A 112,405-nucleotide genomic window follows, 5' to 3' on the forward strand; every position below is an offset into this window, starting at 1 on the left:
GATACTCAAAGACGGTCTGGAAGTCATCCGCCAGGGTACCATAACTTTAATACGCTGAGAATATGCCAAGAAAACTACCCCTTGTATTTTTAGCATTATTATATACTTTCGGTTGCCTGGGGCAGGAAGACGGACAGACCGGTCCGGTACTTGCTTTTGATATACCTTCACAAAACCTTTTGAAATTCAACAGGTATTTGGTCCATCCTGCATTTTCTGCGCTCGGCCCGGAGAATACTTCAATCAGTTTTTACCACCGTAATCAATGGGCGGAGTACGATAACGCTCCCGAAGTGTCACTGGCCGGTTTATCAGGGAAGATCAATGATAACACCGGTTTTGGCCTGGGTATTTTCCAACAGGGACAAGGCGTTATAGATAATTTCGGGCTTCTTGCCAATTACGCGTATGGGGTTCGGATAGCAGATTACAGCACGCTCACTTTCGGAATGAATGTCACTTATTACCGCAGTGGTATCAATTGGGGCAATGTCTTTGTTGCCGAAACGCAGGATCCCGCACTTCAGAATATGGAAAACAGTTCTCTGATTGCATTTCACCCCGGGCTCAATCTGAGTTTCAAAAGTTTTGATGTAGGTGTATTTGCCGGGAACCTCGTGAATTTCAACCTGACGAACTATGAATCATATATCAATGACAATACGACAAAGACGATCACTGCCCACCTGATGCATACCCTGAAAATGGAGATGCTTACCGGCGCTTTTGAAGACGGGGAAATGACAACTATGGTCAGGGCCAGAAAAACGGGAGAAGATTTCTTTCCCTCTGCGAGCCTTATTATGAATTTCCCGAAAATCGGCTGGTTACAGGTGGGATACGAAGATCTTTACGGAGCTGCGGCAGGCATCGGATTTCATCTTACCAGGCACCTCGCTATCGGATATACTGTAGAGAAAGGGTTAAATGAAAACATCACCAATTTCGGAACTACACACGAGTTCAGCGTATCTTATGCCTTTAAGCCTTCCGAAGCACAGCCGCGATATGTTTCCCATCCTAAGAAGCGCCCTTCCGTAAGACCTGTAATACGTGAGCCTGAGCTCAGGACACCTCTTGTTAAGACCGGTAAAAATGAGGGGATACCGATCACAACTCAACACGTTTTAGTGGAGAAAACCACTACAGACAAAGAAGAAAAAAATATAACAACCGGCAAGACCCCGGTTCCTGTTTCGCCATTACCCCAGGTTGCGCAACCCGCAGATACAAAAGATAAAGATAGTACACAACAACCCGACCGGAAACAAAGTGGTCTGGGACGCCAATTGCTGGGAGAAACGCGCCTGACAGCAGCACGCAGAAAACAAATCAAAGATTCTATCGAACAGGCGGAGAAATCGATGTCATCTGCTATTGCTCAGTCTCTACAGGAGAAAGACACGCTGATCCCAGGAGAAAAGGCAGAAGCAATATCAGCACTACAGAACCAGGAACCCGATATCGAGGATCTTCTTTTCACAGCAGCTGCAAAACAGGAAAATATCCGTACACAGACGGCCACACTTATGGATGTGGGAGACGGGTATTACATTATAGCCAATGTGTTTAAGAACGAGTCGAATCTCAAAAAATATATCGAGACACTACGTAGTAAAGGATGGAAAGCGAGCTCTTTTAAAAATCCTGAAAACGGACTCAACTATGTATTTGTAAAGCAATACGATACCTGGGAAGAAGCCATTAACAAGCGTAAGGTACATGCCAGGGAGTTGAACAACAGTGGCGTATGGGTGTTTCGGGTGAAAAATGCCGATACCGTACTGGCCAGAATGGAAAGCAAGATACTGGCCGAAATGCAAACCGAAGATATCAAGGTTGCCGAAATAACACCGGAAATCAAAAAACAGGATGAAAACAGTAAAGAAGGGCAGGAGACGAGTTTAGATCTCCCTCTTGCCGGAGGAGAGATCAGGTCCGGTGTGAAAAATACATATATCCCGGTGGATATTATTGAGTCCGTACCTGTTTTCCCGGGGTGTGAAGATCTGAGAAATAACGAAGAACGAAAAGCCTGCCTTGCCAATGGGATAGATAAGGTGATCCAGCGAAGGTTCCGTGCTTCTGTAGCTACCGGATTAGGACTGTCCGGGATACAGGGTATTTACGTCGAATTCAAGGTAGGTACGGACGGAGAAGTTACGGTGATGCGTATAAGGGCGCCTCATGAGCGACTGGAAGATGAGGCTCGTAGAGTGATAAATCATATCCCGAAAATGAGACCGGGAAAACAAGGTAATACCCCTGTAGATGTTATGTATTCCAAAGCGATAATTATTAAAATAGAATAAAAGATGAAGCCCCTAAATTCTTTAAAAACAGTTGTTAGGCCCTCCCGTTACCCGGGGGGAGCAAAACGGCGAGTGAACAATAACCTGCTTGAGATCCGTATTCTGGATAGCAAATGATTTCCCGTGCAGGTTTTCCATCAAAAAAAACAGATCAAACTCAAATAATAATAGTTACATGATGAAAAATAGTACAGCTTTAAGGTCATTTGTCCTCATACTGTATGTGCTGTTTGCCGGGACGTCCGCGATATACGGGCAATTCCTGAAACCTTTCGAGGTCCGGTACGAAAACAGAATCCGTGGAAATATGACCATGATTTCCAATAATGTGATCAGCAGGGAGTCCGGTTGGCGTGGCGGTCCTAATGATCCCTATAACGGAAACGACAATAATGATGGTTTTAACATGCAGTATATCGATGTTGATGGCAATAATTCTACATTCAGTTCCAGTCGAGCTACTCTTGCTATTACCGATAGTGACGATTGTTACAAAATACTGTATGCCGGATTGTATTGGGCGGGGACGTACCCGTCGGAAACCAGTTCGGACAATACGCGACGCCGCATAGACCAGGTCAAGCTGCAGTTGCCGGGATCATCCGGTTATCTGGACCTTACCGGGGAAGTTATTTTCGATGGACATAACGCTTCGGGTTTTGATGAAGATAACGGACCTTATGCCTGTTTTGTAGATATTACTGAGCATGTCCGGGATCTGGATAACCCGGAAGGCGAATATACGCTGGCCAATGTCCGGGTAGGACGTGGAAATAAATACTATTTCGGTGGAGCTTCAGGAGGTTGGACGATATTTTTTGTTTATGAAGACCTGGCACTTCCGGCAAAATTCATTACCTCTTTCGATGGTTTTGCCGCAATCACAAGAGATGGGCAATCCAGTGTAGATGTACCAGTTTCTGGTTTTCGTACCAATCCGGTAGGACCGGTCAGAGCCAACCTAATGACGCTTGCCCTGGAAGGGGACCGGGGTATTAATAACGACCAGTTTCTGTTAAGGGGTGGAAACAGCGGTCCTTTTCAGACTGTGAGTGATAACCTGAACCCCTCCAATAACTTTTTCAATGCAAGGATATCCCGGAATGATGTGGAATTTCTGGACAGAGTTCCGAACAGTAGTAATACACTCGGATATGATGCCACGATTATCGATATTACCAACATGCTGGCTAATAATGAAACACAAGCCACTATGCGGTTTACGACTTCGCAGGATGCATATTATCCATTTTTCAGTGCGTTCAGTGCCGAGGTGGTTATGCCCGACATTCGTCTGGTAAAGCATATCAGGGATGTAGAGGGTAACGATATGTCGAACCAGGAGGTGAATCTCGGTGAAACACTGATATACAGGATCGAGTTTCAGAATATAGGAAATGATGATGCCCGTGATTTTTCTATTCGCGATCTGCTCCCGGTCAATGCCCGGGCCAATGTCAATATCACAGCCAGTAACGGGGTTTCCTGGACCCACGATGAGGCTCAGGGCGAAATTACTTTTAACGTCAATGACAATCTCGTTGAAGCAGGCGATCCTGTAGGGTGGATAGAAATTCAGGTGAGCATCGCTACCGATTGCATGAATTTTACCGAGGCCTGTTCGCATATAATCAGAAATCAGGCATTTGCCACCTATACAGGAGTGGACAGTGGAGAAGTGATAACCGAAGATCCCAGTCTTAGCGGTGTAAACAGTTGTTACGAAGGAGAGCAGGTTCCTGTAAATATCCTGGCCAATACCGCGGTATGTACGTTCGAGAGAGATGAATTATTGTGTGCCGGAGAACTGACTATTACTGCCGGGGGTGGTTTTGAAACGTATACCTGGAGAAACAGTGATGGTATTATTGTGGGGAATACACAGAGCATTACCGTAAATACTCCCGGGACCTATACGGTATTTAAAGAAACCGCAGACGGGTCCTCATGCCCGGATCTCAATGAAGTTGTCAATGTAGAACTTTTCGGAACTGTGCAGAGCAATCCGTTGCTATCCGAAGCCGATGTGGTTGAAACCTGTACGGATGACGGAAGCAGCCTCCCGAAATTTTTTCTTTGTGGTTTAGGTGACCGGAGACTTATAAATATCGGAATAGTCAACGTAGAGAATGTGGAGTGGCAAAAACTGAACGAGAACGGAGCCTGCGGACCTGCAGATCGCGATGCGGTATGTGCCAATAAGAGTTCGTCTTGTACCTGGAATACGGTAGCTACGGGAGCACAATATGAAATAGGCTCCGACGGGAGCGGGCAATACCGAATGGTAATATCTTACCCGGGAGGATGCTTTTCGAGGTTTTATTTTAATGTATACACGAATGACCTCGACCCTCAGGCGGCACTGGAAAACATGATCTGTGGCAACCCGGGGAATATCACGGTAAGCAATGTCCCTTCCGGATATGAATATCGCTGGCTCCGCGGAGGTGTCGAGATCCTGTCATGGCAGGAAAACAACAACGACATAGATGTCAATACAGCCGGAATTTACGAAGTAGAGATCCGGCAGGTAGATGTGGACGGAGGGTGTGTGTTCCGCCTGGATAACCTGGTTGTTCAGCAACGTAACCTTACGGTAAACATCGATACGGAACCTGTTTCTGCCTGCGGACCCGGAAGCATCGACATTTCGGTGGAGGAAGTGGGGCCTCAGTATTTTTACCGAATAACCAATCAGACCGGGAGTACGGTTTTTGCTACGTACGGCCCGACTAACGATAACAGGTTTACCTATTCCGGGATTAACGATCCGAATACGTATCATATCGAAGTAACCGCAGAAGACGGAGACTGTTCCCTGGACTGGGATGATGGTTTTGTAACCGTAGACAAGCTCGCCCCCCTGGAACTCACTGCCTCTGTCGAGCAACATATATTTTGCGACAGTACCGGGATCATCAGCATGAATGCTGTCGGGGGGAGCACTCCGTATATGTATGCCATATACCGTATAAACGGTACGGCTCAAAATCCGCAGTATCCCGCAGATTATCAGTCCGACGGGGATTTTGAGATCGATACTGCCGGAAATTATATTTTCGTAGCTACGGATGCCAATGGATGCCAGGCCTATTCCGGTGCTGTTTCCATAGAGGACTATCCTCCACTGGATTATGACGTTGAACATGAAAATATTTCCTGCTTCGGAGAAAATGACGGAAGAATACGGGTGATGTTTACACCGGTAAGCGGATTCGATTTTTCGTATCTGCTCGAAGATGTTAACGGCAATGATATTACCGCCGCATACCGGGTAGGTAACAATTTTGAAGAACTGCCTCCCGGTGCGTATACCCTGACGGTGACACAATCAAGAGGAGGCAACAGTTGTGCAGCGGATATCTACCAGATTACCATATCTCAGCCCGATGCACCGCTGACTGCTACCTCGGGAGTAAGCGAAACCATAGAATGTGATGCTAATGCAGGAGGACAGACCAGGGTAGTGAATGCCGAGGGCGGAACCCCGCCATACCGATATAGTTTTGACGGGGGGATCACCTATGGCAGTAATAACACCGGTTATTTACCTTCCGGAACCCACAACCTGTACATAAGAGATGACAATGGCTGTACATACACCATGCAGGTAGAAGTACCTGCGCCACTAACACCTCCAACCGCAACGATCACTGTGGGAGATTATGATTGCGAAGGTCATGCGGAAGCCACTGTTAACCTTGATAATATTACAACCGGATATGATTATTGGTACGCTATAGACGGCGTAGTTAATACGCCTGACAGTATCTCCAATGTATTTACCGGGATCAGTCCGGGTAACCATGTGGTTACCGTACATTATATTACACAGAATCCACCCCCTCCCAGTACGCTGATGATAGAGACTTTCGGAGCAGGCCCTACCGTACCCACTGCTTATATGGGTGACGTTTATTGTTTTGAGCCTCAAACGGGGTTAGGGACAAACTGTCCGACCAACTCTAACCCGGAGATCAATGACGGAGAGTACGCTGTTACCAATACGATAGCCTATCCGTATGGGACATGGCTTAATCCTTCCGACCATACCGGTAATGCCGGAGGAAGGATGCTGGTCGTCAATGTAGGAGCAGCTGTCGGTGTAGGCGGTATAGTATATAGACGGACCGTCCGTGATATTATTCCGGATCGGGACGTCACCGTTTCACTCTGGGGACTGAACCTGTTGAGGTCCGGTACCGATCCGGGGCTCGGAGATCCGAACCTTGTGATACAACTGGTCGATAATAACGACAATGTCGTTGCAGAACATATAACCTCCGATATTCCGAGAGATGATGACTGGCACAACTTTGAAATTCCCCTGAACCCGGGAAATAATGCCGAGCTCGATATCGTGATCCGTACCAATTCGGCTGTCGTCAACGGAAATGACCTGGCGCTGGATGATATTGTAGTTTATCAGGTACCAAAGCAATGTCCCGGAACAATAGATATTCCGGTACAAATAGAAAACGGAAAAGCTTTTGAAGCCCGCATTACCCATGTGGCAGATCTGTATTGCAATGATGAAGAAGAAACAACAATAGCTTTTACCGCAAGTAATTATAATCCGGTAACCGGTTTCGAATATAGTGTGGATGGGGGAGTGACCTGGATAAACCAGATGAATACACCTGTCTCAGTACCAGCACCGGTAAATACTTCCACCTATGAAGTGTCATTAAGGGTTCGTTATGCAGAAGACGCCTGTGAGCAAACCCTGATAAGAAGTGTCAGTGTTCCTGATCCGGTAGAAGTTACCGCAAGCCTGACAGAAGAGGCGACGTGTAATACCGGCGCAGATATCATGGTAAGCGGACAGGGAGGAGTACCGCCGTATCAGTTTAGTATTGATGGTGGCGTGAACTGGACAGCTGCCGGAACCACGGCAGATTTTTATAACCTTGGATCAGGGATACATACCGTTCTTATCCGGGACAAAAATTATTGTACTTCCGATACAGATATAGCCATAGATGCTCCTACGCCGTTAGCGTTTACGGCAGTGTCATCCAATTGCTATAACGGGGACAGTAACGGGCAGATCATTGTTGATGTAGATGCCGGAAATGGCGGGTATCAGTTCCGAATTAACGGAGGCGCATGGCAAACGCCCAATCCGCCCACTGCCCAGGGATATTATTTTACACAATTAACCTCCGGGACTTATATTATAGAAGTGAGAGATGCTGCAGGATGTGCAGCAGATCCCGAGACCGTGGTTATCCGAGAAGAACTTACCGCGGTGGTCACACCCACAGATATCAATTGTACTCCAGGAACAATTGAGGTACAACCCTCCGGTGGTTCAGGAAACTATATCTATGCATTTGTTCCGGCAGGGACAAATGTTACGGCAGCAGATTTTACTGCGTCAGCGACTTTTCAGGTTACGACTGGCAATGAAGGAGACTATGATGTGCATGTCAGGGATAACAACGGAGATACAGAATATTGTGAATACCTGGAAACCATAACGATAAACCGTGCACCTGATCTCGGAATCAATGTAACGTCCCAATCACCGCAGTGTTATGGAGAAACAGGTACGATTACGGTAAACATAACCTCGGGAGATGGTCTGTTTACTATTGAGATCGCAGATCATAATGGGAATATTGTCGATGTGGTTAATAATTTTGCTGGAACTACCCGGGTTTTTACCAATCTGGTCGGAGGGGCATATACCGCAAAAGTTATTGACAGATATGGTTGTGAAGAAACTCAGTCCGCAAACCTGGAGGAACCCGATGAGCTTACGGCAGATATCCAGGCTATTTTACCCGCGGATTGCGATGTTACTGATCCGGATGAATTCGGAGTACTGTTTGCGAACTATCCTTCATACCCCGGATTGACTGTAGAATTTAGTGTTGACAATGGAATCACCTGGTCCGCCGACCCGGAATTCAGGGGGTACGCTTCGGGGACCCGTCTATATCCTTCTATGCGAACCGTTGATACAAATGGAAACCGAGTGTGCCGCATAGATTTTGAAGATCCTTTTGACGTGCCTTTCCCACCGGTGAGTTTGGTTATAGATGCCGTAGCGGAAGCTGTGGGATGTGATTTCCAGGTTACGGTAGAAGGGACAGACGGCCAGCCTCCGTATACCTTTGCGGTGACCGAGGGGTCAGATACTCCTGCCCCGGCAGATTGGATGTCGCCGAATACCCCGCCGAATGTGCATGTATTCACCGGGTTGGTGCCAGGTAGAACATACTCTTTTTACGTACAGGATAATACAGGATGTGTACGGGTGAACGATGTAGATATTTATGGCGAATATGATCTTATCGATACCGAAGTAACGCATCAGAGTGTGCCGGCATGTTTCGGAGAACAGAATGGAGAGATCACGTTTACCGTAGATGATAAGGACGGTATTCACGAAAACAATATTCGCTGGGAATTGCTGGATAATAGTGATAATGTAGTACAGGACAGCGGAGGTCCTGTAGCCTATACTCCTCCTATGGATGTACAGGTAAACGGATTGGCTCCGGGAGAGTATTACCTGGTGGTAACCCAGGTTGATGCCGTTGGAGCAGATGTCTGTTACGGAGCAAGTCGTAATGTACTGATAAGGCAATCGCGTCCTATAACTATTACCGGTACGGATGTACAAAATATAAGCTGTAACACACCGGGTTTTGTACAGGTGTCCGGAACTACAGGTGGATGGGGAGGTTATACATACACCTTATCCGGAACCAATCTCACAGAAGATATCGTCAGTACCGAAAATCCGGTCCGGATTACGTACGACAAAGTTGTGAACCCGGCATTACCGGTAGGTGTTACTATAGCCGTTACGGACCAGTACGGCTGCGCGGCAGATGTAGGTAATGAGGTGCTGAGTGTTTCTCAGGCTCCTGAAATTTCTTCTGTTACGATTGACAATTGTGCTTCCCCTTTTAGCATGGAAGTTGTCGCAACAGGAGGTTCCGGAATCTATAATTATTCTATAGACGGAGGAGCGAGTTATTCGGCTAACGGAGGAATCTTCGCTAATGTCGTACCGGGAGTTTATGATATCATGGTTATGGATAGTAACGGTTGTATTGCAGGCCCCGAACGTGTAGAGGTATATCCTTTGTTTGAGGCCGGGGCGGAAATCACCAAATTACTGGATTGTTCATCCGCAGGGCAAGATGCCCAGATTACCATTCATGCCGCGGGAGGTTCCGGAAATTATGAATATGAAGTATCCGGAGAAGTTATTATCCCGAGGGGAATCATAAGTGCCAATCCGTTTACATTATCCGTAGCTTCTGCCGGTGATTATACCATAACAGTATATGATGCCGTCAGCGGAAATGCGGTATGGACTGCTTCGGAATGTGAAGTGGTTATACCACTTACTGTCGAAGATCCCGTAACACCGGTTTTTACCGTGAGTTCAACAGCTATAAGCTGTAACGGTGCCCGGGACGGTATGATCAGGATGTCTGCTACGGACAACGGAATCAATCCGTTATCCTATACCCTGAACCCGATGCCTGCAGGGGTGTCTTTGATGTCGGATAACAGTGGTTTCGAAAATGTACCTCCGGGCAACTATACCGTAACAGCCACGGGGACCAACGCATGTACTTCGGTAATAACCGATATTATCATTCAGCAGCCGGCTCCGGTATCTGTTCCGGTAGCGGCTGTATCGGTAACACCTTTCGGGTGCAACTCGGGAAACAATCCGGAGGAAGCCTATATCCGTGTAGATGCTTCACTGATCACCGGAGGTTCCGGAAATTATGTAACCTACGAATTTGTGGATAGTATGACCGGAAATGTTCTTCAGAGCGGTTCCTCTGCCGAATTGGCCTGGTCCGATACGGACGGAGGCGACTTTACGGTAAATGTATATGATGACGAAGGGTGTACCGGAAGCCGGTCGGTATCCATAGCGCAACTCGATATGATACTGACTGCGGAGGTCACTGCAACAGATGCCACCTGTGTCTCCGGAGCAACAGCATCGGTCAGGGTAACGACAACAACCGGAAATACCAACCGTATACGATGGAGTCTGGACAACGGAGACGGAGATCCCGATACCAATAACTGGCAACCGTACGGTACGACAATAGCCGACCTCGCTCCGGGATCTTATGTTTTCCTGGTGAGGCACCTGGATACGGGATGTATGGTGCCCGTGACACACACTGTAGCCGAGCCGGAAGGTTTTGATATTAGTGTACATATTCTCAATGACGTAATATGTCCCGGAACCGAATCGGGGGCTGTAACTTTTGAAATGATCAATACACCATACACAGGTATATTTGATTGGGAGATCTTTAATGCGTCGGACAGTACATCTACCGGAAGATTGGGAACCCATAACTCGGTCAATGGGGCAATTCCCATGATCAATCTGGGAGGGGGAAGCTATTATGTGGAATTCCGCCAGACAGATATGCCGGGTTGTACCCGCACAACAGCGTTTGGAATCGCAGAACCTACAGGCGGTGATATCGAAGATGAAACCGAAGTACATGTAACTCCGATTACCTGCGAGCAGCCGACAGGGAGGATATACATACTGGCATCCGGTGGCTGGGGAGATCATACGTATTATGTGGCCCCCATCACCGCTCCGGCCCCGGTAGCAGCTGATTTTACGGACGTAAGGGACATTACGGGACTGACACCTAATATATATCAGGTCTGGGTCCGGGATACAGGAGGATGTATGGTGCGATTTGACGATGTTGAGCTCCGGCAACCCGATCCTATCAGTGCGGATATTGTTGCTGATCCCGGAACGGATCTGCAATGTATCGGAGATACCAATGTGCAGTTGTCAGCTGAAAATACTGCCGGTGGCTCCGGGAATTATGTGTACAGGCTCAATCGCTATGCCACAGACGGTATAACGATAGAAAGTACAACAGATGCCTATAACACTCCTGTTTTTGGCAATCTGGGTAGCGGTATATACTCGATTACGGTAGAAGATGACTGGGGGTGTACTTTTACGACTACAACCATAGCGATAACAGCGCCGGACCCTATTGTGCCCACACTGGAGATCGAAAGTACTATTAGTTGTGAACAAGATGCCGTAATTCGTCTCAGCGCTGCAGGAGGTAACGGTGGGCCGTACACATACAGTGCCGATATCAACGGGCCTTACACCGCAACAGATACATTTACCGTAGGACCGGGAACCTACCGTTTCTATGCCAGGGATGCCAACAACTGCGAACCTGTGCTGAGTAATGAAGTAACCATTAATGCCATCGAAGCTATTCATATCGATCTCGACCTTACGGCAGCAAATGTTAATTGTAACGGAGATAACACCGCATCCATTCGGGCTACAGCTACGGGCGGGTTAGGCAACTATGTGTATATGCTGTTGGACGAAAACCAGGACCCCATTACCGGAAGACAAAATACGACAGGGGTGTTCGATGGACTACTGGCAGGCGATTATTACGTGAGGGTGGAAAGTGACGATTGTGAACAGGTGTCGGATGCTGTACGTGTAACCGAGCCGGACCCTCTGGTCATAAACGCAGATCTCATCAATGTGCTGTGCTATGGCGGTGCTACAGGAAGAATCAGCCTGAGCGCTTCCGGCGGAACCGGAACAGTAAAATATGCGATCTCTCCCAACCTGAATCAGTTTCACGAAGAAGGAGAGTTCGATGGGCTCACCGCAGGAGTTTACGTGATAGTTGCAGAGGATGAAGCAGGATGTTTCGAAAGACTGGAACTGACCATCACCGAACCCGATCAGCTTGTGGCCGCTCTTTCCTATACCGGGGAGATCTGTAAAGATGATGCCAATGCATCGATATCAGCGACCATAACAGGTGGAACGGCTCCTTATTTTACGAGCTTTAACGGTAGAAATAATTATCAGCAGGGCCAGCTCGATTTTACAGGCCTTGCCGGGGGCGAAACCTATGTCGTCTTTGTCAAGGACAGTAATGATTGTGAGACTTACCAGACCATAACCATTCCCGAAGGCGTGGATATTGTTCCGGAGGTAGAAATTCTATATGGTTTCTGCCAGGACAGTTCGTTTGAAAACGAGGTAACCGTTCAGATCGCTGATCCGGATGAAATGACGAGAGTTACCTATGCTCTTGATGGTGGAACCCCGCGTACAAACCGGACTTTCGTAAATCTGACCCCAGGTGCACATACTGTAGATGTTATACATACTAACGGATGTACTAAGCGTGTTTCTTTTGTTATTGAAGAAAAAGAACCGCTGGATCGTATAGAAATAGCAGCAATAACCGATGTGGACTGTTTCGGAGAAGAAACGGGAGCTATCACTGTGCAGGCCACAGGAGGAGAAGGCATCGTGGAATATGCCATACAAGGCGTAGATGTTTTCCAGATTTCCAATGTGTTTTCCGGTCTTCCGGCCGGTCCTTATACCCTTATGGCGCGAGATGAGGCAGGCTGTACGGTCTCTGTGTCCACAACTATCGGTCAGCCTTCACAACCCCTCAGGGCCGTGGAAACAGACCGGCAGGAGGAAGTTTGTGAAGGAGACCAAGATGCTTATATAGAGATCAGTGTTTCCGGCGGAACGGGACCTTACGCTACAAGCCTCAACGGTGAGAACATTTTTGTAACAGGGCGTATGGAATTTTCCGGTCTCGAAGGAGGGAGAACCCATACTATTTATGTGAAGGACGCCAAAGGATGCGAGTATGTTATGGATGTTACTTTAGAAGCACCTGTAACCATAAGTCCGGAAGCGGAGATTGTATATGGCTGTGAAGGCGAGTTTGCAACCAATACCGTGACTATCCACGTGCGGGATGAAGTAGCAGCAGACGTGATGTACAGCCTGAACGGAGGAGCCGGACAAACAGAAAATACTTTCGGAGACCTCGGCCCGGGGATACATAACGTAGAAGTACTGCATGCCAACGGATGTGCCCGAAGTATCTCGTTCACGATCGATGAAATAGCACCTCTGGCTCTGAGACTCGAAGTACAAAGGCTGAACCAGATCACGGCGATCGCGACCGGTGGAAGCGGGGGGTATCGTTATTATGTAGACGACATCAGTCTCGGAACCAAAAACACCTATGATATCAACCATTCGGCAGTGTATACGGTCCGGGTGGAAGATGCCAACGGATGTGTGGCAACAGCTTCCATAACCATGGAGTTTATAGACATCGAAATACCTAATGTATTTACCCCTAACGGTGATGGCTATGAAGATACCTGGAAAATACGTAATTCCGAGTCCTATCCCTACATGACTGTCATTATCTATGACCGTTACGGAAGAGAACTGGCCAAATTGCCACAGGGAATCGGTTGGACGGGTGTCTACAAGGGAAAGTTATTACCTGCGGGTGATTACTGGTATACCCTGAAGCTCAATGGCGAGAATGATAACAGGGAGTTCGTAGGACATTTTACGCTGTACAGATAAACAATGAAGCCACCGTTTGTCGGAAATACTCGATCTGTACCCTGTAATGCTACGGTGGGTATTTCCGGACGGATAGTGTTGAAAGAAAACTTATAAAATTCGGAGCTCAATAAAGGTCTTCTTACCAGGTTTTTCAAAACCCGATACTTCCTGCTCAGATGAGGAATTGTGTTGCGAGAACCTGGGGCGAAGTCTAAAAACAGGAACAAATGAAAAAAAAACTATGCATACTGGCTGTACTTTTTGTGGTTAAAGTCTGTGCCCAGGAACTGACCCTGCCGGTATATACCCAGTATCTTGCCGATAGTGAATTTGTGATTTCCCCTACGTATGCAGGTATAGGCGAATATATACGGATACGTGCCAACGGGGTGACCCAGTGGGTAGGAATAAAGGATTCGCCCAATACACAGTCCGTTGCGGGAGATGTGCGCCTTGGCATGCGTTCGGGTGTAGGTATAACCTTTTTCAACGATAAAAACGGTTATACCCGTCAGTATGGCGGAAGGTTGTCCTATGCGCACCATCTGACCATTGACCCCTATGAAAACAATTTCCTTTCTTTCGGACTCTCCTACAATTTCAATCAGTTCAAAATAGATATTTCGGAATTCGATCCGGGCGATCCCGGGATTACAGGTAACCGTCAGGTAAACAATCACAACTTTGATGTCGGGGTATTATACCGGTACAGAAGATTTTACATCAGTCTTAATGCAGCTAATCTGCTGAATAAGCCCACGGACGATTTTGCAGTGACCGAGCCCAATATATTGCGTAATTATTATGTATATGCCGGTTACAGGTTCCGCCAGCACAAGAGAAGCGAGTTTGAGGTAGAGCCTTCCGTATATTTCCAGATTTTCGAGAGTGACGGACGCTCCAGTACCGATTTCAATCTCAAATTCCGGAAATACGATCTCGAAGATTATTACTGGGCAGGTATATCCTATCGTTTTCTAAACGACCAGATTCTGGACCCCCTCAATATAGGCCCGATGGCCGGGGTTAAGATCAACAACTTTTATGCGGCATATTCGTACCAGGTGGCGCTCAGTTCCATTTTCGGTTACAATAGCGGGACGCATATGATCACCCTCGGAGTGGATATCTTTCAGGGAATAGGAGAGTGCAAGTGTACCCTCAATACCGGAGGATGGTAGTTATCCGTATGTCCCGATTTGTATCTTGTTATTTCGATTTTAAAGTCAAACCTATTTATCTCAGATGAAGTATATACTCAGTTTTATTTTTATGATGTTTACCCTTTTTGCTTTTGCAGATTGCAGCAGCCTCTATTCGGCGGTGACTTACGCATTCTCGCATAGCGGAAAATCGCTGAAAGCAAATAATTTTGATCATCAGCGTTATTATGCCAAACGATCTATGGAGGCCATAGAGAAAGCTGAACAGCAATTGGGAAGCTGTGGATGTGATAAGGCAGGTGATATTATATACGATATTAAGCAGAACCTGGAAAAGGCAATGGACCCCGAAGACTGGGAAGCAGGCAGGTTTTATGTGAAAAAAGCCCGTGCTTTCCTGGAAGAACTCATCACGGCCCTCGATATCTGTACAGCCGCCGGAGATCCTGTTCCGGCAGCAGAACCGATGGCATCGAAAGAAGACTTCAACCAGGAGAAAAAAGTGGAGTACGAAAAAGAAGTGACACTGGCCGAGAAGCAATTGGCCCTGCAGAAAGAGCAGGAAGAACTACTGGCCAGGCAGAGAGAACTGGAAAAAAAGTTGACGGAACAGCGCTTGCTCGAACAACGCCTGAAGCAAGAACGGCAACTCGAGCTCGATACGCAGAAGGAACTTATGGTAAAAGCAGAGATCGGGCTGTATCAGATAGAAAGTGCTGCGGTGGATATCATAAAAGCTTTTTCCTGCGGAACTGATTTTGAGGTTGCCGAAAGTTATAAAAGAGAAGAAAAAGTGCTGGAAAATGAGAGTCTTAAACAGACAAAACATTTTTATAAAGAAAAATTCAGGGAGATTGTCGAAAGAATACGGAAAGAACTCGATAATTGTCCGGATACTTTATAGCACAGAACCGTGCAAGAATACCAAAAAGTTTTTGTGCCCCTTTTTCATCCGGAAAAGGGGCTTTTTTCATTTACCATCCCATGTCTTTTTTGATGGAAAATATTCGTTCCTGCACCATATCCTTGGTCATAAAATCAATTTCTTTCATGAGAAAGGCTTTCTCATAAGTCCGGAGTGCCTTTTTGGTATTCCCGCTTTTTTCGTGGTATTCTGCTTCGAAAAAATACCCGATCATGTGATCCGGAAAATCCTTTTTACCAAGCCTGGCAAGGTTTTCCATGGTTTCGAGGTCTTCTTTTGCCATTGCAGCGGCGTAAATGGCCATAATATCGTTTAACCGGATCTTTTTGGATATATGATACATTTCCCCGATATCCCTGTACTTGTCGTCCAGATATTTATAGACAGGCCCCTTGTCGTACACCAGGATTTCTTTTCTATATTGCTCGGGATCGATGGGGCGATAACGTTCAAAGAGACTGTACAACGCTCTCGGAATGGCATAACCGGCTACGGTATAGGTGTCGGAATCCGGGATTTCCTGAAAGTTATACCGGAGATTATCATTGGCTACAGCCCGAAGTGTAGTATGAAGCTCGGATATTCGGGTAGCTGTTTCCGGATTTCGGTTTTTTTGGGCGGCCATCAGGTAATAATAACGAGGCGACACCAGGGTAGAGAGACGACTTGAAAGATAGCTTTCTACATTGGGAGCGAATGAAGGCTCGATATTGATGTAGGCGTCGAAAAGGGGATGATCCTTAAAGAGGTAGTAATTGGTGAAATTAGCTGTAAGACCATGTCCTATGATGGTGTTGAAACCGGACAGGTTGTATTTTTTGGCCAGGGAAGATAACAGTTCCATCCCCACAAACTCAAAAAAGTTATTGTCCTTGTCTTTCGGAAATCCGGTGTCTTCATTATAGCTGCAATCACTGTTTCGCCGTCCTTCCTGTCGTATACCCACGACGATACATTCGGGCATTTCGTCATTATAAACAAAGAAATTTACAGTGGCTGTTACCATATTAAAAAGATAGTCGGCATCCAGGACCAGGATGAGCGGATATTGTTTTTTGGCATCGTAGTTTTTCGGTATGTGTAAAAGAATATCACGTGCTTCACCCAGTTTTTCAGAAGGGAATACGATTTCTTTGTACTGAGCGGTAATACTGCTCAGGCCCAAGATTATCATCGTAATACATAAAATATATGGCTTCATTCGAAAAATTTTTAGTTGTTTATTGAAATGCGGATAAAAGAAAAACCCGGGATACATCATACGGGCCTGATATTTAATAGGCCGTTGAATGATGTATTCCGGTGAATCCGGGTTTTAAAGGAGGCTTAAAAGTACCGGAACGCGAAGCTCCGTTTCAGTCTTCGATAATTCTGTTGCGTTTCCCGTCTTTATAGAGGGCTACAAAAACATCGTCAAATCCCATACCTACCAGTTCCTTTTTCAGGATGCGGGCTTCGTCGGGCGACTCGAATATACCGATACAAAAAGCATAAAAAAGGTTGGGGTTTTGCGTATAGATAAAGTTTGTGTTGGATTGAAGCGGGATCTGATCCCGTTCAAAAGCTTTCACCTGAACGGTATAGACCGAGTCCTTGGAAACCGGAGATGGGGAGGTGCTCAGATTGTCGAGGTCTTTCCGTAGCCTGTTCTTTTCGGTTTCCAGACTGAATATTTTTGACTTGAGCAGCGCGGTACTGTCCGCACTTTTCAGGAGTAACGAATTTTTCTTGTAACACGATGCGTACGAATCTTCCATTGCAGAGAGTTCCGTGTTGAAATAATATCCGAAACCTATAATAGCAAGACACAGTACAGAGGTGACGATCCATGCCGCATTCCGTGTCTTTAAACTCTGGTCATAATTCTCGTTTTTTGCCTGGATCTGGTCCAGCAATTTCTGGTTGGAGTCCTGTTCTCTTTCGATTTTTTTATGAAGAGCTATCAGGTCGTCTTCTTCTATGTAAGGCATGTGTTTGGTGATGTTTGGTTAAATTGAAATGTTATTTCTTTTCGCAATTTTTCTCAGATTGGTCAGGGCATAACGCATTCTTCCGAGAGACGTGTTGATGTTGACACCCATTTCTTCGGATATTTCCTTAAAAGTCATATCTCTGTAAATCCGCATGATGATAACATCCTGCTGATCGGGCGGGAGTTCTTCGATAAGTCGTTTTACCCGGTTTTCGGTTTGTTGTCGGATGAGGTGTTTTTCCGCATCAGGAGATCCGTCTTCAATACCCGATAAAAAACTGAAATCCTCGAAATTCCGGAAAATACGTTTTCGCTGTGTCTGCCGGAAATGATCTATAACCAGGTTATGAGCTATTCGCATAACCCAGGACAAAAATTTGCCTTCCTCACTGTATTCCCCTTTTTTAAGGGTTTTGACCATTTTTATAAAAGTTTCCTGAAAGATGTCTTCTGTAATATTCTTGTCCAGTACTTTGGAAAAAATAAAGTTGTATATCTTCTGGGAATGCCGGGTAATAAATACTTCAATAATCTTGTCGTTTTCGGGTATTACACTTTTTACTTCCATGCTGGGGCAATTTTCTGTCTCGATATCCAATTACTAATTAACAGTCCTTTTTCACCTGTTCCAGCGACAATGTGCTGGTTACCTGCCATGCCTCGGTGATTTCTTCGATAGGCATTACAATGTTGTTGGGGAAATTACTGTTGTCGTTCATCAGGTTGAGGATATAAGGATTATTGGAATCTTTCATCACCCTGTTGATATGGATGCCTCGCAGTTTACTGACAAGAACACAAACCGAGCTGTCTTCGATTTTGTTGCGGTCGGTGATCTTTTCTCCTATGACATATGTTCCTTCACGCAATGTAGGGGACATGGATACCCCTGCCATTTGAAATGCCCTGGTCTCCGGGTTCGAAAAAGCAAAAGGAAGACTGCATTTAGGCATTTTGTCCAGAAAATCATCTTTCTGATAGTTCGATACATACTGGTAGTGGGCTTCAATAGGTATAGCCAGTATACTGTTTGCGGTGCGATTTCTCGTATATTCGTTCGAGAAAAGGGTGTTGAGGTCAATGTCGAGCATATTACAGATCGAGATAATAAGCTCGTAATCCAGGCTGTTTCTCCTTTTCCAGGTAGAAATGGTGTTGGGCTTCACATCGAGCACGCGCGACAGTTCGATGTTGGTGTGAATGCCAAGGTGGCTTTTCAATTTTTTCAGTAGAAGAGTGACGTCTACATTGTAATCCCTTTTTAGGGTGATGTCGGGATTACATTCATTGGTTGTTTCGATAGTATTATATTTCATAACAAAGAATTATTAGTATTCTCAATAGGTTATTTATGTTCATTGTTAAGTTCTGAAACCACGCTGTTGGCAAAATGAGAGTGATCCGCCGGGAAATACCCGAAATGTTACTACCGTAGCGGACAACTTGAAACGGGCAGTGCATAAAACCGGATAGCGTGGTTTTAATGGTTCAGAACTTTTTTGGTTTGGGGGAGATATATCGTGTAATCCCTTATGCCCAAAAATATGGAGGAAGCTTGTCTTTTGGGCTTTAAGGTCTATAGTACTTGTTCGGCACCGATGTAGAACTTGTTCTAATGCCGGATAAGAATTGACAGGCAGGCGGTAATGTGGAAAGTCTCGTTATATGAAAAAATGGCGCATAGAGAGCAGAAATGCATCAATATGCGCCAAAGGGTCGTTATGGCAATAACGAATGTGATAAAATAGCCTGAATTAATTTCTGGTCTGCCCGGTCTTTTGTCAGATTGCAAAAACAGGAGCATCGTAGTAATTGAAGATCTCTATGAGCTCTGTCACATTGCTGATATCCAGTTTTTTGAATATACGCATTTTGTGTGTGCTCACGGTAGATTTCTTCAGGTCCAGGATGTTCACGATCTCAAGATTACCATTTCCTTTTGCGATAAGCCTGGCAATTTCGAGTTCGCGATTAGACAGGCTGTTCAGCGGATTCTTTACAGGTTTACCCTGTTGTAGTGAGGATTCCTGTAAAAAATGTTTTGTGACCGACCTGCTTACATAGGTGTCTCCGTTGATAACTTCCGTGATGGCTTCTTCGATTTCTTCTTTAGAACTGTGTTTGTGAAGATATCCGTTTGCACCCGCATGGATGAATCGCATAGCATATCTCTTTTCACTCAGTGCAGAAAACATCAGAATTTTAACGTCCGGTGAAATGGAGCGTATGACACTGATCATTTCCGTGCCGATACCGTTAGGGATGTCAATATCGAGAATGATCAGTTCAAAATATTCCTTTTTCAGAATAGTAATGGTCTGCGAGAAATCTTCAATAGAAGTGATCTTAGCTCCTGGAAGAAAATCTTCGATAATTCGGGAGATAGCAAATTGTATGACAATGTGGTCGTCAACTAGTAGAATGGGGTATTTTTCTCTCATGGATACATCGTTTTGATTTAACATTATGGGGTTATCTGTCTATACTTTACGAGGGGTGATCCACTATTTCCAATGCCAATATAGTAATTTTTTAATTATAGCCCGATCTGCCGGTAGGAATTGAGAAAATAAGGAAGATATGACGCTGTAATGTCTTTTTGAGATTATTTTTACATTCTTTATCCTGTGAAATGAAATTTTATTGAGGTAAAAGATTTATTTTGCACAATAATATGCTTTTTGTGGAGTTAATGTTCGTAAATGGTGTATGACTTTTTTCGAGGTGAGATTACTTCGTTCAGGTTGGTTTAGGTTCTAATCACCTGTTTGTTAGTTTTTTGAGGCTAAATGTTAAAGTTTTAAATTACAGGACTACGGGTCTTGTACTAAATTAAAAAGATAAGAAATATGGTTTGTAGGGGGATTTTAGCTGTTGTTATACTGCTCATGACCTGGAATATCAGTGGACAGACAAATATTCTCAATGCCAAGAGGCCGGAAGATATCGGTAAAAAAACTCAGGCTCAGGAAAATGCCGGGCCGGATGTGCCTTTGGAATATGGCTATGTAGAGGAGCGGGATATCCTGTGGTCCAAAATGGTCTGGGAAGTTATAGATCTTAACGAAAGGGTTAATTTTCCTTTGTATTATCCCGTAAACGGCTCAGGAGGAAGCACGGGCAGGCAGTCGCTTTACGATGTGATGGTAACCAATATCAAAAACGGAAAGATCAAGGATATATATTCTGATTCTTATTTTTCCGAAAAACGAAATTTCGGAGAGCTGGAAGCTACGCTGTCCAAAGTAGACACGACCGATCTCGGATACGAACAGATAAACGCCGGAGAGCAGGTCTCGGAAATGTATATCGACCGTCGTGATCTGTCGTCTGCAGATATCGTGGAATACCATATTAAAGGACTCTGGTATTTCGATAAGCGGCAGGGAGAGTTGAAGTATCGTTTGCTGGGGATAGCTCCAGTGGCACCGGATGTGAATTTTATGGATGCAGGTATAGATGACGGTTCTAACCTCGTGGAGCTTTTCTGGGTATGGTACCCGAGTTCGAGGCAGGTTTTTCATGAGGCTAAGGCATTTAATGTTTCCAATTCCGGAATTCCAATCTCTTTTGATCACCTGTTGAATGCAAGGAGATTCAATGCGGTAATCTATAAGGAAGAGAACGTTTATGGAGACCGGGAGATCCGGGATTACATTCCGGATAATGCGATGTTTCAGCTCATGGAGGCGCAGCGTATAGAAGAGGAGATCCGTAATTTCGAACAGGACGTATGGAAAAACGAATGATACTGTTCTAAAATATATTCTAAAATCTCAAAGAAACGCCCGTACTGTTCGGGCGTTTTATATTTTTGTGCGATGACAACAGACTATATTATAGTAGGTCTCGGATTAGCCGGTATTGCCTTTTGCGAGCAGCTTCGGGATCACGGTAAGGAATTTATGGTGTTTGACGGAGGTTCGCAGCAATCTTCTACCGTAGCAGGCGGGGTCTATAATCCCATTGTTCTGAAACGTTTTACGGCAGCGTGGAAAGCTGCGGAACAGTTGCCGAAAGCCATATCGCTTTACGGAAAACTTGAAAAAAGGTTCTCCGGGCAGTTGGTATATCCCATGCCGGTTTACCGGAAATTTGCCTCTGTAGAAGAACAGAACCTCTGGTTCGAGGCGGCTGATAAACCAGTGCTGTCCGATTTTTTATCAGTCAGAATGATCCATAACGATAATCCTCATGTCAGGGCTCCGCATGGTTTCGGAGAAGTACAGCATACCGGGCGGATTGCAGTAAAGACCCTGCAGGATAACTATACCCGGGAACTGCTCGCGGCAGGGAAACTCCGGCAGGAAACTTTGGTCTACAACGCTTTGGAATTTCAGGACGATAAGGTGCGATACCAGGATGTCGAAGCAGCGCATATCGTTTTTGCCGAAGGCTTCGGCATGCTGTCCAATCCCTTTTTCGATTACCTGCCTTTGCAGGGGGCAAAGGGTGAATTGCTAACCATCGAAGCCCCTGGATTGGGAATAGATTTTATCCTGAAATCGTCTGTATTTCTTATTCCCGTCGGTGGAGATGTATATAAAGTAGGTGCTACCTATAACTGGCAGGATAAAACCAATGAGACCACCGAAAGAGCAAAAGAAGAACTACTCGGTAAACTAAAGCCGCTTTTGGACTGCTCGTACCGACTGATAGGACAGGAGGCCGGCATCAGACCTACGGTATCCGACAGAAGGCCGCTTGCGGGCAGGCATCCAAAGTATGAGCATATGTACGTGCTCAACGGGCTCGGAACCCGTGGTACACTCACAGGACCTTACATGGCCGAACAATTATTTCGCCTTATCGAAGCAGGAATACCTTTAGAGGAGGAAATTAATATCGATCGGTTTCGTGCCCGTTACAGTGGGTGACCCCGCGATCAGGATATTTTTGGATCTTTTGTGTTTTTTCCTGCGTCCGGATCGTATTTAATAAAGAAATTGATCCAGATGTTTCGGGATAGCCTCATGATTACGGGCATAAATACGATAAGGGTTCCCATAATGGCAAAAAAAGCTGTCTTTAGTCCGGTGCCTATAAACAGGAAAGAGATGACAAAGGCCGCCACTGCAAAAGCTGTCCCTACCCCATAGCTCACGTACATTGCCCCGTAGAAAAACGAAGGTTCTATTTTGTATCTTGTGCCGCAATGCGAACACTTTTCGTTCATTTTTAAAGTCTTGGAAGGGGGGTATGGATTTTTGTACGAATACATGCTTTCCTGCTGACATTTCGGGCAGGTGCCTGTCAGAATGCTATATAAGCGTGTTCCTTTTTTTAACATGTGGGGATGGGATTTACTGAAAACTGCATCAAAATTACAAAATATAAGATTATTAATAAACCCTTGGGACGGGCGTAGCTTCGCAGGCCCGAAAAAAATACGTTTCTTTGCAGCGATTTTTAGATAAAGTAAGTTCAGGTCGTGTGTTTTATAGCTTTTACGCTACGATTGTCTTTGGGGTATTTTTTTATTCTGAGGAGATTATCCTGGACGAAAATAGAAAAGGAAATAACAGGTCATGCTCAATATTCATAATTTATCGGTTTCCTTCGGGGGAGAATTTCTTTTTGAAGAGGTGTCGTTTCGCCTCAATCCTGGAGACAGGGTAGGACTTATCGGGAAAAACGGTGCCGGGAAATCAACCATGTTGAAACTGCTTTCCTCCGAGATGCGTCCGGATACAGGTGTCATTGCATTTGATAAAGATGTACGTGTGGGGTTTCTGAAGCAGGATATAGATTTTATTCAGGGACGTACCGTACTCGAAGAGGCTTATCAGGCTTTCGAAGAGATTAAGGCTCTGGAATTACAGCTCGATGACATCAACCGTAAGCTCGCCGAGCGGACCGATTACGAAAGTGAAGGCTATCATCAATTAATGGTAGACCTGAGCGACATTACTCATCATTACGAGATCCTTGGAGGGTATAATTACCAGGGAGATACCGAAAAGGTGCTTCAGGGACTCGGTTTTAAAAGAGAAGATTTTGATAAACTCACCGATACGTTTTCCGGTGGATGGCGTATGCGGATAGAGCTTGCCAAGTTGTTGCTTCAGAGCAATGATGTGCTGTTGCTCGATGAGCCTACGAACCACCTGGATATCGAGTCTATAATCTGGCTCGAACAGTTTTTACAGCGGTATTCCGGAGCGGTGGTTATTGTGTCTCACGATAAAATGTTCCTCGATAATGTGACTAACCGTACCATAGAGATTTCCCTCGGTAAAATATACGATTATAACAAACCGTATTCGGAATATCTCGTGTTGCGTAACGAGATACGTGAACAACAGATGAATGCCAGGAAAAACCAGGACAAACAAATACAGCAGGCAGAGCGGCTGATCGAGAAGTTCCGGGCAAAGGCTACCAAAGCTTCCATGGCACAATCGCTCATGAAAAAGCTCGATAAGATCGAACGGGTGGAGGTTGACGAAGAGGACAGCAGTGTGATGCATGTAAAGTTCCCGGTGTCCGTACAGCCCGGAAAAGTGGTTATCGAAGCCGAAGAAGTTGCCAAGCATTATGGGGAGAAAAAAGTACTCGAAAATATAGATCTTCTGGTGGAAAGAGGTAGTAAAATAGCTTTCGTCGGGCAAAACGGACAGGGCAAAACTACGTTGGCCAAGATCATCGTCGGGGAGTTGAGCCATAAAGGGAATGTAAAACTCGGACACAATGTGCAACTGGGATATTTTGCACAGAACCAGGCCGAGTACCTGGACGGGGAAAAGACCGTGCTTGGACTTATGGAAGATTCGGCAAACGATACCAACAGGAGTAAGGTCAGGGATATGCTCGGTGCATTTTTGTTCCGAGGAGACGATGTGGACAAAAAGATAAAGGTGCTTTCCGGTGGAGAGCGAAATCGGCTTGCGTTATGCAAAATGTTACTCGATCCGTTTAATGTGCTGGTCATGGATGAGCCAACGAACCACCTGGATATCAAATCGAAAAATGTCTTGAAACAAGCCTTGCAGAATTTTGAAGGGACATTGTTGTTAGTCTCTCACGACAGGGATTTTCTCCAGGGACTGACCGATTCTGTTTTCGAATTCAAAGAAGGAGCGATCAAGGAGTACCTCGGGGATATTAACTTCTTTCTGGAGCAACGTAATGTGTCCGATTTCAGAGCTGTGGAAAAGGCTGCTGCAGAGAAAATACAGAAAGAAGACGATAAAGATACCAGGCGTTCTTATGAAGATCAGAAAAAGCGGAAGGCTCTCAAAAACAGGTTGAGTAAGGTAGAATCCAGGATCACCGGCCTGGAGAAAGAGATTAAGGCTGCCGATGCCAAACTGGCGGCCGACTATGACAGGCTTGTAAATGACACTTCCTTTTTCGGCGATTACGAACGGAAAAAAAAGGAACTGAAAGCGCTTACAGCGGAATGGGAAGAATTGATGATGACGCTGGATGAATAGACTCGGTTCTGCCGGAAAACAGCTGCCGAATATTAAATTTTAACGTTTTACAGAGATGAGGGTCTCCAAAATATCTATGGTCAAAATTCCTCGTTTATAATTTAAACGGTATCTTTGCACCCGATTATCCGAAAAGATGAAGACGGCTATACGAACTACGACAAAAACAGGAACGTTTGCACAGGCTCTGGAAGATTTTAAACAACTCACCAAAGTAGGCCTTGCGGTCAGTGTGGTCTTTTCTTCTGTTGCAGGATATTTTCTTGGTGCGGAAGCCATAGAGTACAAGGCGCTTTTGTTGTTGATGATCGGTGGATATTTTATGGTAGGAGCATCTAATGCTTATAACCAGATTATCGAACGCGATCTGGATGCCCTGATGAAACGTACGATGAACAGGCCAATCCCTTCCGGGAGAATGTCTGTGAATACGGCCTTTATTATCGCTACCGTATGTGCAGTGCTGGGTATTGTGATTTTGTATATGGTCAATCCCAAGACGGCCATGTTCGGAGCTATTTCGATCTTTCTGTATACCAGTGTGTACACTCCGCTAAAAACCAAAACCCCGCTTTCCGTATTTGTAGGAGCATTTCCCGGAGCCATTCCTTTCATGCTGGGATGGGTAGCAGCTACCAATAAATTCGGTATAGAACCCGGAACCCTTTTTATGATACAGTTTTTCTGGCAGTTTCCTCATTTCTGGGCGATAGGCTGGTTGTTGTATGACGATTATAAAAAGGCGGGATATTATATGTTGCCTACAGGAAAAAAGGACAATGCTACGGCATTGCAAGTGATTATGTATACCATTTGGATGATCGTTGTGTCTGTGTTTCCGGTAACAGGATTAACAGGAAGTCTGCATTTGTCCGTAGCAGGAGCAGTAATTGTAGCTGTTCTGGGAGTGGGGATGCTGTATTTTGCCATTCGTCTGTATCACGAAAAAGACAATGCGGCTGCCAAGAAGCTTATGCTGGCCAGTGTGTCCTATATTACCCTGGTGCAGATGGTGTATGTGGCAGATAAATTTATAGGCGGATATTAATGGGGTAACAAACAACCGGTTTTTCCGGGATAGCTAACAGCGAAGGATTATATATGGATTTGACACAGGGAACTTTTGAGGAAAAGAGCGCCAGGGCGAAGAAAATGATGCTCTGGTTCGGTATGGTAAGTATACTGATGACCTTTGCAGGCCTTACCAGTGCCTATGTGGTAAGTAAAACCCGTCCGGATTGGTTACAGGATTTCCGTTTGCCCTCTGCATTTTATGTAAGTACGGTATGTATTATCGTCAGCAGTATGACCTTTCATCTGGCGAAAAAGGCAATTTCCGGCTCGCGTCGCGGTGCGGGTACTGTATTTCTGGTTGCGACCCTGTTGCTCGGTGTGGCATTTGTGGTATCTCAGTTTTTTGGTTTTGCGCAGATTATTGAAGAAGGATATTACTTTACAGGAAGTGAGAGTACGATTACAACTTCCTTTTTATATGCTATTACGGTTGCACACATAGCCCACGTTGTAGCCGGTATAATAGTGCTTTTGGTTATAATTTATAATCATTTTAAAGAAAAGTATGGGCCGGGGCAAACCCTTGGTTTAGAATTGGGTGTAACCTTTTGGCATTTCCTGGATATTCTGTGGGTTTACCTCATTTTATTTTTCTATTTCTTTAGATAAGAAAAAAACGTAAATTTGGGCAGTTTTAAAAAGATATATGTATTAGTGTATGGAAGCTACTGTTACAACAGCTACAGAAGGCAAAGTTTGGGGGGGAGGCAATGAACCGCTGAAAGCCAGTTATGGCAAGATGATGATGTGGTTCTTTATCGTGTCCGATGCCCTGACATTCTCCGGATTTTTGGCCGCATACGGCTTTTCGAGATTTAAATTTATCGAATCCTGGCCGATTGCGGACGAGGTGTTTACCCACTTCCCGTTTCTTCACGGTGTAGACGCTCCGATGTATTATGTGGCGTTGATGACCTTTATCCTTATTTTTTCTTCCGTAACTATGGTACTTGCCGTAGATGCCGGACATCACCTGAAAAGAACCAAAGTAGCATGGTATATGTTACTGACCATTATCGGAGGTGTCATATTCCTCGGTTCTCAGGCCTGGGAATGGAAAAATTTTATTGCTGGAGAATATGGAGCTCTGGAAACCCAGGGAGGAAGAATTCTGCAATTTGTAGACGGAAATACCGGTAAGCGTGTTGCGCTTCACGATTTTGCCACGGCAACAGGAGAAGCAGAGAACAGCATGAATGCCAACGGACTTTCCGCCAATGCAGAAGTCACACACATATATACTTTACAGGATATCGTTGATGGTTTTAAAGCGAATTCGAATATCCTGATAAGAACAGAGATGCTAAACGAAGAAGGGCACAAGACGTTACTCACCAGGGAAGAGTCCGCCGAAAAGATAAAGAGTGCTGTTCTCGTTGTCGAAGGGGCAAACCTCGAAAGGAACGAGTATGGAAACAGGCTGTTTGCCGATTTCTTTTTCTTTATTACCGGGTTCCACGGATTTCACGTGTTTTCCGGTGTAGTGATCAACGTTATTATTTTCTTTAACGTGATCCTCGGTACATACGAAAAGAGAAAAAGTTACGAAATGGTAGAGAAAGTCGGATTGTACTGGCACTTTGTAGACCTTGTCTGGGTGTTCGTATTTACATTCTTCTATCTGGTATAAAACAATAAGACAATAAGTACATTCCTGTCGGAATTCAGATAATATAAATTAAAATGGCAGCACACGCACACGAATCTAACGTAAAGAGAATATGGACTGTATTTGTAATACTGTCCGTAGTAACGATAGTAGAAGTAGCTTTGGGTATCGTAAGACCCGAATGGTCTATGGCACATATTATCGGGATGAAGATCCTCAACTGGATATTCATCATTCTCACCATTGTTAAGGCTTATTATATTGCCTGGGCTTTTATGCACCTCGAAGGAGAAAAAGGAGCCTTCCGATGGTCTATAGTTTTGCCGCTAATTATTTTAATCCCTTACCTGGCATTTATTCTGCTCACAGAAGGAAGTTATGTACATGATGTGTTGAGTAATGGCTTTGTAAGCTGGGATTTCTAAGGTATATTTAACAGTATTAAGAAGGCGGTTTTGAACCGTCTTTTTTATTTTTGTACCACCTTTGCATCTGTGTTGTGCATCCGTTGAAAACAAGGTGTAAAAGGGTTCTTTAAAGTGTGTTGCTGATGAAAAAGTATTTGATTCTCGGAGTGTTGTTTATACTTCCTATTATAGCCTATTTGTTTTTTGCTTCGGGAGTAAATAACTTCGTTAAATTACCGGTGCTGACAGAGAATGTGAAAGAGATAACGGCTTTTCATGCTCTGGATGGGGATGAGATTCGTCTGCACGATAAGATTACGGTACTTGGCTTTCTCGGTATGCATCCCGAAAAGATGAAGGGCAATGCATTTAATATCAATCAGAAGATATATAAGCGGTTTTATCAATTTTCCGATTTCCAGTTTGTCATGGTCCTTCCCGAAGGTAAAGAAGAAGAGGCCCGTGCACTGAAAGATGAGCTTTCCCCTTTTACCGATATGGCCAAATGGGAGTTTGTTTTCGGGAAAGAAAAGGATATTGCCGACCTTTTCCGTAGTTTGCAGAGCAATGTTTCGCTCGATGAAAGCCTGAGTACCCCTTTGGTTTTTATCGTGGATCGTGAGCGCAAGCTTAGGGGGAGAAGAAAAGATGAAGATTCCGGAAATCCGTTGTACGGTTTCGATGCTACCTCCGTGGCGGAGTTGAACGATAAAATGGTAGATGATGTAAAAGTGTTGCTGGCTGAATACCGTTTGGCTCTGAAAAAGAACAATACGACAAGCAAGCGCGATTCTTACCTCAAAAAGCTGAATAAGAACTGAGTTTAGTGGTGTACGGTGCGTAGAAACATACGGTCTAAGGAAGCGTAAAACAAGTATTATGAAAGGCAATTATACATACGTTTGGGTATCTCTGGTCATTCTGGTATTCGGTATAATCTTTATACCGAAAATTATAGACCGGGTGAAAGACGGGAAGGTCGTGGATGGCGACCGTCACAAGATCGGCGAACAGCACAAAGATATCGGTAAGGAAGAACTGGTAGCCATAGGAGAAGTTCCGCAGTTTTCTTTTACAGATCAGAATAATCAAAAGATCTCTAACAAAGATTATAAGGGCAAAGTGTATCTCGTAGAGTTTTTCTTTACTACCTGTCCCACCATTTGCCCGGTGATGAACCAGAATATGGTGAAGATCCAGGAAGCTTTTAAAGATAATTCGGATTTTGGTATAGCATCGATAAGCATTAATCCGGAAAATGATACTCCCGAAGTTTTAAAGGCTTACGCCGAAAAACATGGTGCAACACATCCGAACTGGCATTTCCTCACCGGAGATCAGGACGCGATATACCGTTTGGCCAATAACGGGTTCAATATGTACGCCGGGGTCAATCCCGAAGTAAAAGGCGGGTTTGAGCATTCCGGAATGTTTGCTTTGGTAGATCAGGACGGAAACATACGTTCCAGGCTTGACACGTTCGGGAATCCGTTGGTGTATTACGATGGGTTGGAGCAACAGGGTATAGATATGCTTAAGGAAGATATTGCTATTTTGCTGGGTATTTAATTCGGGACTTATGACAACAACTACGGAAGAAAAAAAGTATAACAAGCTTATTCTGGCTTTATCCATTATTATACCTCTGGCGGTAGCAGTACTCTTTGGGGTGAAGATCCCCAACGTAGAGCCATTGTCTTTTTTACCCCCGATCTACGCCACCATAAACGGGCTTACTGCAGTTTTACTGTTTACAGCGGTCTGGGCCGTTAAAAACGGTAAAAGAACACTGCATGAAAAACTTATGAAAGTATGTATAGGTTTATCGGCGGCATTTCTCGTGATGTACGTGGCTTACCATATGACGTCCGATTCTACGGTTTACGGAGGAGAAGGTGTTGTGAGGTATGTATATTATTTTATTCTGATATCCCATATCCTGCTCTCGATAATTATTATACCTTTAGTACTGATCTCTTTTGTAAGAGCCCTTGCAGGCCGTTTTGACCGACACCGGAAAATAGCCCGCATAACCTATCCTATCTGGCTCTATGTAGCTGTTACCGGAGTAGTAGTGTACCTGATGATTTCTCCGTACTACGCGACTTAGGGCAGAGGGTTTCACTGATTTGAAAAACTGTAATACACATTGAGATATGGCTGTTAAGACCAGGTTTTACCTATCTGTACTTGTATTGTTGTGGGCAGTAGTCCCCGCCGAAGCACAGTGTGCAATGTGCAGGGCTGTCCTGGAAAGCGGGGAAGGGCAGGAAGCGGCCCGGGGAATTAATAACGGTATTATTTACCTGATGGCTGTGCCCTATATCCTTATGGGTATACTCGGATATTTTGTTTACCGCAGGTTTCGCAGCAAATAATTTTAGGGAAGTTTCCCTGTAAATATCCCGAGATCCAGTACAGAAAGGTTATAATTCAGTCTGGCAGCATAAGCCTGTTGTGCTGCTTTTTCCAGTGCTACTTTGGTTTCGAGAAGCTCTTTCCGGGTAATCAGCCCGGCCTCAAGTCCGTTTTCTTTAATACGATATTCTTCTTCCCGGAATAAATAAGCCTGTTCTGCGGTGGATAGCAGTTTTTCCGCCTGCCGTGCATTCCGGTATGCTTTTGCGATGTTATTGCGTATTTCATTCCTGGTATTTTCCGCATATAAAGAAGCCTGTAACGCTTTGGAACGGCTTTGTTCCAGTTCGGATCTCCGCTTTCCGAAGTCCAGAAAGTTCCAGGTGAGATTAGCGCCGATAAAATAATTGGTCTCCGGGAGCTCTTTAATGATGCCCTGGTAGGTGACGCCTCCGGTAACTCCCAGATCGGGAAGGTAAGCATTTTTGGATGCGGCCACTCCGTGTGTGGCCTTGTCCTGCTGATATCGGGCAGCGCGTATATCGGGGTTGTGTTGCATACCGTATTCCAGGTATTCCTGTTCCGGAAGCAGTAGGTAGCCGTTTTCCGGTAGCGGGGCCAGTTCCAGGGCCACCGTATCGCCTATAGAAAGTGCGTGACGGAGATCTGCCATATAGTTGTCCCGATCCGTTTCGGCTTGCAGAAGATTGTGTTCTTTACTTGCCTTTTCGGCTTTCAGGCCGAGTATGCTTACCTCCTGGGTTTCTCCCGCCATAAAAGCGCTTTCCGCGTCGTACAGCTCCATGTCTGCCAGCGCCACGGCTGCCCGGGCTTCTGCGATTTTTTTATCTTGTATTTTTATGGCATAGAACAGTTTTTCCACGCCGGCCTGTACTTCGAGCACAGCCTTTTGTGTTTTACTGTTTTCCATCTCGTACGCCGCTTCCATGGCCTTGATGCCGTGATGAACACGAAATAGCTGTGTAATGGGCTGGTAGGCTAACACACCAGCCGTAAAGATATCCCGTTCGCCCCGATAGAGTGTAAAATCGTTCCACGGAATGGGAATGTTAAGAAAGTCACCGATTCCTCCCCTCGGGATCACAAAATTGTTATTCTGAAAAGAGTGCAGGTAGTTTCCGCTGGCATAGAGCATGGGTTTGCCCTTTGCAGAGATGCTTCGTATTTGGTAATAGCTTTCGTTGGCTTTTTCCTGTTGAATACGTAATAACCTGTTCCCGGTTAGTGCTGCTTCCCTGGCCTCTTCGATAGTGAGAACACGTCTTTCCTGCGCCATAACACCAGCGGGAAACAAGGGTAATGATAACAGCAGGATGATATAAATACGCGGTATATTCATAACTTATGATTCACTTGAAATAAGGTGTTTGATGTCTTTCGGTTTTATCAGCAAGGCATAAAGCACAGGAATAGTGAGCAAGGCCATGATCATCGACCATACAACCCCTACGGCCAGAACACTGGCCAATGGGCTCCACATGGGCGAGCCCGACAGTATCATGGGTAATACTCCGAAAGCAGCGGCCATGGCTGTCAGGAAAATGGGGCGTAATCTCCTTTTTCCGGCTTCAATGGCAGCCTCCGGTATACGGTCTCCTTTGCGGAGGAGTTCGTTGGTGTAATCAATCAGTATGATGGCATTGCGCACCACAACCCCGGACAGGCTGATCAGTCCTACAAATGCAGTAAAACCAAAGTTGTTACCGGTAATTAAAAGCCCGAGAAAAGCACCGAAGAGACTAAGTGGAATGGTAAGCATAACCAGCATGGTCTCCTTGAGATTTTTAAACTGGAACAGAAGGATAAGGAAGATCAGGATGATGCTTATGCCGAGAGCGATGATCATCTGGCTGAAAGTCTCCTCTTTATTCTCATATTCTCCCCCGTAAGTAATCCGATATCCCGAAGGTAAGTCTATCAGATCTATATCTTTCCGGGCACGGTCGAGTATCTGTTGTGGCAGAAATCCCTTTTGATATTCGCTCAGTACGGAAAGGGTGCGTACACCGTTGCGCCGGACGATATGTCCGGTATGCCATTGTGGGGTAAGTGTGGCTATCTGCCGCAGAGGAACGGAACTTCCGGTAACGGGAGAAGGCAGGTACGTATCTTCGAGCTGATTAAAATTTTTCCTGCTTTTTTCATCGAGCCGAAGGACCAGGTCTACCGGGGTACTGCCTTCGTACATAGTGCTTACCGGGGCCCCCGAGAAACCTACATATAGCGTCTTGGCCACGCTCTCCGTAGTAAAGCCCAGTCGGCTTGCTTCCGGCTTTAGTTGTATGCCGACCCCGTAATAATCTTCATGAAAATTATCCCTGACGTCTGCACTTCCCGGAGTGTCCTGTAAAATACGGGCTACCTGTTCGCCGATATGTTTTATTGTTGGTATGTCATCTCCCGACACCCGGATTTCTACCGGGGCCAGGTACGGAGTACCCTGCTGCATCAATCGGACCAGGGCACGCCCTCCTGGTGCAAGACGCCCTGCTTTTGCATTGAGTTCTTCCGAGAGTTCCACTGCCGTATCATCGTCTGTAGTATTTACCAGGATCTGGGCAAAGTTTGTCGCGGGGACTTCGGGGGCGAAGTTATAGTAAAAACGTGGTGCGCTGCTCCCGGTAAAAACCGCATGCGAAAGAACCCGTTTATCATCCGAAATTTCGCCTGCAATACGCTGAATGACTTCCTCGGTCTTTTCGAGTTTGGTTCCCGTTGGCATCCAAAGGTCAATGACAAACTGGTTGCGTTCTGCAGCAGGGAAGAACTTCTGGGGGATAAAGAAGTACAACGCAATGCCGATAAAGATCATGAGCAGGCTTCCGTAAATGGTTACCCGGTGATGTGCCATACACCAGTCCAGCGTACGGTCGTAAGCCTTTTGCAACCGGTCCAGCATGGAGGGCTTTTTGTCGTGCTGATCTTCCTGATGCAGGCCTTTTTTGATAAAAGCATGGCATAAAATCGGCGTAAAGACCATGGCGACGAGAAAAGATGATCCCAGCGCTATGGTAACAGTGAGAGGTAACGCCCGGATAAACTCACCCACCGAGCCGGTAAGGATGATCATCGGTAAAAAGGCAGCTATAATGGTGATCGTTGCGGTGAGCACAGGAATGACCAGGTCCGTTGCACTGCGCCAGGCCGCTGTGGAGGGAGACATGCCTTCGTCCAGTAGCTCCACATAATTATCCGCTATGACAATGGCATCATCCACAACCATACCCAGCACTACGATAAGTGCTGCGAGTGATACCTGGTGCAGTTCTATGCCAAAGGCGTGGAGCATGGCAAATGTCATGGCTATGGTCATCGGTATCGCCATAGCGGCCACAAGGGCAATCCGGAACGGAAGCAGGACCAGGATAACGATAACCACGGCAACAATGGCAATGAAAAATTCACGGATAAAATGACTGACGTTATGATCCACCAGGGTAGGCTGGTCGATAATCTTTATAATATCGACATCGGAAGGGAGTTGCTCCCTGACCCCGGTGATGATATCATTGACTTCCGCTCCGAAATCCACAATATTATTGCCTTCCTGCATTTGCAGGGACAGCAGTATGGCCGATGAACCGTTTATGGCTGTATAGGAATCGGCTTCTTCATACCTGCGTTCTATGCGGGCGACATCGCCGATACGGATAACATCTCCGTTGGTAGCGGTACCGACGACCTGTTGTGCAATCTCCTCTTCCGTATTGTAATACCCTGTGGTGTAAAAAGGAACCTGGTTGTCATCGGTTTTCAGGTGACCGCTGGGGTAAATGTTGTTCTGGGAACGGAGAATATCTATAACATCGCTGAATTTTACACCGTATTGCGCCAGTTTTTCCGAGTTGGAAGTGATGACAATCTCCTGTTGCTGCTCTCCGATACGTTTCATTTTGGACACAGCCCTGATATTCCGCAGGCGGTCTTCGATCTTCCGGGTATATTCTTTGAGCTGCCTGGAGTCCGTGTCTTTGGCGGTAATCCCCAGGACGACAGCTTCCGTATCCCCGAAATCGGAATTGGTCATCGGGCCGATAGTGCCCGGCGGCAATGCCGTCTGTTTGGTCACCTGAAGGGCAATACTCAGTTTATTCCAGAATACATCCGGGTCCTCGACCCATTCTTCCAGTTCCACCTGTATGATCATAAGTTCGTCCCGTGAAGTGGAAAAGGTCTTTCCCTTCCGTACTTCCGAAAACTGAAACAGGGTCTCCTCGACTTTGCGGGTCAGCTGGTCTTCTACCTGCAGAGAATTAGCTCCGGGAAACAAAGCCAGTACCAGTCCCTGTCTTACGGTAATCTTCGGGTCTTCCCGTCTTGGCATCGTCAGCAAGGAATAAATTCCTGCGATAAACACGATAACCAGTACGGAGATGGTCACCTGCGGATATTTCAGGGAAGATCGTACGAAATTCATGGTAGTGCATTTAGGGTTACCGGGGTCCCGTCGTAAAGTTTTTGCTGTCCTTCCGTTACGATTTGTTCCCCTTCGCGTAACCCTGAGGTTACTTCCATTTGTTCCCCGAAGAGTTTGCCGACCGAGATATTCCGTCGGAATACACGTTTTTTATCCCCGTCGAGCACATATACAAAGGTTGTGTTGTCAGCGCCTCTCTGTACGGCGCTTCCTGGGATGGTCAGTGCTTTTTCCTTTTGTGGAGTGTTTATCCGTATTTCGGCGATCATACCGGGAAGGATACGGTGCCTTGGATTTTGCAGGGTTATCTTCGCGTTATAAGTACGTGTCGTAGCTTCTGCTGCCAGCCCTACTTCGGTTACTTTGCCCGTGTACACCGTGTCCAGGGCCGGAATGTTGACCTTTGCTTCCTGGTCCATCCGGATCTGGTTGATGTTGTTTTCCGGAACCGCCGCATTGACTTTGACTTCATCGATATCTGCCAGTCCGAAAACAGGCATACCCTTATCGATAACCTCCCCTTCCGACACCCCTTTCTTGAGTAGAACGCCCGATATGGGGGCGTACAGGCGGGTGTCGTTAACATTTTTGAGTCGTAATTTTTGTTGTGCCCTCGCTTGTTGTAGCCCTGCTTTGACCTGTACAAAATCCGCTTCGCTCAGGCTATTGCGGTCATACATCATTTTCAGCCGGTTGTATTTGTCCTCTACTTCCAGCAATTTACCTTCGGCGGCTTCGAGACCAATGCGATAATCCGAATCGTCCAGGCTTGCCAGTAGTGCCCCTTTTTGTATGCTTTGTCCCTCTTCAACAGCAATGTGGCTTACTCTTCCGGCTACCATAAAACCAAGGCGGAGGGTTTGCATGCCTTCTACATTACCACTCAGTGATACGGATGCCGATACGGTGTCGTACCGTACGGTACGTACTGCTACCTGTTGAGCTTCCGGAAGTTTATCTTTTTTCTTTTCTGAGGAACACCCCCCTGCAATGCATAGGGCAAACAGGGGGAAAAGAAGTCGACAGGCAGTAGTTGAGCGATTCGACAGCATTTTAATAAGATTTTGTTTACACTACCAAAATACGGTTTTTACGGCATTAAAAAAAGGAGAACTACACAATTTGTGAAAGGATATCCGTAACAGTGGAGCGCATTGTTGGATAACATCTGTGAGCAAGGGCAAGGAAAATGTTCAGGGATACCATTCCCGGTTCCTATGGAACAGAGTATAAAAAAATGCCTGGAAAACAGTAGCTTTCCAGGCATTTGATATGGTTTTACACCGGAGTGCGAAATGCTTAGCAATATTCGTTATAAGCTTCCACCAGGTTGTCTGCGATCATTTCCGCAGGACGTCCTTCAATGTGATGACGCTCCAGCATGTGTACCAGTTCGCCGTCTTTGAACAGTGCCATGCTCGGTGAAGAAGGAGGGAAGGGGACCATACGGCTTCTTGCCCTGTCCGTAGCTTCGCGATCCACACCTGCAAAAACGGTAACGATGTGATCTGGTTTCTTGGCGTTGTCCAGAGACATTTTGGCTCCAGGTCTGGCGTTGGCCGCAGCACATCCGCATACCGAGTTTACCACCACAAGCGTAGTGCCTGGCTTGGCCAGCGCTGCATCGACTTCTTCCGACGTATGTAATTCTTCAAACCCGACTTTAGTCAGGTCTTCTTTCATTGGTTTTACTAATTCTTCCGGGTACATAATTCTACTTTTTTTGACTTCACAACAAAATTACGAATTATTTTGCGTAGATACTATGCTTTAACTATTTGTTTGGGTTTTGCAGATGATCAGGTAAGCCTGTGATCTGCCCCGGGATAGGACGAAACAACCTTTGGCAGAGATAATCCGTTTATTTACCGAACAGCTATCCAATTTTTATAAATTAATCGTAAGTTTGGGCAACCTCAAAAAAATATCGATATGTCACAGTTTTGGCTGTATTTTCAACTGGGGCTTAATCATGTCCTGGATATCCATGCCTATGATCATATTCTTTTTCTCATTGCGTTGACGGTGCCTTACACCTTTAATCACTGGAAGAAGATATTATGGCTGGTTACGGTGTTTACCATAGGGCATACGCTGTCGCTTATCATGTCTACCTACGGCCTTATCAAGGTGAGTTCGACGCTGGTAGAATTCATGATCCCGGTGACTATTTTTATCACGGCACTGTTCAATATATTTACGGCGAAGCGTGCGGGAATAGAAAAATTCGGGCCGGCATTTTTTGTGACGCTGTTTTTCGGAATTATACATGGTCTCGGTTTTTCAACGTATTTCAAAGGAATTATTGCCGGTGAAGAAAATAAGCTGTTGCCCCTGCTGGAATTTGCCCTGGGTATAGAAACTGCACAGGTGATCGTTGTTCTTGTCGTGCTTATCCTGGGCTTTATTCTGTCTACGGTTTTCAGGTTTAACCGCAGGGACTGGATACTGGTTATATCGGCGATGGTACTGGGTATTATACTCCCCATGCTTATCGAAAACTATCCGTATTAATATGTCAGAAAAGAAACAGAAAAAATATGACCGGGCCTATCTCAGGATGGCCATGGAATGGAGTAAGCTTTCCTATTGTAAAAGAAGACAGGTGGGGGCGATCATCGTTAAGGACCGTATGATTATTTCGGACGGGTATAACGGAACGCCTACGGGGTTTGAGAATATTTGCGAAGACGATGAGGGTTATACCAAGTGGTATGTGCTTCATGCCGAAGCCAATGCTATTCTGAAGGTCGCTTCTTCTGCACAGTCCTGTAACGGGGCAACTTTGTATATCACCTTGTCTCCCTGCAAAGAATGTAGTAAATTAGTCCATCAGGCCGGAATTGTAAGAGTGGTGTATCACCAGGCTTATAAAGATGATTCCGGGTTACAATTTCTCGCCAAAGCCGGCGTTGAATTAGTACATATGCCAAACCTGGAAGAATATGAAGAATGAAAGGAAAATATGGCTGCCGCTGCTCATCGCTTTTGCGCTGGCCGCCGGTGTGCTTATCGGGGGGAAGATCAATTTCCGGGAGGCTCCCCAGAAACTCTTTTCATCCAATTCCAAAAAAGAAAAACTCAACAGGCTTATCGATTATATCGACTATGAGTATGTCGATGATATCAATACCGATAGTATTGTAGATGTCACTGTTAATGAGATCCTCGAAAAGCTCGATCCGCATTCCGTATATATTCCCCGTGAAGACCGCCAGCGGGTAGCAGAGAATATGCAGGGAGATTTTGTGGGTATAGGTGTGAGTTTTTATATGTACAAAGATACCCTTGCCGTCATTCGTACCATAGAGGGAGGCCCGAGTATGGAAGTCGGCATAGTACCCGGCGACCGTATTCTGTATGTGGATAACGATACCCTTTACGGCAAGGATATCCGCAGCAATGATCTGGTCAAAAAACTAAGAGGTACCTCCGGGACTCCCGTAGCGGTAAAAGTGTACCGGAAAAGTATCGATTCGCTGCTTACTTTTACGATAGAACGGAGCAAAATTCCGATCCGAAGCGTCGATGCCTTCTATATGCTCACCGATACGCTGGGCTATGTAAAGATCAATCGTTTTGCAGAAAGTACCTATAAGGAGTTCAAGGAAGCACTCCATGTGCTGAAGCGGCATGGAGCAAAGGAACTGGTGCTCGATCTTCGTGATAATCCCGGCGGATATATGGGGGTTGCCGAAGAGATTGTGGATGAATTCCTGGAAGAAGATAAGCTAATTCTTTTCACCAAAAATAAAAAAGGGGAGATCCGAAAGACTTTTGCAACTTCCAGAGGAGATTTCGAAGACGGGAAAGTCTATGTGCTCATCAATGAAAAATCGGCCTCAGCCAGTGAGATCATTGCGGGAGCGCTGCAGGATAATGACAAGGGCGTGATTGTGGGGAGGCGTTCTTTCGGGAAAGGTCTCGTACAGCGCGAAATGGCTCTCGGAGATGGTTCTTCGGTGCGGCTTACCGTGTCTAGGTACTATACGCCCACGGGAAGATCTATACAGCGGTCCTATGATAAGGGGATAGACGATTATTACCACAGTTTTTACGAGCGTTATTACAACGGAGAGCTGACCTCGGCTGACAGTATTCATGTCGAGGATTCGCTGAAATTTACCACACCCAAAGGGAAGGTTGTCTATGGAGGCGGGGGCATTATCCCCGACGTCTTTATTCCGTTAGGTTCGGATCTCGAAGAAGAAGCCCTGAATTATATTCTTCAGAACGGATTTCTGTCGTATTTTGTGTTCGAATATCTGGACAAAGACCGGGATTTGTATGAGGAATACGATGAGGAACGTTTTTTACGTGAGGTGACCATAGGGGATGACCTGATCGAGGCTTTCGTGAATTACGGTATGCGTAACAGGGGATTGATAGGGGTGGATTTCTCCAGGATTGATTTTTCCAAATATAAGGACAATCTCAAGAAGCATATCAAAGCAACTATAGCCGAGCAGCTTTACGGCAGTGCAGCCCATGTGCGTATCCTCAACAGCGGGGATCATGCCATTACCAAAGTGGTGGAGATAAGTCGTTCCGAAGAGGAAGAATAATAACTTTCTCAAAACAGACCAAAGATACATGCCTGATAAAAACAGGTAGTCCGGGCTTTATATCTTGTCGTGTACCTTGCTGTCCTTACCGTTATTCCATAACGTAAGAATGTCGGTGGCAACCTGTGCGCCGCTTCCGGCAGCTATAGCAAACTGGCTGCGCCATCCGGCAAGCGTTCCCGCTACGTATATTCCCTCTTTAACAAGGTGATTGGTATTCCGGAGTTCTTTGCGGTTTTTCTCCGCCGGTGACATTCGGTGTGGTATAAGATATTCGTTCAGGCCGTCGATGTTAAAAAGATCGGTGTATCCCAGTGCAACGACAATAATCCTGGCTTTATATGAGTTTTTGTTGGTCGTTACCGTAAAATCTCCGGCTTCTCCCGTGACGGATTTTACTTTCTCTTTTGCGATCTGCGTTATATCGGGATAGGTAGAGGCGAGGTGCTCCTGCCCTTGCTTTAGGATGTCCATCCCCGTGGTTCCGGGAGGTATTCCCAGGGCGTTGTTCAGCAAGGCACTTTGCAGGTGCGATGCTTTCTGGTGTATGATAATCCCTGTTTTTTTGTCACCGGCGTAAGCGGTTTTCCGTGCAGATCCGAGAATAAGTGCACATTGCATCCCGGCTGCTCCTCCGCCTATGATAAGAGCATCAAACATTAGCCTTTGTCTTTGATTTTGTCCTGTATCTTTTTGGAAACCGAGAAAATAACAAGAAGAAGTATCGCGCAGAGCGCAGATACGATACCGATAAGGGCTATCGTGCTGTCCCCCTCCAGCGGTGCACTGAAGTCTACAAGAGTTACGTTATAAGCAATAAGCCCTATGGCTGCAAGGATAAGTACAAGAATGAAATATTTCATGAAAACTCATTTTTTTGTCATCGCAAAGGTACAAAGAATTCGATAACCCCGGATCTAATCCGGGGGGAGTATCTGAAATATCCGAAAAGACGTACCTTTCTAAAAGAGGTTGGCTACGTTGCTGGCAAAGAGCTTTACGGCAATAGCCAGAAGAACGACCCCGAATATCTTCCGGATGATACCCAGTCCTGATTTTCCGAGCATGCGTTCTATCTTTTTGGAAGATTTGAGAACGATATATACAAAGAGGATATTGATGATAATGGCCAGGATAATATTTTCCACATGATACTCTGCCCGTAACGATAAGATAGAGGTCATGGTCCCTGCCCCTGCGATCAGCGGAAATGCAAGTGGCACTACGGAGGCCGTTTCCGGCGCATCATCGTTATACAGTGTAATACCCAGGATCATCTCTATGGCGAGGAAGAAAATAATAAACGATCCGGCTACGGCAAACGAATACACATCGATACCTATAAGACTCAGTATTTTTTCACCGACGAACAAAAAGGCGATCATAATGATACCGGCTACGACCGAAGCCTTTTCCGATTGTATATGTCCGACCTTTTCCCGCAGCCCGATGATAATCGGAATACTTCCTATAATGTCAATAACGGCAAATAATACCATTGTGGCTGTCGCGATTTCCTTAACGTCAAATTCCATAATAGCACCAATTTAAAAAAATGATGGCAAAAGTAGTTATATCCCCCGGATAAAAAAGGACTGGAATGTAAAAAAATCGATAAGAAATACCCGGTGCTGCTGTGGGTGGTATGTTTTTGATATACCGTACTTTAAGTTTACTTTTGTTTTATAATGTCCAGGAGCAGTTCCGGTTCGTTTGTAGTGATAAAGTCCGCGCCTTGCTCCAGGAGCCACTTCATGTCTTCCGGTTTGTTAACGGTCCATGCATTGATGGTGAGTCCCAGTGCTTTGGCTTCTTTTATCCATCCCGGATGTTTCTTTAGTACTTGCAGGTGATAGTCGAGACCGAAAAAGCCGTCTTTTTTCAGTGCTTCCGGAGAGAGGTCGCCATTAAGGTAGGCGACGTTGGCTTTGGGGTCGAGGGCCATTACTTTTTTGCAGATATCATAATCGAAACTGATGTAGTCCACCCATTCCCGGGCCTGGATCCGGTGTACCAGGGCAACGGATTTTTCTGCCAACTCCAGTCCGAGGGCTTTGTCTTTGGAGGGCTTGATCTCAAAAATCAGTTTGGTGCCGTGTTGTTTCATACCTTCCAAAAGATAAGCTTCGGCCGTTGGGATATTCTCGCCGTTGGGATGCATCTTCTGTAGCAACTCTTCATAAGTGGAATCTTCGATGTGCATGCCTTCGAAGTCTGCATCATGGTTAACTACCAATATACCGTCTTTGGTCATCCAAACGTCGAATTCCGATCCTTCACAGCCCAGTTTTACGGCTTGCTGCAAGGAGGCCAGAGAGTTTTCCGGGTATCCGTTTTTCTTGAATGCGCCACGGTGGGCGATGACCTTATTGCTGTGAAAGTCTTGTCCTTCCTGGGCATAGACTTCGGCAGAACCGTTGTACATCATAGTAATGATAAAAATAAGGCAAAATTTTTTCATGACGCTCTTAAGTAAGGAACCGGGCTAATTTAGCAAAATTATCGGTGATAGATGGCCCGGATGTACTAATTTAAGGTTACGGTAGTGTTAAGCAGGGAATACATGTCTTTTGACGGATATAAGTACCGGAATATCCAACTCCTCAAATATTGTCTGTGGCTAATGTCAAATAATTCTATCTTTGTGCCATGTTTCAGTTAGGAAAAACCATAGTATCCGAAGAGATCCTCGAAGAAGATTTCGTTTGTAACCTGTCGGCCTGTAAAGGGGCCTGTTGTGTAGACGGCGATGCCGGAGCCCCTCTCGATAAAGAGGAAACGGCCATTCTCGATGATATTTACGAAGATGTCAAGCCCTTTTTGAGAAAGGAAGGCGTAGCTGCCATAGAAGCGCAAGGAACCTTTGTAAAAGGAGAAGATGGCGACTGGGAAACGCCCCTGGTCAATGAAAGCGAATGCGCATACGTGATATTTGACGGGAAAGGAACGGCGCTTTGTGGTATAGAAGAAGCCTACAACCAAAAAAAGGTTTCGTGGAAAAAACCGGTTTCCTGTCATTTATACCCTGTCCGGATCAAGGACTATTCCCAGTTTTCTGCGGTCAACTATCACAAATGGCATATTTGTGACGATGCCTGTACCCTTGGCAAAGAATTGCAGGTACCTGTGTACAAGTTTGTAAAAGATGCTCTGATCCGCAAATTCGGAGAAGACTGGTACCGGGAGCTCGAAGAAGTGGCCCGCGGACTGGAAGCGTAAAAGTTTCTGGGCAAAAGTCAGTGCGACCGGGGTCTCCGGTCCGGATTTTACATAAAAATATAGAAGAATTGTCGTTGTCCTTACAGCGTTATTTTGTAAAGGACAGTATCTTTCTTTTGCTTTAAAAGTAAGGAATTATTTAGAATATATTTAAAAATTGAAAGGAAAATAAGGTGTTGTAATATGTTGTTAGTTAGTATTTTGTGAGGATGATAAAAAGCTGTGCCCGAAAAACATTTCAACAGTCACTGTTAAAAACTTTTGCCGGAAAGCACGGTTTTCACCTTTCATTTCTAACGACATTTTGCAATCTTTGTTAGTCCCAGCTACCCCGATTTAACGAAATATTAACTCCCTTAAAACGAGAAGACAATGTCAGTTACTACAGAGCCGATTTTACAAGAGAACAAAGACAGGTTTGTCATTTTTCCGATCCAGCACCACGATATCTGGGACTGGTACAAGAAACAGGAAGCTTGTTTCTGGACCGCGGAAGAAATAGATCTTCACCAGGATCTGAATGACTGGAACAATAAGCTGAACGATGACGAGCGTTATTTTATAAAACATATCCTGGCGTTTTTTGCGGCTTCTGATGGTATTGTCAACGAAAATCTCGCTGAAAATTTTGTTAACGAGGTGCAGTATTCCGAAGCAAAATTTTTCTATGGTTTCCAGATTATGATGGAAAACATTCATTCCGAGACGTACTCGCTACTTATCGATACGTATGTTAAGGAAGAAGGGGAGAAGAATAACCTGTTTAAAGCTATCGAGGTTTTTCCTGCAATTAAGAAAAAAGCGGAATGGGCATTGCGTTGGATAGAGTCCGATTCTTTTGCCGAAAGGCTTATTGCTTTTGCTGCCGTTGAAGGTATTTTCTTCTCCGGGGCATTCTGCTCTATCTTCTGGCTGAAAAAGCGTGGTCTTATGCCGGGACTGACTTTTTCCAATGAGCTGATCTCAAGAGACGAAGGAATGCACTGCGATTTTGCCGTGCACCTGCATAACAATCACCTGGTAAACAAGGTTTCGAAATCGCGTATCAAGGATATCATCGTGGACGCTCTGAATATAGAAAGGGAGTTTATCACAGAGTCCCTTCCGGTGAGTCTTATCGGGATGAACTCGAAGTTGATGACGCAATACCTCGAGTTTGTTACCGATCGTCTGCTCGTAGAGCTCGAATGTGAAAAAGTGTACAATTCCACCAACCCGTTCGACTTTATGGACATGATTTCCCTCCAGGGAAAAACGAACTTCTTCGAAAAAAGAGTATCCGAGTACCAGAAGGCGGGTGTACTCAACAAAGATAAAGACAATGATTCCCAGAAGATCAGCTTCGATGCGGACTTCTAAGCATTAACCATACGGAATGTATAAAACAGGCATCCCGGATTGTAGCGGTCCGGAATGCCGGATCATTATGTAGAATATTCAATTAAAAAACAGTAGCGGTATGTATGTAATTAAAAGAGACGGTAGAAAAGAGCCTGTGATGTTCGACAAGATCACTGCGCGGGTACGAAAATTGTGTTACGGGCTTAACCCTTTGGTGGATCCTGTAAAGGTTGCGATGCGGGTCATCGAAGGATTGTATGATGGGGTTACCACTTCGGAACTCGATAATCTCGCTGCGGAAATAGCAGCCACGATGACTACCACCCACCCGGATTACGCCAAGCTTGCCGCAAGGATATCGGTTTCCAACCTGCATAAAAATACCAAGAAGTCCTTCTCGGAGACAATGGCCGATCTCTATAATTATGTCAATCCCCGTACCGGAAAAAAAGCACCGCTGTTGTCCGATGAGGTGTATAAGGTAGTTCAGGAACATGCAGATACTTTGGACTCTACCATTATATACAACCGCGATTTCGGCTATGATTATTTCGGGTTCAAGACCCTGGAGCGTTCCTACCTGCTCAAACTCAACGGTAAGATTGCCGAGCGTCCGCAACACATGCTTATGCGGGTTGCGGTGGGTATCCATCTCCATGACATGGAAAGCGTCGTAGAAACCTATGAGCTCATGTCCAAAAAATATTTTACACACGCTACGCCGACCCTTTTTAATTCCGGTACCCCTAAACCGCAAATGTCTTCGTGCTTTTTGCTGGCCATGAAAGACGATAGTATCGACGGAATTTACGATACCTTAAAACAAACCGCCAAGATTTCACAATCTGCAGGAGGCATCGGTCTTTCCATACATAACGTGCGTGCTACCGGGAGCTATATTGCCGGTACCAATGGTACGTCCAATGGTATAGTGCCTATGCTCCGGGTATATAACGACACGGCCCGTTACGTAGATCAGGGTGGTGGTAAGCGCAAAGGAAGTTTTGCCATTTACGTAGAACCGTGGCATGCCGATATCATGGATTTTCTCGATCTGAAGAAAAACCACGGAAAAGAAGAAATGCGTGCCAGAGACCTTTTTTATGCCATGTGGATCCCGGACCTGTTTATGAAGAGAGTGGAGCAAAACGGCGACTGGACCCTGATGTGCCCGAACGAATGCCCGGGGCTTTTTAATAGCTATGGCGAAGAGTTCGAAGCAAAATACGAGAAATACGAAGCCGAAGGAAAGGGCAGAAAGACCATTAAGGCCAGAGACCTGTGGGAGAAAATACTGGAGTCACAGATAGAGACCGGGACACCGTATATGCTTTACAAAGATGCCGCTAACCGTAAGTCCAACCAGAAGAATCTGGGGGTTATCCGCTCTTCCAACCTGTGCACCGAGATTATGGAATATACCTCTCCCGAGGAGGTTGCCGTATGTAACCTGGCTTCCATAGCGTTGCCGATGTTTATAAAAGGCGAAGAATTCGATCATAAAGAACTTTTCAAGGTTACCAAGCGGGTTACCCGTAACCTCAACAGGGTGATAGACCGCAACTATTACCCGGTGAAGGAAGCGGAGAATTCCAACTTCCGCCATCGCCCTATCGGGCTCGGGGTACAGGGACTTGCCGATACGTTTATTCGGTTGAGAATGCCTTTTACCTCCGATGAGGCCAAGACCTTAAACCAGGAGATCTTCGAGACCATCTATTTTGCCGCCGTAACCGCTTCTATGGAAATGGCCAAAGAAGAAGGAGCATACCAGACTTACGAAGGTTCCCCGATATCTAAAGGAGAATTCCAGTTTAACCTGTGGGGGATAAAAGATGAAGAACTCAGCGGAAGGTGGAACTGGGCAAAGCTGCGAAAAGATGTGCTGAAACACGGTGTGCGCAACTCGCTTCTGGTAGCACCTATGCCTACCGCTTCGACCTCGCAGATACTGGGTAACAACGAGTGTTTCGAACCCTACACCTCTAATATCTACACCCGGAGGGTATTGTCCGGCGAGTTTATCGTTGTAAACAAGCACCTGCTGGAAGACCTGGTAAATCTCGGCTTGTGGACCGAAGAGCTCAAGCAGGAGCTTATGCGTGCCAACGGGTCTGTACAGCATATCGACGGAATACCACAGGATATCAAAGACCTTTACAAGACCGTTTGGGAGTTGAGTATGAAAGATATTATCGACATGTCCCGTCAGCGCGGTTATTTTATAGACCAGTCGCAATCGCTTAACCTGTTTATGGAGAATGCCAATTTTGCCAAACTTACCTCCATGCATTTCTATGCCTGGAAGAGCGGATTAAAGACCGGAATGTATTATCTGAGAACCAAGTCGGCAGTAGATGCGATTAAATTTACACTGGATAACAGCAAGAAAGCTGCTCCGCAACCCAAAGATGCCGAAGTACCTGTCGAGGCGGCCACAATAACACAGCAGGCCCCGCAAATCCAGCCGGTGGCCGTAGAGCCGCTTACCCCGGAGGAGTTACGCGAAATGTTGTCTAAGTCCCGGGAGAACGAAGACGATGACTGTCTGATGTGCGGGTCATAACAACGGTATTATAAAAGTGAATATACAACCCCGAAGCGGCTTTGTCCAAAGGCGTTTCGGGGTTTTGAAATACCGGTTGATCCCGGTATGATGACATAAACCAAATCATGCAAAGAAAATACCATTACCCGTCCGAAAAGGCTTATGCCTCCAAGGGCAAACGTCTGGCCAATCTGGTTGTAGACCGTATTATCATTTATATAGTGACTTTTTTGCTCGGTATCTTCGCATACATAATTTCCGAATTTCTCGGCATACATGATTTTCTTGTCTTTATAGAACAGATGAATGCATTTGAAGAACTGCTGTTCAGCATTTTGCTTACCCTGTTGTATTATACGGTTATGGAGGCCACTACAGGAAGGACTATTGGCAAACTTGTAACGAATACTACGGTGATTAATGAAGATGAGCAAAAGATAGATTTCGGGCAGGCTTTTTTAAGAAGTTTATGTCGTCTTATACCATTCGAGGCCTTCTCTTTTCTCGGTAGCGAGGGCCGGGGCTGGCACGATTCCATACCCAAGACGTTTGTAGTGGATATCAAGAAATACGAAGAAGAAAAACAAATACAGCAAGGGCTCGACCAACTGGGCACAAATACACAGGAACTATGATGCAATGGGAAGAACTTTTATCCCTGAGACGACAGGGAGACCGCAATAAGAGGTTGCGTAAAGAACAGGAAGAAATCCGCCTGGGGTTTGAAGTCGATTATGACCGAATCATATTTTCTTCCTCTTTCCGAAGTCTGCAAGACAAAACACAGGTTATCCCCCTGTCCAAAACCGATTTTGTCCACACCCGGCTTACTCATAGTATGGAAGTCTCTGTGGTAGGGCGTAGCCTGGGGCGTATAGTGGGGATGAAAGTACTGGAAAAACATCCGTATCTCAAGGAAGTGCACGGATACCGTTTTAACGATTTCGGAGCTATAGTCGCCGCCGCCGCACTGGCACACGACATCGGTAATCCGCCTTTCGGGCACAGTGGGGAAAAAGCCATAGGCTCGTTCTTTAAAAGCGGTAGAGGTGCTGCATACCGGGAGTTGCTTACGGCCGAAGAATACCAGGATCTTATAGACTTCGAAGGTAATGCCAACGGTTTCAAGATCCTTACCGAAAGCCGCGAAGGTGTACAGGGTGGATTACGGTTGAGTTACGCTACACTGGGAGCTTTTACCAAATACCCCAAAGGGGCGCTCCCCAAGAAGCCTACATCACACATTGCCGATAAAAAGTTTGGTTTTTTCCAGTCCGAAAAGGCATTTTTCGAGGAGGTGGCTACCGAACTCAACCTTAAAGTTACCCGTAGCGGCGAAGCGGTTTCCTATGCCCGTCATCCCCTTGCATTTCTCGTGGAAGCGGCTGATGATATCTGTTATACCATCATCGATTTCGAAGACGGTATTAACCTGGGGCTTATCGATGAGGAATATGCACTGGAATACCTGATAAAACTCGTAAAAGACCGTATCAATACCGGAAAATACGGCGAACTGAAAACCAAGGAAGACCGTATCAGTTATCTCAGGGCGTTGGCTATACATACCCTTATCGAAGAAGCGGCCAGAGTGTTTATCGAAAATGAAGATGCGATATTGCGAGGCGAATTTTCCGTGTCGTTACTGGACCGTTCCATCTATAAGGCACAGGTTAATGATATTATAAAACTCAGTGTCGAAAAAATATATAAATCCGAGGAGGTTACCGAAAAGGAAATCGCAGGTTATGCTATCGTGGAGAAACTGTTGGATGTGTTTTGTAAAGCTGCCCTGCACAAGTTGCAGGGCGAAGAAACACATTATGATAAGCTGGTACTGCAACTTATCCCGGAAAAATACCGTCACGGCTTTACTTCGGAATACTGTTGCCTGCTCGGGGTCAGTTGTTTTGTGGCCAGCCTTACCGATGGCAGGGTAGTGGGGATTTACAACAAGATCGGTGGGGGACAGATCAATTAAGTGTTCCCGGATCGTATAAAAAAGGCATATATCTTGAATTGAAAAGATATATGCCTTTTTTGCATCGCAAATGAATGATCCGCAATTACTTCCGGAGTTCGAAAGGACTGGCCGGAAGTCCGTCTTCGGAATACAGGTTGGCGGTAGCCGGATTATTGGCCCAGGCATACCGTACGGCCACAGGATACTTAACACGGTTATTCCATACCCTAACCGTATTTTTCCCGGTGATCTCCGCTTTGGCCCAGACAAACGTCTTTCCGTCTTCGGAGAGGGCAAAATATTGGGGTGTGTTTCCGTCTCGCGTGGTTAATCCTCTTCCGGCAGCATCAAAGGTTACGGATACCTGGTCTCTCTTAAAAGCGGCTTTGGTGGCTATAGGCCCGGACGCTGTTAATCCTTTTTCCTTATAGGCGATCTTCCGGGCGAGCAATGCCAGCCGGTAGCCTACATCTTTCTTGTTTAACGGGTGTATGTCGTTCCACTCCCCGATGTCTGTAATGATGGCCATACCGGTTTCGGGGAGCGACAGGGCCTGTAGTTGTGCCTGTCGCAGCACAGCCCAGTTGCTTTCTACCGGGGTGTCGGTCTCTTCCATAAAGTTGGCCAGTTGTACATAGAGAAAAGGAAAATCCCCCTGTTTCCATGCCTTGCGCCAGCTTTTTATCATGGCCGGGAATGTCCTGGCGTATTTACCCGGATCGCCGGTGTTAGACTCCCCCTGGTACCAGATTATCCCTCTTATGGTGTAGGGGAGTAAGGGGGCGATCATTTTGTTGTAGAGCCCTCCCGGTTTCCAGCGTACAAAAGTTTGTCCCGGCATAGGAGACATAGCAACGCCGGGCTTGTATTTCCATAAACCTTTAAGGTCTATGGTATCGCCGTCTATAGCCAGGAAATAAGGTTTGTCTTTGACAAAACCACCTTTTCCGCCGTTGTTAATCACCCGTATGGTAATGACATTACGTCCTTCTTTTAATATCCCCGGTGCTACGGTATATTTTCGCGGAGGATACTGGTAGCCTGTAGTGCCCACCTGTTGGCCGTTTACATACGTATAATCCTGGTCTACGATACGCCCCATCCACAAACTTGCAGGTTTACCTGCTTTATCTGCTGTGAGGTCTATGGTTTTACGAAACCAGACTACCCCGTTTTGTGTATGCCCGGGCTGAAACACTTCATGCCCTTCTTCATTCCTGCGGAATTGTTCCTTATTGGCCCAAAACCCCGGGATCTCCATGCTGTCCCAATCTTTGTCCGGTACATCGGTTTCACTCCAGGGGATAGGAGCCGTAAATCCCCGGTCCTTTTTGTTAAGAGTGTCGTGCCAGGCAGCCGCCCGTTCCCGGTCTTCGGTTTCGATTTTTCGGATCAGGGCATCATCCTTAAACTTTTGGAGTTCGGCATACGAGTCCGGGAAGTCCTTTAATGCTTCTTCAGACATCCATGCTTCTACGGGAGATCCCCCGAGAGCTGCATTGATAAGCCCTATGGGAACCTGGTATTTTGCATACAGCTCCAGGGCAAAAAAGTAAGCAACGGCCGAAAAACCGGAGATATTATCCGGAGAGGCACTTTCCCAGTATCCTTCTTCCAGGTCCTTGTTTTCTTTTTTAAAGTCGAATTGATCCGGAACCAGAAACTGTCTTATGTCCGGCATATCGGCCTGTTGTACGACATCTGCATAGTTGTCGCGTACCCGGGCCATGGTGAGTTCCATATTCGATTGTCCGGAACACACCCAGACTTCGCCGAATACCACATTCTTCAGTACAATCCTGTTTTGTCCTTCGAGGGTTATCGTATACGGACCGCCTGCTTTCATGGCGGGGAGGAGCATTTCCCATGCTCCGTCTTCATCGGTTTTGGTATGCACGGTTTTCCCATCGAGGGTCAGCTTTACCGATTCTCCGGGAGATGCCCAGCCCCATACCCGTACGTTCTGGTCGCGTTGCAGCACCATACCATCGCTGATGAGTCGTGGAAGCCGGATCTGTCCGAAAGAAACTGCTGTGAATAAACACGAAACGATCAGGCAAAGCGCGCTTCTGTAATGTTTGTAAGTCATTGGTCATGTTTTAGTTGGAGAACCCAAGAGAAATAGCCCCCTTTTCAGGTGAATGCTTCCTATGAGTTCATTACATATAAAAAGCATATAGTCTTATTGACTACCAATGTACGGATTTTTACGTAAGCTCGGAATCTTTTTGGCGGTAGTTTTTTACAATTTCACAAAAACAGCATGTTGATTCTGTATTTTTAAAGCATTTATGAGCTTATATTTGCGGTTCATCAAAGGTACTGTTATGTTATCCGAAACCTTGGCTCCGTTAGACAACCCGGTCTGGTATGCACTTCAGGAGCACCAGCGCCATTTTCGTATGCCTTATCAATCCATGGCATTTTTTACTCCTGATGTTTGTCCTTTTGGCGGATTTTTGAATACGTGCTCCCCGGCCGAAATAACAGATTATGCCCGGCAGACGTCTCATTTTTTTGTTGTGGGAGACCGTCCCTGTTTTGAGGATACCGTTATCCTGCACAACGAATTGGTCTGTGACCAGATGGTGCTTCAGCATCCGGTTCCGGTAACTATTACAGAACCGATTATAATGCTCGAAGAAGCACATAGAGACGACCTGATCCGTCTGGTCAACCTTGTACAACCGGGATATTTTAAGGAAAATACTTTTTCTATGGGCACGTATTACGGGATATACAGGGATAACCGCCTTGTGGCTGTGACCGGCGAACGTATGAAGATGAACGCCTTTACCGAAATAAGTGCCGTAATTACGCACCCCGAACATACGGGCAGGGGCTACGCGGGGCAACTGGTCTCACACACCTGTAGCCGTATCCTCGCCGAAGGGAAAACACCATATCTTCACGTAGCTTCATCGAATGAGCGGGCTATAAAGTTATACGAACGGCTGGGATTTGCATATCGCCGGAAGATGAGTTTCTGGAACCTCATCGGTACTACGGCAACACAGGCAAATGCAGTGCGATGACGGGCAAAAAAAATGAGGGCTCCGGTATGTTCATGAGCCCTCAACTATAATGTAATAGATGTTTATAAGCGTTGCCGGTTGTGTGGCTGGTTACTCCGATGAGATCTCATAGAAGAGCCCGGGGCCATCGCATTCCTGCCAGTTACTCACAAGGATACCTTCTTCGGTATTCAGCCGGAGGAATTCTTTGTCATCCGTGGCACATGTACCGATGATGGAATTGTCATTATCTTCAAAAGTAAGAGACACGCCAGACTGGGTATCCTCCAGTATCAGTACATACGTTCCGCTTCCGGTTAAGGTTTCATCTGCTGTTACCCTTGTTTTTACAAAAGTATCATCATCGTTGAGCACATAGGTTTCCTGCCATTCCATATCCTCACCTGTAGTTACGGAATCCTGTTCGCCGGTGCTCATCCGGATTAACTTCCAGGTCTGGGGATAGGAATTGTTGAGTAGCGGATTGTCTACATCCGGGTTGTTGTCATCATCGGAACACGACATGACCAGTACAGCCAGTACGAAAAAAGACAGGATACGTAAGTTCATAGTTTATGAGTTTATCGGTTTGTGGTAATGACGCATACTCATGTGAGAAGTTGCGTCCTTTTAACAAATATCGGATTTTTTTGTCTTTTAGTATGGAAAATGCTTCTGAATATGATTTTACCTGTACGAATTGTACGTTATTTGTATAATTCTTTTAGCCCGATAAAGGATAATGGCTATCCCGGATGCCAAAAAGACGATGCTTAATGTGTACTTCCCCGAATGGGCATCGCGGGGAATTTGTATATGATAACTATGACTTTTCCTGTAATGACCTCTACGGTTTCTGCAGATGCCCTGTGTAAGCTGGTCTGCAAAACCTATGCTTTTGAAGAAGATACGACCTGTACACTGCTCCGTACCGGTATGAACCATAGCTACCTCGTGTGCCATGGTAATACACGATACATCTTCCGTGTGTATTGTTACCAATGGCGTACCCGGGAGGAAATCACCGAAGAACTCCGTTTGTTGCTACTGCTCAAAGAAAGAGGGATCGGGGTGTCTTATCCTGTTGCGGACAGAAAAGGAAACTTTTTGCAGGAAATCCACGCTCCGGAAGGAATGCGTCTGGCGGTGCTTTTTTCCTATGCCAGCGGAGCAAAAGTCAGGTTTATGAACGACGAAACCTACACGGCTATCGGTTCCTGCATGGGAAAAATGCATACCATTACGGAACATCTGGATATAGCACGTGTTACATACCGTACCGAAACTCTTGTAACTACCGCTTATGAGCGTATCCGTACGTTTTTTCCCGATACACTTGCGGAGATACAGTTTATAAAGAAAGCAGGGTGGCAGCTTTCCGAAAGATTGCAAAAGAATCACTGGGAAGATTGGCCTCGTGGAGTTGTTCATCTCGATATGTGGTATGATAACATGAGTGTCGGCAAGGATAATACCATCACCCTTTTTGATTTTGACTTTTGTGGTAACGGTCCGTTGCTGCTCGATATAGCCTATTGCTGTAAACAGCTGTTTCATATCGAAGCAGACAAGCGGGCATACAAGCAAAAAGAGCAACTTATTTTAGACGGGTATCGCAGTGTCCGGCCCTTATCGGAAGAAGAATTAAAGCATATCCCCGAAGCCGCTGTACTCATCTGGATCTTCTATCTCGGTGTGCAGGTGCAGCGTTTCGATTGGTCTAATATATTTCTTTCCGAAAATTATCTGAAAATGTATGTCGGGCGTATCAAAAGCTGGATCGATTATTATAATGTACCTTTAACCTGAACAGCATGTTATATTCTATAATACTGACCAAAACCGTTTGATATGAAAACAATATATTTCTACATCGCCATCGTATGTATGGTATTACAAGCCTGTAGTGGAAGTGGAGCCGGAGAAAAGTCGTCCCTGCAGGGAACCTGGAAACTGCTGTCCGGTACCACCATACAAGGAAAAGATACGGTACATACCGACTATACCCAAGGGCAGGAGATGATAAAAATAATCAACGACACCCATTTTGCCTTTCTGCGGCACGACCTCGGTCATGGCAAAGACAGTAGTGCGGTCTTTGTTGCCGGCGGGGGTAGTTATACGGTGAAGGGAAACCAATATACCGAGCATCTCGAGTATTTTAATGTCCGGGAATGGGAGGGTAACGACTTTACCCTGCAATACGAGATCAGAGACGATACCCTAATCACCAGGGGTATCGAAGCCGTGGAGGCCCTGGGCGTAAACCATATCAACATAGAAAAATATGTCCGGTTGCCGTAACTGCCAGGGATGTAATGTTTGCAGGGTTCAGGCATGCTAAAAAATCGGATAGTACAAAATTAAATCCCTAACTTTGATTACACAAAAGCACTTAGTATGATTTCTGTAGAAACTCTTGATTTTCTCAAAGACCTGAAAGCCAATAATAATCGTGACTGGTTCAACGACAATAAAAAGAGGTTTCAGGCGGCACAGGCAGAGGTGAAAAAAGTAGCCGACATGCTATACGATCTGCTCAAAACGCATGATGCCGTTGACGATTTCAAGATTTTCCGGATATACCGCGACGTCAGGTTTTCTGCCAATAAACAACCGTACAAGACACACTTCGGTATTTCTTTTCACCGTCAGAAACCCGAATATCGTGGCGGGTATTACCTGCATATAGAGCCCGGAGGTTCGTTTTTAGCCACAGGTTTCTGGAATCCGGAGAAAGGCGATCTGAAGCGTATTCGCAAAGAATTCGAGACCGATGCTTCCGAAATGAGGGAAATTATGAACAGTAAGGCCTTTCAAGCCATCTGGGGTCACATCCAGGGCGATGAGGTAAAATCGGCACCTAAAGGGTTTAGTAAAGAGCACCCTGCTATAGACCTGATCCGGAAGAAACAGTATTTTTTTACCAGGAACTTCACCGACAAGCAGGTTCTGGACCCGAAATTTCCCGAAGAAGCCGATAAGTCATTCCGGGCCATACGCCCTTATTTCAACTATATGAGCGATGTCCTTACTACCGATCTCAACGGGGTTTCCTTGCTGTAACCGATGTATTTTTACGTTGGGCTAATTGACACAAGAAGTCAGCGCTTCGTGTATTGCAGGTGTTCCATGCTTTTTCCGGCCAGGATTTTTTCTCCGGAGACGGTAAATCCTGTTTTCAGGTATAGTTTCCGGGCATTCGGGTTTTCCCGGTCTACGAGCAATCCCAGTACCTCACCCTGTCTGGTTACATATTCTGCCACCAGGAACCGCAGGAGGGCAGAACCTATACCTTTTCCCTGCATGGCAGGGTTAACCGCGATACAGTCTATATAGAATTCCCCTGCCTGGGTCTCTTTTTCCAGCGTAAAGCTGCGGTTATACCTCTGGCGGATGCTTTCGGCAACAGGACGACGAAGTTCATCCAGCAACGCCCCGTCATAGACCAATGCCATTCCGGCAATTTCCCCCGAGACTTCTGCAACCCAGCAATGGGCATAAGTATATTGGTTATCTTCCCGGCGTACCAGATCTTCCAGGAATGCCGTGACTTCGTGGGGGTCATGTCTCCCGGTCATTTCGTATGCGATATCCTCCATGGCCAGCATAATATACCTGGCAATAATGCCGGAGTCTTCTTTTGTCGCTTTTCGGATCACCATATACCTACAGGGTTTGATGTTGTGCAAAGGTAAGTATGTTTTGCCGATGCAGGGTTACGGGATGTAAGAATCGGGGTGATGGTCCATGCTTCTGTTATAGGGGATAGTAGTAAAAAAGGAAATTATAATAATCTGATATTTTATAAACCTTGATGAGGCTTAACAAGTATAGAGAAAAATATTTGAAAAATAGATATGATGATCTTATCTTGTAAGAATATTAATATCGGGTAAAGATGAAAACACCTTTTGTATTAATCCTTGTCATCCTCTTTTTTTCCTTCTCCGAAGATCAACCGGAGTGTGGGGAAAGGTCACTTCCATATTGGTATAACGGAATAAACAGTAGGGTGGAAGGAGAAAATATAACCATCCGGAGGGCATTCGCAGAACTTCAGGAGTATACAAATAATATTTACCCTGTGGACGGTTTTATAACCTTGCGCTTACATATTTCCAAAACCGGAAAACTCTGTGATATGGAAGTTTTTGAAATAGATAAAGATTATCAGAAAACCAGTTTTAACCAAGGTGAGCTGGCTCGGGAGCTCCAAATGATAGCTATAGAACTTAAAGACTGGAAGCGGGATAAGGAATTAAAAACGTACAACCTTATTCGTTTTAAAATAAAAGATGGGAAAATTGAAGAGATATTTTAAGTACATTATTATAGTTTTTATCCCGTTAATACTGCTCATAGGAACAGGTGTGTTATGGTGGAGCAGTAGAGGAGATAGTGAAAAATCGGATTTGTTAGTGCAAATCGGTACTTATGAAGCAGCTTTGCAATACAATCAGGAAAATAGTAAGGCATTGATGGAACGCTCCGTAGCCTTTAATAAAGCAGGAGATTTTCAGACAGGATTTCAATATCTCGATAGAGCAGTGGATTTAAATCCCCGCGAATACCTTGGATATCGGGGTTGGATACGGTTGCGTAAGATGCGGGATTATGAGAAGGCTCTTTCCGATTTTAACAGGCTCGATAGTTTAACACCCAATTTTGTGGATGCTCCATGGGGAGAGGATATTGATTTTCTTAGAGGAGAATGCTATTTTGGGAAGAAAGATTATACCCACGCCATCAAGCTTTTTGAACGGAGCATAGAAAATCAGGGAGAAGATTGGGCAGATGTACAAACCTTTGTCTACCTCGGCCTATGTCATTACGAACTGAGAAACCATGAGAAATCGATAAAAGAATTTCAAAGAGCGCTCAAACAATCCGACAAAATATGCGAAGCCTATTTCGGGTTGGCAAAGGTCCATCTTCGCCTTGGAGAGAAAGAAAAAGCCAAAAATTTTATAGAAAAGGCAGCACATACTATCTCACATAAAAGGGATGATGTGTATAATGAATACCTGAATGAAATTTATCTTTCGGAGATTTTGGCATTCAAAAAATCGCTCAATTAAACCCGTTATGCATATGAATAAAAATCATTGTTTACGTCATGTTGAGCCTGTCGAAACATCTTCTTCTATCAGTAAAGATCCTTCGACAGGGCTATTAGGATGACGTCTTTCAAACTATAATGCACAACGGGTTCAGTTAAATCTTTAGTTTGTGTCTGGTTGATATTGGAAAAATGCTGCAAGCAGTAAGATAATAGAATATAAGAATCGGGGCGGAGTAGCCACCATTTCTGCTATGGATTGTGCAGACACATTTGTATGCAAATCTATAAAGCAGTACATTGTAGTAGTCATACAGACATTTTTCTTCCGGATGCATATTCCGGGGCAAACAGTGCAGCGGATATAACAGCAACTTAAAAAAGCATTCCCTAATGGCAAAAAACATTACGATACGAAGGATAGTCCCTAACATTTATTCCGATAATATGGCACGGAGCAAGGAGTTTTATATAGACTTTCTGGGCATGGAGCTGGCGATGGACATGGGGTGGATACTCACTTTTACCTCGGAGGAAAACCGCACAGCTCAGGTATCTGTTTTCGAAAATACCCGAAAGGAGCCGCCCGATAATACGGCCATATTCCTGTCTGTAGAAGTTTCTGACGTAGAGGCCCTATATCAGAAAGCGAAAAAACAGGTATGGGAAATCGTTTATCCGCTCACTGACGAACCCTGGGGCGTACGCCGTTTTTTTGTGAAAGACCCCAACGGAGTAACGATTAATATACTGATGCATTTGTAGCTTTATTACCGTATCGGAAGACGCAAAATGAAAGTGTTCCGGATCTAAGCGATAGTAGTAACCAGTAAAATCACTGCACATCCCGTTTGTTTTACCCTATGGCTGTTTCTACACCTATTATATTCTTCTTTCCTGCCCGGTTAGTAGTCGGTTGATTTTGTGAGGTTTTCCCATTCTACATAACCGGAGGTGAGTGCATCCATTTTGTGCATTGCCCGGGTATAGGCATCGCTGCCTAAAAGAAGATGTACAGGTGGTTCGGGCATTTCGGCTAAGTGCATCATAACGTCTGCCGCTTTTACAGGATCTCCGGCCTGGCGGCCACTCATTTCGGAAAACCGTTTCAAAGCGGTATGAAGAGGTGCATAAGCATCGATCTTTTTTGCAGCCATTACCAGTGCATCCGGATTGTTAAAGTTGGTACGGAAAGCCCCTGGGGCAATGAGTGTAACTTTAATGCCGAATGCTTTAACATCCTCTGCCAGTACTTCTGTCAGGCCTATCACCGCGTGTTTTGTGGCGCTGTACACCGACCAGCCGGTACCGGGAGCAATGCCCGCAATAGAAGAGATATTCATGATGTGCCCCTTTCCCTGTTTCCGCAGCACAGGCAAGGCGTGCCGGATGACATTGATAGTGCCGAAAACATTAATATCAAAGTTATCCCGGACTTCCTTATCAGTCAGTTCCTCCATAGTACCTCCAATACCATAACCGGCATTATTAACTACGACATCCAGCCTGCCGAATTTTTCATAGGCTTGTCGTATGGCCCTTCCAACATTTTCATCATCGTTCAATGGTACCTGTAACGGTAAAAATGCCGTTCCGTCATATCCGATGGCGCTTCTAAGTTTTTTTATATCGCGGGACGTTGCCGCCACCCGATGCCCAGAGGCCAATAGTTTTGTAGCCAATGCAAGTCCAAGTCCGTTCGAAGCTCCCGTAACCAACCATACTTTTCTGTTTTCCATGTCTTTTATTTTTTATAACAAAAGTATGGCCGGACATCCGGTGACCGATAACCCGAAACAAACAGATACTATCAAAATTCAAACAAGACGGATAGCTGTAGGGGTAACACCGGTGTGTTTCCTGAAGAAATGCGAAAAATGCGAAGGTTGTGCAAAGCCCAGACTGTAACCGATTTCGGCAATATTCCAGTTGGTATGTTTCAACAATGCTATGGCTTCTGCTATAAGGCGTTCCGTGATATGTGTTGTGGTAGTTTTGCCTGTAGTAAGACGCACAGCACGATTGAGATGGTTAACATGTACAGAAAGCTTATTGGCAAAATCTCCGGCCGTCCTTAGGTATATACAATCTTCGGGAGACGTTATCGGGAACTGTCGTTGCAGCAATTCTGTAAATATGGAGGTAATTCGGGCATTGGTATCGGGGTGTGGGTATATATTTTCGCTGGGTTCCATTTTCATGGCATAATGCATCAGTTCCGATATCTGATTGCGCAGCACATCGTATTTAAAACGATAATCCGAAACGGCTTCGGCATGTATTTTTTCAAATAGGGCCGCTGCTTCCGCATCCTGTACCTCGTTGAGGTTATATACAGATGTACCTCCGGGTACAAACACGGGCAGATCATGAATACTTTGTCTGTGGCTTTCGGTGAAAAAAGCTGCTTTAAAAAGGCAAAAAGATCCGGTAGCATCCTTGTCCAAACGCTCAAACCGGTAAGGGACAGACGGATTAAAGAACAGGAGCGTACTACCCTGTAGGGAGATGCTTTTATCTGCATAATGGCAACGATGACGTCCCCGGATAAGCATAATCTTAAAAAAGTCATAGCGTGCATAAGGAGCCGGAGGTGCGCCCGCACTATCCGATACGCGGAAAACATTAAAATCTCCTGCACCTACCGGTGGCAACAGTGGTGTCTTGTCGAACTTATGCGAATAAAACGCTTCAAGGCTTTTAGTAACAGGCATAGTACAAATTTAAGGTATTCTCTTCATGTAGTACTGTTTTGGTTTTCCCCTGTGTCTGCATGTCGGCAGATATGGTGACGGGCCGTAAAGATTACCATCAGAAACAGGAACAACATCCTGTTTTTATACGGGGATATACAGGTTGATATACACTGTGATTAAAAAACAGGCACTTATAATACTAATGTTAACCAAAGCGCGCAGGCCCCACTTTTGTTTTGCAAAATTATGGTTCAGGTATCTTGTGCCAAGAACTGCCAGGCCCATAACCAGGAACCAGATCGTAAAGAACAGGGATACTCCACCGCGAAATAGCATGGTAACCCCATCATGTATAAGGCCACAGCCTGTAAACGTAAGCACTAATGCCACGGGGACCGGAAAAATCCGTTTCAGGGGTTTAAAGAGATAATGCCCCAGGTAGTACCCGAAGATAGGATTCCAGTAATTCCAGAATGTAGAAAAGTTCCTGGCGCCCAGCGAGCGGTACAGATTATTCCGCAATGACATCGGGCTTCCCACAGATACGCCGTTCCTTTTCTTTATATAAGCCGTTAAGGTCATTGTTCTCTTTTTGTACGATACACAAATATACATGATACAGGGTAGCCGGAGAAACCCTGCTTTATACACGGTTACAAGGCCTGTGGCAAAAGATAAGGTATTACAAACAAAAGAAGTTTTCCGTACGGATTTGGAGTACTATGTACTTCGTAGGATTTTTTCCATCTTTTTACCCTTTGCCAGTTCATCAACAAGTTTGTCGAGATAACGGATCTTGCGGGTCAACGGGTTTTCGATCTCTTCTATCCGGTAACCACAGATTACCCCGGTAATCAGGTGTGCATTCGGGTTTAAGGTTGCTTTACCAAAAAATGTATCGAAGGTGGCGTGTTCATCGATTAACCTTTTGAGCTCGTCATGGTCAAAACCTGTCAGCCAGTAAATAACGCGGTGCAGCTCTTCCTTGGTTCTTCCTTTGCGTTCTATTTTGGTTACATAGTGCGGATATACCGAGGCAAAGGTCATCTTTGCCATGCGTTGGTGATGCTCAGGAGTTGCTTTCATATCCTTTCATTTGCAGTAGACAGACTCTTTGTCTTACCGACTTAAATATACGAAATCTTTAATTACAGATCGTCAGCCATAGTACACGCTGTACTCTGGGGGGCAAATAACTAACCGGGGCTTCGGTACACTGTTCACTGCATTCCGGCACTCAACCCGCTTTGTTGAGTTCTTGTAGGTTAAATAACAGCGACAGAGCAAAGGCGGCTGCGTGTTTCGGCTTGCCGTAATGTACCGAAGCCCTCCTTATTCCACAGCGCTATTATGCCCAACCAACAGGTAGGCCGTAGCTCCGAAAAAAGGAAACAGTAAGATGATGATAGTCCAGATTATTTTCCTGTCCGATGGCAAGGCCGACTTACTTAACTTAAAAAGACTTAGGAACATAAGTCCCGGAATAAGTATAACAAGCAGTAATAATATAATTTGCCATGCACCAATTGAACTCATTATTTCCATATCATAAAATTTTGTTGGTCGATACTATTTTGCGACTACCCACAAAGTAAGTATTATAAAACAAAGAATACAAGATTTGATGCGGAAATCCTTCAAATCTATCTTAGAAAGTTTGCGGGTAGTGCTATATCCGTAATGGTGGTAGGGGAGCTGATTACAACACGGGGCTTGCTTCGGTACACCCGTCCTATACTTTGATGCATCAAAATATAGGACAGGCACTCAGCCACCGCTGTGTCGTTGTTGTAATACAGCGTGTCTATACCCAAGACGGGGTAAAGGCGGCCGGGCTTCGATACACCGTTCACTGCGTTCCGGCACTCAGCCCGCTTTGTTGAGTTCTTGTAAGTTAAATAACAGCGACAGAGCAAAGGCGGCTGCGTGTTTCGGCTACGTTGGAATGTACCGAAGCCCCGGGTGTTATAAAAATAAGATTAAGGATATGCTACAAGCACTTTATATTTTGTCCAGTATTCGGTTCAATTTTTCTTCCAGTTTTTCTATTCTGGTGTTTTCTTTTTCCAATCTCTGAATTTTTTTATCCTGTGCTATGATATACAAGGTAAGCTCTTCTATTTTCTGAAGTAGTTTTGCATTGATATCTCCCAATAGGATGCCATTTTCTCTAACCTCCTGAACATTAGGGATATCCTTTAAATGTCCTTTTGTCTTGATGTGTTGTTCTACTTCTTTTAAAGTGGGTAGCGGATATCCTTCCTCAAACACAAAATCACTCCAGCCTGTTAGGTCAACCTTAACTTCTTTACTGTGAATTATACCATTTACTGCTAATTTGGCATCGGGAGTGGTAGTGCCTATACCCAAATTTCCATGTTCAATAAAATGATTCCCAGACCCTGTTAGCTGTAACTTTCCCGATGAGGCCACATTGCTTCTGGAATCGAGGATAGTTCGCCAATTATGAAAGCCTCCGGTTACTTGGTTTTCCGAATTACCACTACGCCAGGTACTGGTTCGGAAATACATTCGCTTAGTCTCGGCTCCCACAAAAATATCAGTTTGCCAATGACTTGGTCTTCCGTAAATAGCTAATAATGTTCCATATCTATTATTATCTGGTGTATCCCCTCCGGGACGGACGGTATGATAATCGTCAAACAGTTGCATACTCATAGCTGATAATTGTGTTCTTGGTGCTAAAGAAAAATCATACTGAACAAGCGGAAAGGCATAAGAATCAGCTTTTACCTGGCCTATGACATCCAGTTTTTTTTCTGGTGTAGTTGTTCCGATCCCTACATTGCCGGAAGCAGGAAATACATTGGTTTGTGAGCTGAGGGCCATCGGAATTGTGCAAAAAAGAAGTAATAGTCTTTTCATAGTATCAAGAGTTTATATTTTCTGTTTTAATAGGGGTGTTGCTTCAGGATCAGGTATAAATGTCTTTGCTTCAAGAGGTCGAACTTAAGAAAAAATTACTAAAGAGTCTTACGGTTTTCTGTATCTTACAAGAAAAAGTGTAAATCTGAGTATTTCTTCAACCGGGGCTGCGATACACCTGTCCTATACTTTGATGCATCAAAATATAGGACAGGCACTCAGCCACCGCTGTGTCGTTGTTGTAATACAGCGTGTCTGTACCCAAGACGGGGTAAAGGCGGCCGGGCTTCGGTACACCGTTCACTGCGTTCCGACGATGCCGAAATGTACCAAAGCCCCGGTTTTGCACTAAGGCAACTCCCCCGTACCCCGTGTACGGTCTCTCAAATGCTGCATAGCCGTTTCCCGGGCCATGGCAAAAACCTCTTTGACAAACGTACCGTGTACGATGTTGCACCGTTTTAGCCATATCTTTTCAAAGACGTTCTGCACAATGTCCTGCGCGTCATCGTCATTGCAGGTATATGGCCTTACAAAAACCATAAGACGCGGGCGGAGTAGGGTAAAGACACTGTCGAAAACCGCAGCATCACCTGCCCGCAGGCTATTGATCTGGCGATAACTAATGTGGTGTTCCTTGCTCATCGCAGGGCATCTTCCGGGTTTTCAAAAAACTGTAGGGTAACCTTGTAGGTCACCGCATGTATAGTATTTTCGAAGGTGTCGTATTCGAGGTGTTGGCGGTTCATCCACAGGCGTATAAAGATTTCCTGTATAATTCTGGTGGTTTCCTCCTCGTCGGTGCTATGGGCCGTTACATACCAGTCTATCTTTTGGGCCAGTAGTTTCAGGGCATCGTGGAATCCTTCCAGTTGTTCGGCCTTAAACAACTGGTATAGTTTACGGTTGAGTATATGTCTCTGCATCGGGTTGTACATTGTTTTTGGTGTTTTTAAAGTTTCTAAAGGGTACTACATACAGGCCGGTAAGCCTGTACAAACACCTGCACACCAGGGCGGTGGCAGTCTGCCTTTCTGTTTACCGTTATGCCGTGGTCAAAGGCATAACGGTAACAAAAAGGGCCTTGTCAGTGCAAGACTTCTATAAAGCATACTATTTACTTAAAAACAGGAAGAGTTACCGGAAACAAAATAGGCGTGGAACTCGACTTACCGATTTGAGGTACTGGCATACCTTACCATGATAAGTGAGCCCACGCCCGGGTCGTGAGCTATAATCACTTATGTCTCATGGTAACGAAAAGTGCCAGTTTTCAAATCGAGACTTTAAGCGAATAGCTTCTAATATTTTCTTTTAGAAGAGTCGCAAATATATTTTATTTGAATGATATAAAATAACTTGTTTAGTTGGATAGCTAAAATTTAGGTTATAAAACATCAATACATATCAAATGTACTTCTATTTTCTTTAAAACACAAATATGTGTCTGTTTATTTTTTGTAAATAGGGCATATTTATGATATGGAGGATAATGAAGGAATAACAATTTTAAGAATTATAGGCAAGAAGGTTAAGACTTTCAGAGAAATGAAAAATATGTCTCAACATGATTTATCCGTAGAAGCCGATATTCCCAAAAATCAAGTAGGACGAATCGAAAGGGCGGAAATAAATACATCTATTCTAACACTTTTTAAGATAGCTAAGGCATTAGAAGTTGATATAAATAAAATTATAGGGGAGTAACCAAAAAGGGCCTTGTCAGTACAAGACTTCTATAAAGCACACTACTTACTTAAAAAACAGGAAGAGTTACCGGAAACAAAATAGGCGTGGAACTCGACTTACCACATAAGAGGTGCTGGCATACCGTGCAATGATAAGTGAGCCCACGCCCGGGTCGTGAGCTATAATCACTTATAATCTCATTGCTGTGAAAAGTGCCAGTTTTCAAATCGAGATTTTAAGCGAATAGCTTCTAATATTTTCTTTTAGAAGAGTCGCGAATATATTGAATTTATGCTTTTGGGCATAAAAGCATTCAAATATAGAAATAAAATCTAAATGTTATAAGATCTTGTAATATTTTATTCGTTAATAATTAGTGTTTTTGTATAAAGTCTTTTTATTATGAAAGAACAAATGAAGAGAAACTTAATAATCTTTGGACAGTTTGTTCGTAAACTTAGGAAACAATCCAAGTTAAGTCAAGATGATGTTGTTAGTAATAGCAATAAGTTAACAAAAGCTACTATTAGTGATATCGAAAATGGGAAAAGGAATCTCTCTTTCACTACTTTGTTAGATTTAGCCAAAGGAATGAAGAAACAACCTAAGGATCTGTTAGATACTTATTTTGATTTAAATGGGTAATCTATTTTTTGTTACACCCATCTTTATTTATTTCAATTAGTTGTATCTGTTATTTACACAAATATAATAAATTAAATACGGGAATATTTCCGCATACATTTATTCAGCTTTCACTTTATTTGTTTTAATGGAATATAAAGCTGCAATATACGCCTATATAGAAAAGTTATGGAAGGAGTCTAAAATGTCTAAAAGACAATTTGCCTTAAAGTATAATATTGATGAGAGAACGTTAAGAGACATCCTTAATAACAATAGTACTTATCAAATTTCTTTACCAACGATCTATCGTATTTGTGAAGTTAGGAATATTATGGTTTCGGAGTTTTTTTCTGCTGTAGAGGATGAATTTCCTGAGGTAAAGATGAAGAAATAAACCGGGTTTAACGGTTCTGTTAATGTATCGGCCCGGGGCTTCGGTACACCTGTCTTATATTTTGATGCATCAAAATATAGGACAGGCACTCAGCCACCGCTGTGTCGTTGTTGTAATAAAGCTTGTCTATACCCAAGACGGGGCAAAGGCGGCCGGGCTTCGGTACACCATTCACTGCGTTCCGGAACTCAGCCCGCTTTGTTGAGTTCTTTTAAGTTAAATGACAACGACGGGGTAAAGGTGGCTGCGTGTTTCGGCTACGTTGGAATGTACCGAAGCCCCGAGGTTTTTTAAGATTTTTTTAATACTACACCGTATAATTTTTTTATATATTGTACTCAGGTTTAGTTGTTTATATGGCACAAAAACACACAAACCGCCTGATCCTTACATGAACGTTATATGCGGTAATCTCCCTTTCGGAGATACCCCAAGGCACATCTTCATGACACGATGTAGTACCGTCCTCATAACTTCCGGACGGGTATCCGTTTAACTTTAAATTTTTCAATTATGAAATCGACCTATGAAACCGGCCACGCCAAAAACGTGGCCAATCTGAGTAAGCTTATCACGCAGATCGAGCTTTACGACAAGTACGATCCGCCTGTAGAAGCATTGACCGTAGAGAACCTCACTACACTCCGCGACGAAGCGCGGCAGCGCATAGAAGAGGTCGAGGCCCGAAGAGCAGAAAACAAGAATGCCATTCATCGCCGGCAGGATCTGTACCGCGAGCTCAATCCGCTTTGTACCCGGGTGGTCAACCACCTCGATATTCTGGGGCTGAGCAGTGGTGCACAAGACCGTGCCCGTGCGCTCAACAAGCGTATACAGGGTAGTGCAACCGCCAAAAAAGTGGTTATGGAAGACGGCGAAGACGGTATGGAAGAAACTACCGTAGGGATATCCACTTCCCGCCAGTCGTTTACGCAGCGAGCAGAACATTTTTCGCAATTGCTCACGCTTATTCGTACCGTAGACAACTATGAGCCCAACGAGGACGACCTCAAGATGGAGAACCTCGATAACCTCCTGGCGGAGATGAACAATGCTACTGCCGCAGTAGACCAGACCGAAGCAGCGCTAAACAAAGCCCTGCGTCTCCGCAACGAAGTACTTTATGCCAGAAACACCGGGGTGTACGACAGGGCAATGCATGTTAAAAAATACGTGCGCTCGGTCTATGGCAGTACTTCCGACCAGCATTCCCGCGTATCGGGGATACTTTTTACCATGATAAGCAAGTAGGCTTTATGGTAGGGTGCTATCGTACCGGTAGTACCGTATGTTTACTTTCCCGCTAACAACCCAACCAGAATATTGTTTTTTGTACTCCCGGCCTTAGGTAAGGAACAGGAGCTAAAGGTTTGTACCTGTACACTACACGGGTTACTACCGTATGCTCCGTATGCCATACCTGCAGGCCGGGAGTTTTGTACATCTACTCCCATACCTTATATCCGTAGCCATTTTCATGGCTTTTCTTTCTTTAGATCATAGTTTCGTGCCTGGTTCCGATATTCTTGCTCCTGTGCGGAATATTGTAGGGCCTGCGTCCGATATTCTTGCTCCTGCGTGGAATATTGTAGGGGCTGCGTCCAATATTCTTGCTCCTGCGTGGAATATTGTAGGGCCTGTGTCCGATATTCTTGCTCCTGCGTGGAATATTGTAGGGGCTGCGTCCGATATTCTTGCTCCTGTGTGGAATATTGTAGGGGCTGCGTCCGATATTCTTGCTCCTGTGTGGAGTATTGTAGGGCCTGTGTGCACTATGCTTGTGCCTGTAGCGGTGCGGACACCATTTTTACAGGTTTCCGGATAATATGCCCTGGCATTGCGGCGATCAGGGGCGTCAAAACATACGTTCCATAATTACAAAATCGTGCCCGTCTTTAGAAAAGGTGATATCGGTTTTGGTAAAACCGTATCTGGAGTAGAACGCCGAAGCGCTTATACGGGCATTGCACCAAAGGCGGGTAGCATTTCTGCACCTGCAGAGATCGATAATATAGGTAAGCAGGGCAGTGCCATACCCTTTGCCCTGTTCTGCACTTTCCGTAGCAAACTTGCGAAACTGATAGTGGCCGTTTTCGCCTTCAAAGAGCGAAATTACAGCGATGAGACGGTCATCGGGCAGGAAAAGGCCAAAGTGTATACCTTCCCGGTCCTGCGGTAAGATGACGCTTTCCGGCGACATCTCCGGATACATCACCCGGTGGCGGATGGGCCAGGTACGCGATCCGGATATTTTTCTGATATAAAAGTTGGGTGTGTCCATTACAAGTCGCTGCAAAGATAATAAGGATATACCTTGATGTTATGAACTTTCCGGCCGGTAGGGCACAGAAAACCAAACAAAGATATATCCTTATCCCGTATAAAACCCCATATTATTCTATGCCTTACCGGCTCCCGGTAGCCACAGGTGGGGAAAATGGCTAAAAAGCGTAGTTAATTCCCACCCCGAGAATCTGTTTGAGCTGCAAACGAGGGCCATAAGCCAATGTCTCGTTTTCGTTGATCTGCAGTTCGCGGGTTTTTACATCGTTATCATAGATAATATGCGCCCCTATATTGGCCTTAACATATTCGTTTACCACAAGGTTAAGCATAAGTTCCCAGTTGACATCTACATTACCAAAATCGTTAAGATAGTCTGTATATAGGGTTACTCTGTTCATCATCGTGATATTCTTGTAGATATCCGTTTCCCACTGGCTGTTAATGAGAAAACCGAGCTCCGTACGGGTTTGTTTCCCTTCGCGGATAATGTTTCCGGCACTGTCATACAAGGCCTTTTGCACCCCGAATGCCCCGGTATTGGCCAGGTCCTGGTCCATTACGTACGTAGCTTTTTGTGTTAAAGGCGAGAAATATGCCGTTAGTTTTTTGTCCGTAGGCGAATATTCCGCACCGACCCCCAGGAATAAGTAACCCGGTGCCATGAATTTGGAGATAGGGTTGTCCCTGTCCGGATATTTATAACCGTTGGTAAACTGGGTCTTAAAGGTAAATTTGGCCGAGTAGTACCAGTCCGATTTTGGCCGTGTCCGGTAACCGAAAGTACTGTTGAGTTCTATCGCATCGTCCGATTTTCGCAGTTTCTGATCTTCCTGGGCGTTGAGTCCGTACCGTAAGATCAATTCGTTGTTCCAGCTTACATTGCCTCTTTTATACCAGCGAACAAAGTTGGCCGATGATATCCCGGAGATCGCATTGTTACCCCCGGCATTCCAGTTAGAGAAAGCCACCTGGCTGAGTATCACCCCCATTTCGTTTTTCTTGCTCCAATAGGTCACAGGAGCAGGGGGCGGTGGCACAATACTCTTTAACCTTCGTATTCTGGCCCTGGAAGAATCCTTGGGGATGTAAGTAGGCAGGGAATGCACACCATAAGACGAAGGGTTAATGGGTGTGAGGAATTCCTGTGCCTCAAGAGAATACATACAAAAAACAGCTGCAATTAAGACGATGATCTTTCTCATTGTTAAAACAAGGTTTATATTTAGATTAGTATTCCCGGTACCATTAAACAACGATAGAAAATACCACATGCAATATCCAGGTGCATAACGGTGGCTGCACCCTCTATATTGCGGGCAGATGTCTGCGTATTGCGACACCACTTTCCGCTGTGTAATGAAAAACCGGCCCGGTTAGTTTTATTTATATGATAATATAATGACATTATAATGCTTGCTCGTTCTCGTATCGGGGAGTTTTCCGTATGGTTTTCCCTTTTTACAAACGGCTAATATATAAAATTCAATGCTTTACAATAATTCCGTAATCGTACGGGCGATGCTTTCGGGGCTTATATGAGCCAGTTCCTGCAACTCCGCTACCTTGCCTTGTGCTGCAAAACTGTCGGGTATGCCAAGGCACGTTATCTTGTTTTTGTACCCGTTTGCCGCCGCAAATTCCAGCACCGCACTACCGAAGCCCCCGGCAATGCATCCGTCTTCCACGGTAATTAACGTGCTAAACCGCCCTAATATTTTATGGAGCAGCAATTCGTCCAGCGGTTTTACAAATTGCATGTCGTAATGCGCTACTTTATCTTTCTGATCCTCAGTGAGTAAATCTATGGCCGGTGCCATGTTCCGGGCAATACTTCCTATCGTTAAAACCGCTATATCCTGTCCGTCCCGGACCATTTTTCCTTTTCCTATGGGTACGTTGGCAAAAGGCAATTGCCAGTTGGGGGTAATGCCCCGGCCTCTCGGATAACGTATGGCTATAGGGTGGGGCAGGCCGAGCTGTGCCGTGTACATTATATTTCTCAGGTCGGTTTCGCTGGCCGGAGCGTAGATAATAAGATTGGGAATGCAGCGCAGGTAAGCCAGATCAAAAACCCCGTGGTGTGTGGCGCCGTCTTCGCCGACCAGGCCCGCACGATCGAGACAGAAAATAACCGGGAGGTCCTGTAGGGCCACATCGTGTATCACCTGGTCATAGGCCCGTTGCAGAAATGTAGAATATATGGTACAGAAAGGTACCAGTCCCTGTGTAGCCATACCCGCTGCCAGGGTTACCGCATGCTGTTCGGCAATACCCACATCAAAAGCCCTGTCCGGGATGGCATCCATCATAAATTTTAATGAACTTCCCGTGGGCATGGCCGGGGTAATCCCTACGATATGAGGATTTTTCCGGGCCAGTTCTACCAGCGTATGGCCAAAAACGTCCTGGTATTTGGGTGGTTCTTTGTCTTTTACGGGCTTTACCAGGATTTCTCCCGTAATTTTGTCGAATTTTCCCGGGGCGTGGTAGCGCACCTGGTCTTCCTCTGCTTTTTGCAGGCCTTTGCCCTTGGTGGTAATAATATGTAGAAACTTTGGTCCTTTCATGGCCTTCAGGCGAGAGAGTTCCCGGAGCAGGGCCCGAAAATCATGGCCGTCTACAGGACCTGTATAATCGAAGTTGAGCGCCCTGATAATATTGTTGCGTGCCAGCTTGCGGTTTTTCTTTACCTGCGTCAGGTATTCCTTAACAGCGCCCACGCTCGGGTCTATGCCTATGGCATTATCATTAAGTACGATGAGCAGGTTGGCATCCGTGACCCCTGCATGGTTAAGGGCCTCAAAAGCCATACCGCTGGCTATAGAAGCATCGCCGATAACGGCAATGTGCTGTTTTTCCGTATCCCCTTGCAGCCCCGAAGCAATGGCCATACCCAGGGCTGCAGAGATGGAGGTAGACGAATGGCCCGTACCGAAGGTGTCATAAACACTTTCTTCCCGTTTCGGGAAGCCGCTTATACCGCCCAGTTGCCTGTTGGTATGAAAAATTTCTTTTCTACCCGTGAGTATTTTATGTCCGTAAGCCTGGTGTCCTACATCCCATACCAGCTGGTCGTGCGGTGTGTTAAAGATGTAATGCAGGGCAATGGTCAATTCTACCACACCGAGACTTGCACCCAGGTGCCCTTCTTTTACAGAAACAATATCTATAATAAAATCGCGGAGCTCCGCCGCCAGTTGGGGCAGTTCTTCCGGCGCCAGGCGGCGGAGGTCTTCGGGGTAGGTAATATGGTCTAACAGTTTTTTTGCCATAACGACACAAAAGTACGAGATGCGTTTGTATTTTTGCGGATATGACAGCTACTTTTGACGATGTTTATTTTATGAAAAAAGCACTTCTGGAAGCAGAAGCCGCTTATGAGAAAGGCGAAGTTCCGGTAGGTGCCGTAATTGTTGTAGACAACCGCACCATAGCCAAAGGGCACAACCTCACCGAGACCCTTACCGATGTCACAGCGCATGCCGAGATGCAGGCCATTACTGCGGCATCCGGTTTTCTGGGAGGAAAATATCTCAAAGGATGTACCCTGTATGTTACCCTGGAACCCTGCCAGATGTGTGCCGGGGCGCTCTACTGGAGCCAGATATCGCGTGTGGTCTTTGCTGCTCCCGACCTGCACCGGGGATATCGTGCCATGGGGGCTTCCCTGCATCCCAAAACCGAGGTGGTTAGGGGAATTATGGAGGAAGAAGCTGCAACTCTGCTGAAACTTTTTTTTAAAGCAAAAAGGAGTTGATACCTTTTATATACGGTAATAGCCTGTACTTCGGAGAGCTTTTTTAAGATATGGTCTCCTCATCACGTAACCGTAAGTTTTTTTGATCGGCTGTTTTCAACAGTACGGCCAGCATCTCGGTAGGGACAAATGGTTTGTTGAGAATGTCATAGATACCCATGTCGGCCAGGCGTTGGCGTACATCTTTCATAATGTCTGCCGTAAAAATAACGATATGGATATCCGGATGCTCTTTTTTGATGATTGCCGAAAGCGCGTACCCGTCTATATCCGGCATATGAAGGTCTATCAGTGCGATGTCGTATGTTCGGGTGCGGAGAAATTCCAGGGCTTCACTGCCATGACAGGCATAATCGGAGTGTATACCAAAATATTCCAGCTGTTTTCTTGCTACCATGGCATTGACCTTGTTATCCTCTACAAAAAGCAGACGTATATACGAAAGCTTATTGGCATATCGGGATAACTCTTTCGGCGTTATTTTTGCCGGAGTTTTATCCGAGGGGAGCTCCAGCATGAGGTCAAAGGAGAAACGTGTGCCTTTGCCTGGCTGGCTCTGTACGAAGATCTCGCTGTTGTGCAGTGCCAAAAGCTTTTTGGTAATGGTAAGCCCCAGTCCCGTACCCGAGTGTTTGCGGTAGGCTTCCTGTTGTATCTGCCGGAAGCTTTCGAAAATAGTCTGTTCCATTTTTTTAGGAATGCCCAGCCCCGTGTCTTTGATCGAAAAATGTATGATAACATGTGTCGGCGTGGCCGACAGCATACGCAGGGTAACCGATACCCGGCCCTTATCTGTAAACTTTATGGCATTGCTGACCAGGTTATTTAAGATCTGGCTTATGCGTATGGAGTCGCCCAGTATCCTGTGCGGGATATTGCGGTCTATACGCGATAACAGTTTTATGCCCTTGGCATCTGCCAGCGACTGAAACTGGTTTTTGATATGTGCAATGAGTTCCGGGAGGTCCATCTCCGATTGTACCAGTTCCAGCTTATCGCTCTCGATCTTGTTGAGGTCGAGAATATCATTGATGAGCTGTAACAGATGGTCTGCCGAGAACATCAGGTTATCTATAAACTCCTTTTGCTCCGGCGTATGATTGAGTTTGAGCAGATTGGTAATCCCGATAATGCCGTTTAGCGGCGTACGTATTTCATGGCTCATGACCGACAGAAAATCGTTCTGTGCCCGGGCTGCTTTTTCTGCGATTTCCTTGGCTGCCGTGAGGGCCAGTTCGTTCTCTTTTTTGCGGGTAATGTCCATAATAGCCCCCCGAAGCATATATACCTTATTGTCCTTTAGCACTGGAAACCCGATAGACCGTACCCATTTTTGTTTCCCGGAAACGGTCCGGATACGAAAGACGATGTTCCTCATGGCTTTTTTGCGGATCATTTCCTTGAAAGCATTTTTCACATAGGCCTGGTCCTCTTCTATAATATACCGGAAAAGATCCCGGTGAGACATTTTGTCGATGTCTTTCTTGGGGATTTCCAGGATCTCGTGGTGTTGCCTGGTCCAGAAAGTTTCACCGGTCTCCAGGTTGTTTTCCCATCCCCCGGTTTTGCTCAGTCCCTGGCTGGTATCGAGAATCAGGTTACTGCGTTCCAGGTTTTTCTGTGTTTGCTTCAGGATCAGTTCTGTTTCTTTCTGCTGCGTAATATCGAGCACTACCCCACGCAGTACAGTCACCCTTCCTTCGTGTAGCATAGGCCTGGCAATGGCACGTATCCATTTGCGGGACCCGTCGGGCATGTGTATAGGGCAGGTTACGTCGTAGGGCTTTTGGTCCTGCAGGCATTGTAAGGCTTTTTCTTTGAAAATGCCCGCACCTCTTTCCTCAAAAAGTTCCCAAAGGCTTTGGCAATCCATTTTGTCAGTGTCCGAAGGCGATAGCCCGAAGATGGTATGGGTCTGCTTGGTCCAGATGATCGCCCCGGTTTCTACATTATTCTCCCACCCGCCTATTTTACTGAGTTCCTGACTGAAGTCGAACAACAGGTTGTTGTGCTCCAGCTTTTCCTTTTCGGCCTTAAGCGCAGCAATATATTTGGTCCTTTCCGTAATATCCTGGATAACGACCGCCATTTTATAGTGTTCCGGGCGGGGGTCTTCGTTAATAGGCGTAATTTTGGCCTTAAACCATTGGTCTATTTCCGGGTTGATGTGTTGGTATTCAAGCGAAATGGTCTTTCCGGTTTGCATCACCTTTTGCAGATAGTCGGTAAAGAACCCGGCTTTATCCCCGAAAACATCTTCCGGTTTACGTCCTATCAGTTTCTTTTTAGGCAAAAACAATAAATTATTGTCACGTGCCCATACACTGCGAAAGACCATGTTCCCGTCTACTTCAAGAATAATATCTTCCAGTGAAGAGATCAGGGAGTCGAGATGTTTTTTCAGTTCATTCTGCCTGCTCTCCATACGACTTTTGGCGAGGTTCACACGGTGAAAAACAACCAGACTGGCAAATGCAGAGATGAGAGGAGAGAGAAGTTCTGCTACGGTGTTGTCGTAGCCTTCAGGGTTTCCGGAAAGTATGAGGATGCCCTGGGTTTGCTGTTTTAACCTGGCCGGGATACCTATCCAAGGTAATGCTCCGGAGGAGTCCTCAATATCCGGAAGTTCTCCCGTACAAATGTCCTTCTTTCGGAGCACTTGTGTTATGACAGGAGCAAATACATGGGGTCCGGAAGAGGAGATCGTTACATGATCTGTGATAATATCTGCATGTTCCGGGTCAGATGTGAGGGAACGTACCGTGGGGCTACCCCTGTTTTCTGCCGGTATAACCTCCCCGATGAAACCCGAGGTGCTTCCCGTCAGCGTTATAATATCGTCCAGAAAAGTACGGAACTGATTATTTGGAGAATTACCCTGTAAAAAACCATCCTGAAATTGTTTGAGAACAGCACATAGCGCTTTTTGTTTTTCGATATGTGACTCTGCAAGCCTGTGTGTGGTAATATCCTGGATATACATTACAAAATAGGAAATATTTTGGTCCTCAGGGGTTACAGGGGCCATGTTGGCCTGCAGAAAGCGAAGCCCTTTTTTGCTATGGTTTATCCGGAAGGTAAACGTCGTTTTCTTCCGGTCTCTGATAGCTTGCTCTGTAAAAAGGTCAATAGTAGCGATGTCTTCAGGAAGAACGATCTGCATCCATGATTTTCCTGCCGATGCTTCTGGTGATAATCCGGAAATTGTTGTCCAGGACAAATTACTGAAAAAGCAATATCCCCGATGATCTATCTGAAAAGCCCCCATAGGAGAAGCTTGTAATAGCTCCTGTATTTGCCGGGATGGAGAAGGGGTGTGTTGTAAACTCATAGAGTCCCTCTGGTTTTAAGGGGCGTTCGCATCTGCCAGCCGGGGGGATGTACTGAACAGCGGATCGCGTTAGGTTGAAAAGAATAAAATTGCACAATCACAGAATGAAGCTTTTTGCGGGGGTAAGATCAGGGGCTTCATATTGCGATGTTTTACCAGGGCAATTTAAGTGTATATTCTCAATATAGGTGTTTTTTTAACTCATGTCAATACAAAATTAAGTAAAAAGATGGGCTTAGAGGGCGTTATGGATACAAAATATTAATGATAACCCTATGAAAATCACATATTGGGTGTTTTGTGGAGGGGCAATGAGGGGAGAAATGACAGGTTTAAGGAAAACCAGCAGTTCCGGATAGGTAATACCGGGACATAAAAAAAGCGCTTACCGGAGAGTAAGCGCCTGAATCGTTCAAAATAAAATATATATTATCCGATTACCTGCACTTGTGCGGCAACCATGCCTTTTCTTCCTTCTTGTTCAACATATTCTACTTTGTCTCCGTCTTTTAGCTCAACACCTTTTAATCCTGTTACGTGTACAAAAATGTCTCTGCCTGTTTCGTCGTTGGTAATGAATCCGTAACCTTTAGACTCATTAAAAAATTTAACTGTTCCTGTCATTATGAATTATAAATAAAATTTAGGTAACAAATGTAGGATTTATATGAATGCGAAAGGTTAAATAATTGTTTTTTCTTAAAAAAAAATTATTGATTTTCAGCATTTTTCTGGGCAGATCCGTCCTGGAAGAGCCGGAATTCGCGTATACTTCTGCCTTTGTAACGGTGTATAAGAAACAGGGGCATAAGCACGAAAGTCAGGGCCAGTACGGCAAAACCAATGATGCGGTGCCCAAGGGCCGGGTCCGATTTCCAGATAAAAAAGTATCCGGTGCCAAGAGCGGCAAGAATGATAAAAAACAGGATTCGGATAAGCAGTTTCATACCGGACGGGGTATTATGTTTTTTGTTAATTCCTACAAATATACGGTTTTATTATGCGATGCGTATGGTTTTAAGGCCACTTTAACGGGTGGTGAAAGAAATAAGCTTCCTCCGGTAGGCCGTCAGTAATTTGGATTTGGAGATAAAACCGATGTAGGCATTGTCCTTGATAACCGGCAGATTCCAGGCTCCGCTATCCTGGAATTTTTGCATGACCTCGGTCATTTTGTCTTTCTCGAGGTGAATAACCGCAGGCGGATCGTGCATGACTTCAGATGCCGAGACCTCCTGGTACAGTGACTGGTCGAACATAATAGGGCGGATGTCATCGAGCAATAATACACCGGCCAGTGAATTGTCTTTTTCGTTGAGTACCGGGAAAATATTCCGGTTAGATTTTACCACGGCCTTGTGTACAATATCGCCCAGCTTCATATCCGGGTAAACCGGGACGAAGTTGGTTTCGATAACCTTATCTATATCCATAAGGGTAAGGATGGCCTGGTCCTTATTGTGCGTAATGAGTTCACCTTTCCGGGCAAGTTCCATGGTATATACGGAATGTGAGATAAAGTATTTGGTTATGGAAAAGGAGATCGCCGAAGTGATCATCAGAGGAATAAACAGTTCGTAGCCTCCCGTGAGTTCGGCAATGAGGAATATCGCAGTGAGCGGTGCATGCAGTACACCTGCCATAAGACCGGCCATACCGACAAGAGTAAAATTACTTTCGGAAACTACATGGTTACTCAGGCCGAGTACATTGATGATCTTGGCTACACAATTCCCCATAATACTTCCCATGAACAGGGTAGGCGCAAAAATACCACCCACACCACCGGCACCAAAGGTGAGGCAACTGGCGATAACCTTAAAAAATACAAGCCCTGCAAGCAACGCTATGACGATCCACACATTGTTCAGTTCCAGATTGAAAAAATTATTGACCAGGGCTTTTTCGGGGTTTCCCTTGATGAGATTGTTGATCACATCAAAACCCTCCCCGTACAGTGGCGGAATAAAAAATACGAGGACACCGATACCCAGTCCCCCGATAATGAGTTTCCGTACCGGTGACTTGATCTGGTCGAAAAAATTATGGGTCTTGTGGTAGACTTTGGCAAAGTATATGGAAACCAGTCCGGCTACAGCTCCGAGAATAATAAAAAACGGAACATCGCGAATGGCAAAACCTTCGACAATCTTAAACGGCAGTAAACTGTCCGAACCGAAAAAGAAATAAGAAGTGATAATAGCCGATATGGAAGCCAGAAGCAGCGGAAGCATGGAAGCCAGGGTAAGGTCCAGGCTAAAAACTTCTATGGCAAAAATAATAGCAGCAATCGGGGCTTTGAAAATAGAGGATAAAGCACCTGCCGCAGCACATCCTATAAGGAGGGTACGGTTGGCCTGGTTCATGTGAAACAGGCGGGCAATATTAGAACTGATGGCCGATCCGGTAGCTACGGTAGGTCCTTCCAGCCCCACGGAACCTCCGAAACCCACAGTGATCGGTGCCGTGAGTATCGACCCTACCATCTGGAACTGCTTCATGATCCCCTTCCGTTTGGATATGGCGTATAAAGTAGACGGAATACCATGGCTCACAGGATGCCTTATCACATATTTCATAATGAGATAGGTAAGTGTAAGTCCTATGATGGGAAATATAAAATAAAAGGCATGATGATAGTACTGTACCAGGTTACCTTCCAGCAGGTGCTGAATAAAGTGGGTGAAGTTTTTCAATATCACGGCACCCACACCCGAAGTAAAACCAACGAGCACACTCAATATAAAAATAAACTGACGCTGTGAGATATGCTTGGCACGCCATATCAAAAACCTGGTGAGTAGTGATCTTTCCTGTTTAGGCATTTTATCTTGTTCCACCCAATGAAGACTTAAACATTAATATTCCGTTACAATGTGCCTGTTAGACAAAAGAGAGCGCAAAATTAAAAACATTAACCCGGTTATTCCAAGTTTTTTACGTTTTTTAAAAGGGACAAAAAATCCCGGCTGGTAAACCACTGGCCGGGATAGCATTTTAAAACGATAGTTTAGGGCAATTCTTGCAATGCGTCTTGCCCGGTTTCTTGTACTTTTTACAGCACTTTTTCTTTTTTTTCTTCTTTTTATCGCCGCATGAGATCTGGCATAGCGTAGCGATACGGACTTCATTAAAGTATGGCCCCCCGGCATCTTCTGTATAATACTGCATTTACTCCTCTAAAAGAAATCTTTACGGTACAAAGATACTACAAAAACCCGTACTCTCGTATTTCCGGTTTCCCGATCAGGATTTGACAACCAGGTGAAGCTCATCGAGCTGTTCCTGGTCTATCGTGGCAGGAGCATTGATCATTACATCTCTTCCGGCGTTGTTTTTCGGGAAAGCGATGAAATCGCGTATAATTTCCTGTCCCCCGAGTATAGCAACCAGGCGGTCAAACCCAAAAGCAATACCGGCATGTGGGGGTGCTCCGTACTGGAAAGCATTCATCAGGAACCCAAACTGAGCTTCGGCCTGTTCTTTTGTAAAGCCGAGCAGTTCGAACATCCGGGCCTGCAGGGCCGAGTCGTGAATACGCACAGAACCTCCGCCGATCTCGTTACCGTTAAGGACAAGGTCGTACGCATTGGCCCGGACGTTTCCGGGGTCGGTATCGAGTAGTGCGATGTCTTCGGGTTTCGGAGAAGTAAAAGGGTGGTGCATGGCATGATAACGTGCCGTATCTTCGTCCCACTCCAGTAACGGGAAATCGACAACCCATAGCGGGGCAAACTCATCGGCTTTACGCAAACCGAGCCTTTCGGCCATTTCCATACGCAGGGCACTGAGTTGCGTCCTGGTCTTGTCTGCTCCTCCGGCCATGACCAGGATCAGGTCTCCCGGACTGGCGCCGGTAGCCGATGCCCATTGTGCCAGGTCTTTTTCGGAGTAAAACTTATCTACCGACGATTTCAGCGTGCCGTCTGTATTGTATTTTACCCATACCAGTCCGTTAGCGCCGATCTGTGGTCGTTTTACCCAGTCTATGATAGCGTCGATCTGCTTTCTGGTGTATTCCGAGGCCCCCGGAACGGCAATCCCGACAATAAGTTCCTGCGCATCAAAAACATTAAATCCTTTGCCTTTGGCCACATCGTTGAGTTCGCCAAACTCCATCCCGAAACGGATGTCCGGTTTGTCATTTCCATATTTGCGCATGGCATCGGCATAGGTCATTCTCGGAAACGTATCTACGCTGACACCTTTGATCTCTTTGAGCAGGTGCGTGGTAAGTTTTTCGAAAATCCCGAGGATATCTTCCTGCTCTACAAATGTCATTTCGCAGTCTATCTGTGTAAATTCGGGTTGTCTGTCGGCCCTGAGGTCCTCATCCCGAAAACACTTAACGATCTGAAAATACCGGTCCATACCACCGACCATAAGCAATTGCTTGAAGGTTTGCGGCGATTGCGGAAGGGCGTAAAACTGTCCTTCGTTCATACGTGAAGGCACAACAAAATCCCGCGCCCCCTCCGGAGTGGATTTTATGAGGTAAGGAGTTTCCACCTCTATAAAGCCTTGCTGCGAAAGATAATTCCGTACCTGCATGGCTACCTGGTGGCGAAAAATGAGCTTGTCCTTTACAGGATTACGCCTGATGTCCAGGTAACGGTATTTCATACGAATGTCTTCCCCGCCATCCGTGTTGTCCTCTATGGTAAAAGGAGGGAGGGTCGCCGTGTTGAGCACATGGAGGTCGGTAACCAGGATCTCAATGTCCCCGGTAGGGATATTCTTGTTTTTGGATTCTCTTTCGATCACGGTTCCGGTAACCTGGATAACAAATTCCCTTCCGAGTGTTTTGGCCTTTTCAAAGACGTTTTGCGGAGTGCGCTCTTCGTCAAAAATAAGTTGCGTTATGCCATAACGGTCGCGGATATCTATCCATATCATAAACCCTTTATCACGCGTTTTCTGAACCCACCCGGCAAGGGTTACTTCATGGCCTGTATGAGAATGTCGCAGTTCTCCGCAAGTATGACTTCTGTACATTGTATGTTGTTAATTTAGGTATCCGTATTTGTTATCGGAAATGGCTTTGATTTATCCCTGTTAATTACAGGGTTCTACTGTTTTTTCTGTCATTCGGGCCCGTTATAAGCAGATGGACCGTCATCTGAGATGCAAATGTAAGAAGATATATGATTTTGTGAAGCCGGGGAAAGGCTTTTTTAGTAAATGCGAAAGTCACTGTGCTATACAAATACATGAACACAGGAAAACTGATTTTAGCAAATCCCGGAGATGGACCCTCTTTGTTATATGTTTCTTTATGAGTTGTTTATAATTTTAATGTTAATTTAATGTTATGTAAATGTTTCATTAATGTAAAATATTGATTATATTTGTTATAACGAGGTTAAGAGATAAATCATTTAAAAAACTACACTATGAAAAATATAGCACTAATAGCAGCCCTGTTGGTTTCCGGGTTTATGTTTGCCCAGCAAACGGAAGTGAAGCCTGTTCTGGAAAAAGAAGGAAATCTGGTGAAAGCAACCTATTTTCACGATAACGGAAAAATAGCACAGACCGGATATTACAAAGACGGTAAGCCGCATGGCAATTGGAAAGCTTTTAACGAAGAGGGAGAGAAGATCGCTGCAGGAACTTACGATCAGGGGAAAAAGGTTGGAAAGTGGTTTTTCTGGACTCCTGATAACCTGAATGAAGTGAATTTTGAAAACAGTGAGATCGTGAGTGTTACCAAATGGAGCGATGCACGCCCTGTGGTATTGAATAAATAATACGTTATTGCCATACTAAGTATATAGTTATTTATGAAGAAAGAGACTGGCCGGAACTCCGACCAGTCTCTTTTTTATGAAACAGATCACTCTTTTACTACCGATCGTATCGCCCCGTCCGGAATTTATGGAAATATCCGGGTTTAACCATTAAAGAAGGCTGCCTTTTAGGGGCAGCCTTCGGTGTTATCATGATGTATATGTGCTATGTCAGTGTAATGTCGGGACTGTCGGGTACGCTGCTATCATCGCCGTCCGTGTGGTCATTCCCGGATTTCCCATTGCGGTTTCTGATCCACATTTTAAGGAGGGTAACCAGGTAGAATGTAACCGGAACAATAACCAGGGTGAGGAACGTGGCAAAGGTAAGACCGAAAATTACGGTCCATGCCAGCGGCCCCCAGAAAATTACGTTATCTCCCCCGACGTATATTTTAGGATCCCATTCGGAAAACAGGGAGAAGAAATCGATATTGAGTCCTATAGCCAGTGGAACAAGTCCGAGTACAGTAGTGATCGCAGTAAGGATAACCGGGCGTAAACGCGATTTCCCTGCGGTGACTATGGCTTCGGTCAGGTCTTCTTTTGTTAGCATACTGTCCTCGTCCATACCGAGTGCTTCTTTCCTGCGGTCTATGAGAAGCTGGGTGTAATCCAGCAGAACGACCCCGTTATTTACTACGATACCGGCGAGGGAGATGATCCCCATCATGGTCATAATAATTACGAATGTCATATTGAATATTACCAGGCCAAAAAGTACCCCGATAAAGCTCAGGAAGATGGCCAGCATAATAATCGTAGGTTTGGAGATAGAACCAAACTGGAATATAAGCAGTAACATGATCAGTCCGAGTCCTAAACCAAGCGCCCCCAGCAGGAATTGCATGTTTTCTTCCTGTTCTTCCATTTCTCCTGTAAAGGAGTAGGAAATATCCTTTTCGGGCAGGCTGAAGTTTTTCAGTTCCGATTTAAGCTGCGTAACGATCTCGTTGGCATTATACCCCGGGAGTACGGCGGAATACACGGTAACCAGACGTTTCTGGTCACGGTGTTTGATGGCACTGAACGACGCGGTGTTTCTTTGTGTAACCACGGCTGCAATGGGTATCTCCTTCAACTGCCCGGTAGCGGCATCGCGGAATGTTATTTTCTGGTTGAAAAGCGCACTCGTGTTATACCTGTTCTCTTCGTTAAAGCGCACATTGATGTCATAATCTTCACCGGCTTTCTTGTAGACCCCCGCTTTTTCTCCGAAAAGGGCCCTTCGGATCTGGGTACCTACCTGTCCGGCAGAAACGCCGAGCTCACCGGCTTTTTCCCGGTCTACCTTAACTTCCATCACCGGTTTGTTACGGTTAACGTCGATCTTGAGTTCTTCTACACCAGCGATATTGATGTCGTTGATAAAATCGCGCATGTGTTCGGCGGTTTCTACCAGTTCGTCATAGTTTTCGCCCTTAATCTCGATGTTGATAGGGTAACCCGCAGGCGGGCCTACGGCATCTTTCTCCACGGAAATAATCACTCCCGGATATTTTCCGGCCAGTTGTTCCTGTACGTGTTTACGCAGTTCTTCACTGTCTTGTCCGCGACGGTATTTAAATTCTCTCAGGGTCACTGTGATCTTCCCCTTGTGGGGCATCTCTGCAGAAGAACCGCCATCTGTCTGCGGATTTCCGGCACCTTCACCTACCTGGGACACCGCAGATTCTACCATGTAGTTGTAGCCGTCATCTATAAATTTAGGATCATTAAGGACGCTATACACATCCTGTTCTATCTTTTTGGTAACCGTATTGGTCTTTTCGATATCGGTGCCCTGGGGATACTCGATATATACAATGATCTGGTTGGGTTTGTTGTCCGGGAAAAATTCTACTTTAGGGCTGGCTACGCCAACCAGTATGAAAGACACGAACAGCATAATTACGGTACCTCCCAGGAAAATATACGGCCACCGTCCTTTCAGTGCGAAAGCCAGGGAAGCTTTGTATTTTTCTTCCAGCCACACCAGGAATGTCCGCTGAAAACGATTGGCGAGTCCTTTGATGAGGTATTTATAGGTCCAGAACATGACAACCGTAAAGATCATCAGGGTACCGATACCCCTGGCACTTCCACCTATAAACATCAGGGGTATGCCTATAATGCCGAGAACAAGGGTAAGTCTGATAAGTTCTTTTCTGGTCAGTACCCGGTTGGTGATTTCCATAAAGTTGGAAACCAGCATGGAGTTCATGAATATCGCCACAAACAGGGACGACCCCAGGACGATAGAGAGCGTCATCGGGAAGTAAATCATAAATTTCCCCATCACCCCGGGCCACATTCCGAGTGGTATAAAGGCTGCCACAGTCGTGGCCGTAGACACGATAATGGGAAGAGCGATCTCGCCTATACCCTTTTTGGCAGCTTCTACACGGCTCATGCCTTCTTCGTCCATAAGACGATAAACATTTTCTACCAGTACGATACCGTTATCTACCAGCATTCCCAGTCCCATAACCAGGGCAAAGAGCACCATGGTATTCATGGTAAAGCCCAGCATCTGTGCAATCATAAACGACATGAGCATGGACATCGGGATGGCAAACCCTACGAAAAGCGCATTCCGGAACCCTAAAAAGAACATAAGTACCCCAACAACCAGGATGACCCCGAAAATAATGTTGTTAACCAGATCATCTACCTGGTTGAGGGTCTGTGTAGACTGGTCGTTGGTGATAGAAAGCTTTACATCCTTGGGAAGATAATCATCCTGGGTTTGCTTAACGATTTTATAAATACCTTCGGTAGCATCGATAAGGTTTTTCCCGGCACGTTTTTTAACATCGAGCATGACTACGTTTTCCCCGAATTCCCGGGCGTAGGTGGTCTTGTCTTCTTCTTTAAAAGATACATCGGCAATATCCTTGAGATACACGGCTCCTTCATCGGATTTGACTACAAAATTTAAGAGCTCCTTAGGATTTTCAATCTCCCCGAGAACCCGTATGGTCCTTCGCTGCCCGCTGGAGATCAGGTTGCCCCCCGAAATGGTGGCGTTACCTCCGCTGATGGCATTGATAACATTGTCGAAGCTTACTTTTGCCGCTGTCATCTTATAAATGTCTACGGCAACTTCCACCTCTTTGTCCTGAGCCCCGCGGATGTCAGCTTGTTTGATTTCCTGGAGAGTCTCTATTTCGTCTTGCAGGTATTCGGCAAAATCCTTGAGCTTTTCTACCGGGTAATCTCCTTTGATGTTAACATTGAGTATCGGGACTTCCTCAGAGAAGTTGAGATCAAACACATTAGGCTCTACTTTGGCACCGTTGAATGTGGGCCAGTCTTCATCGGCTTTTTCCGAGTCTACCTTGTCTTTTACCTTTTGTTTGGCCACATCTACGGAGATGTCTTCGTCAAACTCTACGGTAATTATCGAATAATCTTCCTGTGAAGTAGACGTGATCTCTACGACATTACTGACATTGCGAAGTTCCTTTTCGAGTGGGTCGGTAATCAGTTTTTCAATATCCTCGGCAGTGTTTCCCGGATATACGGAACTGATGTATATTTTGGTTTCTTTAACCTCGGGAAAACTTTCCCTTGGCATATTGTAATATGCCGATAGTCCTGCGAAAAATATGATACCGATAACAACATATATAATAGTTCTGTTGTTGATCGCCCATGAGGACATGGCAAATTCCTTGTTGTTGTTTTTGTCATCCATTTGGTCTGCACGTTTCTACCCGGAGTTCAGGTAAGGTTTCTTTTTGGATATATTATGGGTATGCCGCCGTACTCCTGTGCGGTACAACCTGCTTTTGCAGCGCTGTATTCAGGAACACCGGAAGCCTGCTATTTTTCTGCAATGATCTTTACCACCTGTCCTTCTTCTACGCTTCTTGCACCTTCTTTGATAATATGATCACCGGGAGAAAGGCCATCCAGTATTTCGATAATATCGCCTTGGGTTTTGCCCGGGGTAACGATGACCCTTTTGGCAATGCCTTCGCTATCTTTTCCGTTTTTCTCGGCGACATAGACATATTGCTCCCCTTTGGCGTTTTCTGAAAGAAGGCTCTGGGGGATAAGAATAGCGTCCTTTTTAAAGTAATCGTAAACCTTGAGCTTGGCGGTAAGGTTGGGTTTTACATCCCCGTCTGTGTCGGGCACATCAACTTCGATCTTAAAGGAACGGTTGTTGGGATTGATGTAATTTCCGGCCTGCCTTACTTTGGAGGAAACAGTCTTGTCCAGAACAGGAAAATCGATCTGTACTTCAGTGCCTTTGGAAACACTCGGCAGGTACTTCTCCGGAACTTCGGCTTCGATATACATGTTTTTGAGGCTGACAATACGCATCAGGGGATTTCCGGGAGCCACCACAGAGCCCTGGTCGGTAATAATGTCGTCAATGGTACCGGCAAAAGGTGCTGTGACCCGTGTTTTCTGGATCTGATCCTTGAGCTGGGCAATAGCTCTTTCCTGGGCTTCATGAGAAGTTTTGGCGTCCAGGAACTGTATTTCCGACCCGATGTTCTGATCCCAAAGTCGTTTTTGCCGCTCGTAAGTGGTCTTGGCAAGGCTGGCCTGCACTTCGGCCTGGGCCAGTTGTTGTGAAAGCCCGCCATCATCGATTTTGGCAAGAAGCTGTCCCTTTTGAACATCCTGTCCTTCTTTGACATATACTTCGGTGAGGATACCGCTGTATTCGGCATTGATAACAATGTTCTGTTTGGTGTTGACATTACCCTGCACTTCGATATAATGATTAAAAAGCGTGTCCTTAACGCGCATCGTAGATACCAATGCGAGTTTGTGAAGCGTATCCAGCTTGGATATGGCTTCGTCCAGTTGTGACAACCGGGCAGAGAGTTCGTCTCTTTGCTGTACGATCTCGCTCCGTTTGGATTTCATCTCGTTGAGCGAACCGCTTTCGATGATTTTATCTACGGATTTGTTTCCGCCTCCGCCCCCGCAGGAGGTTAGAAATGCAATGCCTAAAACGGTTATATATAATTTTTTCATAATTACTTTTTTGAGTGTCTCTGTATGTTTGTTTATTCGTTAGCGTTATGCAGGACCATTTCGAGTTCGGTCTTGTTGTTTATGATATCCAGCATCGATTGCAGGTATTCCTGCTGTGCAGTATAGAGCTGGGTCTGCGCCTGTCTGAGGTCGAAACTGGTAGACATCCCTTCGGTGAACTTTATCCGGTTTTTACGCTCAATGCGTTCTGCCAGTTCCAGGCTCCTCTTCCTGGTCTGGTATTGTTCCAGAGAGAACTGGTAGTTGCTTTTGGCCTGCCTTATTTCGAGCTGTAGTTGTTGTTCCGTTTCTTTAAGGTCATTTTTGGCTTTTTCCAGTTCTATTTTCATACGTTGTGTCGCTGCGCTTCTTCCCAGTGAACTGAATACCGGTACGTTCAGGCTCAGGCCTATCATGGAATTCCCGAACCATTCCTGTTCGCGCTTAAAGAAATTAAAGTCATTACCAAAACCGAGATATCCACCGTTGATATAAGCGTCCAGCGTAGGCAGTCCCTTACTTTTCTCATTCTTCAGTAATAATTCCTGCGACTTGGTGTTGATGCTGGCAATCTTAAAATCGATGTTGTTTTCCATATCAAAGGTCTCTTCCATCAGACCGGGAACCGTATTCTTTACGGCCAGGTCATCCAAGTCGTCCGTGAGAGTAAGTTCGGCTTCTATGGGAGCACCGATCGTAACATTGAGCATTTTATAAGCAATATCCCGCAGGCGAAGACTGTTCTGAAGATCACTTTCTACACCGGCAAGGGTAATCTGTAGCTGTTCTACACTTTCCTCTTCGGCAAGTCCGTTCTCGAAAGTTTTCTGAGTTTCAAAAACATTCTTCTCAAGGATATCCTTGTTCTTTTCGAGGATTTCTATGTTCTCTTCGGTAAGTAATACGTTGCCATACGCATTGATTACGGATTTTTTTACTTCGAGATCGGTCTTCTTTTTGGTATTCTTGGAGATCTCCAAAAACACTTTGGCCGATTGCAACCCCACGATATACGAACCGTCGAATATTTTCTGTCTCAATGTGGCCAGTGCGTTGACGTTGTGCTTGGTTCCGAAGATAACTTCTTCGAAAGTTCCGGGTTCTCCTCCAAAGATCTCGGCCGGGATCAGGGAAACCTGTTGCTTCAGGTTGTTCTGGTACTCTCCCGATATACTGATTTGAGGAAGACCGGTAGACGTGGCTTCCCATTTTTGTTTTTTAGCTATTTCAATATCTTTCTCCGCATTAATGGCGGTCCGGTTGTTCTCCAGGGCAAAAGCTATGGCTTCTTCCAGGGAAAAGCTCCGTTTTTCCTGTGCCGTGACACCTGCCGAAAGGAGGAGAATGAGCAGTGGGAAGATGTGTTTCATAAGAGGTATTGTCTTTTTATTGTTTTGTAATAAGTTTTATGGTGTTCTGTTCACAGCCCGATGGCAGACGGTGGCATCATCGAACTTTTATTTCTGTCCTTAACCAGGATGTCGCTGAGCGTATCGATACCCTTGGGGGTAGCTATGGCTCTTATATGATATTCCAGGAATACATTCATCAGGTACGGAACCGGATAAATGTGCTGATCGTAAAACTCCTTTTCCTTGAGTCCTGTTACCCCGTTGTGATATATCCTGGAGATGATTACAGGATTTATATCGGCCCGGTAATATCCCCGCTCGATACCTTTCCTGAGATTGTCGATCAGGCAGCCGTCCATCATTTCAAATCTTTCCTTACGGAGCGTCTCGTAAATCTTCGGATAATACTTTTCTAACTGGTAAACAGGCGATGTCTTTTCGTTTTTCAGCCGTCGGAGTATGATCTTCCGGGCCTCGAACATCTCCTCGATAGGATTGAGGTTCCAGCTTTCGACTTCTTCGATATCTTTAGATATGGTGTCGAGGATAGTGTTGCAGGAATGTGCGACAAGGTCAGATTTATTCCTGAAAAACTGGTAGACAGTCTTTTTTGATATTCCCATTTCATTGGAGATATCATCCATAGTAACGCTCTTGAAACCTATGTTCAGGAACATCTCTGTTGCTTTTTCTGTGATTTTTTCCTTCATAATTTCGAGGCAAAGATAGGCAAAGAAACTTTTGAAACAATAAAAGTTTCCAAAGTTTTCTGTATCTGAGTCGGAATTTGTTATTCCTGGCAAAATAAAGGCGGCGGGGTGACAACAGTTTGTCAGGAGTATTGGTGTTGTCCCGGAAGAAAATCATTAGAGAAGGTATGTTCAATTCTACAGATTTGCTTTTGTCGTTTGTAGGTAGTGGTGTATTTTAGCCCAAAATTGTATATATGCTTACCATATCGCAGTACCAGGAAGAATTTTTAGCCTATCTCGAAGACTATCCTTTTAGTAGCGAACCAGAAGGATTGTACGGCCCTATGCATTATATTCTCAGGGTCGGAGGGAAAAGACTTCGACCTGTACTCACATTACTGGCTGCGGATATTTTTGGAGGCGATTACAAAAAAGCCCTGGATGCGGCTCTGGCCATCGAAGTATTCCACAATTTTACCCTGGTGCATGACGATATTATGGATGATGCCCCTATGCGGAGAGGAATGCCGTCGGTACATGAAAAATGGGATCTGAACACGGGGATATTATCGGGAGATGTTATGTTGGTAAAGAGTTATACGCTATTCGAAAGATATGCTCCGGAATTGCAAGTGAAACTTATCCGGCTATTCAATAAAACGGCAGCAGAAGTTTGTGAAGGCCAGCAATATGATGTGGATTTTGAACTGCGTACCGATGTGACCTTGCAGGAGTACCTGCGTATGATACAGTATAAAACTGCAGTATTGGTGGGTGCTGCGATGCAGATGGGGGCTCTCATTGCCGGGGCCACGGAAGAAGAGGCCAAAACGATATACGATTTCGGGCTTCACCTGGGGACGGCTTTTCAGTTACAGGATGATTACCTCGATGCTTTCGGAGATGAAAAGACCTTCGGAAAACAGATCGGGGGAGATATCATGGAGAATAAAAAGACCTTCCTCTATATCACGGCATTGGAAAACCTCGAAGAGGACGATGCGGATCTGCTACAGAATTTATACGAAATCGCTCCTGCTGATACGGAAGAAAAGATCAGGACCGTCAAAGAACTTTTTGTGTCCTCGGGGGCTACGGATAAGATTCGTGAAGCCATTCAGGAGTATACGGAAACGGCTTTCGGTAGTATAGCATCGTTGTCTTTGGATGAAAAAAAGAAAGAGGTACTCCTCGCTTTTGGCAGAAACCTGATGAACCGCAAGGTATAATCTCTCTTTCTGAAGACGTATATACCGTAGTTTGCTGAGGTTAAGGGTGGCATCGTGGAAATGGCCCGTAAAGAAACCGAAGGAGGTCGCCTGCGTTTAACCTGTTTCCGGAGGCAGACCCCATAACCTGATCCAATCCGAGTATGCCTTCCCGCAATTCGAAGTTCATGGTAATAGTATTGTGAACTCCCACCACGATTTTTTTTACGTATAGCCTTGTGTACCAGGGTCTGTATGACGAGCGTATATTTTCCGGGAGGGGTTTTGAGCTCATAATATCCTTTGTTATCGGTCATAGTGCCTTTGCCCGTACCTTAGAGAAGAATGGTAATTATAGTCAAGGGGATGTCCTTCATGTGTAATAGTTCCCTGAATGGACTCTTTATGGATTATTGTAGCGTGGGAATATAAGGAAAGAAGCAGGCCCAAAGAGCAGCGTGTTTTCATAAGTTTATTTTTTAAATGCAATATTGGTTAAAAAGGTTTGTACATACGGAATTATGAAGTGCAATATTTTTACTTGTATTTAAAGTTAATTTTAGACAGAGCTAAAAATTTATTTAATAAAATTAAAATGTATTTTTGTGTAAACAAAATTTCATGACGCTCTCCGAAGAAAACTATCTGAAAGCCATATATCATCTGGGAAGAGATGCCAAAGGAGCAATTTCTACGAACGCCATTGCTGAGGTTATGGCAACCAAGGCTTCTTCTGTAACCGACATGATAAAAAAACTTGCGGACAAGGGATTGGTGAAATACAAGCGTTATCAGGGAGCTAACCTCACGGAAGATGGCAGGCTCTACGCGATCAGTGTGATCCGGAAACATCGGTTATGGGAACTTTTCCTGGTAGAAAAACTCAATTTTTCCTGGGATGAGGTGCATGATGTCGCAGAGCAACTGGAGCATGTAAAATCGGATAAGCTTATCGAAGAGCTCGATGCTTTTCTCGACTTTCCCTCGGTCGATCCGCATGGCGATCCCATACCGGATAAGGACGGGAACATACAGGCGTCTGCCAAGGTACTTCTGGCGACACTAAAAACGGGTGAAAAAGGAGTCTGTGTCGGGGTGAAAAATTCCTCCAGAGCGTTTCTGCAGTACCTGGATAGACTCGAGGTTTCCCTCGGAAAGGAATTGACCGTCCTGGGCAAAGAGCCTTTCGATAATTCTATAGCTATCCGGGTGGGGGATACTGCTATCCATATTTCTTCGCTTGCAGCCAATAATCTTTATGTAAAAAAACTATAATTTATGTTTGATAAGGTCATTACCTATTTTGAGTCGATCGATCCCGTGATGGGGGCGTTAGTAGCTACGACATTCACATGGTTGGTTACCGCCGCCGGAGCTGCCCTGGTATTTTTGTTTAAAGGAATGAAGCGCGTTGTACTCGACGGAATGCTTGGCTTTACCGGTGGGGTTATGGTGGCCGCAAGTTTTTGGAGCCTGCTGGCTCCTGCCATAGCCATGAGCAAGGGGGAAGGCTTTGAAAAAGTGTTGCCGGCTGCTGCGGGTTTTGCTATGGGAGCTGCATTTCTTTTTGCATTGGACCGGCTTTTGCCGCATTTGCATATTAATTTTAAGGAAAACAAAGCAGAAGGTGTGCAGACCGGATGGCATCGTACGACTTTACTGGTACTTGCTATTACGCTGCACAATATTCCCGAAGGGCTTGCCGTAGGTGTGCTTTTCGGAGGAGTGGCAGCCGGGATTCCGGAAGCCTCGATTGCCGGTGCGGTGATTCTCGCGGTGGGGATAGGGATCCAGAATTTTCCGGAAGGTATAGCCGTAGCCATGCCACTGCGAAGGCAAGGGATGAGCCGGAAAAAAAGTTTTTTCTACGGCCAGCTTTCGGCTATCGTAGAGCCTATGGCAGGCGTGTTGGGAGCTTTTGCAGTTTCCTTTTTTACACCGGTTTTGCCCTATGCACTCTCCTTTGCAGCCGGAGCTATGATCTTCGTGGTCGTAGAGGAAGTAATTCCCGAAACCCAGCAGGATAAATATACCGATATTGCAACCCTTGGTTTTATAGGAGGATTTATTATCATGATGTCTTTAGACGTTGCTTTGGGTTAATGACAGCCGCAGTCACTGCCGTTACCACAGGATTTTTTGCTTTTCTTCTTCGGAAGTATAAATTTCCAAACGAGAAAACCTATGGCAATACCAAGGGCGATATAGACTAATATGGATTGAATGTCGGGCATAGTCATATTATTTTTAGTTAACAGCTTATTTATTTTAACACCTGGTAGGCAATAAGAGCTGTGATATAAGCAAAGGCACTCATAAAGACCAGTTGTATAATAGGCCATTTCCATCCGTTGGTCTCTCTTTTTACGATAGCTACAGTGCTCATACATTGCATGGCAAAAGCATAAAAGAGCAACAGGGATACTCCTGTAGCAAGGTTAAACAATTTTTCGCCAGTAGCCGGGTTTATCTCCTTGGCCATACGGTTTTTTATGGTGTCTTCTTCTTCACTACCCACACTGTATATGGTGGCCAGAGTACCTACGAATACTTCTCTGGCTGCAAAAGAACTGACCAGGGCAATACCTATTTTCCAATCGTATCCCAAAGGTCTGATGGCTGGCTCTATGGCTTTGCCTACGATCCCGATATACGAATTTTCGAGCTGATAGGAAGCGATCTCGGTTTGGAGCTCCTCTTCACTGATCACTGTTCCCTGGTGATGCTCGGTTACGATCTCCTCGGCATTGTCAAACCGTTCGGAAGGCCCGTTGGATGCCAGGAACCATAGGATAATAGAGATCGCCAGTATGATTTTACCGGCACCGAAAACAAAACTTTTGGTTTTTTCCACTACGGTAATCACCACGTTTTTCAACAGCGGGATCTTGTAGTTGGGCATTTCTACAACAAAGAAGGGTTTGGTTTTTGTTTTGAGTATTTTATGCAGAACATAAGCAGATCCCACGGCCGCAAGGAATCCGAGCAGATATAATATCATAAGCATCAATCCCTGGTAATTGAGTCCCATGACACGTTTATCGGGGATGACCAGTGCGATAATGATAAGATATACGGGGAGCCTTGCAGAACATGTCATAAAAGGGGTGACCAGTATAGTAATTAACCGTTCTTTCCAGTTTTCGATATTCCTGGTAGCCATAACGGCCGGGATAGCACATGCTGCCCCCGATATTAAAGGCACAACACTCTTCCCGCTCAGCCCGAAACGCCGCATGCCTTTGTCCATCAGAAAAACTACCCGGCTCATGTAACCGGATTCTTCAAGCAGGGCGATGAATAGAAACAGGAAAGCAATCTGGGGAATAAAAATAACAACACCACCGATACCGGGAATCAGGCCTTCGGAGATCAGGTCGGTAAAAACACCGGCAGGTAATATACCTTTGGCCCATTCGCTGAGTGATGCAAACGATTCGTCTATAAAGTCCATCGGATATGCACTCCAGTTAAAGATAGCCTGGAACATGAGCAGTAAGATCCCGAAAAAGATAACATATCCCCATACCTTATGCGTCAGAATCCGGTCCAGTGAGGCTCTGAGTCCTTTTGCGGCATGCATATCGGTTGTGTAGGTATCCTTGAGTGTATTGTTTATAAACTGGTACCGGTGTATAGCCTCCTTTTGCTGTAATCTCTTGAGTTCCGAGCGCGATTTGGTATTGAACGAAGAGGTATCCGGGACGGTATGCCGGTTGAGGTCGGCAAAATTGGCATCCTGGGTGATGACCAGCCATAATTTGTACAGATCCTGGTCGGGAAATGCATTTTGGAGACTGTCGAAATAAGTGCGGTCTATAGCAGAGGCATTGACACAGGGTTCGGTAGATAAGCTGCGATAATCAAGGATAAGTTCTTTGATGCGATCTATTCCGGTGCCTTTCCTGGAACTTACCAGCGCAATCCTGGTGTTGAGTTTTTTTTCGAGAAGTGCCACGTCGAGGGAAATCCCTTTTCTGTCCATGCGGTCAGCCATGTTGATGACCAGGATGGTGGGAAGTTTCAGATCTTTGATCTGCGTGAATAGCAAGAGATTTCTCTTGAGGTTTTCCACATCTGTAATGACCACCGCAACATCCGGGTAATCTTTGTCTTTCTTGTTGAGTAACAACTCTATAACCAGGTTCTCATCCAGTGAGGTAGCGTTGAGGCTATAGGTGCCGGGGAGATCCAGGATGTGTGCTTTGACCCCTCGGGAAAGCTTGCATACGCCTTCTTTTTTCTCTACGGTGATGCCGGGATAGTTTCCTACTTTCTGGTTCAGACCGGTGAGTTGGTTGAAAACCGAGGTTTTACCCGTATTCGGGTTACCGATAAGCGCTACCTTTATCTGCTTGTTCATCAGGCTCATAATTCCGTGGTTTCATTAATTTTTTCAATCTCTATAAGCAAGGCGGTTTCACGCCTTATCGAAAGAAAAGAACCGTTGATGTTAAGGTACAGAGGGTCCCGGAAAGGAGCAACCTGTAGTAGTTCTACCTGGTTGCCGGGAAGGCATCCCATTTCAAACAATTTTACAGGAATGATGTCTATTGGAATATCCGTTATAATCCCTTTTTCACCGCGTTTGAGATGTGCTATAGTTGTTTTCAATTTTTATTTAGAATCAATTTAAGTAGCCAAAAATAAGACAAAAAGTTAGCTTAGAAAAATAAGTGTTAACTAATTAAAATTACAGGGGTTGGCAAAACTAAGGGATTAACAGGGAGATAAGCGCATTTTGACTCAAAATATGCAGGAAAACTTTAACATCTTTTTAGGTTTTGCCCCGCTTTTCCGGTGTTTTTATGAATGTTACGGAATTATTCGGCCTTTAGTATTTCGATATCATGGATAAGTTTGTCCATGTCCTCCGGGTTGGTACCGTCATAAAAACCGCGAATTCGTTTCTTTTTATCTACGAGGATAAAGTTTTCGGTATGGATCATATCATAGAGACCTCCGTCCCCGTCATTCAGTACGGCGAGATAGGATTTTCTGGCCAGTTCGTAGATCTGTTTCTTATCGCCCGTAACGAGATTCCATTTCCGGTCGTTTACGCCTTTGTCCAACGCATATTTTTTGAGCTGTGGCACCGAGTCTATTTGTGGTGTTACGGAGTGGGAGAGAAGCATGACATCGTCATAAGGCATGGTCTTTTTCTGGATTTCGGCCATATTACCGGTCATAATGGGGCATATCGTAGGGCAGGTCGTAAAAAAGAAATCGGCAACATAGATCTTGTCTTTATAATTGTCCTGGGTAATCGTATCTCCGTTCTGATTTATCAGTTTGAAATCGGCTATGGTATGATATTTTTTTACATACTGTATGGTGCTGTCCACCAGTTCTGCCTTAACCATAGAAGGTTGGTATATGGGAAGCGTTTCCTGGGGTTTCAGCGCATTATAAAACAGGGTGATGATAATGGCCGAAAGAATGAAAAGGGTAAGGGCCAGATATTTGAATTTGCTGAAAAACCGTAACATGGAGACGTGTTTTTAGGATTGGAACCGGAGTACAAAATTAATGAATTGTTCCGTGTCCCGTATCGTAAGGGAGCTTTTAATTAGCGCTTTTAACATTAAATTATATAACGTTTCTTCCTGATCGTGAATTGCTTTTAGCCTACGATCATACCGGCCAGAGTTGCAGAGAGCAGGGAGGCAAGTGTTCCGCCGAGTACGGCCTTCATGCCGAATTCGGACAGGGTTTTGCGTTTTCCCGGTGCCAGGGAGCCTATACCGCCGATTTGTATACCTATAGATGCGAAATTGGCAAATCCGCAAAGCATATACGTAGCCATGATGATCGATTTGTTATAGGTGAAATGAAGCGGTTGTGTGGCATCTTTCAGTTCCGAAAGTTGTATATATCCGACAAATTCGCTCGCAGCAAGCTTTACTCCCAGAAGCTGTCCCATGAGCGCCATATCTTCTTTCGCTACACCGATTACCCACATAAGCGGGGCAAAGACATAGCCGAGAATAAGTTCGAGCGACAAGCGGTTGTAGGGGGTATGATCGGCTACCCAGCCGTTGATGTTACCTATTTCTCCTATTTTGAGCATACCATAATTGATCATGGCAATAAAAGCGACAAAAACAAGCAGCATAGCAGCTACATTTGCGGCGAGTTTCAGTCCTTCCGTAGTTCCTGTAGCCATGGCATCGAGTAAGTTGGAACCGATGTTTTGTTTGGAAACTTCTACGACTTCGCTTACGTTTTCGGTTTGAGGTACCAGTATTTTGGATACTACAATAGCTCCCGGTGCCGCCATTACCGAGGCAGCGAGAAGGTGTCGCGCAAATTCCAGTCTCAGGGCTTCATCCGATCCGCCGAGAAAGCCGATATATGCAGCCAGAACACCGCCGGCGACAGTGGCCATTCCACCTACCATGACCAATAAGATCTCGGAGCGGTTCATTTTTTCCAGGTAAGCTTTGATCATCAGGGGAGACTCCGTTTGTCCCAGGAAGATATTTCCTGCTACAGACAGGCTTTCCGCTCCCGAAATTTTAAGGAGTTTGGTGAGTAGCCAGGCCAGGGCTTTGACAACCTTCTGGATAATGCCGAGGTAAAATAGTACGGAGGTCAGTGCCGAAAAGAAAATAATAGTCGGTAATATGGTAATAGCAAAGTTAATAAGCGGGCTTTCTATTTTGTTGGTAATAAAGGAGCTGAAAAGGAAACTTGTGCCGGCCTCGGTAAATGTCAGTATTTTATTGAAAGCCTTTCCGAGAATGGTAAATATTGCCCGTATGAAGGGAACCTTGAGAACGCCTATGGCGAGGACGAGTTGTGCAAGAAGCCCGAGACCTACCGTGCGCCAGTTTATGGCTTTCCTGTTACTGCTGAATACGTAGGCAATGGCTATGAGTACGACCATTCCCAGGATGCCTCTTCCCAAACCGTATAATGAGAAGCCCTGGCTGGGTTCTATAGCGGCGTTCAGGAAAACGAGTAGAAATCTGTGCATGTGATAGGATTATTTTTTTTCGCGCTTGGATATCTCATCCCTGAGCTTCACAGCTTTTTCGTAGTCTTCATTGGTAACGGCCGCTTCCAGCATTTTGTGGAGTTCCTGAAGGGTCAGTGCGCTGTAATCTTCGGAAGCTTTGGCTACATCTTCATTGCCCGAAACAATGTCTTCCGAGAGTATTTCCTCTTCCTTCTGATCCTTGTCTTTCGCAGAAAAACTAAGGTATATTCCTGCTTTGTCCAGGATATTCTTGTAGGTGAAGATCGGTGCGCTAAAACGAAGGGCGAGGGCAATGGCATCGCTGGTGCGCGCGTCAATAATCTCTTCGATCTTGTCCCTTTCGCAAATAATACTGGAATAGAAGACCCCGTCGACCAGTTTGTGTATAATGACCTGTTTGACAACGATATCGAAGCGATCTGCAAAGTTTTTGAACAGGTCATGCGTCAATGGTCTCGGTGGTTTGATCTCTTTTTCCAGAGCTATGGCAATGGATTGTGCTTCGAAGGCACCGATAACAATGGGAAGTTTACGGTCTCCTTCCACTTCATTGAGAATAAGGGCGTAAGCGCCATTTTGTGTTTGGCTGTACGATATTCCTTTTATGTTTAACCTGACTAAACTCATATTTTATATACAACTGGGCATAAAAATTTCACCTCAATTTTAGGCAAAGATGAAAAAATTTCGTGCGAATTCCTCACTGTCCGGCCTCGAATTTATATTTTGAGAGGTCAGTCCCTTAATATCCATGGTTTTTCTGAACCCACCGGGACCGCTTGTACAGTAGAAAAATAAAGGGCTGCCAGGATCCGGGATAGCTCCCTGTCCAAGCAGCCCTTCAAGGGCACAATTTACCAAAAATTATGAGTTTTGTGCTTTAAATTCCTTTAATTTTTCGATGAGTGCAGGAACGACTTCGAAGGCATCGCCCACTACACCATAATCTGCAGCTTTGAAGAAAGGAGCTTCCGGGTCGGTATTGATAACTACCTTGACCTTAGAGGCATTGATCCCTGCAAGATGCTGTATGGCTCCTGATATCCCTATGGCGATATACAGATTGGCAGCTACCGGCTTTCCGGTCTGTCCCACGTGTTCACCATGCGGTCTCCATCCCATGTCGGATACCGGTTTGGAGCAGGCGGTGGCAGCACCGAGAACATCGGCCAGTTCTTCTATCATTCCCCAATTTTCAGGACCCTTGAGGCCGCGTCCGCCGGACACCACGATCTCTGCATCTGCAATAGTAACCTTTCCTGTGGTTTTGTCTACCGATTCGGTACCGATTGCAAAATCATTGTCGTTTAATGCAGGGGCAAAGGTCTCTTCGGCAGCGGCTCCGTTTGCCTCTTTGAGACCGAAGGAGTTTTTGGAAAGCCCGATAAGTTTTACATCGGTACGGATCTCTGTAATGTTAAAAGCCTTGTTGGTGAAGGCTGTACGCTTTACACGGAAAGGATCTGTGCTTTCCGGAAGAGCCACTACGTTCGGAGCATACCCGGCTTCGAGATTTATGGCCAGAACGGGAGCAAGGTATTTGTCATTGGCACTGGAACTGATAATGACAATACCTGCATTTTCCTGGGCAGCAGCCTGCTTTATAACATCTGCATAAGCGCGTGCGTTGAATCCTTTCAGTTTTTCATCAGATACTTTCAGGACTTTATCCACGCCGTATTTGCCGAGTTCTGCGGTGTTGTCCGCATTTACGGCTACGGCGGTAACCGTAGTGCCGGTCTGTCCGGCGAGGGCCTTAGCATACGATGCGACTTCAAATGCCGTTTTTTTGAGTTTTCCTCCTTCGGATTCCGTATATATTAAAATAGACATATTTTTCTTTTTTTGAGGTTTTACGATAGGATTTCTTAGCGTAAAAGCCGGATTAGATCACTTTGGCTTCGTTGTGCAATAAGCTGATCAACTCATCGAGGTTGTCCGGAGATACCAGTTTGACCTCACCTTTAGGTGCGGGCTTTTCAAATTTTACCGCCGTAGTCTGGCTTTGGGCTTCTTCCGGTTCGAGTACCGTCAGTTTCTTTTGTCTGGCCATCATAATACCTCTCATGTTGGGGATGCGAAGATCGCTTTCCTCTACCAATCCTTTTTGTCCTCCTATGATGAGGGGCAGGGCACATTTTACGGTTTCCTTGCCACCGTCTATCTCTCTTGTAGCCGTAGCCTCGTTGTTTTCGACCTCAAGGCCTATACAGGTATTGACAAAATTGGCACCGGTGAGGGCGGCAAGCATACCCGGAACCATTCCTCCGTTATAGTCTATGGATTCCCGGCCGGCTATAACCAGGTCATATCCCCCGTCCTTTACAATTTTGGCAAGTTGCCGGGCAACAAAAAAACCATCGGTAGCTTCTGCATTGACCCTGATAGCTTCGTCTGCACCTATAGCCAGAGCTTTGCGAAGGGTAGGTTCTGTTTCAGGTCCGCCTACATTGACCACCGTGACCGAAGCACCCTGTTTTTCTTTGAACCACATGGCCCTGGTCAGACCGAACTCATCATTGGGATTAATTACAAACTGTACGCCGTTGGTGTCGAATTTGGTGTCGCCATCCGAAAAGTTAATTTTGGAGGTTGTATCCGGAACGTGACTGATACATACTAATATCTTCATGTTTCTGTTTTTTGGGATTTTGACCGAAGATAAAGGCAGAAAAAATACTTCGGACTTTAGCCTTCGGACTTCTGTCTTAATTTGATTTAAATAATCGTTACGAAGATAGAGAATATTTTCCAAAAATACTATGCGCGCATAGTATTTTTTTGAAGAAATTTTCAGGTTTTATACTTTGAAGAGCGCCTGTGGTACAACGTGAAGAATAGGGGAGGGTGATGTTGTTTCTTCGGTTTGTAGTGATGAGCATGGTCGAAACAAGAAAGGGTAGGAGAGTTACAAAATTTATGAAAATGCGGGCCATAAAAATTTTATTTATTACTATTTTTGCTTCGTTTACACGAAGATGCTGTTTTATTCAATATTAATATAGTACATGAGAACAATACAATTTAGAGAAGCCGTAGCCGAGGCCATGAGCGAAGAGATGCGAAGGGACGAAACTATTTACCTGATGGGTGAGGAAGTGGCCGAATACAACGGTGCGTATAAGGCTTCCAAAGGGATGCTCGATGAATTCGGGCCCGACAGGGTACTGGATACTCCTATTTCCGAGCTCGGATTTGCAGGGGTAGGTGTAGGGTCTGCCATGGGTGGAAACCGGCCTATTATCGAGTTTATGACTTTTAACTTCTCTCTGGTAGGGATCGATCAGATCATCAATAATGCCGCGAAAATGCGACAGATGAGTGGTGGCCAGTTTAATATTCCAATCGTTTTCCGTGGACCTACGGCTTCTGCCGGTCAGCTTGCGGCGACACACTCACAGGCTTTCGAAAGCTGGTTTGCCAACTGTCCCGGACTCAAAGTTATAGTGCCTTCCAATCCTTACGATGCAAAAGGACTTTTGAAGTCTGCCATTCGCGATAATGATCCTGTGATCTTCATGGAGTCGGAGCAGATGTACGGAGATAAAGGTGAAGTGCCGGAAGATGAATATACCCTGCCGATCGGTGTTGCCGATATAAAGCGGGAAGGAAAGGATGTTACCGTGGTTTCTTTCGGAAAGATCATCAAAGAAGCATACAAAGCTGCCGATGCACTGGAAAAAGAAGGTATAAGCTGTGAGGTCATCGACCTCAGAACAGTAAGGCCCCTGGACCAGGAAACTATTCTGAAATCGGTTAAGAAAACCAACCGTCTGGTTATTCTCGAGGAAGCATGGCCTTTCGGAAATGTTTCTACGGAAATCACTTATCTGGTACAATCCCAGGCTTTTGATTTTCTGGATGCTCCCATAATCAAAATAAATACTGCCGATACTCCGGCTCCGTATTCTCCTGTACTGCTGGCAGAATGGTTGCCGAACTACGAAGATGTAGTAAAGGCAGTGAAGAAGGTATTATACCAATAAAATATTTTTTTTAGCGTTATATAAACTTCATCAATATTTTATTGGTGAAGTTTTTTATTTTTAGGACATTGCAGGAGCGTACCGGAAGTCAGGTTGAGACGGACGTTCCGGATCGAAAATGTTTTGGTGTGTTTTAGGACTTAACTCTATATATGAAGAAGCTTTTAGCAGGGATACTTTTACTCTTATCGGTAGTGATGCATGCCCAGACCAAGGTGAGCGGTATGGTGATAGACGAATCCGGAATACCGGTTCCCTTTGCTAATGTACTGTTCAAAAACTCTTCGGAAGGTACCATAACCAACGATGACGGCCGGTTTTATCTGGAATCCGAGAATACGTTTACTACGCTCGTTGTTTCTTTTGTAGGCTATGCTACTAAGGAAATCCCCCTGGAGAAAAGGGTAAATTACGATATGAAAATAGAGCTCGAGGAAGGTGAGCAGCTCAAGGAAGTCGTTGTGTACGTCGGGAAACAATCCAAAAAGAATAACCCGGCAATAGACCTTCTGAGAAAAGTCCTGGAGCGCAAGCGAAAAAACGGGGTTCACGGTTTCGATCAGTATAAATACGATAAATACGAAAAGGTAGAGTTTGATCTAAACACCATAGACAGTAGCCTTATCCATGGAAAACTGTTTAAAGGAATGGAGTTTATCTTCGATCAGATGGATACCTCGCGGATAACCGGAAAAACCTACCTGCCTATTTTTATCAACGAAGCTTTTTACAAGGTGCACGGGGATAATAAACTGAGTAAGAAAAAAGAAAAGCTGGTAGGTAACAGGAATTCGGGGTTTAGCTCCAACCAGAATATTATCTCGTTTGTTCAGGACCTCTATTCCGATTATGATATTTACAAAAGCTATCTTAAATTTTTCGATAAGAGTTTTGTCAGCCCTATTTCCAGAGTTGGTATAGATACTTATAATTATGTGCTTACCGACAGTACCTATATCGATAACAAATGGTGCTATAATATCATCTATTATCCGAGGCGCAAAAACGAGCTTACTTTTAAAGGTGACTTCTGGGTCAGTGATACGACGTATGCCGTAAAAAAAATCAATTTACAGGTTACCAAAAGTGCCAACATCAACTGGGTGAAAGATATCTATATCGAGCAGGAGTTCGAAGTGCTCAACGATTCCGTCTTTCTGCTTACGAGAGATTATATGATGAGCGACTTCAGCCTGAGGAAAAAAGAAGAGTCACGGGGAGTGTACGGTAAGCGGACCACGATTTATGACAATTATATCTTCGATGAGGAAAAGCCCCGGTCCTTTTACAATGAGGAAGTAGACCGGTTCGATGCACAGGTCTATGAAAGAGATGATACCTTCTGGCAGGAAAACAGGCTGGAGGTCTTGAATAAGAATGAATCGGGGATATATAAAATGCTGGATACGCTGAAAACAGTGCCCAAATTCAAGAGATTGTACAATGTAGGAGAGATCCTGGCATCGGGATATGTAGAGATCGATAAGTGGAATATGGACTATGGACCGATATTTTCTTCTTTCGGTTATAACGATGCCGAAGGGATACGACTTCGCGGAGGGGGAAGAACTTATTTCGGGCCTAATGACAGGTGGCGTATAGAAGGATTCGGAGCCTACGGTTTTAAAGATAAGAAATTCAAGTACGGGATATCTGCAAAGTGGTTACTGGACAGGGAGAACAGGCTTATCATTTCCGGGGGAAACCGCCGGGATGTAGAACAGATCGGTGTGAGCCTGACCCCTAACAATGATGTGCTGGGCAGAAGTTATGCCTCTTCCTCTGTTTTTACGGTGGGTTCTAACGACAAACTCACCAATATCAACCTGACGACAGCCGATATGGAAATGGAGCCTGCCAAAAATTTCAGGTTTAAAGTAGAAGGGTCTTTCCGGATGTTACGTTCGGCACTTCCGGAAGCTTTTAGTCTGGATTATGTGGATCCGGAATCGCCTACGGGAGTTTCCTCACAGGTAAAACAGCTCGAACTGACAACCTCACTGGAATATACTCCGGGGAGAAAAACCGTAGGGTACGGGGTGGAGCGAAGAGATGTCAATGATGAATACGCCCGTTTTTATATCAACTACGCCAAAGGAGTCAGTGGTTTTCTGGAAAGTGATTTCGATTATGAAAAGATCCAGTTTTATTTTCGAAAACCATGGAATGTCGGAGGTTTCGGAAGGCTTTATACTACGGTAGAGGCCGGAAAGACTTTCGGAGAGGTGCCGTTGGGGTTATTGAGTATCGTTCCGGGTAACCAGACCTATTTTTCTATATTTAACACGTTTCCCAACCTCGATTTTTACGAATTTGTAACCGATACTTATGTGTCGATGCACCTGGAACACAATTTCAACGGGAGGATTTTTGCGAGAGTGCCGCTGTTGAGAAAGTTGAATTTACGCGAAATAGTAGGGCTTCGGGGAGTCTGGGGAGAACTTTCGGAAGAGAATATAGCACTAAACCAGCCGACAAATATGCTGCTTCAGGCACCTTCGGAAAAGGTGTACTGGGAATATTCGTTCGGGATAGGCAATATCTTCAGGGTGTTCCGTATCGATTTTAACTTCCGGGGTAATTATCTCGATATGCCCGATGCCAGGAGATTCAGTGTGACCGGGACTTTCGGCTTCCACTTCTAAAAGGCGAAAAAAGGTTAGAATTATAAAATTATCATGGAACATTTTTAAAAAAGCCGTTCCGGGATCAGATATGTCTTACATTCATTAAAATTAAATTGTGTTTTACAGCCATCTTCTGTATTTTTGCACCCTTTCTTAACACATTGTAGTAATTATGAGCGCAGCGAAATTAAAGTCTTTTGACGTATTGATAGAGATCCCCAAAGGGAGCAGGAATAAGTATGAGTACGATTTTAAACTAAAAAAGATCCGGTACGACAGAATGATCTTTTCTTCCATGCATTACCCCGCGGATTACGGATTTATTCCGGAGACCCTGGCATTAGACGGAGATCCGCTGGATGTTTTGGTGTTGGTCACGGAATCGACATTTCCCGGATGTGTGATGGAAGTAAAACCGATAGGTGTTTTCCATATGGCCGATGAGAAAGGGCCGGATGAAAAAATCATTTGCGTACCTGTTTCCGATCCTATCTGGAACAAACTTAGCGACCTCAATGATATGAACCCCCACCAGAAAAAGGAAATCGAACATTTTTTCCAGGTGTATAAAGACCTGGAGCAGAAGAAGGTTGATGTAGGCGGATGGGGAGATGTTAATGAAGCTTATGATATTATCGATGCCTGTATAGATCGTTTTGAGTCGCTTCAGAACAAGGAAGAAGGACTTTTCAGCATAGCGTAATCTATAACGTATCAATTTGATATAAAAAGCGGAAGCATTCACCTGAATACTTCCGCTTTTTTAATGGTCCGTTTTAAAATCAGGTCGCTGTATTCAGGTATTCCCGGATGGAGCTTTCAGGTGCTTGTGTACTTGGTAGAATGGTCCGGTACGGTTTTACTATCAGATCCTGGTGTCTGCAAAGATCTTTTAATGCCGCTGTAGTTTAAACACTTTGTCGTTCCGGGATACTTCTACGGAGTTTCCGTGGTTTGTGGGATTCCGCTTTTTGTCTTAGAAATGCCTTGTTTTTTTTCTTCTTTCTTCCTGTCCATATCAGTAAACCGGTCACAGGAGATGCGGCGGCGATAAGACAGACCACAAAAGCAAGGATTTTGGTAGGGTATCCATAAATACTTCCGGTGTGAAGCGGGTAAATCATACGTCTTATTTTGTCTCCTGCCGAAAGCTCGTCATAACGTTTGATCTGTAGCCTTTCGCCTGAGTACATGTCAAAATAAACCATGTCCCTGATGTTCGGGATCGGGGCTTCCAGATTTTCTTTAAGTACCAAGATACTGTTTTTGCCTTTTAAGTCACGGATCAGCCGGATATCGCCACGGTAGGTGAAAAGGCTGTCGGTTTCTTTAAGAATGGAAGTATAAAAATTGTTATTATCCCGGGTGGAATACGAATCGGTTTCCCTGTTTTTTACTTTATGTATCGGTTTGGGCGTTCCATCGGCTATATAATACATGGTGTTTTCGTACCAGCGGTAAGACCATATAAGGCCTGTAAGTGCGATGAGAAGCAGGGGGATAACGCTGTAAAACCCGAGTACGGCATGGATGTCCCAGTTTACCCGCTTAAACGAGGCTTTCCACTTTATTTTGAGGCGCTGTTTAAGGTTTTTTAGCTTTGAAGGCCACCACAGTATCATACCACTGATGAGTAATACGGTGAAAATCAGACATGCAGCGCCGGTAATGGCTTTGCCTGTATCTCCCATTAAAAGGTATCGGTGTAATTTGGTGACTATGGTGAAGAAACGCTTTTCGTAAAGGGTGTCTTTGAGGATCTTTCCGGAATAAGGACTGGCTGAGATAACACGTTGTTCTCCGTTGATATCCGTAAGGTTAATGAGTACACTCCGCTTGGGATCGTTAAAAGTGTACAGGTTTTGAAGTACAGCACCCGGATGTTTTTGCAAAGCATTTTCAATAAGAATATCCGTTGGAATTTTAGCAGCAGCGGCATGTTCGGGGGTGTTGTAATATGCGGGATCGAAAAACGGACCGAGTTCATCTTCAAAAACCAGGACACTGCCGCTCAGTGCTACTACAAAAACCACAAGGCCGGAGACAAGTCCCAGCCATAAGTGTAGTGTTTTTATATAAGGTTTCAATTTCATTTAAAAAGCATATCCTACGGTTAAAAGCCAGTTTCTTGGGGTGCCCGGGAAAAGCCGGATGTAGTCATATCCCCCGACCCAATGTGTTTTGTTGGTAATATTGTTAAAGTTGAGTTGCAGGGTAAAATCATTTACGGTATAGTACAGTGCGGCATTTACCAAAGTGTATCCCGGAATGGTCTGTGCGCTGTTTTGCTGTAAGACTCTTTCGGTAACGAAGTTTGTACCGAGACCGGCGCCCAGTCCTTTCAGTTTTCCATGGTCCATGTTGTACCGTGTCCATAAATTACCCTGGTGTTTCGGGGTGTTGGGCTTCTGAAGTCCACTGCGGTTACCTGCTGCGTCCTTGGTGATCTCTGCTTCTATAAAAGAATATGATGCACTAATACTCCAGTTGGGGAATATACGTCCGTTGAGGTCGACTTCTATACCGCGCGAACGATCTTTTCCGACCTGCTGAAGTGAGTCCGTGCCGGCTTGGGCATACAATGTATTTTTTTGTTCTATACGGTATAAAGCCAGTGTAGCATCGAGTTTTCCGTTGAACCAGGAAGATTTACCTCCGAACTCTATCATATTGCTTTCCAGTGGGTCGAAAGGACCGCCTAAATTAGGGTCCATGTTGGAAGCGGTCTGAGGTTCGAATCCTTGTACGTAAGTACCATAGATGTTGATGTTGTCGGTCAGTGTATATGTGGCTCCGATACGGGGCAGTAAGGCATCCTGGTGCACACTCTCTTCATTTGGGGTCTCGTAGTTCATTTTATCTGTATAATAATCGTATCGCAGACCGATGAGAACTTTGAGTTTGTTCCAGGTAATCTGATCCTGCAAGTACACCCCGTGCGAATTATAGAGTTCCGGACCGTAAGACCGTACCGTGTAGACGTAATTGTTCATATCCCTCAATTGTTGTGAGGCCACGGGATTGGACAGGTCGAAATGTGCGACGTTAGGGATAGGGTTCCCGTCAGAATCCAGGAAAAAGTTCTGAGAGTTGTCGGCATTGTAAGCCTTGGCACCCCCGTCTTTGGTCAGATAACCGTTGGCCTGTAATTGAGAGCCTCCCCTTGGGATTTCCTGCTGGGCATAGTCATACCCTGCGATAAGGTTGTGTTTCAGTAGGCCGGTTTGAGCTTTGTAATTGAAGAAGGCCGAAAGATTGTCTATAAACCGCTTTCGTTTGCGCTGAAATACCTGCATTGCAATTTTGTCCGGTATATCCTGCCCGAGACCGTCAACGGCATATTGGTTGGCCCCACGATGTTCCAAAAGGTCTTCGTTGTAGCCCGTACGGATGTATGAGGCCGAAAAGGAGAGTTCTTCGGTAAACTGGTGGTTCAGTGCTAAGGTAACGATATAGGTCTCTTCGTTCAGGAAATCGTTGGTAGCACTCAGCGATCTTGAGATCGGGGTAGAATACAGATCGTCTTTATAAGTAGACTGGCCCCTGTCCAGACGGCTTTTTGAACTGTTGTAGATCAGGTCGAAGTTTACCCTCGTCTTGTCTGTGGGAAGAAATGATAACGAAGGTGCAATAACCAGGTTTTTATCAAATTGCAGATCCCGGAAACTATTGGCGTCCTCATACCCGATATTCAACCGGTATAAGAGGGACTTGTCCTTTGTCAGTGGCCCTGTGAAATCACCGAGGGCACGTAAGGTGTTAAAGCTCCCGGTAGAAAAGCTTACTGAATTCCTGACTTCATCGAGGGGTTTTTTAGTGACCCTGTTGATCACTCCTCCGGGAGATGCATTACCGAATAGGGCCGAAGAAGGGCCTTTGAGTACTTCTACCCGTTCCAGGTAATTGGCAAGAGGCTGTTTCCAGAACCCTGTGGAAGTACGCATCCCGTTGAGGAGCTGGGTGTTGCTCCCGCCATTGATACGGTATCCCCTGATGATAATATCGTCGTAAAACGTATTCTGGTTTACACCGCTGAAGTTCTTTACAAGATCCCCGACACGCATGGCGCCCTGGTCTGCGATCAGTTCTTTAGTGGCGTAAGAGACGGCCTGCGGTAAATCTTTCAGTGCAATTTCGGTTTTAGCCCCTACGAAGGACGTCGTGTTTTTATAACTTTTTTCCTTTCTCCCGATAACTTCCACGGTTTGCAGTGTGGTTACGTTTTCTGCCATTTGAAAACGGAGTGTGAGTATTTGTCCGGATTCGAGAGAGACAGCCCGTTCCTGGGGAATAAATCCGATTTCGGATATAAAAATGGTATAGTCTCCAGGAGGAATATTACGAATTTCAAAGTGGCCGTTCTCATCGGCAGAAGTACCGCGTTTTAATTCTTTGATGAGAATGTTTGAAAAAGCAGCAGGAGTATCGGTTCCATTGGTGATTCTTCCTGTAATTGTCGCCTGTTCCTGAGCCGGTACTATACCATGGAGCAGTAATGTGCAAAGAAGCATGTAAAATTTTATATGCATAATGATGGAGGTCTGTTTTTGTTTAGCGACGCGAAAATACCGATTATTTATAATTGGTATAAATAAAATTAAAATATTTTTTTCATTCAGCAATATCCGTATTAGAACGAGAGATCTCAATGGGTTTGCCTTATAAAGAAAATGATAATTTGAGGGAGTAATTATTTTTTTGTTCTCAATTATCAATAGGGAGTGTTGGTAAATCTTTAATATGTAACCATCAGAAAGCCATGCATTTTTACTACATTTATGTGATTCATTTATAAAACCAGATATTTTATGGAGACCAATACTATTTTTTTGCCGATTATTATGGCGATTCTTGGTCTTGTTTTTATGCTCATCAAAGCGATGTGGGTAAAAAAACAGGATGCCGGAAATGAAAAGATGAAATCCATTTCTGAGAACATCAAGCAGGGAGCGCTTGCTTTTTTGCAGGCCGAGTATCGCCTCCTATTCATTTTTGTAATTATAGCGGCTGTTGCTCTTGGGGTAATAGCCTTTTTTGTGCCTACAACGCATTGGCTTATTATCGTAGCCTTTGTCTTTGGTGCTTTTTTTTCTGCCCTGGCAGGAAATATCGGAATGCGTATTGCAACGGAAAGTAATGTGCGTACTACACAGGCGGCCAGGACAAGCCTGCCACAGGCACTGAAAGTGTCGTTTTCCGGCGGAACGGTTATGGGACTCGGCGTTGCGGGGCTTGCGGTACTCGGATTGAGTTTGTTCTTTTTGTTGTTTACTAAAATGTTTCTCACCGGGGAGGCTGGATTTTATGAAGAGATGACCGTAGTGCTTGAAGCTCTTGCAGGTTTCTCACTTGGCGCCGAATCTATAGCGTTGTTTGCACGTGTCGGCGGGGGAATATATACCAAAGCGGCCGATGTCGGCGCCGATCTTGTGGGAAAGGTGGAAGCCGGGATTCCCGAAGATGATCCGAGAAACCCTGCCACCATAGCGGATAATGTGGGCGATAATGTAGGGGATGTAGCCGGGATGGGGGCCGATCTTTTCGGGTCATATGTTGCCACGGTACTGGCATCTATGGTGCTGGGAAATTATATTATCAGGGAGATGACAGAGCGTAATGGAAGTTTTACTGATGCTTTCGGAGGTATGGGGCCGATCCTGCTTCCGATAGTCATTGCCGGTGTGGGTATCATCGCTTCGATCATAGGTACGTTTTTCGTGCGTATCAGCAGTAACGACGTGAGGGAGGCACAGGTACAACGGTCTTTGAATACCGGAAACTGGATTGCGATAATACTGACGGTGTTAGCTTGTTACTTTCTTATTCGATGGATGCTTCCGGAGACGCTTCATATGAAATTTTTCGGAGAAGGATATAAAGAGGTCCCCGGGTTACATGTGTTTTTTGCTACGATTATCGGTCTTGCCGTAGGGGGGCTGATCTCATTTTTCACCGAATATTATACCGGACTTGGTAAAAAACCGGTACTCGATATTGTGAGGAATTCCTCCACCGGTGCGGCAACTAATATTATTGCCGGGCTGGCAACAGGGATGAAATCTACTTTTTCTTCAGTGCTTCTGTTTGCCGTTGCGATCTGGGGGTCTTATGCGCTTGCCGGTTTTTACGGCGTGGCCATAGCGGCATCGGCTATGATGGCGACTACAGCCATGCAGCTTGCTATTGATGCTTTCGGTCCCATTGCGGACAATGCCGGAGGGGTGGCTGAAATGAGCGAACTTCCCGATGAGGTTCGCGGACGCACCGATATTCTGGATTCCGTAGGGAATACCACTGCGGCAGTAGGTAAGGGTTTTGCCATAGCCTCTGCAGCCTTGACGGCTTTGGCGCTTTTTGCAGCGTATGTAACCTTTACCGGTATTGATGGTATAAATATTTTTAAAGCAGATGTTCTCGCCGCTTTGTTTATAGGGGGAATGGTACCTGTAATTTTTTCTGCGCTTGCAATGCAGAGTGTCGGTAAGGCGGCGATGGAAATGGTGAAGGAAGTCCGGCGTCAATTCAGGGAAATTCCCGGGATTATGGAAGGAACCGGAACCCCCGATTATGGCCGGTGTGTGGATATATCCACACAAGCAGCTTTACGGGAGATGATCCTGCCCGGCGCCATAGCAATTCTCTCTCCTGTGCTTATAGGTTTCGTAATGGGAGCAGAAGCGCTCGGAAGCTATATGGCCGGTGTTGCAGTATCCGGTGTGGTATGGGCTATATTCCAGAATAATGCCGGCGGAGCCTGGGATAATGCAAAGAAATCATTCGAAGCCGGTGTGGAGATCGATGGCGTAATGACTTTTAAGGGGTCCGATGCACACAAAGCAGCTGTTACCGGGGATACGGTAGGAGACCCTTTTAAGGATACCTCAGGGCCTTCGATGAATATCCTCATTAAACTGACTTGCCTTGTGGGCTTGGTCATAGCCCCTATTCTCGGAGGACATACGGATGATGGAGCCGTAGGGCAGGCAGAAAAAGTGCCGGTAGTGATCGAAGTACAGACGGTAGATGCCGGTGACGATGTGGAAGCAGCAAAATCTGTAGCTTTTGTATTCGAAAGAAAGCAGGAAGAATGAAGCTGTAGCTATAAACGATAGTAACAAAAAACCTGCACACGAGCAGGTTTTTTTATAGTGATATGTGTAATAGGATAATTACAATCTGTGTACTTCTGGATTTTCTCCCGGTTTTCTGGGCATGGTCCGGAAAATGTGGTCCCATAACGGAGAGGATACCCCGAATGCCCTGTCCGGCTCCCTGTAATGGTGTATGGAGTGATGGAACCATAGTACTTTAAGGAAATTGTTAGGTACTTTGAAAGCATGTACCGAATAATGTACGCCGAGGTATGCGTTGTATCCCATGAGGAATCCTGCTAAAAAACCGAAGGCGTAATCACCCATAACCGCTCTGTACAGAATGAAAAATACCGTAGCGATGATCAGGCTTAACAGCGGTGGCATTGCCAGTCTCGATTTATCTTTGGGGTAATCGTGATGAACCCCGTGCATGGTGTATGCTATTTTTTTTCTTTTCTCCGTAGTGGCGGGCATGTGATAAAAATACCGGTGCATGATATATTCGATCAGGGTAAAGAAGAGCATACCTGCTGCAAACAATAGAATCATTTGGGGAGCCTGGAAACCTTTTTCGACGATGCCGTAATAGATAAGTGCAGCAGCAATTACCGTAAAAATGATCAGAGGCATCGAAATATGGGTATGGGTAAGCTTTTCCAGTACGGGATTGTTGAATAGTTTCGGAGAACCTTTGTGTTTAGGGCGTTTGTGTTTTGTTGCTTCCATAGGTATAAGGTTGAAAAGTTTTTATCACGAAGGCCGTTGTTTTTTACGCTTCTAAAGCGTCCGAACATTATGCTGTGTTGCGAACAGGTCTTTTTAGAAAAGCCCGTTGAGTTCGGCATCTATTTTCTGGATTACATCTCCCAGATCCTCCGGATTATCTACAAAATTAAGCTTATCTACATCAATAATCAAAAATTTTCCTTTTTCATACGTATGTGCCCAGGCTTCGTACCGTTCGTTCAGTCTGCTGAGGTAATCTATGGAAATGGAATTTTCGTATTCCCGGCCTCTTTTGTGGATCTGGCTTACCAGGTTGGGGATAGAACTGCGAAGGTATATCAGCAGATCCGGAGGCTGAACAAGATTTTCCATGAGCTCGAAGAGCGATTGATAATTACCGAAATCCCGGTTGGTCATCAATCCCATAGCGTAGAGGTTCGGAGCAAAAATGTAGGCATCCTCATATATGGTCCTGTCCTGGATAATGGTTTTTCCGCTTTCCCTGATTTGCAGTATTTGCCGGAAACGGCTATTCAGGAAGTAGATCTGGAGATTAAAACTCCATCGTTCCATCTGGGTGTAAAAATCATCGAGATAAGGATTGTCTACTACATCTTCGAACTGGGCTTCCCACTTAAAATGTTTGGCCAGTAATTTTGTCAGTGTTGTTTTTCCGGCACCAATGTTCCCGGCTATGGCAATATGCATGGTGTAAGTGTAATTGAGTGATAAATGTTTTTCTAATGTAAATATACAAGTTATCCTCGTTCGGATAAAATATATTTATCCTGTAGAGGGTACAAATATATTGCAATCTACCGGTATTGCTTTTTTTGATTGTGAGTGTGTTCTGAAATAATTCCCATTTCAGTTAAAGGGTGTTTCCTGTTTTGCTCGTTTGTTAATGGGGTCTGGCGGTTCGGTTTTGTGTCAGAGAAGGTGGGGTAGTCAGCGTGCTTTAATGTGATAAGTAATAAAAAAAACCGGAGAGCTATCCGGTTTTTTTATTAAAGCATTAATAGAATATTTATCAGGCAAGTACTGCCGTTTCCAAAGCTCTTTCAACAGCGTCTGCCCTGGATGATTCTATGGCAGTACCTTCTGCACGGAATATTTCAATATCGGTCATGCCCATGAAACCGAGAACGGCTTTAAGGTATGGCGGAATAAAATCGTATCCCTGGTTTGGTCCTTCAGAATAAACGCCCCCTGAAGCCAGGGCGATATATACTTTTTTGCCTGTAACCAGCCCTTCCGGTCCGTTTTCCGTATAGCGGAAAGTGATTCCCGCGCGGGCGATATGGTCTATCCAGGACTTCAGTTGAGAGGGAATGTTGAAATTGTACATCGGAACATCGAGTACGATAATATCTGCTTCAAAGAGTTCCCGAACAGCACGCTCGGAAGGCTGGACGGCTCTGATATTTTCGGGGGTCCTGTCTTCTTCCGGTGTGAAGAATGCCGTCAGGGTCTCGCTTTGCAGGTGAGGGAATGCTTCTCTTACAAGGTCTCGTTCCTTTACCCTGACCTCCGGATGAGATTCCTTGAGCCTTTCCACGATGGCATTACCCAGTTTGGTACTATATGAATTCTGGCCCTGAAGACCGGACTTGATGTGCAAAATATTTTTCATGTCGCAATTTTTGTTCAAAAATACATATATTTACTGTGTAAATTATAGTACTTAACCAAAGGTGAGTACTAACCTTTGGGTAACCAGGCTTAGAAAAAGATAGGATATGAGAGAAAAGATTTCGGCTGAAATATGTCAAAAGCGGTTAAAAGGCATTGATGATGCCCTTTATGCTATAGGAGGTAAATGGAGACTAAAGATTATCATTGCATTACGGGAAGGCTGCACACGTTTTAATGAGATCCAGCGGACTATAGGGATTTCAGCAAAAATGTTGTCCGTAGAATTAAAAGAACTCGAATTGAATGGTTTTTTAACACGGGAGGTGCATACCGGCCATCCTGTTGTGGTGTCGTATAAAATTACCGAATACAGTAATACCTTAGAGGAAGTTCTGGATGCTTTGAGTGCCTGGGGAGAGCAACATCGGGAGAAAATAAGGCGGGAGCGTTCGTGATTGTCTGTGTTTTTTAGATATACGGTGTTTTATGACATATAGTACGATCTATAAAGAAAAACCTGTGATCGACCGCGGTTAAAACAAAAGAGGTTGTCTAAAAAGGCAGCCTCTTTTTTTTGTTATAAGGTTTTGTGTTTGTAAATTTAAGCATGAGCCGAAAAGTCACCTGGAAGATCTACGACCAAGGGCAGTTGAGCCTGCTTCCGCCCAGTTATGATGACCTAGTTCCTCAGAACCATCCTGTACGTATTGTCAACACGATTTTGGACTCGGTAGACCTGAGCAGCCTGGAAAAGACCTATCGTGGAGGCGGTACATCGAGCTATCATCCCAAAGTATTGCTAAAAATTTTAGTGTATGCCTATTTGCGCAACCTGTATTCTTCGCGTAAAATAGA

General features: G+C 45.2%; 98 protein-coding genes (1 of these 98 running past the window's edge). 47 read left to right on the forward strand and 51 right to left on the reverse strand.

Going from position 1 to position 112,405, the window contains the following annotated elements:
• From BT112_RS06970 to BT112_RS06990, 5 genes are all read left to right on the forward strand, one after another.
• Positions 1 to 58: the end of a T9SS type B sorting domain-containing protein gene (locus BT112_RS06970; protein WP_072316731.1), read on the forward strand. It extends 2,150 nt beyond the left edge of the window; the window shows 58 of its 2,208 coding nt (coding positions 2,151-2,208); its start codon lies off the left edge, out of view; its stop codon occupies positions 56 to 58.
• Between the two features lie 4 nt (positions 59 to 62).
• A complete protein-coding gene (locus BT112_RS06975; RefSeq protein ID WP_072316639.1) occupies positions 63 to 2,312 on the forward strand; it encodes a PorP/SprF family type IX secretion system membrane protein in 2,250 nt (749 codons plus the stop codon).
• Between the two features lie 175 nt (positions 2,313 to 2,487).
• Positions 2,488 to 13,737 carry a T9SS type B sorting domain-containing protein gene (locus BT112_RS06980; protein ID WP_083564820.1) on the forward strand — a complete coding sequence of 3,750 codons (11,250 nt, stop codon included), beginning with the start codon at positions 2,488 to 2,490 and terminating at the stop codon, positions 13,735 to 13,737.
• A gap of 209 nt (positions 13,738 to 13,946) precedes the next feature.
• Positions 13,947 to 14,900 carry a PorP/SprF family type IX secretion system membrane protein gene (locus BT112_RS06985; RefSeq protein WP_072316641.1) on the forward strand — a complete coding sequence of 318 codons (954 nt, stop codon included), beginning with the start codon at positions 13,947 to 13,949 and terminating at the stop codon, positions 14,898 to 14,900.
• A gap of 64 nt (positions 14,901 to 14,964) precedes the next feature.
• Positions 14,965 to 15,786, forward strand: coding sequence for a coiled-coil domain-containing protein (locus BT112_RS06990; protein ID WP_072316642.1), 822 nt, complete (start codon positions 14,965 to 14,967; stop codon positions 15,784 to 15,786).
• 70 nt (positions 15,787 to 15,856) lie between these two features.
• On the opposite strand, the gene BT112_RS06995 is transcribed toward BT112_RS06990, so the two are convergent.
• The 5 genes from BT112_RS06995 to BT112_RS07015 all read right to left on the reverse strand — a co-directional run bounded on the left by BT112_RS06995 (position 15,857) and on the right by BT112_RS07015 (position 20,220).
• Positions 15,857 to 17,008, reverse strand: coding sequence for an alpha/beta hydrolase (locus BT112_RS06995; RefSeq protein ID WP_072316643.1), 1,152 nt, complete (start codon positions 17,006 to 17,008; stop codon positions 15,857 to 15,859).
• 154 nt (positions 17,009 to 17,162) lie between these two features.
• Complete coding sequence (locus BT112_RS07000) at positions 17,163 to 17,777, reverse strand: hypothetical protein (RefSeq protein ID WP_072316644.1); 615 nt, start codon at positions 17,775 to 17,777, stop codon at positions 17,163 to 17,165.
• Positions 17,778 to 17,795: 18 nt separating this feature from the next.
• Positions 17,796 to 18,347, reverse strand: a complete 552-nt coding sequence (locus tag BT112_RS07005) for an RNA polymerase sigma factor (protein WP_139276045.1) — start codon at positions 18,345 to 18,347, stop codon at positions 17,796 to 17,798.
• A 37-nt stretch (positions 18,348 to 18,384) separates the two neighbouring features.
• Positions 18,385 to 19,095, reverse strand: coding sequence for a helix-turn-helix domain-containing protein (locus BT112_RS07010; protein WP_072316645.1), 711 nt, complete (start codon positions 19,093 to 19,095; stop codon positions 18,385 to 18,387).
• A 465-nt stretch (positions 19,096 to 19,560) separates the two neighbouring features.
• On the reverse strand, positions 19,561 to 20,220 hold the full coding sequence (locus BT112_RS07015; RefSeq protein WP_072316646.1) for a response regulator: 660 nt from the start codon (positions 20,218 to 20,220) through the stop codon (positions 19,561 to 19,563).
• A gap of 408 nt (positions 20,221 to 20,628) precedes the next feature.
• Here BT112_RS07015 and porN point away from each other — a divergent pair, with 408 nt between their 5' ends.
• Complete coding sequence (gene porN, locus BT112_RS07020; RefSeq protein WP_072316647.1) at positions 20,629 to 21,528, forward strand: type IX secretion system ring subunit PorN/GldN; 900 nt, start codon at positions 20,629 to 20,631, stop codon at positions 21,526 to 21,528.
• 72 nt (positions 21,529 to 21,600) lie between these two features.
• Positions 21,601 to 22,656, forward strand: a complete 1,056-nt coding sequence (locus BT112_RS07025) for an NAD(P)/FAD-dependent oxidoreductase (RefSeq protein WP_072316648.1) — start codon at positions 21,601 to 21,603, stop codon at positions 22,654 to 22,656.
• Positions 22,657 to 22,664: 8 nt separating this feature from the next.
• On the opposite strand, the gene BT112_RS07030 is transcribed toward BT112_RS07025, so the two are convergent.
• Entirely contained in the window at positions 22,665 to 23,069 is a 405-nt protein-coding gene (locus BT112_RS07030) for a DUF983 domain-containing protein (protein WP_072316649.1), read from the reverse strand.
• Positions 23,070 to 23,307: 238 nt separating this feature from the next.
• Between BT112_RS07030 and BT112_RS07035 the strand changes: the two genes are divergently transcribed.
• The 9 genes from BT112_RS07035 to BT112_RS07075 all read left to right on the forward strand — a co-directional run bounded on the left by BT112_RS07035 (position 23,308) and on the right by BT112_RS07075 (position 30,683).
• Entirely contained in the window at positions 23,308 to 25,215 is a 1,908-nt protein-coding gene (locus BT112_RS07035; protein WP_072316650.1) for an ABC-F family ATP-binding cassette domain-containing protein, read from the forward strand.
• 136 nt (positions 25,216 to 25,351) lie between these two features.
• A complete protein-coding gene (gene cyoE, locus BT112_RS07040) occupies positions 25,352 to 26,263 on the forward strand; it encodes a heme o synthase (RefSeq protein ID WP_072316651.1) in 912 nt (303 codons plus the stop codon).
• Positions 26,264 to 26,316: 53 nt separating this feature from the next.
• Positions 26,317 to 26,898, forward strand: a complete 582-nt coding sequence (locus tag BT112_RS07045) for a cytochrome c oxidase subunit 3 (protein ID WP_072316652.1) — start codon at positions 26,317 to 26,319, stop codon at positions 26,896 to 26,898.
• A gap of 49 nt (positions 26,899 to 26,947) precedes the next feature.
• Positions 26,948 to 27,919: a cytochrome c oxidase subunit 3 gene (locus BT112_RS07050; RefSeq protein WP_072316653.1), complete on the forward strand. Its 972-nt coding sequence runs from the start codon at positions 26,948 to 26,950 to the stop codon at positions 27,917 to 27,919.
• A 53-nt stretch (positions 27,920 to 27,972) separates the two neighbouring features.
• The gene (locus BT112_RS07055; protein ID WP_072316654.1) at positions 27,973 to 28,323 is read left to right on the forward strand and encodes a cytochrome C oxidase subunit IV family protein; all 351 of its coding nucleotides are present in this window, start codon (positions 27,973 to 27,975) and stop codon (positions 28,321 to 28,323) included.
• 125 nt (positions 28,324 to 28,448) lie between these two features.
• Positions 28,449 to 29,126, forward strand: a complete 678-nt coding sequence (locus BT112_RS07060) for a hypothetical protein (RefSeq protein WP_072316655.1) — start codon at positions 28,449 to 28,451, stop codon at positions 29,124 to 29,126.
• Between the two features lie 58 nt (positions 29,127 to 29,184).
• Entirely contained in the window at positions 29,185 to 29,874 is a 690-nt protein-coding gene (locus BT112_RS07065) for an SCO family protein (RefSeq protein ID WP_072316656.1), read from the forward strand.
• 10 nt (positions 29,875 to 29,884) lie between these two features.
• Positions 29,885 to 30,415 (forward strand): DUF420 domain-containing protein, encoded by a 531-nt coding sequence (locus BT112_RS07070; protein WP_072316657.1) that lies wholly within the window; start codon positions 29,885 to 29,887, stop codon positions 30,413 to 30,415.
• Positions 30,416 to 30,461: 46 nt separating this feature from the next.
• On the forward strand, positions 30,462 to 30,683 hold the full coding sequence (locus tag BT112_RS07075) for a hypothetical protein (protein ID WP_072316658.1): 222 nt from the start codon (positions 30,462 to 30,464) through the stop codon (positions 30,681 to 30,683).
• A gap of 2 nt (positions 30,684 to 30,685) precedes the next feature.
• On the opposite strand, the gene BT112_RS07080 is transcribed toward BT112_RS07075, so the two are convergent.
• The 4 genes from BT112_RS07080 to BT112_RS07095 all read right to left on the reverse strand — a co-directional run bounded on the left by BT112_RS07080 (position 30,686) and on the right by BT112_RS07095 (position 36,811).
• Entirely contained in the window at positions 30,686 to 32,023 is a 1,338-nt protein-coding gene (locus BT112_RS07080; RefSeq protein ID WP_072316659.1) for a TolC family protein, read from the reverse strand.
• Positions 32,024 to 32,026: 3 nt separating this feature from the next.
• Positions 32,027 to 35,101, reverse strand: coding sequence for an efflux RND transporter permease subunit (locus BT112_RS07085; protein ID WP_083564823.1), 3,075 nt, complete (start codon positions 35,099 to 35,101; stop codon positions 32,027 to 32,029).
• Complete coding sequence (locus BT112_RS07090) at positions 35,098 to 36,153, reverse strand: efflux RND transporter periplasmic adaptor subunit (protein WP_072316660.1); 1,056 nt, start codon at positions 36,151 to 36,153, stop codon at positions 35,098 to 35,100. Before BT112_RS07090 ends, BT112_RS07085 begins: the two co-directional genes overlap by 4 nt.
• A gap of 247 nt (positions 36,154 to 36,400) precedes the next feature.
• Positions 36,401 to 36,811 carry a BrxA/BrxB family bacilliredoxin gene (locus tag BT112_RS07095; RefSeq protein WP_072316661.1) on the reverse strand — a complete coding sequence of 137 codons (411 nt, stop codon included), beginning with the start codon at positions 36,809 to 36,811 and terminating at the stop codon, positions 36,401 to 36,403.
• Between the two features lie 222 nt (positions 36,812 to 37,033).
• Here BT112_RS07095 and BT112_RS07100 point away from each other — a divergent pair, with 222 nt between their 5' ends.
• The 3 genes from BT112_RS07100 to BT112_RS07110 are packed head-to-tail and all read left to right on the forward strand — an operon-like array spanning position 37,034 to position 39,666.
• Positions 37,034 to 37,615, forward strand: a complete 582-nt coding sequence (locus BT112_RS07100) for a HupE/UreJ family protein (RefSeq protein ID WP_072316662.1) — start codon at positions 37,034 to 37,036, stop codon at positions 37,613 to 37,615.
• A 1-nt stretch (position 37,616) separates the two neighbouring features.
• Positions 37,617 to 38,057 carry a deoxycytidylate deaminase gene (locus tag BT112_RS07105; protein ID WP_072316663.1) on the forward strand — a complete coding sequence of 147 codons (441 nt, stop codon included), beginning with the start codon at positions 37,617 to 37,619 and terminating at the stop codon, positions 38,055 to 38,057.
• A complete protein-coding gene (locus BT112_RS07110; protein ID WP_072316664.1) occupies positions 38,047 to 39,666 on the forward strand; it encodes a S41 family peptidase in 1,620 nt (539 codons plus the stop codon). Before BT112_RS07105 ends, BT112_RS07110 begins: the two co-directional genes overlap by 11 nt.
• Positions 39,667 to 39,723: 57 nt before the next feature.
• Here BT112_RS07110 and BT112_RS07115 read toward each other — a convergent pair whose 3' ends face one another.
• From BT112_RS07115 to BT112_RS07130, 4 genes are all read right to left on the reverse strand, one after another.
• Positions 39,724 to 40,326 carry an FAD-dependent oxidoreductase gene (locus tag BT112_RS07115; protein WP_072316665.1) on the reverse strand — a complete coding sequence of 201 codons (603 nt, stop codon included), beginning with the start codon at positions 40,324 to 40,326 and terminating at the stop codon, positions 39,724 to 39,726.
• Positions 40,326 to 40,529 carry a hypothetical protein gene (locus BT112_RS07120; RefSeq protein ID WP_072316666.1) on the reverse strand — a complete coding sequence of 68 codons (204 nt, stop codon included), beginning with the start codon at positions 40,527 to 40,529 and terminating at the stop codon, positions 40,326 to 40,328. Before BT112_RS07120 ends, BT112_RS07115 begins: the two co-directional genes overlap by 1 nt.
• A 99-nt stretch (positions 40,530 to 40,628) precedes the next feature.
• A complete protein-coding gene (locus BT112_RS07125) occupies positions 40,629 to 41,201 on the reverse strand; it encodes a MarC family protein (protein ID WP_072316667.1) in 573 nt (190 codons plus the stop codon).
• Between the two features lie 137 nt (positions 41,202 to 41,338).
• A complete protein-coding gene (locus BT112_RS07130; RefSeq protein ID WP_072316668.1) occupies positions 41,339 to 42,127 on the reverse strand; it encodes a glycerophosphodiester phosphodiesterase in 789 nt (262 codons plus the stop codon).
• 188 nt (positions 42,128 to 42,315) lie between these two features.
• Between BT112_RS07130 and BT112_RS07135 the strand changes: the two genes are divergently transcribed.
• The 5 genes from BT112_RS07135 to dgt all read left to right on the forward strand — a co-directional run bounded on the left by BT112_RS07135 (position 42,316) and on the right by dgt (position 48,755).
• Entirely contained in the window at positions 42,316 to 42,885 is a 570-nt protein-coding gene (locus BT112_RS07135) for a DUF3109 family protein (RefSeq protein WP_072316669.1), read from the forward strand.
• Between the two features lie 372 nt (positions 42,886 to 43,257).
• Positions 43,258 to 44,244, forward strand: coding sequence for a ribonucleotide-diphosphate reductase subunit beta (locus tag BT112_RS07140; RefSeq protein WP_072316670.1), 987 nt, complete (start codon positions 43,258 to 43,260; stop codon positions 44,242 to 44,244).
• 100 nt (positions 44,245 to 44,344) lie between these two features.
• Positions 44,345 to 46,792 (forward strand): ribonucleoside-diphosphate reductase subunit alpha, encoded by a 2,448-nt coding sequence (locus tag BT112_RS07145; RefSeq protein ID WP_072316671.1) that lies wholly within the window; start codon positions 44,345 to 44,347, stop codon positions 46,790 to 46,792.
• A gap of 107 nt (positions 46,793 to 46,899) precedes the next feature.
• Positions 46,900 to 47,409, forward strand: coding sequence for an RDD family protein (locus BT112_RS07150; RefSeq protein WP_072316672.1), 510 nt, complete (start codon positions 46,900 to 46,902; stop codon positions 47,407 to 47,409).
• The gene (gene dgt, locus BT112_RS07155; RefSeq protein ID WP_072316734.1) at positions 47,409 to 48,755 is read left to right on the forward strand and encodes a dGTP triphosphohydrolase; all 1,347 of its coding nucleotides are present in this window, start codon (positions 47,409 to 47,411) and stop codon (positions 48,753 to 48,755) included. The genes BT112_RS07150 and dgt overlap by 1 nt, the downstream gene beginning before the upstream one ends.
• 85 nt (positions 48,756 to 48,840) lie before the next feature.
• On the opposite strand, the gene BT112_RS07160 is transcribed toward dgt, so the two are convergent.
• The gene (locus BT112_RS07160) at positions 48,841 to 50,826 is read right to left on the reverse strand and encodes a sialate O-acetylesterase (protein ID WP_072316673.1); all 1,986 of its coding nucleotides are present in this window, start codon (positions 50,824 to 50,826) and stop codon (positions 48,841 to 48,843) included.
• 238 nt (positions 50,827 to 51,064) lie between these two features.
• Between BT112_RS07160 and BT112_RS07165 the strand changes: the two genes are divergently transcribed.
• On the forward strand, positions 51,065 to 51,772 hold the full coding sequence (locus BT112_RS07165) for a GNAT family N-acetyltransferase (RefSeq protein ID WP_072316735.1): 708 nt from the start codon (positions 51,065 to 51,067) through the stop codon (positions 51,770 to 51,772).
• Positions 51,773 to 51,862: 90 nt separating this feature from the next.
• Here BT112_RS07165 and BT112_RS07170 read toward each other — a convergent pair whose 3' ends face one another.
• Positions 51,863 to 52,321 carry a hypothetical protein gene (locus BT112_RS07170; protein ID WP_072316674.1) on the reverse strand — a complete coding sequence of 153 codons (459 nt, stop codon included), beginning with the start codon at positions 52,319 to 52,321 and terminating at the stop codon, positions 51,863 to 51,865.
• 255 nt (positions 52,322 to 52,576) lie between these two features.
• On the opposite strand from BT112_RS07170, the gene BT112_RS07175 reads away from it, so the two are divergent.
• The 3 genes from BT112_RS07175 to BT112_RS07185 all read left to right on the forward strand — a co-directional run bounded on the left by BT112_RS07175 (position 52,577) and on the right by BT112_RS07185 (position 54,817).
• Positions 52,577 to 53,560 (forward strand): phosphotransferase, encoded by a 984-nt coding sequence (locus BT112_RS07175; RefSeq protein WP_083564831.1) that lies wholly within the window; start codon positions 52,577 to 52,579, stop codon positions 53,558 to 53,560.
• Positions 53,561 to 53,602: 42 nt separating this feature from the next.
• A complete protein-coding gene (locus BT112_RS07180) occupies positions 53,603 to 54,055 on the forward strand; it encodes a hypothetical protein (protein WP_072316675.1) in 453 nt (150 codons plus the stop codon).
• 96 nt (positions 54,056 to 54,151) lie between these two features.
• Positions 54,152 to 54,817, forward strand: coding sequence for a DUF2461 domain-containing protein (locus BT112_RS07185; RefSeq protein WP_072316676.1), 666 nt, complete (start codon positions 54,152 to 54,154; stop codon positions 54,815 to 54,817).
• 38 nt (positions 54,818 to 54,855) lie between these two features.
• On the opposite strand, the gene BT112_RS07190 is transcribed toward BT112_RS07185, so the two are convergent.
• The gene (locus tag BT112_RS07190) at positions 54,856 to 55,416 is read right to left on the reverse strand and encodes a GNAT family N-acetyltransferase (protein WP_072316677.1); all 561 of its coding nucleotides are present in this window, start codon (positions 55,414 to 55,416) and stop codon (positions 54,856 to 54,858) included.
• A 236-nt stretch (positions 55,417 to 55,652) separates the two neighbouring features.
• On the opposite strand from BT112_RS07190, the gene BT112_RS07195 reads away from it, so the two are divergent.
• From BT112_RS07195 to BT112_RS07205, 3 genes are all read left to right on the forward strand, one after another.
• Positions 55,653 to 56,075, forward strand: a complete 423-nt coding sequence (locus BT112_RS07195; RefSeq protein ID WP_072316678.1) for a hypothetical protein — start codon at positions 55,653 to 55,655, stop codon at positions 56,073 to 56,075.
• On the forward strand, positions 56,050 to 56,832 hold the full coding sequence (locus tag BT112_RS07200) for a tetratricopeptide repeat protein (protein WP_245776995.1): 783 nt from the start codon (positions 56,050 to 56,052) through the stop codon (positions 56,830 to 56,832). Before BT112_RS07195 ends, BT112_RS07200 begins: the two co-directional genes overlap by 26 nt.
• A 374-nt stretch (positions 56,833 to 57,206) precedes the next feature.
• Complete coding sequence (locus BT112_RS07205; RefSeq protein ID WP_083564824.1) at positions 57,207 to 57,578, forward strand: VOC family protein; 372 nt, start codon at positions 57,207 to 57,209, stop codon at positions 57,576 to 57,578.
• Positions 57,579 to 57,718: 140 nt separating this feature from the next.
• Here the strand turns inward: BT112_RS07205 and BT112_RS07210 are convergent, their stop codons facing one another.
• The 8 genes from BT112_RS07210 to BT112_RS07245 form a co-directional block, all read right to left on the reverse strand.
• The gene (locus BT112_RS07210; protein ID WP_072316679.1) at positions 57,719 to 58,552 is read right to left on the reverse strand and encodes an SDR family oxidoreductase; all 834 of its coding nucleotides are present in this window, start codon (positions 58,550 to 58,552) and stop codon (positions 57,719 to 57,721) included.
• Positions 58,553 to 58,630: 78 nt separating this feature from the next.
• On the reverse strand, positions 58,631 to 59,527 hold the full coding sequence (locus BT112_RS07215; RefSeq protein WP_072316680.1) for a helix-turn-helix domain-containing protein: 897 nt from the start codon (positions 59,525 to 59,527) through the stop codon (positions 58,631 to 58,633).
• A 123-nt stretch (positions 59,528 to 59,650) separates the two neighbouring features.
• Positions 59,651 to 60,091: a hypothetical protein gene (locus BT112_RS07220; RefSeq protein WP_083564825.1), complete on the reverse strand. Its 441-nt coding sequence runs from the start codon at positions 60,089 to 60,091 to the stop codon at positions 59,651 to 59,653.
• A gap of 138 nt (positions 60,092 to 60,229) precedes the next feature.
• Positions 60,230 to 60,595, reverse strand: coding sequence for a DUF2200 domain-containing protein (locus BT112_RS07225; protein WP_072316682.1), 366 nt, complete (start codon positions 60,593 to 60,595; stop codon positions 60,230 to 60,232).
• A 246-nt stretch (positions 60,596 to 60,841) separates the two neighbouring features.
• The gene (locus BT112_RS22190; RefSeq protein WP_083564826.1) at positions 60,842 to 61,054 is read right to left on the reverse strand and encodes a PLD nuclease N-terminal domain-containing protein; all 213 of its coding nucleotides are present in this window, start codon (positions 61,052 to 61,054) and stop codon (positions 60,842 to 60,844) included.
• A gap of 456 nt (positions 61,055 to 61,510) precedes the next feature.
• Complete coding sequence (locus BT112_RS07235; RefSeq protein WP_139276047.1) at positions 61,511 to 62,395, reverse strand: hypothetical protein; 885 nt, start codon at positions 62,393 to 62,395, stop codon at positions 61,511 to 61,513.
• A 348-nt stretch (positions 62,396 to 62,743) separates the two neighbouring features.
• On the reverse strand, positions 62,744 to 63,040 hold the full coding sequence (locus BT112_RS07240) for an RNA polymerase sigma factor (RefSeq protein WP_072316684.1): 297 nt from the start codon (positions 63,038 to 63,040) through the stop codon (positions 62,744 to 62,746).
• Positions 63,037 to 63,321 carry a hypothetical protein gene (locus tag BT112_RS07245; RefSeq protein ID WP_139276049.1) on the reverse strand — a complete coding sequence of 95 codons (285 nt, stop codon included), beginning with the start codon at positions 63,319 to 63,321 and terminating at the stop codon, positions 63,037 to 63,039. The genes BT112_RS07240 and BT112_RS07245 overlap by 4 nt, the downstream gene beginning before the upstream one ends.
• Before the next feature lie 556 nt (positions 63,322 to 63,877).
• On the opposite strand from BT112_RS07245, the gene BT112_RS07250 reads away from it, so the two are divergent.
• The 5 genes from BT112_RS07250 to BT112_RS07275 all read left to right on the forward strand — a co-directional run bounded on the left by BT112_RS07250 (position 63,878) and on the right by BT112_RS07275 (position 66,930).
• Positions 63,878 to 64,102: a helix-turn-helix domain-containing protein gene (locus tag BT112_RS07250; protein WP_072316686.1), complete on the forward strand. Its 225-nt coding sequence runs from the start codon at positions 63,878 to 63,880 to the stop codon at positions 64,100 to 64,102.
• Positions 64,103 to 64,486: 384 nt separating this feature from the next.
• A complete protein-coding gene (locus tag BT112_RS07255; RefSeq protein ID WP_083564827.1) occupies positions 64,487 to 64,729 on the forward strand; it encodes a helix-turn-helix domain-containing protein in 243 nt (80 codons plus the stop codon).
• Positions 64,730 to 64,856: 127 nt separating this feature from the next.
• The gene (locus BT112_RS22195; protein WP_072316687.1) at positions 64,857 to 65,105 is read left to right on the forward strand and encodes a helix-turn-helix domain-containing protein; all 249 of its coding nucleotides are present in this window, start codon (positions 64,857 to 64,859) and stop codon (positions 65,103 to 65,105) included.
• Positions 65,106 to 65,618: 513 nt separating this feature from the next.
• Positions 65,619 to 66,356 (forward strand): hypothetical protein, encoded by a 738-nt coding sequence (locus BT112_RS07270; RefSeq protein ID WP_072316689.1) that lies wholly within the window; start codon positions 65,619 to 65,621, stop codon positions 66,354 to 66,356.
• 160 nt (positions 66,357 to 66,516) lie between these two features.
• Entirely contained in the window at positions 66,517 to 66,930 is a 414-nt protein-coding gene (locus tag BT112_RS07275; protein ID WP_139276051.1) for a hypothetical protein, read from the forward strand.
• Between the two features lie 30 nt (positions 66,931 to 66,960).
• On the opposite strand, the gene BT112_RS07280 is transcribed toward BT112_RS07275, so the two are convergent.
• From BT112_RS07280 to BT112_RS07290, 3 genes are all read right to left on the reverse strand, one after another.
• Positions 66,961 to 67,401, reverse strand: coding sequence for a GNAT family N-acetyltransferase (locus tag BT112_RS07280; RefSeq protein WP_217652336.1), 441 nt, complete (start codon positions 67,399 to 67,401; stop codon positions 66,961 to 66,963).
• 145 nt (positions 67,402 to 67,546) lie between these two features.
• Positions 67,547 to 68,593 (reverse strand): DUF3078 domain-containing protein, encoded by a 1,047-nt coding sequence (locus BT112_RS07285; RefSeq protein ID WP_083564828.1) that lies wholly within the window; start codon positions 68,591 to 68,593, stop codon positions 67,547 to 67,549.
• Positions 68,594 to 68,881: 288 nt separating this feature from the next.
• Positions 68,882 to 70,663, reverse strand: coding sequence for a 1-deoxy-D-xylulose-5-phosphate synthase (locus BT112_RS07290; RefSeq protein ID WP_072316692.1), 1,782 nt, complete (start codon positions 70,661 to 70,663; stop codon positions 68,882 to 68,884).
• Between the two features lie 41 nt (positions 70,664 to 70,704).
• On the opposite strand from BT112_RS07290, the gene BT112_RS07295 reads away from it, so the two are divergent.
• The gene (locus BT112_RS07295; protein WP_072316693.1) at positions 70,705 to 71,148 is read left to right on the forward strand and encodes a nucleoside deaminase; all 444 of its coding nucleotides are present in this window, start codon (positions 70,705 to 70,707) and stop codon (positions 71,146 to 71,148) included.
• A 43-nt stretch (positions 71,149 to 71,191) separates the two neighbouring features.
• Here BT112_RS07295 and BT112_RS07300 read toward each other — a convergent pair whose 3' ends face one another.
• The 5 genes from BT112_RS07300 to aspS all read right to left on the reverse strand — a co-directional run bounded on the left by BT112_RS07300 (position 71,192) and on the right by aspS (position 79,474).
• Entirely contained in the window at positions 71,192 to 74,479 is a 3,288-nt protein-coding gene (locus tag BT112_RS07300) for a PAS domain S-box protein (protein WP_072316694.1), read from the reverse strand.
• Positions 74,480 to 74,908: 429 nt separating this feature from the next.
• Positions 74,909 to 75,103: a cold-shock protein gene (locus tag BT112_RS07305; RefSeq protein ID WP_072316695.1), complete on the reverse strand. Its 195-nt coding sequence runs from the start codon at positions 75,101 to 75,103 to the stop codon at positions 74,909 to 74,911.
• Positions 75,104 to 75,189: 86 nt separating this feature from the next.
• Entirely contained in the window at positions 75,190 to 75,426 is a 237-nt protein-coding gene (locus BT112_RS07310; protein ID WP_072316696.1) for a hypothetical protein, read from the reverse strand.
• Positions 75,427 to 75,507: 81 nt separating this feature from the next.
• Positions 75,508 to 77,304, reverse strand: coding sequence for a chloride channel protein (locus BT112_RS07315; RefSeq protein WP_083564829.1), 1,797 nt, complete (start codon positions 77,302 to 77,304; stop codon positions 75,508 to 75,510).
• Positions 77,305 to 77,725: 421 nt separating this feature from the next.
• The gene (aspS, locus tag BT112_RS07320) at positions 77,726 to 79,474 is read right to left on the reverse strand and encodes an aspartate--tRNA ligase (RefSeq protein WP_072316698.1); all 1,749 of its coding nucleotides are present in this window, start codon (positions 79,472 to 79,474) and stop codon (positions 77,726 to 77,728) included.
• Between the two features lie 398 nt (positions 79,475 to 79,872).
• Here aspS and BT112_RS07325 point away from each other — a divergent pair, with 398 nt between their 5' ends.
• Positions 79,873 to 80,229, forward strand: a complete 357-nt coding sequence (locus tag BT112_RS07325; protein ID WP_072316699.1) for a toxin-antitoxin system YwqK family antitoxin — start codon at positions 79,873 to 79,875, stop codon at positions 80,227 to 80,229.
• Positions 80,230 to 80,434: 205 nt separating this feature from the next.
• Here BT112_RS07325 and BT112_RS07330 read toward each other — a convergent pair whose 3' ends face one another.
• From BT112_RS07330 to BT112_RS07345, 4 genes are all read right to left on the reverse strand, one after another.
• Complete coding sequence (locus tag BT112_RS07330) at positions 80,435 to 83,947, reverse strand: efflux RND transporter permease subunit (protein WP_072316700.1); 3,513 nt, start codon at positions 83,945 to 83,947, stop codon at positions 80,435 to 80,437.
• A 128-nt stretch (positions 83,948 to 84,075) separates the two neighbouring features.
• Complete coding sequence (locus BT112_RS07335; RefSeq protein ID WP_072316701.1) at positions 84,076 to 85,248, reverse strand: efflux RND transporter periplasmic adaptor subunit; 1,173 nt, start codon at positions 85,246 to 85,248, stop codon at positions 84,076 to 84,078.
• A 32-nt stretch (positions 85,249 to 85,280) separates the two neighbouring features.
• Positions 85,281 to 86,618: a TolC family protein gene (locus BT112_RS07340; protein WP_072316702.1), complete on the reverse strand. Its 1,338-nt coding sequence runs from the start codon at positions 86,616 to 86,618 to the stop codon at positions 85,281 to 85,283.
• 50 nt (positions 86,619 to 86,668) lie between these two features.
• On the reverse strand, positions 86,669 to 87,310 hold the full coding sequence (locus BT112_RS07345; protein ID WP_072316703.1) for a TetR/AcrR family transcriptional regulator: 642 nt from the start codon (positions 87,308 to 87,310) through the stop codon (positions 86,669 to 86,671).
• Positions 87,311 to 87,546: 236 nt separating this feature from the next.
• Here BT112_RS07345 and BT112_RS07350 point away from each other — a divergent pair, with 236 nt between their 5' ends.
• Entirely contained in the window at positions 87,547 to 88,521 is a 975-nt protein-coding gene (locus tag BT112_RS07350) for a polyprenyl synthetase family protein (RefSeq protein ID WP_072316704.1), read from the forward strand.
• A 40-nt stretch (positions 88,522 to 88,561) separates the two neighbouring features.
• Here the strand turns inward: BT112_RS07350 and BT112_RS21600 are convergent, their stop codons facing one another.
• Entirely contained in the window at positions 88,562 to 88,795 is a 234-nt protein-coding gene (locus BT112_RS21600; protein WP_139276053.1) for a hypothetical protein, read from the reverse strand.
• A 326-nt stretch (positions 88,796 to 89,121) separates the two neighbouring features.
• Between BT112_RS21600 and BT112_RS07355 the strand changes: the two genes are divergently transcribed.
• Positions 89,122 to 89,775, forward strand: coding sequence for a metal-dependent transcriptional regulator (locus tag BT112_RS07355; RefSeq protein WP_072316705.1), 654 nt, complete (start codon positions 89,122 to 89,124; stop codon positions 89,773 to 89,775).
• 3 nt (positions 89,776 to 89,778) lie between these two features.
• Positions 89,779 to 90,603, forward strand: coding sequence for a ZIP family metal transporter (locus tag BT112_RS07360; protein ID WP_072316706.1), 825 nt, complete (start codon positions 89,779 to 89,781; stop codon positions 90,601 to 90,603).
• On the opposite strand, the gene BT112_RS21605 is transcribed toward BT112_RS07360, so the two are convergent.
• The 8 genes from BT112_RS21605 to BT112_RS07400 all read right to left on the reverse strand — a co-directional run bounded on the left by BT112_RS21605 (position 90,600) and on the right by BT112_RS07400 (position 98,114).
• Positions 90,600 to 90,734, reverse strand: coding sequence for a FeoB-associated Cys-rich membrane protein (locus tag BT112_RS21605; RefSeq protein WP_139276055.1), 135 nt, complete (start codon positions 90,732 to 90,734; stop codon positions 90,600 to 90,602). The two genes, BT112_RS07360 and BT112_RS21605, sit on opposite strands and share 4 nt — an antisense overlap.
• A 29-nt stretch (positions 90,735 to 90,763) precedes the next feature.
• Positions 90,764 to 92,863, reverse strand: coding sequence for a ferrous iron transport protein B (gene feoB / locus BT112_RS07365; protein ID WP_072316742.1), 2,100 nt, complete (start codon positions 92,861 to 92,863; stop codon positions 90,764 to 90,766).
• Positions 92,864 to 92,868: 5 nt separating this feature from the next.
• The gene (locus BT112_RS07370) at positions 92,869 to 93,114 is read right to left on the reverse strand and encodes a FeoA family protein (RefSeq protein ID WP_072316707.1); all 246 of its coding nucleotides are present in this window, start codon (positions 93,112 to 93,114) and stop codon (positions 92,869 to 92,871) included.
• A gap of 209 nt (positions 93,115 to 93,323) precedes the next feature.
• Positions 93,324 to 93,989, reverse strand: coding sequence for an SCO family protein (locus BT112_RS07375; RefSeq protein ID WP_072316708.1), 666 nt, complete (start codon positions 93,987 to 93,989; stop codon positions 93,324 to 93,326).
• A 134-nt stretch (positions 93,990 to 94,123) separates the two neighbouring features.
• Positions 94,124 to 95,479, reverse strand: a complete 1,356-nt coding sequence (locus BT112_RS07380) for a NupC/NupG family nucleoside CNT transporter (protein ID WP_072316709.1) — start codon at positions 95,477 to 95,479, stop codon at positions 94,124 to 94,126.
• A gap of 9 nt (positions 95,480 to 95,488) precedes the next feature.
• Positions 95,489 to 96,109, reverse strand: coding sequence for a bifunctional nuclease family protein (locus BT112_RS07385; protein WP_072316710.1), 621 nt, complete (start codon positions 96,107 to 96,109; stop codon positions 95,489 to 95,491).
• 237 nt (positions 96,110 to 96,346) lie between these two features.
• Entirely contained in the window at positions 96,347 to 97,315 is a 969-nt protein-coding gene (locus BT112_RS07395; protein WP_072316712.1) for an electron transfer flavoprotein subunit alpha/FixB family protein, read from the reverse strand.
• A gap of 52 nt (positions 97,316 to 97,367) precedes the next feature.
• On the reverse strand, positions 97,368 to 98,114 hold the full coding sequence (locus BT112_RS07400) for an electron transfer flavoprotein subunit beta/FixA family protein (RefSeq protein WP_072316713.1): 747 nt from the start codon (positions 98,112 to 98,114) through the stop codon (positions 97,368 to 97,370).
• Positions 98,115 to 98,490: 376 nt separating this feature from the next.
• On the opposite strand from BT112_RS07400, the gene BT112_RS07405 reads away from it, so the two are divergent.
• The 3 genes from BT112_RS07405 (at position 98,491) to BT112_RS07415 (ending at position 102,798) form a co-directional block, all read left to right on the forward strand.
• The gene (locus BT112_RS07405; protein WP_072316714.1) at positions 98,491 to 99,468 is read left to right on the forward strand and encodes a pyruvate dehydrogenase complex E1 component subunit beta; all 978 of its coding nucleotides are present in this window, start codon (positions 98,491 to 98,493) and stop codon (positions 99,466 to 99,468) included.
• Positions 99,469 to 99,620: 152 nt separating this feature from the next.
• On the forward strand, positions 99,621 to 102,113 hold the full coding sequence (locus BT112_RS07410) for a DUF5686 and carboxypeptidase-like regulatory domain-containing protein (protein WP_072316715.1): 2,493 nt from the start codon (positions 99,621 to 99,623) through the stop codon (positions 102,111 to 102,113).
• A 154-nt stretch (positions 102,114 to 102,267) separates the two neighbouring features.
• Positions 102,268 to 102,798 carry an inorganic diphosphatase gene (locus tag BT112_RS07415; protein ID WP_072316716.1) on the forward strand — a complete coding sequence of 177 codons (531 nt, stop codon included), beginning with the start codon at positions 102,268 to 102,270 and terminating at the stop codon, positions 102,796 to 102,798.
• 205 nt (positions 102,799 to 103,003) lie between these two features.
• Here BT112_RS07415 and BT112_RS07420 read toward each other — a convergent pair whose 3' ends face one another.
• Positions 103,004 to 104,188 carry a PepSY-associated TM helix domain-containing protein gene (locus tag BT112_RS07420; RefSeq protein WP_072316717.1) on the reverse strand — a complete coding sequence of 395 codons (1,185 nt, stop codon included), beginning with the start codon at positions 104,186 to 104,188 and terminating at the stop codon, positions 103,004 to 103,006.
• Positions 104,189 to 106,624: a TonB-dependent receptor gene (locus tag BT112_RS07425; RefSeq protein WP_245776996.1), complete on the reverse strand. Its 2,436-nt coding sequence runs from the start codon at positions 106,622 to 106,624 to the stop codon at positions 104,189 to 104,191.
• A 279-nt stretch (positions 106,625 to 106,903) separates the two neighbouring features.
• Here BT112_RS07425 and BT112_RS07430 point away from each other — a divergent pair, with 279 nt between their 5' ends.
• A complete protein-coding gene (locus BT112_RS07430; protein ID WP_083564830.1) occupies positions 106,904 to 109,186 on the forward strand; it encodes a sodium-translocating pyrophosphatase in 2,283 nt (760 codons plus the stop codon).
• A 78-nt stretch (positions 109,187 to 109,264) separates the two neighbouring features.
• On the opposite strand, the gene BT112_RS07435 is transcribed toward BT112_RS07430, so the two are convergent.
• The 3 genes from BT112_RS07435 to BT112_RS07445 all read right to left on the reverse strand — a co-directional run bounded on the left by BT112_RS07435 (position 109,265) and on the right by BT112_RS07445 (position 111,548).
• The gene (locus tag BT112_RS07435) at positions 109,265 to 109,915 is read right to left on the reverse strand and encodes a sterol desaturase family protein (protein WP_072316718.1); all 651 of its coding nucleotides are present in this window, start codon (positions 109,913 to 109,915) and stop codon (positions 109,265 to 109,267) included.
• 93 nt (positions 109,916 to 110,008) lie between these two features.
• Positions 110,009 to 110,623, reverse strand: a complete 615-nt coding sequence (locus tag BT112_RS07440) for a deoxynucleoside kinase (protein ID WP_072316719.1) — start codon at positions 110,621 to 110,623, stop codon at positions 110,009 to 110,011.
• Between the two features lie 322 nt (positions 110,624 to 110,945).
• Positions 110,946 to 111,548, reverse strand: a complete 603-nt coding sequence (locus tag BT112_RS07445) for an FMN-dependent NADH-azoreductase (RefSeq protein ID WP_072316720.1) — start codon at positions 111,546 to 111,548, stop codon at positions 110,946 to 110,948.
• Between the two features lie 106 nt (positions 111,549 to 111,654).
• Between BT112_RS07445 and BT112_RS07450 the strand changes: the two genes are divergently transcribed.
• Entirely contained in the window at positions 111,655 to 112,005 is a 351-nt protein-coding gene (locus BT112_RS07450; RefSeq protein ID WP_072316721.1) for a winged helix-turn-helix transcriptional regulator, read from the forward strand.
• Positions 112,006 to 112,157: 152 nt separating this feature from the next.
• A partial coding sequence (locus tag BT112_RS21610) for a transposase (RefSeq protein ID WP_139276057.1) occupies positions 112,158 to 112,405 on the forward strand: 248 nt, incomplete at its 3' end.

This window comes from Sinomicrobium oceani (assembly GCF_900119185.1).
GTDB lineage: Bacteria > Bacteroidota > Bacteroidia > Flavobacteriales > Flavobacteriaceae > Sinomicrobium > Sinomicrobium oceani.

Coding starts and splice junctions, on each gene's coding strand:
- BT112_RS07450 (WP_072316721.1), top strand. CDS start 111,655: ATGAGAGAAAAGATTTCGGCTGAAATATGTCAAAAGCGGTTAAAAGGC.
- BT112_RS07245 (WP_139276049.1), bottom strand. CDS start 63,321: ATGCAGAGACATATACTCAACCGTAAACTATACCAGTTGTTTAAGGCC.
- BT112_RS22190 (WP_083564826.1), bottom strand. CDS start 61,054: ATGGAAATAATGAGTTCAATTGGTGCATGGCAAATTATATTATTACTG.
- BT112_RS07290 (WP_072316692.1), bottom strand. CDS start 70,663: ATGGCAAAAAAACTGTTAGACCATATTACCTACCCCGAAGACCTCCGC.
- BT112_RS07285 (WP_083564828.1), bottom strand. CDS start 68,593: ATGAGAAAGATCATCGTCTTAATTGCAGCTGTTTTTTGTATGTATTCT.
- BT112_RS07000 (WP_072316644.1), bottom strand. CDS start 17,777: ATGCCTTACATAGAAGAAGACGACCTGATAGCTCTTCATAAAAAAATC.
- BT112_RS06975 (WP_072316639.1), top strand. CDS start 63: ATGCCAAGAAAACTACCCCTTGTATTTTTAGCATTATTATATACTTTC.
- BT112_RS07080 (WP_072316659.1), bottom strand. CDS start 32,023: ATGAATATACCGCGTATTTATATCATCCTGCTGTTATCATTACCCTTG.
- BT112_RS07195 (WP_072316678.1), top strand. CDS start 55,653: ATGAAAACACCTTTTGTATTAATCCTTGTCATCCTCTTTTTTTCCTTC.
- BT112_RS06980 (WP_083564820.1), top strand. CDS start 2,488: ATGATGAAAAATAGTACAGCTTTAAGGTCATTTGTCCTCATACTGTAT.
- BT112_RS07440 (WP_072316719.1), bottom strand. CDS start 110,623: ATGCATATTGCCATAGCCGGGAACATTGGTGCCGGAAAAACAACACTG.
- cyoE (WP_072316651.1), top strand. CDS start 25,352: ATGAAGACGGCTATACGAACTACGACAAAAACAGGAACGTTTGCACAG.
- BT112_RS07380 (WP_072316709.1), bottom strand. CDS start 95,479: ATGCACAGATTTCTACTCGTTTTCCTGAACGCCGCTATAGAACCCAGC.
- BT112_RS07410 (WP_072316715.1), top strand. CDS start 99,621: ATGAAGAAGCTTTTAGCAGGGATACTTTTACTCTTATCGGTAGTGATG.
- BT112_RS07305 (WP_072316695.1), bottom strand. CDS start 75,103: ATGACAGGAACAGTTAAATTTTTTAATGAGTCTAAAGGTTACGGATTC.
- BT112_RS07235 (WP_139276047.1), bottom strand. CDS start 62,395: ATGAAAAGACTATTACTTCTTTTTTGCACAATTCCGATGGCCCTCAGC.
- BT112_RS07395 (WP_072316712.1), bottom strand. CDS start 97,315: ATGTCTATTTTAATATATACGGAATCCGAAGGAGGAAAACTCAAAAAA.
- BT112_RS07325 (WP_072316699.1), top strand. CDS start 79,873: ATGAAAAATATAGCACTAATAGCAGCCCTGTTGGTTTCCGGGTTTATG.
- BT112_RS07160 (WP_072316673.1), bottom strand. CDS start 50,826: ATGACTTACAAACATTACAGAAGCGCGCTTTGCCTGATCGTTTCGTGT.
- BT112_RS07330 (WP_072316700.1), bottom strand. CDS start 83,947: ATGGATGACAAAAACAACAACAAGGAATTTGCCATGTCCTCATGGGCG.
- BT112_RS07215 (WP_072316680.1), bottom strand. CDS start 59,527: ATGCCTGTTACTAAAAGCCTTGAAGCGTTTTATTCGCATAAGTTCGAC.
- dgt (WP_072316734.1), top strand. CDS start 47,409: ATGCAATGGGAAGAACTTTTATCCCTGAGACGACAGGGAGACCGCAAT.
- BT112_RS07200 (WP_245776995.1), top strand. CDS start 56,050: ATGGGAAAATTGAAGAGATATTTTAAGTACATTATTATAGTTTTTATC.
- BT112_RS07005 (WP_139276045.1), bottom strand. CDS start 18,347: ATGGAAGTAAAAAGTGTAATACCCGAAAACGACAAGATTATTGAAGTA.
- BT112_RS07075 (WP_072316658.1), top strand. CDS start 30,462: ATGGCTGTTAAGACCAGGTTTTACCTATCTGTACTTGTATTGTTGTGG.
- BT112_RS07055 (WP_072316654.1), top strand. CDS start 27,973: ATGGCAGCACACGCACACGAATCTAACGTAAAGAGAATATGGACTGTA.
- BT112_RS07415 (WP_072316716.1), top strand. CDS start 102,268: ATGAGCGCAGCGAAATTAAAGTCTTTTGACGTATTGATAGAGATCCCC.
- BT112_RS07130 (WP_072316668.1), bottom strand. CDS start 42,127: ATGAAAAAATTTTGCCTTATTTTTATCATTACTATGATGTACAACGGT.
- aspS (WP_072316698.1), bottom strand. CDS start 79,474: ATGTACAGAAGTCATACTTGCGGAGAACTGCGACATTCTCATACAGGC.
- BT112_RS07165 (WP_072316735.1), top strand. CDS start 51,065: ATGTTATCCGAAACCTTGGCTCCGTTAGACAACCCGGTCTGGTATGCA.
- BT112_RS07345 (WP_072316703.1), bottom strand. CDS start 87,310: ATGAAGGAAAAAATCACAGAAAAAGCAACAGAGATGTTCCTGAACATA.
- BT112_RS07085 (WP_083564823.1), bottom strand. CDS start 35,101: ATGAATTTCGTACGATCTTCCCTGAAATATCCGCAGGTGACCATCTCC.
- BT112_RS07015 (WP_072316646.1), bottom strand. CDS start 20,220: ATGAGAGAAAAATACCCCATTCTACTAGTTGACGACCACATTGTCATA.
- BT112_RS07435 (WP_072316718.1), bottom strand. CDS start 109,915: ATGGAAGCAACAAAACACAAACGCCCTAAACACAAAGGTTCTCCGAAA.
- BT112_RS07180 (WP_072316675.1), top strand. CDS start 53,603: ATGAAAACAATATATTTCTACATCGCCATCGTATGTATGGTATTACAA.
- BT112_RS07220 (WP_083564825.1), bottom strand. CDS start 60,091: ATGACCTTAACGGCTTATATAAAGAAAAGGAACGGCGTATCTGTGGGA.
- BT112_RS07060 (WP_072316655.1), top strand. CDS start 28,449: ATGAAAAAGTATTTGATTCTCGGAGTGTTGTTTATACTTCCTATTATA.
- BT112_RS07250 (WP_072316686.1), top strand. CDS start 63,878: ATGGAGGATAATGAAGGAATAACAATTTTAAGAATTATAGGCAAGAAG.
- BT112_RS07190 (WP_072316677.1), bottom strand. CDS start 55,416: ATGGTGATCCGAAAAGCGACAAAAGAAGACTCCGGCATTATTGCCAGG.
- BT112_RS07310 (WP_072316696.1), bottom strand. CDS start 75,426: ATGAAACTGCTTATCCGAATCCTGTTTTTTATCATTCTTGCCGCTCTT.
- BT112_RS07445 (WP_072316720.1), bottom strand. CDS start 111,548: ATGAAAAATATTTTGCACATCAAGTCCGGTCTTCAGGGCCAGAATTCA.
- BT112_RS07225 (WP_072316682.1), bottom strand. CDS start 60,595: ATGAAAGCAACTCCTGAGCATCACCAACGCATGGCAAAGATGACCTTT.
- BT112_RS07385 (WP_072316710.1), bottom strand. CDS start 96,109: ATGAGTTTAGTCAGGTTAAACATAAAAGGAATATCGTACAGCCAAACA.
- BT112_RS07100 (WP_072316662.1), top strand. CDS start 37,034: ATGTCACAGTTTTGGCTGTATTTTCAACTGGGGCTTAATCATGTCCTG.
- BT112_RS07150 (WP_072316672.1), top strand. CDS start 46,900: ATGCAAAGAAAATACCATTACCCGTCCGAAAAGGCTTATGCCTCCAAG.
- BT112_RS07335 (WP_072316701.1), bottom strand. CDS start 85,248: ATGAAAAAATTATATATAACCGTTTTAGGCATTGCATTTCTAACCTCC.
- BT112_RS07315 (WP_083564829.1), bottom strand. CDS start 77,304: ATGCCTAAACAGGAAAGATCACTACTCACCAGGTTTTTGATATGGCGT.
- BT112_RS07430 (WP_083564830.1), top strand. CDS start 106,904: ATGGAGACCAATACTATTTTTTTGCCGATTATTATGGCGATTCTTGGT.
- BT112_RS07145 (WP_072316671.1), top strand. CDS start 44,345: ATGTATGTAATTAAAAGAGACGGTAGAAAAGAGCCTGTGATGTTCGAC.
- porN (WP_072316647.1), top strand. CDS start 20,629: ATGGTTTGTAGGGGGATTTTAGCTGTTGTTATACTGCTCATGACCTGG.
- BT112_RS07405 (WP_072316714.1), top strand. CDS start 98,491: ATGAGAACAATACAATTTAGAGAAGCCGTAGCCGAGGCCATGAGCGAA.
- BT112_RS07070 (WP_072316657.1), top strand. CDS start 29,885: ATGACAACAACTACGGAAGAAAAAAAGTATAACAAGCTTATTCTGGCT.
- BT112_RS07340 (WP_072316702.1), bottom strand. CDS start 86,618: ATGAAACACATCTTCCCACTGCTCATTCTCCTCCTTTCGGCAGGTGTC.
- BT112_RS07030 (WP_072316649.1), bottom strand. CDS start 23,069: ATGTTAAAAAAAGGAACACGCTTATATAGCATTCTGACAGGCACCTGC.
- BT112_RS07375 (WP_072316708.1), bottom strand. CDS start 93,989: ATGTTACGGTTTTTCAGCAAATTCAAATATCTGGCCCTTACCCTTTTC.
- BT112_RS07115 (WP_072316665.1), bottom strand. CDS start 40,326: ATGTTTGATGCTCTTATCATAGGCGGAGGAGCAGCCGGGATGCAATGT.
- BT112_RS07255 (WP_083564827.1), top strand. CDS start 64,487: ATGAAAGAACAAATGAAGAGAAACTTAATAATCTTTGGACAGTTTGTT.
- BT112_RS07090 (WP_072316660.1), bottom strand. CDS start 36,153: ATGCTGTCGAATCGCTCAACTACTGCCTGTCGACTTCTTTTCCCCCTG.
- BT112_RS07355 (WP_072316705.1), top strand. CDS start 89,122: ATGACGCTCTCCGAAGAAAACTATCTGAAAGCCATATATCATCTGGGA.
- BT112_RS07205 (WP_083564824.1), top strand. CDS start 57,207: ATGGCAAAAAACATTACGATACGAAGGATAGTCCCTAACATTTATTCC.
- BT112_RS07210 (WP_072316679.1), bottom strand. CDS start 58,552: ATGGAAAACAGAAAAGTATGGTTGGTTACGGGAGCTTCGAACGGACTT.
- BT112_RS07110 (WP_072316664.1), top strand. CDS start 38,047: ATGAAGAATGAAAGGAAAATATGGCTGCCGCTGCTCATCGCTTTTGCG.
- BT112_RS07010 (WP_072316645.1), bottom strand. CDS start 19,095: ATGAAATATAATACTATCGAAACAACCAATGAATGTAATCCCGACATC.
- BT112_RS07270 (WP_072316689.1), top strand. CDS start 65,619: ATGAAATCGACCTATGAAACCGGCCACGCCAAAAACGTGGCCAATCTG.
- BT112_RS21600 (WP_139276053.1), bottom strand. CDS start 88,795: ATGAGCTCAAAACCCCTCCCGGAAAATATACGCTCGTCATACAGACCC.
- BT112_RS07275 (WP_139276051.1), top strand. CDS start 66,517: ATGCCATACCTGCAGGCCGGGAGTTTTGTACATCTACTCCCATACCTT.
- BT112_RS06985 (WP_072316641.1), top strand. CDS start 13,947: ATGAAAAAAAAACTATGCATACTGGCTGTACTTTTTGTGGTTAAAGTC.
- BT112_RS07095 (WP_072316661.1), bottom strand. CDS start 36,811: ATGTACCCGGAAGAATTAGTAAAACCAATGAAAGAAGACCTGACTAAA.
- BT112_RS07425 (WP_245776996.1), bottom strand. CDS start 106,624: ATGCATATAAAATTTTACATGCTTCTTTGCACATTACTGCTCCATGGT.
- BT112_RS06990 (WP_072316642.1), top strand. CDS start 14,965: ATGAAGTATATACTCAGTTTTATTTTTATGATGTTTACCCTTTTTGCT.
- BT112_RS07045 (WP_072316652.1), top strand. CDS start 26,317: ATGGATTTGACACAGGGAACTTTTGAGGAAAAGAGCGCCAGGGCGAAG.
- BT112_RS07035 (WP_072316650.1), top strand. CDS start 23,308: ATGCTCAATATTCATAATTTATCGGTTTCCTTCGGGGGAGAATTTCTT.
- BT112_RS07240 (WP_072316684.1), bottom strand. CDS start 63,040: ATGAGCAAGGAACACCACATTAGTTATCGCCAGATCAATAGCCTGCGG.
- BT112_RS22195 (WP_072316687.1), top strand. CDS start 64,857: ATGGAATATAAAGCTGCAATATACGCCTATATAGAAAAGTTATGGAAG.
- BT112_RS07300 (WP_072316694.1), bottom strand. CDS start 74,479: ATGAGTTTACAACACACCCCTTCTCCATCCCGGCAAATACAGGAGCTA.
- BT112_RS07170 (WP_072316674.1), bottom strand. CDS start 52,321: ATGAACTTACGTATCCTGTCTTTTTTCGTACTGGCTGTACTGGTCATG.
- BT112_RS07125 (WP_072316667.1), bottom strand. CDS start 41,201: ATGGAATTTGACGTTAAGGAAATCGCGACAGCCACAATGGTATTATTT.
- BT112_RS07140 (WP_072316670.1), top strand. CDS start 43,258: ATGTCAGTTACTACAGAGCCGATTTTACAAGAGAACAAAGACAGGTTT.
- BT112_RS07135 (WP_072316669.1), top strand. CDS start 42,316: ATGTTTCAGTTAGGAAAAACCATAGTATCCGAAGAGATCCTCGAAGAA.
- BT112_RS07350 (WP_072316704.1), top strand. CDS start 87,547: ATGCTTACCATATCGCAGTACCAGGAAGAATTTTTAGCCTATCTCGAA.
- BT112_RS07105 (WP_072316663.1), top strand. CDS start 37,617: ATGTCAGAAAAGAAACAGAAAAAATATGACCGGGCCTATCTCAGGATG.
- feoB (WP_072316742.1), bottom strand. CDS start 92,863: ATGAACAAGCAGATAAAGGTAGCGCTTATCGGTAACCCGAATACGGGT.
- BT112_RS21605 (WP_139276055.1), bottom strand. CDS start 90,734: ATGCCCGACATTCAATCCATATTAGTCTATATCGCCCTTGGTATTGCC.
- BT112_RS07025 (WP_072316648.1), top strand. CDS start 21,601: ATGACAACAGACTATATTATAGTAGGTCTCGGATTAGCCGGTATTGCC.
- BT112_RS07065 (WP_072316656.1), top strand. CDS start 29,185: ATGAAAGGCAATTATACATACGTTTGGGTATCTCTGGTCATTCTGGTA.
- BT112_RS07295 (WP_072316693.1), top strand. CDS start 70,705: ATGACAGCTACTTTTGACGATGTTTATTTTATGAAAAAAGCACTTCTG.
- BT112_RS07360 (WP_072316706.1), top strand. CDS start 89,779: ATGTTTGATAAGGTCATTACCTATTTTGAGTCGATCGATCCCGTGATG.
- BT112_RS06995 (WP_072316643.1), bottom strand. CDS start 17,008: ATGAAGCCATATATTTTATGTATTACGATGATAATCTTGGGCCTGAGC.
- BT112_RS07185 (WP_072316676.1), top strand. CDS start 54,152: ATGATTTCTGTAGAAACTCTTGATTTTCTCAAAGACCTGAAAGCCAAT.
- BT112_RS07175 (WP_083564831.1), top strand. CDS start 52,577: ATGACTTTTCCTGTAATGACCTCTACGGTTTCTGCAGATGCCCTGTGT.
- BT112_RS07400 (WP_072316713.1), bottom strand. CDS start 98,114: ATGAAGATATTAGTATGTATCAGTCACGTTCCGGATACAACCTCCAAA.
- BT112_RS07120 (WP_072316666.1), bottom strand. CDS start 40,529: ATGAAATATTTCATTCTTGTACTTATCCTTGCAGCCATAGGGCTTATT.
- BT112_RS07420 (WP_072316717.1), bottom strand. CDS start 104,188: ATGAAATTGAAACCTTATATAAAAACACTACACTTATGGCTGGGACTT.
- BT112_RS07050 (WP_072316653.1), top strand. CDS start 26,948: ATGGAAGCTACTGTTACAACAGCTACAGAAGGCAAAGTTTGGGGGGGA.